This window comes from Microcoleus sp. M2_D5, from assembly GCF_036701935.1.
GTDB lineage: Bacteria > Cyanobacteriota > Cyanobacteriia > Cyanobacteriales > Microcoleaceae > Microcoleus.
Genome location: NZ_JAUBRP010000024.1, coordinates 1 through 85,689 on the forward strand (window position 1 = coordinate 1; position 85,689 = coordinate 85,689).

General features: G+C 46.2%; 72 protein-coding genes. 42 read left to right on the forward strand and 30 right to left on the reverse strand.

Features of this window, described 5'->3' with window-relative positions:
• Positions 1 to 150: 150 nt before the first annotated feature.
• The 4 genes from cbiD (at position 151) to QUA50_RS12585 (ending at position 5,291) form a co-directional block, all read left to right on the forward strand.
• Positions 151 to 1,272, forward strand: a complete 1,122-nt coding sequence (gene cbiD, locus QUA50_RS12570) for a cobalt-precorrin-5B (C(1))-methyltransferase CbiD (protein WP_333261146.1) — start codon at positions 151 to 153, stop codon at positions 1,270 to 1,272.
• A gap of 332 nt (positions 1,273 to 1,604) precedes the next feature.
• Positions 1,605 to 3,218 carry a glutamine-hydrolyzing GMP synthase gene (guaA, locus tag QUA50_RS12575; RefSeq protein WP_445243162.1) on the forward strand — a complete coding sequence of 538 codons (1,614 nt, stop codon included), beginning with the start codon at positions 1,605 to 1,607 and terminating at the stop codon, positions 3,216 to 3,218.
• A gap of 805 nt (positions 3,219 to 4,023) precedes the next feature.
• Positions 4,024 to 4,239 (forward strand): hypothetical protein, encoded by a 216-nt coding sequence (locus QUA50_RS12580; RefSeq protein WP_333261047.1) that lies wholly within the window; start codon positions 4,024 to 4,026, stop codon positions 4,237 to 4,239.
• 155 nt (positions 4,240 to 4,394) lie between these two features.
• Positions 4,395 to 5,291, forward strand: a complete 897-nt coding sequence (locus tag QUA50_RS12585; protein ID WP_333261049.1) for a pirin family protein — start codon at positions 4,395 to 4,397, stop codon at positions 5,289 to 5,291.
• Between the two features lie 201 nt (positions 5,292 to 5,492).
• Here the strand turns inward: QUA50_RS12585 and QUA50_RS12590 are convergent, their stop codons facing one another.
• Both QUA50_RS12590 and QUA50_RS12595 read right to left on the reverse strand, forming a co-directional pair.
• Complete coding sequence (locus QUA50_RS12590; RefSeq protein ID WP_333261052.1) at positions 5,493 to 6,068, reverse strand: TIGR04376 family protein; 576 nt, start codon at positions 6,066 to 6,068, stop codon at positions 5,493 to 5,495.
• A 357-nt stretch (positions 6,069 to 6,425) separates the two neighbouring features.
• Complete coding sequence (locus tag QUA50_RS12595) at positions 6,426 to 7,676, reverse strand: hypothetical protein (protein ID WP_333261055.1); 1,251 nt, start codon at positions 7,674 to 7,676, stop codon at positions 6,426 to 6,428.
• Positions 7,677 to 7,936: 260 nt separating this feature from the next.
• Here QUA50_RS12595 and QUA50_RS12600 point away from each other — a divergent pair, with 260 nt between their 5' ends.
• Positions 7,937 to 8,119: a hypothetical protein gene (locus tag QUA50_RS12600; RefSeq protein WP_333261057.1), complete on the forward strand. Its 183-nt coding sequence runs from the start codon at positions 7,937 to 7,939 to the stop codon at positions 8,117 to 8,119.
• Positions 8,120 to 8,140: 21 nt separating this feature from the next.
• Here QUA50_RS12600 and QUA50_RS12605 read toward each other — a convergent pair whose 3' ends face one another.
• The 3 genes from QUA50_RS12605 to QUA50_RS12615 all read right to left on the reverse strand — a co-directional run bounded on the left by QUA50_RS12605 (position 8,141) and on the right by QUA50_RS12615 (position 13,048).
• Positions 8,141 to 9,286, reverse strand: a complete 1,146-nt coding sequence (locus tag QUA50_RS12605; RefSeq protein ID WP_333261060.1) for a hypothetical protein — start codon at positions 9,284 to 9,286, stop codon at positions 8,141 to 8,143.
• A 510-nt stretch (positions 9,287 to 9,796) separates the two neighbouring features.
• Positions 9,797 to 11,719, reverse strand: coding sequence for an ABC-F family ATP-binding cassette domain-containing protein (locus QUA50_RS12610; protein WP_333261062.1), 1,923 nt, complete (start codon positions 11,717 to 11,719; stop codon positions 9,797 to 9,799).
• A gap of 117 nt (positions 11,720 to 11,836) precedes the next feature.
• Entirely contained in the window at positions 11,837 to 13,048 is a 1,212-nt protein-coding gene (locus QUA50_RS12615; RefSeq protein WP_333261064.1) for a transporter substrate-binding domain-containing protein, read from the reverse strand.
• A 590-nt stretch (positions 13,049 to 13,638) separates the two neighbouring features.
• Between QUA50_RS12615 and QUA50_RS12620 the strand changes: the two genes are divergently transcribed.
• The 5 genes from QUA50_RS12620 (at position 13,639) to QUA50_RS12640 (ending at position 15,953) form a co-directional block, all read left to right on the forward strand.
• The gene (locus QUA50_RS12620) at positions 13,639 to 13,770 is read left to right on the forward strand and encodes a hypothetical protein (RefSeq protein ID WP_333261067.1); all 132 of its coding nucleotides are present in this window, start codon (positions 13,639 to 13,641) and stop codon (positions 13,768 to 13,770) included.
• A 52-nt stretch (positions 13,771 to 13,822) separates the two neighbouring features.
• Positions 13,823 to 14,263: a nucleotidyltransferase family protein gene (locus QUA50_RS12625; protein ID WP_333261069.1), complete on the forward strand. Its 441-nt coding sequence runs from the start codon at positions 13,823 to 13,825 to the stop codon at positions 14,261 to 14,263.
• Entirely contained in the window at positions 14,197 to 14,580 is a 384-nt protein-coding gene (locus tag QUA50_RS12630; RefSeq protein WP_333261072.1) for a hypothetical protein, read from the forward strand. The genes QUA50_RS12625 and QUA50_RS12630 overlap by 67 nt, the downstream gene beginning before the upstream one ends.
• Positions 14,558 to 14,917 carry a DUF5615 family PIN-like protein gene (locus QUA50_RS12635; protein ID WP_333298417.1) on the forward strand — a complete coding sequence of 120 codons (360 nt, stop codon included), beginning with the start codon at positions 14,558 to 14,560 and terminating at the stop codon, positions 14,915 to 14,917. Before QUA50_RS12630 ends, QUA50_RS12635 begins: the two co-directional genes overlap by 23 nt.
• Positions 14,918 to 15,581: 664 nt before the next feature.
• Positions 15,582 to 15,953, forward strand: coding sequence for a DUF4342 domain-containing protein (locus QUA50_RS12640; RefSeq protein WP_333261078.1), 372 nt, complete (start codon positions 15,582 to 15,584; stop codon positions 15,951 to 15,953).
• 213 nt (positions 15,954 to 16,166) lie between these two features.
• Here the strand turns inward: QUA50_RS12640 and QUA50_RS12645 are convergent, their stop codons facing one another.
• The 3 genes from QUA50_RS12645 to QUA50_RS12655 form a co-directional block, all read right to left on the reverse strand.
• Positions 16,167 to 16,634, reverse strand: coding sequence for a serine hydrolase (locus QUA50_RS12645; RefSeq protein WP_333261080.1), 468 nt, complete (start codon positions 16,632 to 16,634; stop codon positions 16,167 to 16,169).
• 319 nt (positions 16,635 to 16,953) lie between these two features.
• A complete protein-coding gene (locus tag QUA50_RS12650) occupies positions 16,954 to 17,286 on the reverse strand; it encodes a hypothetical protein (RefSeq protein WP_333054618.1) in 333 nt (110 codons plus the stop codon).
• Between the two features lie 40 nt (positions 17,287 to 17,326).
• On the reverse strand, positions 17,327 to 17,500 hold the full coding sequence (locus tag QUA50_RS12655) for a hypothetical protein (RefSeq protein ID WP_333261083.1): 174 nt from the start codon (positions 17,498 to 17,500) through the stop codon (positions 17,327 to 17,329).
• A 276-nt stretch (positions 17,501 to 17,776) separates the two neighbouring features.
• Here QUA50_RS12655 and QUA50_RS12660 point away from each other — a divergent pair, with 276 nt between their 5' ends.
• On the forward strand, positions 17,777 to 19,642 hold the full coding sequence (locus tag QUA50_RS12660; RefSeq protein WP_333261086.1) for an AAA-like domain-containing protein: 1,866 nt from the start codon (positions 17,777 to 17,779) through the stop codon (positions 19,640 to 19,642).
• Between the two features lie 372 nt (positions 19,643 to 20,014).
• The gene (locus tag QUA50_RS12665) at positions 20,015 to 20,614 is read left to right on the forward strand and encodes a Uma2 family endonuclease (RefSeq protein WP_333261087.1); all 600 of its coding nucleotides are present in this window, start codon (positions 20,015 to 20,017) and stop codon (positions 20,612 to 20,614) included.
• 13 nt (positions 20,615 to 20,627) lie between these two features.
• Here QUA50_RS12665 and QUA50_RS12670 read toward each other — a convergent pair whose 3' ends face one another.
• A complete protein-coding gene (locus QUA50_RS12670) occupies positions 20,628 to 21,386 on the reverse strand; it encodes a 5-formyltetrahydrofolate cyclo-ligase (protein WP_333261090.1) in 759 nt (252 codons plus the stop codon).
• A 117-nt stretch (positions 21,387 to 21,503) separates the two neighbouring features.
• Between QUA50_RS12670 and QUA50_RS12675 the strand changes: the two genes are divergently transcribed.
• Entirely contained in the window at positions 21,504 to 24,191 is a 2,688-nt protein-coding gene (locus tag QUA50_RS12675; protein WP_333261093.1) for an AAA-like domain-containing protein, read from the forward strand.
• Between the two features lie 75 nt (positions 24,192 to 24,266).
• On the opposite strand, the gene QUA50_RS12680 is transcribed toward QUA50_RS12675, so the two are convergent.
• On the reverse strand, positions 24,267 to 24,731 hold the full coding sequence (locus QUA50_RS12680) for a COP23 domain-containing protein (RefSeq protein WP_333261097.1): 465 nt from the start codon (positions 24,729 to 24,731) through the stop codon (positions 24,267 to 24,269).
• Positions 24,732 to 25,076: 345 nt separating this feature from the next.
• On the opposite strand from QUA50_RS12680, the gene QUA50_RS12685 reads away from it, so the two are divergent.
• The 5 genes from QUA50_RS12685 to QUA50_RS12705 all read left to right on the forward strand — a co-directional run bounded on the left by QUA50_RS12685 (position 25,077) and on the right by QUA50_RS12705 (position 33,846).
• Positions 25,077 to 25,574 carry an HNH endonuclease gene (locus QUA50_RS12685; protein ID WP_006633674.1) on the forward strand — a complete coding sequence of 166 codons (498 nt, stop codon included), beginning with the start codon at positions 25,077 to 25,079 and terminating at the stop codon, positions 25,572 to 25,574.
• Positions 25,575 to 25,812: 238 nt separating this feature from the next.
• A complete protein-coding gene (locus tag QUA50_RS12690; RefSeq protein WP_333261100.1) occupies positions 25,813 to 27,087 on the forward strand; it encodes a bifunctional oligoribonuclease/PAP phosphatase NrnA in 1,275 nt (424 codons plus the stop codon).
• Positions 27,088 to 28,260: 1,173 nt separating this feature from the next.
• The gene (locus tag QUA50_RS12695; protein WP_333261103.1) at positions 28,261 to 31,902 is read left to right on the forward strand and encodes a diguanylate cyclase domain-containing protein; all 3,642 of its coding nucleotides are present in this window, start codon (positions 28,261 to 28,263) and stop codon (positions 31,900 to 31,902) included.
• Between the two features lie 70 nt (positions 31,903 to 31,972).
• Complete coding sequence (gene sixA, locus QUA50_RS12700; protein ID WP_333261105.1) at positions 31,973 to 32,467, forward strand: phosphohistidine phosphatase SixA; 495 nt, start codon at positions 31,973 to 31,975, stop codon at positions 32,465 to 32,467.
• Between the two features lie 233 nt (positions 32,468 to 32,700).
• On the forward strand, positions 32,701 to 33,846 hold the full coding sequence (locus tag QUA50_RS12705) for a citrate synthase (protein WP_333261108.1): 1,146 nt from the start codon (positions 32,701 to 32,703) through the stop codon (positions 33,844 to 33,846).
• 438 nt (positions 33,847 to 34,284) lie between these two features.
• Here the strand turns inward: QUA50_RS12705 and QUA50_RS12710 are convergent, their stop codons facing one another.
• Positions 34,285 to 34,779 (reverse strand): hypothetical protein, encoded by a 495-nt coding sequence (locus QUA50_RS12710; RefSeq protein ID WP_333261111.1) that lies wholly within the window; start codon positions 34,777 to 34,779, stop codon positions 34,285 to 34,287.
• A gap of 292 nt (positions 34,780 to 35,071) precedes the next feature.
• Between QUA50_RS12710 and QUA50_RS12715 the strand changes: the two genes are divergently transcribed.
• Together QUA50_RS12715 and QUA50_RS12720 are read left to right on the forward strand one after the other, a co-directional pair.
• On the forward strand, positions 35,072 to 35,575 hold the full coding sequence (locus QUA50_RS12715; protein ID WP_333261113.1) for a hypothetical protein: 504 nt from the start codon (positions 35,072 to 35,074) through the stop codon (positions 35,573 to 35,575).
• A 105-nt stretch (positions 35,576 to 35,680) separates the two neighbouring features.
• On the forward strand, positions 35,681 to 36,178 hold the full coding sequence (locus QUA50_RS12720) for a tetratricopeptide repeat protein (RefSeq protein ID WP_333261116.1): 498 nt from the start codon (positions 35,681 to 35,683) through the stop codon (positions 36,176 to 36,178).
• A 310-nt stretch (positions 36,179 to 36,488) separates the two neighbouring features.
• Here QUA50_RS12720 and argZ read toward each other — a convergent pair whose 3' ends face one another.
• The 3 genes from argZ to QUA50_RS12735 all read right to left on the reverse strand — a co-directional run bounded on the left by argZ (position 36,489) and on the right by QUA50_RS12735 (position 43,752).
• Positions 36,489 to 38,603, reverse strand: coding sequence for a bifunctional arginine dihydrolase/ornithine cyclodeaminase (argZ, locus tag QUA50_RS12725; protein ID WP_333261118.1), 2,115 nt, complete (start codon positions 38,601 to 38,603; stop codon positions 36,489 to 36,491).
• A gap of 477 nt (positions 38,604 to 39,080) precedes the next feature.
• A complete protein-coding gene (locus QUA50_RS12730; RefSeq protein WP_333261121.1) occupies positions 39,081 to 42,233 on the reverse strand; it encodes a PAS domain-containing protein in 3,153 nt (1,050 codons plus the stop codon).
• A 580-nt stretch (positions 42,234 to 42,813) separates the two neighbouring features.
• Positions 42,814 to 43,752: a glycosyltransferase gene (locus tag QUA50_RS12735; protein WP_333261124.1), complete on the reverse strand. Its 939-nt coding sequence runs from the start codon at positions 43,750 to 43,752 to the stop codon at positions 42,814 to 42,816.
• Positions 43,753 to 44,060: 308 nt separating this feature from the next.
• Between QUA50_RS12735 and QUA50_RS12740 the strand changes: the two genes are divergently transcribed.
• Positions 44,061 to 45,269 (forward strand): argininosuccinate synthase, encoded by a 1,209-nt coding sequence (locus QUA50_RS12740; RefSeq protein WP_333054600.1) that lies wholly within the window; start codon positions 44,061 to 44,063, stop codon positions 45,267 to 45,269.
• Between the two features lie 574 nt (positions 45,270 to 45,843).
• On the opposite strand, the gene QUA50_RS12745 is transcribed toward QUA50_RS12740, so the two are convergent.
• The 3 genes from QUA50_RS12745 to QUA50_RS12755 form a co-directional block, all read right to left on the reverse strand.
• Positions 45,844 to 48,486 (reverse strand): polynucleotide kinase-phosphatase, encoded by a 2,643-nt coding sequence (locus QUA50_RS12745; protein ID WP_333261127.1) that lies wholly within the window; start codon positions 48,484 to 48,486, stop codon positions 45,844 to 45,846.
• A gap of 18 nt (positions 48,487 to 48,504) precedes the next feature.
• On the reverse strand, positions 48,505 to 49,980 hold the full coding sequence (locus tag QUA50_RS12750; protein WP_333261130.1) for a 3' terminal RNA ribose 2'-O-methyltransferase Hen1: 1,476 nt from the start codon (positions 49,978 to 49,980) through the stop codon (positions 48,505 to 48,507).
• A 304-nt stretch (positions 49,981 to 50,284) separates the two neighbouring features.
• Positions 50,285 to 51,736, reverse strand: a complete 1,452-nt coding sequence (locus QUA50_RS12755; protein ID WP_333261133.1) for a GTP-binding protein — start codon at positions 51,734 to 51,736, stop codon at positions 50,285 to 50,287.
• A 393-nt stretch (positions 51,737 to 52,129) separates the two neighbouring features.
• Between QUA50_RS12755 and QUA50_RS12760 the strand changes: the two genes are divergently transcribed.
• Both QUA50_RS12760 and QUA50_RS12765 read left to right on the forward strand, forming a co-directional pair.
• Positions 52,130 to 52,963, forward strand: a complete 834-nt coding sequence (locus QUA50_RS12760) for a CPBP family intramembrane glutamic endopeptidase (RefSeq protein ID WP_333261135.1) — start codon at positions 52,130 to 52,132, stop codon at positions 52,961 to 52,963.
• Positions 52,964 to 53,171: 208 nt separating this feature from the next.
• The gene (locus QUA50_RS12765; RefSeq protein WP_333267612.1) at positions 53,172 to 53,513 is read left to right on the forward strand and encodes an S-layer protein; all 342 of its coding nucleotides are present in this window, start codon (positions 53,172 to 53,174) and stop codon (positions 53,511 to 53,513) included.
• An 82-nt stretch (positions 53,514 to 53,595) separates the two neighbouring features.
• Here the strand turns inward: QUA50_RS12765 and QUA50_RS12770 are convergent, their stop codons facing one another.
• From QUA50_RS12770 to psbH, 4 genes are all read right to left on the reverse strand, one after another.
• A complete protein-coding gene (locus QUA50_RS12770) occupies positions 53,596 to 53,862 on the reverse strand; it encodes a DUF3146 family protein (RefSeq protein ID WP_333267610.1) in 267 nt (88 codons plus the stop codon).
• Positions 53,859 to 54,521: an aminoacyl-tRNA hydrolase gene (pth, locus tag QUA50_RS12775; RefSeq protein ID WP_333267608.1), complete on the reverse strand. Its 663-nt coding sequence runs from the start codon at positions 54,519 to 54,521 to the stop codon at positions 53,859 to 53,861. The genes QUA50_RS12770 and pth overlap by 4 nt, the downstream gene beginning before the upstream one ends.
• On the reverse strand, positions 54,522 to 54,782 hold the full coding sequence (locus QUA50_RS12780; protein ID WP_333267606.1) for a TatA/E family twin arginine-targeting protein translocase: 261 nt from the start codon (positions 54,780 to 54,782) through the stop codon (positions 54,522 to 54,524).
• A gap of 151 nt (positions 54,783 to 54,933) precedes the next feature.
• Positions 54,934 to 55,137, reverse strand: a complete 204-nt coding sequence (psbH, locus tag QUA50_RS12785; protein WP_015176007.1) for a photosystem II reaction center phosphoprotein PsbH — start codon at positions 55,135 to 55,137, stop codon at positions 54,934 to 54,936.
• 400 nt (positions 55,138 to 55,537) lie between these two features.
• Between psbH and psbN the strand changes: the two genes are divergently transcribed.
• From psbN to QUA50_RS12820, 7 genes are all read left to right on the forward strand, one after another.
• Positions 55,538 to 55,669 carry a photosystem II reaction center protein PsbN gene (gene psbN, locus QUA50_RS12790; protein ID WP_190742515.1) on the forward strand — a complete coding sequence of 44 codons (132 nt, stop codon included), beginning with the start codon at positions 55,538 to 55,540 and terminating at the stop codon, positions 55,667 to 55,669.
• A 244-nt stretch (positions 55,670 to 55,913) separates the two neighbouring features.
• Positions 55,914 to 57,014, forward strand: a complete 1,101-nt coding sequence (gene aroC / locus QUA50_RS12795; RefSeq protein WP_333267604.1) for a chorismate synthase — start codon at positions 55,914 to 55,916, stop codon at positions 57,012 to 57,014.
• Position 57,015: 1 nt separating this feature from the next.
• Positions 57,016 to 57,927 (forward strand): MBL fold metallo-hydrolase, encoded by a 912-nt coding sequence (locus tag QUA50_RS12800; RefSeq protein WP_333163148.1) that lies wholly within the window; start codon positions 57,016 to 57,018, stop codon positions 57,925 to 57,927.
• A 633-nt stretch (positions 57,928 to 58,560) separates the two neighbouring features.
• Positions 58,561 to 59,484, forward strand: coding sequence for a hypothetical protein (locus QUA50_RS12805; protein WP_333054592.1), 924 nt, complete (start codon positions 58,561 to 58,563; stop codon positions 59,482 to 59,484).
• 865 nt (positions 59,485 to 60,349) lie between these two features.
• Positions 60,350 to 60,949, forward strand: coding sequence for a class II aldolase/adducin family protein (locus QUA50_RS12810; RefSeq protein ID WP_333267601.1), 600 nt, complete (start codon positions 60,350 to 60,352; stop codon positions 60,947 to 60,949).
• Positions 60,950 to 61,193: 244 nt separating this feature from the next.
• Positions 61,194 to 61,748: an Npun_F5560 family protein gene (locus tag QUA50_RS12815; RefSeq protein WP_333267599.1), complete on the forward strand. Its 555-nt coding sequence runs from the start codon at positions 61,194 to 61,196 to the stop codon at positions 61,746 to 61,748.
• Positions 61,741 to 62,391 carry a hypothetical protein gene (locus QUA50_RS12820; RefSeq protein WP_333267598.1) on the forward strand — a complete coding sequence of 217 codons (651 nt, stop codon included), beginning with the start codon at positions 61,741 to 61,743 and terminating at the stop codon, positions 62,389 to 62,391. Before QUA50_RS12815 ends, QUA50_RS12820 begins: the two co-directional genes overlap by 8 nt.
• Before the next feature lie 44 nt (positions 62,392 to 62,435).
• Here the strand turns inward: QUA50_RS12820 and QUA50_RS12825 are convergent, their stop codons facing one another.
• Positions 62,436 to 62,780: an STAS domain-containing protein gene (locus QUA50_RS12825; protein WP_333267596.1), complete on the reverse strand. Its 345-nt coding sequence runs from the start codon at positions 62,778 to 62,780 to the stop codon at positions 62,436 to 62,438.
• A 349-nt stretch (positions 62,781 to 63,129) separates the two neighbouring features.
• Here QUA50_RS12825 and QUA50_RS12830 point away from each other — a divergent pair, with 349 nt between their 5' ends.
• From QUA50_RS12830 to QUA50_RS12845, 4 genes are all read left to right on the forward strand, one after another.
• Positions 63,130 to 63,753, forward strand: coding sequence for a DedA family protein (locus tag QUA50_RS12830; protein WP_333138867.1), 624 nt, complete (start codon positions 63,130 to 63,132; stop codon positions 63,751 to 63,753).
• A gap of 194 nt (positions 63,754 to 63,947) precedes the next feature.
• Positions 63,948 to 64,682, forward strand: coding sequence for a hypothetical protein (locus QUA50_RS12835; protein ID WP_333298415.1), 735 nt, complete (start codon positions 63,948 to 63,950; stop codon positions 64,680 to 64,682).
• Positions 64,683 to 64,960: 278 nt separating this feature from the next.
• Positions 64,961 to 65,593: a Uma2 family endonuclease gene (locus QUA50_RS12840; protein WP_333267592.1), complete on the forward strand. Its 633-nt coding sequence runs from the start codon at positions 64,961 to 64,963 to the stop codon at positions 65,591 to 65,593.
• A gap of 205 nt (positions 65,594 to 65,798) precedes the next feature.
• Positions 65,799 to 66,224, forward strand: coding sequence for a hypothetical protein (locus QUA50_RS12845; protein ID WP_333267590.1), 426 nt, complete (start codon positions 65,799 to 65,801; stop codon positions 66,222 to 66,224).
• A gap of 121 nt (positions 66,225 to 66,345) precedes the next feature.
• Here the strand turns inward: QUA50_RS12845 and QUA50_RS12850 are convergent, their stop codons facing one another.
• Positions 66,346 to 67,203, reverse strand: a complete 858-nt coding sequence (locus QUA50_RS12850) for a hypothetical protein (RefSeq protein WP_333267588.1) — start codon at positions 67,201 to 67,203, stop codon at positions 66,346 to 66,348.
• A gap of 291 nt (positions 67,204 to 67,494) precedes the next feature.
• Between QUA50_RS12850 and QUA50_RS12855 the strand changes: the two genes are divergently transcribed.
• On the forward strand, positions 67,495 to 68,280 hold the full coding sequence (locus QUA50_RS12855) for a pentapeptide repeat-containing protein (RefSeq protein WP_333267586.1): 786 nt from the start codon (positions 67,495 to 67,497) through the stop codon (positions 68,278 to 68,280).
• Between the two features lie 421 nt (positions 68,281 to 68,701).
• On the opposite strand, the gene purM is transcribed toward QUA50_RS12855, so the two are convergent.
• Positions 68,702 to 69,730, reverse strand: coding sequence for a phosphoribosylformylglycinamidine cyclo-ligase (purM, locus tag QUA50_RS12860; RefSeq protein WP_333267584.1), 1,029 nt, complete (start codon positions 69,728 to 69,730; stop codon positions 68,702 to 68,704).
• A 470-nt stretch (positions 69,731 to 70,200) separates the two neighbouring features.
• Here purM and QUA50_RS12865 point away from each other — a divergent pair, with 470 nt between their 5' ends.
• Positions 70,201 to 71,301, forward strand: a complete 1,101-nt coding sequence (locus QUA50_RS12865; RefSeq protein WP_333298414.1) for a septal ring lytic transglycosylase RlpA family protein — start codon at positions 70,201 to 70,203, stop codon at positions 71,299 to 71,301.
• Between the two features lie 8 nt (positions 71,302 to 71,309).
• Here the strand turns inward: QUA50_RS12865 and QUA50_RS12870 are convergent, their stop codons facing one another.
• Complete coding sequence (locus QUA50_RS12870; RefSeq protein ID WP_333246377.1) at positions 71,310 to 71,441, reverse strand: hypothetical protein; 132 nt, start codon at positions 71,439 to 71,441, stop codon at positions 71,310 to 71,312.
• Between the two features lie 184 nt (positions 71,442 to 71,625).
• On the opposite strand from QUA50_RS12870, the gene QUA50_RS12875 reads away from it, so the two are divergent.
• Positions 71,626 to 73,242, forward strand: a complete 1,617-nt coding sequence (locus QUA50_RS12875; protein ID WP_333211377.1) for a bifunctional pantoate--beta-alanine ligase/(d)CMP kinase — start codon at positions 71,626 to 71,628, stop codon at positions 73,240 to 73,242.
• Between the two features lie 493 nt (positions 73,243 to 73,735).
• Entirely contained in the window at positions 73,736 to 74,671 is a 936-nt protein-coding gene (locus QUA50_RS12880) for a polysaccharide deacetylase family protein (protein ID WP_333267580.1), read from the forward strand.
• A gap of 181 nt (positions 74,672 to 74,852) precedes the next feature.
• Here QUA50_RS12880 and QUA50_RS12885 read toward each other — a convergent pair whose 3' ends face one another.
• Both QUA50_RS12885 and QUA50_RS12890 read right to left on the reverse strand, forming a co-directional pair.
• Positions 74,853 to 75,419 (reverse strand): Uma2 family endonuclease, encoded by a 567-nt coding sequence (locus QUA50_RS12885; RefSeq protein ID WP_333267578.1) that lies wholly within the window; start codon positions 75,417 to 75,419, stop codon positions 74,853 to 74,855.
• Between the two features lie 42 nt (positions 75,420 to 75,461).
• Positions 75,462 to 76,529, reverse strand: coding sequence for an FAD-dependent oxidoreductase (locus tag QUA50_RS12890; RefSeq protein ID WP_333267576.1), 1,068 nt, complete (start codon positions 76,527 to 76,529; stop codon positions 75,462 to 75,464).
• A 359-nt stretch (positions 76,530 to 76,888) separates the two neighbouring features.
• Between QUA50_RS12890 and QUA50_RS12895 the strand changes: the two genes are divergently transcribed.
• Positions 76,889 to 77,734 (forward strand): YaaW family protein, encoded by an 846-nt coding sequence (locus tag QUA50_RS12895; protein ID WP_333267574.1) that lies wholly within the window; start codon positions 76,889 to 76,891, stop codon positions 77,732 to 77,734.
• Positions 77,735 to 77,793: 59 nt separating this feature from the next.
• Positions 77,794 to 79,377, forward strand: a complete 1,584-nt coding sequence (locus QUA50_RS12900) for an O-antigen ligase family protein (protein ID WP_333267572.1) — start codon at positions 77,794 to 77,796, stop codon at positions 79,375 to 79,377.
• 348 nt (positions 79,378 to 79,725) lie between these two features.
• Here the strand turns inward: QUA50_RS12900 and glmS are convergent, their stop codons facing one another.
• The 3 genes from glmS to QUA50_RS12915 all read right to left on the reverse strand — a co-directional run bounded on the left by glmS (position 79,726) and on the right by QUA50_RS12915 (position 83,232).
• Positions 79,726 to 81,651 carry a glutamine--fructose-6-phosphate transaminase (isomerizing) gene (gene glmS / locus QUA50_RS12905; RefSeq protein WP_333267570.1) on the reverse strand — a complete coding sequence of 642 codons (1,926 nt, stop codon included), beginning with the start codon at positions 81,649 to 81,651 and terminating at the stop codon, positions 79,726 to 79,728.
• 160 nt (positions 81,652 to 81,811) lie between these two features.
• Positions 81,812 to 82,057, reverse strand: coding sequence for a photosystem I iron-sulfur center protein PsaC (psaC, locus tag QUA50_RS12910; RefSeq protein ID WP_015175986.1), 246 nt, complete (start codon positions 82,055 to 82,057; stop codon positions 81,812 to 81,814).
• 269 nt (positions 82,058 to 82,326) lie between these two features.
• A complete protein-coding gene (locus QUA50_RS12915; protein ID WP_333267568.1) occupies positions 82,327 to 83,232 on the reverse strand; it encodes a CoB--CoM heterodisulfide reductase iron-sulfur subunit B family protein in 906 nt (301 codons plus the stop codon).
• Between the two features lie 383 nt (positions 83,233 to 83,615).
• On the opposite strand from QUA50_RS12915, the gene acpP reads away from it, so the two are divergent.
• Both acpP and fabF read left to right on the forward strand, forming a co-directional pair.
• Positions 83,616 to 83,870, forward strand: a complete 255-nt coding sequence (gene acpP, locus QUA50_RS12920) for an acyl carrier protein (protein ID WP_333054563.1) — start codon at positions 83,616 to 83,618, stop codon at positions 83,868 to 83,870.
• Positions 83,871 to 83,967: 97 nt separating this feature from the next.
• Entirely contained in the window at positions 83,968 to 85,221 is a 1,254-nt protein-coding gene (gene fabF, locus QUA50_RS12925; protein ID WP_333267566.1) for a beta-ketoacyl-ACP synthase II, read from the forward strand.
• The last annotated feature ends 468 nt before the right edge of the window (positions 85,222 to 85,689 follow it).

Below are 85,689 nucleotides of genomic sequence, written 5' to 3' on the forward strand. Positions count from 1 at the left end.
GTCGGGCCCGTCATGAGTGGACGGGCCCGACGCCCATCCCACAAGAAAAAAGGGAAATTATTTAATTGACGATCCTTAAATGTTTGAGGGGTATCAGTGCTAAGGCGTGATGTCGATCGCCCGCAAATTTACGTATTTCTGCATTTGATCGTGACTAAAACTCAACCTTTATCGGGGTATACGTTGCCAGTATTTGCCTGTGCGGCCGCACTTGCAGCTTTGCGGTGCTTACGCGCAGGTATTCAGTCTCTAGATAGCGTATCAGTAAATTTACTGGAACCGCAAATAACTGCAGAAATTCCGATCGAACAGGCATCTGTACTCAAAACTGATACCGCTTTAGGAGTGACTCGCTCCGATCCGGGGGACAATCTCGATCTGACTCGCAATACGCCCGTTTGGGCAATGGTGGAATTGGGGAATTGGGAAGAGGGAGAGCAGATTGTGATTCTCGGCGGTGAAGGTATAGGGCGTCACACAGTCGGTGGAGGGGCGGCGATCTATGATTACGCAATGCGACTGTTGCGATCGAATCTGAGCCGAGAACTCGCAGGGGGAGAAAAAATTACTGTCACCCTGATTCTGCCGTCTGGGCGCCAACTAGCCACCCGCACTTCTAACGAAGCTTTCGGCGTGGTAGAAGGACTTTCGCTGCTGGGTACAACTGGCATTTCTCAGCCGCTGAGTGCCCCCGGACAGTTGGAAGTTTACCGCGAACAACTGCAACAAAAAGCCCAACTGTTTGACTGTTTGGTTTTCTGCATCGGCGAAAACGGCTTGGATTTGGCGCGACAACTGGGCATCAATCCTGATAGGCTCGTCAAAACCGCTAACTGGCTCGGCCCGCTGCTGGTAGAGGCCGGATATCAGGGCGTGGAGTCAATTTTGCTGTTTGGCTATCACGGGAAACTGATGAAATTGGCGGCGGGAATTTTTCACACTCACCACCACCTCGCTGACGGGCGCAGGGAAATTCTCACAGCTTACTGTGCTAAAGCTGCAATGCCTGCCGATGCGTGTTCCGCAATTTTTGCCGCAGCGACAGCCGAAGATGCTCTCGGCCAACTGCGGGCTTTGGACGCCCAAACTGGGAGCAATTGGGTCGATCGAATTTACGGCGAAATCGCCCGACAAATAGACTTGCGGTCATCGGATTGCATTTTTACTCACACTAACTTGCACATACCCGTAGGCTCGGTGATGTTCGGGCGCGATCGCAAAATTATTGTTAAAAGTGACATAGGAGATACATTTTTGACCCAAATTTGTTAATGTAGTGTGAATATCCCTGAATTCTGTTTAAAACATCGGTCAGGGATAATATTTAACAAGTAATAATTCTCTGTCCCTAAACCTTAATTATACTAGGTTGCTTCGGGAAGTTATTTCTGAAGCAATAATTCAATTAATTAGGGTAAGGATCGAAGTAAATCTATGGCTCTGTACCCGATTAATCGACTAACATCGCTGACGGCAATCTAGTATCAATAAGATTTATTCCTAGCGACCAATGGTTCCTAGCCTTCCTTAGAATTGTACTGAAGCAGCGACAAATATCTCCCCTACTTTCTGCCCAATTAGCACTTAGCAATTAAGGAATAACCGTGACTACTAAAATAGAAACTGAATCCGTTCTCACAAACTCTTTAATGCAGCAGATAGATCGCCAGATCGTCGTAATTCTAGACTTCGGTTCGCAATATTCCGAACTGATTGCTCGTCGAATTCGCGAAACTCAAGTATATTCAGAAGTTATTTCTTACCGGACAACTGCAGAACAGTTAAAAGCTATCAATCCTAAAGGAATTATTCTTTCAGGAGGCCCGAGTTCTGTATACGATGAAAAAGCACCCCACTGCGACCCAGAAATTTGGAATTTGGGAATACCGGTGTTGGGAGTGTGTTACGGGATGCAGTTGATGGTAAAGCAGCTAGGAGGCACGGTGGAGCGGGCTAAGTTAGCCGAATACGGCAAGGCATCGCTATTTATTGACGATCCTACGGATTTGCTGACAAATGTCGAAGAGGGCAGCACGATGTGGATGAGCCACGGAGACTCGTGTACTCAACTGCCACCTGGTTTTGAAATCCTCGCTCACACTGACAATACTCCGTGTGCTGCTGTTGCTCACCACGAGAAAAATTTGTACGGCGTTCAGTTCCATCCAGAAGTAGTTCACTCGATCGGGGGAATAGCTTTAATTCGCAATTTTGTTTACCACATTTGCGAGTGCGAACCGACTTGGACGACTGCTACTTTTGTGGAGGAATCGATTCGCGAAATTCGCGCGCAAGTGGGAGATAAACGAGTTTTGCTGGCTCTATCGGGCGGTGTAGATTCTTCTACTTTGGCTTTCTTGCTGCATAAGGCGATCGGCGACCAACTTACCTGTATGTTTATCGACCAAGGGTTTATGCGGAAGTATGAACCAGAACGGTTGGTAAAATTATTTAAAGAGCAATTCCACATTGATGTTGAGTATGTTAATGCTCGCGAACGCTTTTTAGCTCAACTTGAAGGGATAACCGATCCTGAAGTAAAACGCAAGCGGATAGGTCACGAATTTATCAACGTATTTGAAGAAGAATCGAAGCGTCTGGGCCCCTTTGACTACCTCGCACAAGGTACTCTTTATCCTGATGTGATTGAGTCGGCTGACACTAATGTAGACCCGAAAAGCGGCGAGCGAGTTGCTGTTAAAATTAAAAGCCACCACAACGTCGGCGGTTTGCCGAAAGATTTGCGATTTAAGCTGATTGAACCGCTGCGGAAACTGTTTAAGGATGAGGTGCGAAAAGTCGGCAGGTCGATCGGGCTACCGGAAGAAATCGTGAACCGACAGCCTTTCCCCGGCCCGGGATTGGCGATTCGGATTATCGGAGAAGTTACCTCCGAGAGACTAAATATTTTGCGGGATGCTGACTTCATTGTTCGCCAAGAAATTAACCGGCACGGATTGTACGGCGAACTTTGGCAAGCTTTTGCAGTTTTGCTGCCGATTCGCAGTGTAGGCGTGATGGGCGATCAGCGCACTTATGCTTACCCGATCGTCTTGCGATTTATTAAGAGTGAAGACGGGATGACGGCTGATTGGGCGCGGGTTCCTTACGATTTGTTGGAACTGATATCGAATCGGATTGTGAATGAGGTTAAGGGGGTGAACCGAGTGGTTTACGATATTACTTCTAAGCCGCCGGGAACGATCGAGTGGGAGTGATTTTTAGTTAGCGATTAAGTAGGCGGACTGATTTTTTCGTCTGTCTACTTATTTTGATTTTGGATAAAAGGGCGATTCCCCACATTCCGCCCTTTGACCGAGACAATTTTAGATTTTAGATTTTGGATTTTAGATTAAAATCTCAATCTAGAATCTAAAATAAAGGTTTCAAGCCTCTCCGTTCACGGAGAATCAAATAAAAAAATTAATTTTCAAGCCTCTTCTTTACAACGAGAGGTTAATCCAAAATCGTAAATCTAAAATCTAAAATCGAGTGACTGTCACATTCACATATTTTTGACCAAGCCATGAGGTTTGCGTCAATTTTGAGGGAATTCCCAGTCAACAGTCGCTACTCGTGGAGAATTGGTTGAAGAGGAGATAGTTTTGTATGTGAAGGTCTGAAACATCTGCACAGCAAGAGGTTCAGACTAATGAAAGACGAAAATTCTCACTGTGACACTTGAAGGGCGGAAGGTGGGTTCTAACCCTCTTGAGTCACTTTCGGTAGAGATGATTATCCTACTCCGATTCTAATTAAAGTAGGGTGCGTCGCCGCCAGAATTCTGATTATTTACGACTATCAATCAGCGACGCACCATACCGCTATACTCTCGCCCGAAGTGACAAAAGAGAGCTAATTGTTCCACTGCTGCATTGGTTGCAATGTTGTGACTTCGATCACTGGTAACACGGACTTGGTTCACCCAATATTTTCAGTATTATCACGGAAAAAAACCAGCACCATCACTTGCTCTTAGGAGAAACCGCGAGATGATTAAGGTGTCGAGTTCAAAACAATCCCATGTCTCCAGTTAATCTTCTCCCCGGCGCTATCAACGAATTAATTGCCACTGTCACCGATACTCACCGCGTTACCAAAGCTGACCGCTACGGCATGATGGCCGCCATCCTCGATGAGTCTATCAGTGAAGAAGAACGCGGCTCGCTCGATCGTCTGATTCGCTCCCTGGTCAAAGGTAGGATTCAAATCAGTGATGAACTATCCATCGTCTCGTAAGCAGAAAGCTCGTTGAGAACTCGACACTCTACAACAGCTTTCGATTGGGAAAGTTTAGACCAGTCACTGATATTGCGATCGGCCTATACAAGGATAGCTTTTTGTATAATGCACTTTTGACATAGACGATTAGCGTTGGCAACTTCATAAAAATTATGACGGATACCATCCAGCATCTCATTGAGCCACACATTCAAGATTTGGGTGGATTCCAAGCCCGCCGCTTGCTTCCCTCAGACGTTTTAGCATTGGTAGGCCCCTTCATCTTTTTTGACCATCTGGGCCCTGCGGTGTTTCCACCCGGCCGGGGCGTGGATGTCAGACCGCATCCGCACATCAACTTAGCAACCGTCACCTACCTGTTTGAAGGTGTTTTGCTGCATCGTGATAGTGTGGGCAGCGTTCAAGAAATTCGTCCCGGTGCGGTGAACTGGATGACGGCAGGGCGAGGCATTGTCCACTCTGAACGCACGCCCCAGGACGATCGCAGCAAAGAAGCCATCCTGCATGGCATCCAAACCTGGATAGCACTTCCCGATGAATACGAAGAAACCGACCCCTGGTTTCGGCATCATCCGGCTTCTGAGTTGCCTGTTTGGGAGGATGCAGGAGTTTCGTTCACTCTAATTGCCGGTGAGGCCTACGATCGCACTTCCCCAGTTCAAATATTTTCACCCATGATTTATCTGGACGTGCAACTGACTGCTGGAAGAGAATTTACCTTACCGGGTCATTACAGCGAACAGGCTGTTTACAGCGTAACAGACGGGCTTGCGATCGATGGAGTGCCTCTGGAACAACATCGGTTGGCAGTTCTCACTTCCGGCACTGAAGTAAAGATTTCTGCTTCAGGCAAGGCTCGTTGTATTGTGATTGGCGGTGAACCTGTTGGTGAGCGGCATAAATGGTGGAATTTTGTATCGAGTCGGCACTCGCGCATTGAGCAAGCTAAACTCGATTGGAGAGAGGGACGGTTTGCTCAGGTTCCTCAAGAGACAGAGTTTATTCCGCTGCCAGAAGAGCCACCTTCTCAAGCCGAGCAACCGTTGTGAATAACCACAGCGATTTAACTTGAAAAACTGTTTTTTGATTCATAATTTGTCTTTTTTACTCTAATCTTCACGGATATTATTTCAAAATCGGCGTTGCTTAATCAGGGTATGAAAAAAATCAGTGGGAAATCGGGAAGCTTTGTGGGCACTGGTTTATATGACTTGCATATGGAGCCTTTCATACCGTAAATCAGCAATGCCCTATCGGCCTATATTCCGCTTCATTCGATCGAGTTCTTCGTCTGCTTCCCAGCGTTGAAACTTTTCTTCTAAAGGGTCTGCAGCCGTAAAACTGCTATAATTTGAACTCTGATTCCAACCCTTTGTATCCCAATTCTGCTCTGTTTTAGTGGTAGTTCGAGTTGCAGCTTCTGCCGCTTTTGCTCGAACTTCTTTTCGGCGTATTTGAATTTGGCGGTACAGTTCTTTTGCTTTTTCAATCCGTTCTTTGCAGCCTTGCATTTGACCCCAGCGCTGATTTCCCTGACGCAGCAAAGCGGCTTGCCGCTCTTGGGCGGCTTGAGCTAAATCGAGCCTTTGAGCAGCTTTAGCTTTGTTGATGCGATCGTTCCAGCGCTGAATTTCTTGGGCTGCCGAGAGAATTTCTGCTTGCAGTTTTTTCTCTTGTTTTTGGATATCGAGAATCAGCCGCAGAGTGTCTTCTTCTTGTTCCTTCAGTTGTTCTTCTATTGCTTGCAATTCCAGATGGGGATTGCTACGCAAAAATTCTTCTAATCGGGTTTCTAGAAAGTGGCTGAAATCATCAAATAAGCCCATTTTTTATAATTCCTCAGTCAATCGATTTTAGATTTTAGATTTTAGATTTTAGATTTTAGCATTGACTTGCGCGAGATAAATACGTTCGGCAAGTTTATCGGATACAGGTTTTTTATTTCTCCACACATGAATCCGGGGGCTTGTATCCTGGATGCTTTCGGTCATTAGTCATTGGTCATTAGTTATTAGTCATTGGTTCTTAGTCACTGGCGATCGATCATCGGTCATTAGTTGTCGGTTATTATAACTAACTGTTTTCAACGGTGAGGTACAGCCTCGTAATTGCCAATCACCAATTACCGATGACCTAACTCATAACTAATGACTGATGACTAATGACTCATAACTGATGACTGATTAGAACTTTTGGCCGACAAAAACCGATCGCACATCTCCTCCCTTGCGGATAACGGCTTCTTGATTTTTGATTTCTGCCAGCGTCCAACCGCTAGCGCCGATGCTTTCGCCGACATAAATTCTGCGAGCTACGCCGTCTACTTCAAACAAAGCAGCCGATCGATCGCCCAACTCCAAAATTCCTACCAGCGTGTGGGCGGAAGTCGGGGCGCTGCTGACGGCCGGTGCCGATTGCTCGGGCGCGGGCGCAGATTGCTGGGCTGCTGCGGGCGCTGGTGCCGGTTCGGTTTCGCGAGCCAAAATCTTTGGCTGGGGAGACTCCGAGGGCGAAGGGGAAGCGGCGAGGGGAGAGCGAGTACCCGCAGCGGCGATCGCACGACCGGAGGCTGGAGCAGCAGGCGAGGGGGAAACTGCCGCGGTTTGAGGAGCAGCCGGAGCAGCCGGAGCAGCCGGAGCAGCCGGAGCAGCAGCCACTTGAGCAGGCGGAGCCACAGTCACCTGAGCGGGGGGAGGGATCACTACGATTTGGGGTGCTGGTGCTCCCGGCTGTGCGCCGGCTTGTTCTAGGGCATCAGCGATGCGGTTGACTGCTGTCGAAAGACCTGCGGTTGCCGGCGGCGCGCCGGAAATTTGAATGCTCGGCAGCGTCCCTGGGGTGGGGGCTGGGGGAACTCCTGCAAGTTGCGGGTTAGCTTGGGGTGCTTTTTTTTGTTCGATCGCTTCTAAGGAGCGCTGCACGTATTCCACAAACGGGGTGTCTGGTGCTGTTTTGCCACTTGCTGCGGGTGTCTCTGGTGCGGGGGCGACGGGCAAGCGCACGAGTCCCGACCTGCTTGCGAGCCATAACCCCATGACTAGCAGCAGCGACCCAAATGCTGCTCCCAGCAGCATTCTGTCGAATGATTGTTTGGACTGCTGTTTTTTGGTTGTTTCTAGGGCGACTTGGCGGGCGATCGCTTCTACGTCTTTTTCGCCCCGCTGCGGCTGGGGGGGTGCCAACTGCGACAAAACTATTTGAGGTACCGATATCGACTTGAGGGCCACGAATTCTGGCTGCACGGGTTCGGATGGCAGTCCGCCGCTGCCGTCGAATGCTCCATCGACTCCTTCAAACAGTTCGTCCATCAACCGATCGGCGTAGGACTCTACTGCCACTGCTTCGGCTGGCACTGTTTCCACCGTGGCCTTCACGGCGATCGGCTCTGACGCTGATTCCAAAGACATCTGTTCGGCGATTACTTTTTGAGGCATAGTTTTCTCTGATTCGCGCTGCTCGACAACCCTGAGACTGTTAACTTTTGACTTCTACAGGATAATCTTAAAATTTACCAATTCCCCTTAATAGGTGAATTGTACCTCACCGCTCACCAAATGTTTAGTCTTTGACAAACTTCTTTGTTATTCTGCCATCACGGCGCTTTTGGTCTTTGTACCTGAGTGTCTTACTGGTTTTTTATGGGAAATTTAGACTAACTTACACCACAAAAAAAGTTTTTTGTCAAGACCTTCTGGTGCCATGTGTCAGCGAGTGGAAAGGACATATTGCACCCAACTTTGACGCACCTGCTCGATTTAATCAACTTGGCGTCAACTTGGATTGCCCGATCGCGATGAATGTTGCCATCCAACGTGCGAGCGACATTATGGTTAATATTGACGATCGTACATCATTGGATTTTGGACAAGAATTTTAATCCCAACTCCCCATTTCAGTTTCATGAACCCAAAAATACGGTCATGAGTATTCCTTGAAAGAGCATAAAAGCTAAGGGGAACATCCAGCGAAACTTTCGCATCATCCCAGAGGTGAAATCAGGATTTTTGTGATTGTTGAGCAAGAAATGTACGGCGACATTAGCCATGAGCGACAAAAAGAAAAAGATATAACAGGTAAATATGTAGGTGTCTAGGAGAGTCAAGTAAGATAATCTAGGCAAAGCATTAGCAACAGTGAAGTTAAAAGTGATTGCCGTGAGGGTACTGGTGATCCCTACACTCATTTGAGTGGCAAAATCTGCGTTAGGCTCGAACCAAAAAGTCGCCCAAGAAAGCAGCGTAATTAGCAGCAGGGGAATAAAGACTTTAAAGATGTAGAATTGGTAATTTCGCTTGAGTTTAAGTTCAAAAGTGTACCGCGAATAGCTCTTATTTTCTAGTTCAAATTTGTTGGTATTGACTGTACTGTTGAAATCGATAATTTGCCATTCGGATAAAGAAAGAAAAGAATCTGTACTGTATCCAGTCAACTTGGAATCTGTTTTAAAAACTATGCGTTGCTCATCAGAAGACAAAGATTCCAAAACAACCTTAGCTGTTTGCGAATCAAAGGGAAACTTTCTCAAATCTAAGTCAGAGGATACAGTGGCGTTAATAAGTTCTAAATAATTGACCGTACCGTCCGGCTGTGCGGTTAATTCCACCGCGCTTTTTTTTGCTGCTGATTGAGAATTGACAATCGTTAAAGCTGGTTCCCATATTTTTTCGGGACTGTAACGCATTTCCCGATCGCCAACTGCTTTCGGGTCAAATGCTAGACGCCGGTCTTGCCAAGTTGCGGACAAATAACCGCTGATATCAAAAGTCTCATCTGATTGATTAATGCGACCGAGGTTGGTGAGATAGAAACCGACAGCAACTTCTGTTGGCTTGTCAGGGTTGGGAGGAGTTTTGAGGGCAGCTTTGGGAGTTTCTAGGGGCGGTGCTGTCGGGGCTGTGGCTGCGGTGGTTGGCCTTGATGCGGGTGCGGGGGAATTGGTGGGAGTATTTTGAGCTGCGACTGGGGAATAGGTAAAAAGGGCAATAGTTAATGCTAAGCTCACCAGAGCTGAGATTGTGTGAGCTTTCAATCGATTGTTGTTCATCTGATCGTATTTCTCGGACTAAAATGATTTTTTTTACAGTCGCTGAGCAGAATCGGTAGAGAAACCGAATTGTTAGCTATAGCGATTGAACTGCAATCAAGCAATTACCGGAATTAAGAGTATTTCTACATCCAAGATGGTCTAAGTTAGATGTACTATGCTCAAAAATACTGACGAAAATTCCTGATGCTGGATTGCGTTGTTGATTGTTGGCGGTAATTTTTGTAACACTACTGCATTGATTATTTATACTAGGAGTTACGCAGAAATACCAAAGAAACCTGGTTTTTTACTCCTAGTTAAAAGCTCAAATGCAGTTTTTTTGTCACAAGACCCGGTTTTTGGGTAACTTTTATATATCACCCACACAATTTTTTGTCAACTGCCCTGGGATGCTGTGTATCTTCTTTTCAAATCGATATACTTCCCAAGCTCTTTATCGTTTGTGATTAAATTTGTGGAGCCATCGAAAACATCTCTTAAAATATTTCCAATTTCAGCAACCCCAAATTAGCCCACCCGTTCGGCTAGCTCCAACCAGCGCTCAGTCGCCCGATCGATCTCCTGCGTCAACTGAGCCAAACGATCCGATAACTTCTTCATCTCTGCAAACCCGCTGGGAGCATTGTGAGACAAAATCTTCTCAATATCTTCTTTTTCAGCTTCCATCTGCGGAATTTGACTTTCTAATTGTTCGTATTCCCGCTTGTCATTGAATGAAACTTTGGTAGATTTTTGAGTTGAGTTGGTGGATTTTGAATTGTTAGATTCAGCGGGAGGTGTAAGTTTTTCTTTTTGTTTTTGCCCTTGGATATCCTTGGCTTCTTCGGCTTTCTTGTAGTCTAAATACACGGAATAATTGCCGGGATACAAGCGCAAATTGCCCCCAGGCTCCAAGGCGAAAACCATGTCGATCGTGCGATCGAGAAAATAGCGATCGTGGGACACCACAATCACGCAGCCGTTAAAATCTTCGAGATAATCCTCCAAAACCGCCAAAGTCTGCACGTCCAGGTCGTTTGTCGGTTCGTCCAAAATCAGCACGTTCGGCGCACTCATCAGCACTTTTAACAGAAATAATCGGCGCTTTTCCCCGCCCGAAAGTTTGTTAATCGGTGCATACTGTTGGTTGGGTGGAAACAGAAACTTTTCCAACATTTGAGAAGCGGTAATGATTTCCCCATCCGCCGTTTGCACCAACTCGGCCACACTTTTCAAGTATTCAATAACTCGCTGGTCTTCGTTGGGCGTCAAATCCTCAGAATGCTGGTCGAAATAACCGATATGAATGGTTGTCCCAATTTCGACAGTACCCGAATCCGGCTGAATGCGTCCGGTGATGATATCCATCAGCGTCGATTTTCCCGCACCGTTGCAGCCAATAATTCCTATCCGGTCTTCGGGTGTGAAATTGTAGGTAAAATCTTTAATTAAAGTGCGATCGCCGTAAGCTTTACAGATATTCAGTAACTCAATTACCTTCTTACCAATCCGGCGGCCTGCTGTCGCAATTTCGACTTTGCCGTTGGCTGTTTTGAACTCTTGGGCTCGCATATCTTTAATGCGATCGATCCGAGCTTTTTGCTTGGTACTCCGCGCTTTCGGCCCGCGTTTGAGCCATTCCAATTCGCGCCGCAATACACCCGCGTGTTTGCGAACACTGCTGGCGGCCGATTCTTCAGCTAAGGCTTTTTTCTCCAAATAATAAGCGTAATTGCCAGCATAATTGTAAAGGTCGCCGCGATCGATCTCCAGGATGCGATTGGTAACGCGATCGAGAAAATAGCGATCGTGCGTAATCAGCAGCAAAGCACCGCGATAGCCGTTCAAATAGTTCTGCAACCACTCCACAGACAGCGCATCCAAGTGGTTTGTCGGTTCATCCATCAGCAACACATCGGGTTCCGACAATAAAGCCGTTGCTAAGGCAATTCGCTTGCGGTAGCCGCCGGACAAATCGGCAATTTTCGCATCAAAATCCTCAATCCCCAACTTGGTCAAAATCAATTTCGCCTTGGTTTCCAAATCCCACGCATCCACCTCATCAATCCGTTCAGACACCGCAGACAGACGCGCCATCAACTTGTCTGTATCGCCTTTGCCGTGGGACAATTGATCGGAAATTTCCTCGTATTCGCGCACTAAAGCCATTTGTTCGCCGCTGTCGGCAAATACTTGCTCTAAGACAGTGTGATTTTCGTCTAAATCCGGCTGTTGGGGGAGATAGACAATTGTAGACCCTGGATTGACCCAGCGATCGCCAGAGTCGATCGACTCCAAGCCTGCAATCATTTTCAGCAGGGTTGATTTCCCGGAACCGTTTGTGCCGATGAGTCCGACTTTATCGCCTTCATCCAGGCTGAAACTGGCATCTGTCAAGAGTTCCTTGATGCCGAAGTCTTTTTTGATCGATCGCAGAGTAAAAATAGTCATGAGTATACAAAGTCATTTACCTGACTTAGTTTAACGCAAGTTCGATCGAGTCCGGTTGCACTTGTATGTAGCAATTCTATTTCATTAGTCTTTACTCACAGTCTAACGCACTTAGAGTTAAAGCTTTTTGTATTGCAGCCAAATCGCAATTATGATTATAAATCCTAATACACACAATACCGCAAATAAAATCCACAAAAAAAGTTTTAGATGTTCCCTTTGTCCGCGCCTTGTACGATTTAGTAGTATAATAAACGTACTCAATAGTGTAATAAATACACCCAATATTTCAGTAAATATACTCGACAAAAACTCCTGCAACCATCGTAGTATATCTGGAGTAGTTTGAGTAGGTGGAGTAATTGAAGTAGGTGGAGCAGGTGGAGTAGGATTTTCAATCTGCTTTAATTTTTGTTTAGCTTGAGATATTGTATCTCGCTTCAATGTCCGATTTATCGAGTCAATTAGTTCATCGGAGAATGTCGATCTTTCCTTAGCCTCGACTGCCATAACATATTCTTCTATTGAGTCTGTTAAGTAACCGTCTTTTTTGAAAAGAGTGAATCCTTTTCGTCTGTATGGGCTTTTAGAGAGAGTTTCCCGATCGAGGATAGTCTGCAAAATAAGCGCGTCGCTAGCAAATGCCTCTATTTTTTCAGCATCAAGAGCATCTAAAGCTTCATCCCTCGTGTCATATTTATCAATATTATCCACAATACCTCGCAACAAAAGTGATGTTGTGGTTTCTTCAACAACACCAACTTTAATACTTCTCAGCTTCCGAGACTGTAAATCTAAATCAGAAGCCAATTTCTGTGGTAATAGAAGCTTCACCCCTGTTTCATAGAAAGGGTCTGAAAAATCAATGCCTTTAGCAGTTTCCAGATTGTTAGATGATTTTGAATTTGGACCACATTCAATATTAATTTTTTCTTGAAAATTATCTGTCTTCAAACCATGATATCTTGGGTATTTGTGGCCGAGACCGTCATTCTTAATCTCATAATATTCAACTTCAATTTGTTTACCATTATTAGCTAACTCCTGCTTTAGCTCCTCGCCAAAAGTACCACAGAAACCACCCGCTTGATTTATACTTACAGTATTGCCGATTTCGTAAGCAGAAGTCCTGACTCCTATTTTTAGGGGATTAGGTAACTGAGTTGGCGAAGTTTGCGAAACAGCAGGAACATAACTCAAAACACAAGCAAGACACGCTAAAGCCAAAATTATCCCAAGTCGAAAATGTTTTCCAACCGCAAGTACAGAACTCCTAACAAAAGAAACTCCACCTCTAAAGTGGATTAAGAGCTGCATTATTATGGTCATAAAATTGTGTACTCCAAAAAAGTAAGTGTTTCTGAGATGACGATCTACTTGATTAGGTAGCGTCTCAGTCGTTGCAAGGCAATTTAGGTAGTAAAAAAAACACACGGATTAAAAGCTGTTGATACAGCACCTGCTGCCGGAGTGATATCTGACTACTTTTTCGTGCGTTCTCAGTAGTTATTGAACTACTATTACAATTATATCAACCGAGTTCTTACATTATTCCGTACAAAACTCTAAATTAGATTCTGACGCTCGCACGGAGCCGTTTAACTTCTAATTCACAACACAGTCGCCGCCGGAGCAACTCACAATGAACCGCAAAAACACAGTTTTATTAGTAACATGAGTTTCAAGAATCAGAGGCCCACATTGCGAAATTATTTAGAGTGCATCAAGCGCCAAACCATGCTTAAAAATACACTAACACAAGGTGCTAAAAAGCGGCTAGGCGGTAAACAAATCATATCCGGGTTGTTTCCCCTCGATAATTATGAGATTTAAATCGCGACTAAACAAACAAAGTTAGTCTTCCAAGACCAATAGATAAAAGGAGTATTCAAACCGGATTTGCAATTGCAAGAAGTTTTATGACAACTTTTGACCACCCAGCGGCCGCAGCATTGCTCACCATCGCGCTCTGCGATCGAGCCACGCGATCGTACTGTACAAAAGCACGATCGCTCAATTCGCTCTATAAGCTCTTGGTGTCAAACCTGTAAATTACCGAAACTATTTGCTGAAATGGCTCTAGAGAAAGATTGAGGAGGCTGAATGAAAAGCCCGATCGCCCTGCCAATTGAACAAATCACCAAATTCTGCCAACAGTGGCAAATCATCGAACTCTCCCTCTTTGGTTCTGTCCTTCACGACAACTTTCATGCAGACAGCGACATCGATATCCTAATTGCCTTTGCCCCCATAGCCAAAAGGGGTTTACTCGATCACGCCCAAATGCAGGAAGAACTCGAAGCACTGCTAAGTAGACGAGTCGATCTAATCAGTAAACGGGCGATCGAGCGCAGTTCCAACCCGATTCGCCGTCCTGAAATTCTCTCTACCGCTCAAACTATCGGTAGTCAAATAGTCGCGGTCGCGCTCCCCTTGTACTATAATTCAAATACCAACCTTTGTTGGAGTATTTTTTTATGTCCTTGCAAGAGCTTAAAGAAAAAGCCAGCCAACTATCAGTCAGCGATCGCCTTGCCCTGCTAGGTGCGATCGTTCAATCCCTGCAAAGTACACCAGAAATCGAGAATTGGCAATATTTAATTGCACGTCCTCATCCTTGGCGCAAACAACTTTACATTAAGGGACGTAAATTACTGGCATCGACTATTTGGCGAGACATGACTGCCAATCAGATGTCACCCGAACAAGCCGCCGAAAACTGGGATTTACCACTTTCTGCTATCTATGAGGTGATTGATTACTGTGAGAATAATCAAGAACTTTTAAAATTAGAAGCAGACGAGGAACGCTATCGATTGGAAGTAAAAGGAGTCCAAGTTGAGTCTACGAATGCTGCTTGACGAAGACTCTCAAGCAAAGTATTTAGTCAATCTTCTTCAGGCAGCCGGTCACGATGTAGCCACAGTCAATACATTGGATTTAATGAATCATCCAGATTCAGTCGTGCTAGACGCTGCCAGAGAAAATGATAGAGTGGTGCTTACACGTAATTGTGATGACTTTCAGCAATTGCATCAAGCGAACCCAGAACATTCAGGAATTTTGGCAGTATATCAAAATTCTGAAGCTTCTAAGAATATGAGTTATCAGGCGATAGTGAAGGCAATTGATAATTTAGAGACAGCCGAATATAAACTCAATAATCAGTTTGTGGTTCTGAATCAATGGAATTATTAACGATAAATTTATGTAAAGATGCAAAATAGAAGTCTCATTGTTACCTGCTATTATACAATCTTATGGAGATATAGTTGCTGCTAGACAGGCGATCGATCGCAGTTCCAACTGGATTCGCCGCCTTGGAAATTCTCTCTACGGCTCAAACTATCGTTAGTCAAATAACCGCGATCGCGCTTCCTTAATCGATCGCTCTTTTTATTTCAACAACTGCTTCTCCCGTTTTACCTGTTGCGCGATCGGGTATTGATAAGAAGTCGTGCCGATCGACTGCTTAAACAGATCAGCGAAAAGTCCGTTAAGGTTATCTGTTTTCAGCCGAGATTAGGCAAGCAAAATCGTTAGCTTTGTGGGTAAGTGCAAGCGATCGCCGATCGGTGTCCAACTTAAAGATTCAACAGACAGCAGCCACCTTGACATGACTAGCAGTACGCACCTTACTTGTATCTAGAGACGGGTTGTTTAAACAATATCTTCTCTACCTTTAGGAAGAGATAAACCCGCCCTGATCTAACGCCACAAAAATAATGTTGTGAGTAAAAAGGCGGGGGTGGAAAGTACGAATGCAGATTGTAGGGTTTCCTTGCCTGTCATTCCCAAGTGCGATCGCCGAAGATAAGGGTATAGAAATTAAACGGCTGGTTTTCACCCGCCCTTACACAAAATGAACTCACAACTAGAACAACAAGTAACAATTCTACAAGACGAAACAGCAGCGGCCGGAAATTCAGCCAACCCAACAGTTGAAACTCATGTATTCACCTCAGAATTTGCAACAGAGGAAAAAGTCAGAGTGGAAGAATTTAAGATTAGCGCCGACAGTTTAATAGCTAAAGTCAAAGAACTAATTCAGCAAGGAAAACTCCGCCGCCTCGTCATCAAAAACTCGCAAGGGCGGACTTTGGCAGACATTCCGCTGATGGCTGGATTGGTGGGCGGCGTTGCCGGATCGGTAGTCTTTCCAATTGCTGCTGTACTTGCTACAGTGGGGGCAGTTGCGGCTCATTTGACTGTGGCTGTCGAGCGCAAAGAATAGTCATTAGTAATTAAAAATCTTCTCTTCAAGTCCGCGAAGGCGGACTTTGTTTGTTTAGTAGCGATTTCAATCGCCGAATTGTCCGATCGACCGGAGATATTGCATTATTCTCAAGAACAGGCAAGATGCCTGTTCCACAAAGAGTAGATTTTCTTGTGGAACAGGCATCTTGCCTGTTCAAAAGGCTTATTGACAATGATGAAACATCTCCGATCAACGCAAATTATCCGGTACTCTCGCCGCAGGTTGGTCTAAATAATTGTAGACAATCCGCGAAATTCGACGGACAAAATCTCTCACAATCGGGTCATTGTAAGGACGTTTGACAAAGATTGCGGCTAAATAACGCTTGCCGTTGGGCATATCAATAATTCCCGCATCGCCAACTACAAAGCCGATATCTCCGGTTTTGTCCGCAATAACTGCACCGGGAACCAAACCGGAGGGCAACAGCGTTCTAGTTGTTGTGTGCCGCAGTAATTCTAAAGCTTGTTCCCGACTCGATTCAGAAACTAATTTATCGCGAGACAGGATCGCCAGCAGCTTTACTATATCCACAGAAGTTGTTGTATTTGTTCCTTGAAAATCGCCTAGCAAATTGCTAATTGTGGTATCAGTTAATCCCCAAGTGCGAAAACGCTCGTTGAATTTAGCAATTCCCCCCAAACGTTCAGTAATCATGTTGGTGGCTGTGCACTTTTAGAGTAATGTTTAAAGAGAAAGAGTTTAACGGCTGCAACGACAAAGCGGTTGAAAAAACGTTCTCAACCGCTTTCGAGACGAAGCACCTAGCATCATCCAGTCAACTCTTGCCCGCCGCCGTATTTTTTTTATTTGCTTTGAGAGTATTCCATTTCTGGGACTTCCATCAAATCGGGTTCTATTGCCCCTTTTTCTTCGAGTCTCGCGGAGGCTGACGAAAGTTTGTACTGTGGCGAATTCTAGTGGCAGAATTATTGTTTTGCAGGCGCAAATTTTATTCACCTGAGATGAATTCAAGTTAGGCGACTTCCCGATTTCTAGCATCTTCGAGCGAGTCGATCGCGGCTTTGAGAAACACTTTTCCTTTAGCAACAAATCGGCGATCGCTCAAAGGATCGTAAGCTTCCCAATTACCGCTAACTTCGCGATCGCACCACAAAAACCAGCAGCGGTAGATTTCCCCGCTATCTATATCATCGCACAAAGCCAGCCAATCATCTCCCGTGAGAGCGCTGGCATCTAATGCTACCAATTCCACCCATGCAAGTGCAGTGCAGGCATCGATCGCCTCAGCATCAACCGAGTCAGATTTGGTAGCTATAGGTTGCGGCGAACAGAGTGTAGACTTCATAATTTCTCCTTAATTAAATTAAATCAATCAATGAATTTGTCTATTTATGGAACTGACCCGGTACGCCAAGTGGAAAAATTGTGTTTTGATAAATTTCTGGTTGGTCAAATTTACCAGCGGCTGATGCTTCTGTTAAATTATTAAGTGTATTAATTGTGAAAATGGCGGCGGTTCCCAAAGCGGCCATTGCCAGTCTGTGTAAGATTTTGCTCATTTGGCTGCTCCTTTTTTGCTTGGTGTATCTACTCTAAAAAGTTAAGTGGTGAGTAGTGGCGGAGATTGGGGAGTTAAGAAAAACTTTTTATCCTCAAATATATTCAACTGTTGAAGCCGTTATCAGGACAGAGTTTGAGGAGTCGATCGCCCCAAAAACCTCTCCAAGTAAAATTCCTTAAATTCCGGCTGACTGATGATCTTCCTTAAAATCCCCCAAAATAGGAACTTAAGGCGTTAAAATTTCTAGATTCGTTCCCCTTTCACTGCAAGCGAAGTGCTCAAGTCAAAACGCGATCGCGGTCGCATTCTCACTGCCTCTGGCTTAAAGAAACTTAACGAGGCGCTCCAAGAATGGTCTGACCGATATAACATTAGAGGTACTCTGACTGAAATCGAGGCCGAGTCTGGCGTTGGTGCCGATACAGTCAGCAAAATTAAGCAGGGTAGAGAAGGTGCGGATTTGAGTAAAATTCGGCAGTTGTTTGCGGCTTTTGAAATGACTCTGGCTGCTAGCGACCACCGATCGGCTAAACTTGAGGAACCGGAAAATTTAGACGAGCTGGACAATTTCCCGGCGGGAGAAACAGCCACCAGCAGCAGAATTGTTAAAGTATTTGTGAGTTATCGCAGCGCCGAACCCGATCGCGAGTTAGGAAAACAGTTAGAAACGGCCTTAAGCGCGATCGGTCATACAGTTTTCACAGCAGAAAATAACATTAGATTAGGAGATAATTGGTTCGACCGCATTAATTTCTTCCTCCAAGAATGCGATTATTTGTTGTTGCTGCTGCCACCAACGGGAAACCAAAGCGAACTACTAACATATCAAGTTCAGCAAGCAAAAGAACTCCAAGACTCGCGCCATGACAAAAAACCAATAATTCTGCCCATCCGCGTCGGTTTTCCGCTGAACGCGCCTCTAAATCACGACTTGCGGGGTTATCTGTACCGCATCAAACAGAGGGACTGGAAAACCACAGCCGACACTCCAATTATTATCGAAGAAGTTCTGAACTTGCTAGCAGAACAACCCGCCCCCGTCACAGAAGAAACGGAAGATTTAACACAAAACCAGGTATTAGAAATTAGCAGCGACGAAATACCTCTACCCGCCGCCGAACCAGAATTACCGGGAGGACAAGTCGATGTCGCTTCTCAATTTTATGTAGAACGCCCGCCCATCGAAGAACGCTGCTATCAAACTATTGTGCAGCCCAGCGCGTTAATTAGAATCAAAGCACCGAGACAAATGGGCAAAACTTCCTTGATGGCCAGAATTTTGCATCACGGAGCCCGTCAAGGCTATTGCACAGTGCCGCTAACTTTTCAGTTGGTAGATAAAGCCGTATTCGCCAACTTAGATAAATTTTTAAAGTGGTTTTGCGCTTACGTGGGGCGCGAGTTGCACTTACCAAATCAATTAGACGATTATTGGGACGAGATTTTTGGCAGCAAAGTTAACTGCAAAGATTACTTTGAAAAATACATTTTACCGCAAATCGACAGTCCTTTAATTTTAGGATTAGACGAGATCGATCGCGTTTTCCAATATCCCGACATTGCCGAAGACTTTTTAGGATTGCTGCGGGCGTGGCACGAAGAATCGAAGCGGCGCGACATCTGGAAAAAACTGCGATTAATTGTAGTTCACTCCACGGAAGTTTACATCCCGATGAACATCAATCAATCGCCTTTCAACGTCGGACTGCCCGTAGATTTGCCCGAATTCAACTCTCAGCAAATACAAGATTTAGCAGCCCGCCATAATTTGAATTGGTCGGATGCAGAAGTTGAGGAATTGATGGCAATTGTCGGCGGACATCCGTATTTAGTGCGAGTTGCATTATATCACATTTCGCGCTCGGATTTGACACTAGATGAATTAAAAGAAAGTGCGATCGCAGATGCGGGAATTTACAGCGACCATTTGCGCCGCCAATTGTGGAATTTGGAAGAATATCCAGAGTTGGCGCAGGGGATGAGAGAGATTGCAGCGGCGGATTCTCCGGTGCCGTTAAAGGCGATGCAGGCGTTTAAATTAGACAGCTTGGGGTTGGTGAAATTGCAGGGGAACGAGTGCGTGCCGAGGTGCGAGTTGTACCGACAATATTTTCGATCGCACTTGAGCGCGATCGGGTAAAATATAAAGCGGTTTGCGATCGTATAATTCCCGATATTGTAGGGGCGGGTTCACCGATAATAACAGCCTAAAACTGACAATCTCATAAACCCGCCCCCACCAAACGAAAAATCACAATCTACATATTTTTAGATTAAAACATCCCATGAACGATATTTTTTTGATAACATCCGATAATTGGCTAGATTGGATAGCCGTATTTGGTTATCTAGCTTTTACAGCTTTCATTGCATGGCGCGTATTCACCACAAAGTAGATATATTATGAAATTACCTTCCTCTTCTTCTTCTTTCTTACTTCGCGTCCTTCGCGCCTTCGCGGTTCGTTAAATAAACAGTAAAATAAGACAATAATCAACTCCCCCCTACAGTTATGCCGCCCGTCGAAACTGTTGCAGCAATTCCGAACGATCTGATTTTGCGCTTGAGCATCGAGCAGTATCATGCGATAATTCAAGCTGGCATTCTCACCGATGATGACTCTGTAGAATTGCTGGAAGGTTGGCTGGTTTTCAAAATGCCCAAAAATCCACCGCATCGAGTCACAACTCGTCTTGTCAGAACAGCTTTAGAGAATATTTTACCCCCTGGTTGGTATGTCGATTCTCAAGAACCGATAACGCTATCTAACAGCGAACCAGAACCTGATATAGTGGTTGTTCGAGGGGATACAAGACAGTATCTCGATCGCCATCCTGGTGCTGAAGATATTGCCCTGATTATTGAAGTATCAGATACGACGCTTCAGCGCGATCGCACTGTCAAAAAACAGATTTATGCCCGCGCTGGAATTGCGATTTATTGGATTGTGAATCTTGTTGAAGGACTGGTTGAGGTGTACTCTCAACCTATTGCTGAAGTTGAGCAGCCAGATTACAGTCAAAGGTTGGAGTTCGGGCGATCGGCTGTTGTACCGATTATTATTGAAGGGATAGAAATTGGGGCGATCGCTGTAGATTCTCTTTTGCCTTGATTTTGATTGAAAGCTATTTGTTATTGGTTAATTGCTCTTGCAACTTCCGCAAAATTGGAATTTGTTCCAACTGTTCCGATCGCAAACTATCCCACTTTAACCCAATTGGACGCGGATAACTTGTATTAGTTTCAATTACCTCCTGGGCAGTAACAATCCAATTCAGCGCCCAATCGTGAGCTTGCATTGGTAAACGCGAATCTTCGACTATTTGCAAAGGATGCACTGTTGTCACAATCGGCGTATCGATTTCTACTAACCCGAATTCCTGCAACATAGCCAATTCCAAATCTGCAAAACCTGCACCTTTCCCGGTTCTTCCACCGTTGGGGCTGGCGGCTACGCAGCCGACTATTACTAAATCTATCGGCTCCATTTCTGCAAAACTTACCAATTTTCCGCAATCTAGAGCTTTGCGGGCGATCGCACTTTCGGCAATTGATATATTTTGCCGCAGCAAATCTTCAGCATTTAACTCAACAAAACAGCGATCGTCTGTCAATCGCGGTACTGCCATATACAGGCGTTTTCCTTCCTGCAAAGCTCGCATCCGCACCGGAATTTGGGGCGAATCTGGATTGCACTTAATCGTTTTTGCTTGTTGCCATATTTGTAAAGTTGCCAATTTTTCCGCCGCCAACTGGGCCCCGACAAAGTTGGGAATATGACCAAACGGATCGCCAACAGATGCGGCTTGCTGCTTCAGCAAAGACCAAATTTCTGTTCTTAACTTGTCTTTGTCTTGATGATATCCAATCCAATCAGTTTTCATGCTGTATTGTGCTACAATTTATCATACAGAATTATGCTTTAATACCGCCTCACTTCTTCAGTCCGCCAATGCGGATTTTGTGTGTGTAGTAGCGGTTTCAACCGCCGAATAAATTATATGAATTTTACCACAAATCCCAGTTACTATCAAGTCGGTGGGAGTTTGACAAATAACGCTCCGAATTATGTGAAGCGACAAGCCGACGACGACCTTTATAACGGATTAAAAGCCGGGGAATTCTGCTATGTTTTGAATTCCCGGCAAATGGGCAAATCTAGTTTGCAGGTGCGGACAATTCAGCGGCTGAGAAATGAAGGAATTGCTTGTGCTGCGATCGACATTTCGGAAATTGGCAACCGCGGCGTCACTCCCGAACAGTGGTATGCTGGTCTGCTACGCATTCTCGAAAATAACTTTAACCTGTCGGATATTGTCAACGTGCGGACTTGGTGGCGCAATCGCAATTTTTTAACCCCGGTTCAAAGATTGAGCGAATTCATTGAAACCGTACTGTTACCCAACATTTCCAGCAATATTGTCATTTTTATTGACGAAATCGACAGCATTCTCGCCCTAGATTTTCCCGCAGACGATTTTTTAGCCTTAATTCGATCGTGCTACAACAAGCGCGCCAACAATTCAGAGTTCGATCGCCTAACTTGGGCCCTTTTAGGTGTAGCATCGCCGACGGATTTGTGCCGCGAGCAAAATGCCAGCGGCAACACGCCTTTTAATATTGGCAAGGCGATCGAATTAACTGGTTTTGACGAAACAGAAGCTCAACCGCTAGCAGCGGGGTTGGCAGAGCTTACAGACAGCTCTCACGAAGTTTTGAGAGAAGTATTGTATTGGACAGGTGGGCAGCCTTTTTTGACTCAAAAGCTGTGCAAACTTCTCTTTGAAAATGCCGAATTAATCCAAAATCCCCAAGAGTGGGTGGAGAAAGTAGTGCGCTTAAAAATCGTGGAGAATTGGGAATCTCAGGATGTCCCAGAACATTTGTCCACAATTCGCGATCGGCTTTTCAAAGAAAACCAGCGGATTGTGAGGAGACTCGGGTTGTATCAGCAAATTTTAGAACAAGCTGAAATTGTCCCCGATGGCAGTGCCGAACAAATGGAATTGCGATTAAGCGGATTAATAGTTAAGCGGGGAGAAAAATTAACAATTTCTAATCCTATTTATCAAGCTGTATTTAACCAAGAGTTAATTCAAGAAAAATTAGAAAAACTTTCGCCTTACTCGGAAGCCATCAAAGTCTGGCTAAATTCTAGCTGTGAAGATGATTCCCAACTGTTGCGAGGGGATGATTTGCAGTCAGCATTAGTTTGGGCGGCAGGAAAAAGTTTGAGAAACGAAGATTTTCAGTTTTTGACTGCCAGCCAGAAAGTGATTTTGAGCGACCAAAATCAACTGCTGCATTTAGCTACACTCGAAACCAAAAAAGCTGTAGGTGATGCCGAAAAAGCTTGGATTGAAGCTGACTCTGCCAAACACAAAGCCAAACAGTGGATCGGCATCGGTTCTGCGGTACTGGCAGCATCGTTACTGGCGGCGATCGGCTTTTCAACTCTCGCTTACCAGCGGTTTAAACTAGCACAAGCAAGTATTGAAATCGAACAAAATGGCAGCGATGCTTTACTGTTGGCGGTATCTCAAAAAACCGAAAACACCGAAGCTTTATCAGAAGCTTTACTGAGGGCGATCGCCTCTGGAAAAAAATTAAAAACCTTGGTTAAAAACAAACCTAAGCTAGAACAATACCCGGCAACCAGACCGCTGTTAGCCTTACAAATAATTCTCGATAAAATTAGCGAAACACAGCAGATTCAAGCCTCATTAAGTCCGCCAAGAAAGATAACGTTGCAAGCTCATAAAAGTGCCGTTACCAGCGTCAATTTTAGCCCAAACAGGGAGATTTTAGCAACCGCAGGAATAGACGATAAAGTTCGGATATGGAACTTTTCCGGGCAAAAAATTGCTGAATGGAAAGCTTTGCAAGAGTCAGTTAATATGGTAAATTTTAGCCCGAATGGTAAATTTTTAGCGACCGCCGGAAGGAACAGCACAGTTAAAATCTGGAATTTATCAGGTAAAAATATTGCTACTTTTAAAGGAATTAAAGGCTCTGTTACCAGCATCAGTTTTAGCCCCGAAGGAAAGTTATTAGCGGCGGCAGGGATAGACAGCTATGCTGCAATTTGGCAATTGTCAAAACAGCCACAATTAGTATCGCCTAGCCAGAAACTCCCAGGTCACAACGGCTTAGTGAGAAGCGTAAATTTTAGCCCAAAGGGCGATTTCCTAACGACTTTAGATGGCAAATCTACAGTGCGACTTTGGAATTTGTCGGGCAAGCTGAAAAAAACACTGCCTGTTCAGGCAATTGGGCTCAGTTTCACTCCTGCTCAACACCAGTATCGCTTTGCTACAGTAACATTGAATGGCAAAGTGGGGCTGTGGAATCTGTCAGAAAAAGAATTAGTTAAGGAATTTCAAACCTTGCATTTTGATGCGAAATCAATTAGTTTTAGTCCCGACGGAGAACGGCTGGCTACAGTGGGAATTGACAAGACTGTACGGCTGTGGAATTTAGCGGGGCGGCAGGTTGCTCAATTTGAGTTCGAGGAGAATGTTGTTAGTGTCAGTTGGAGTCGAGACGGAAAGCAAATTGCAGTAGCTGGAAGCAACGGCACTGTCTGGCTGAGGCAAGTTGAAGGGTTAGAAGAATTGCTGAAGCAAAGCTGCAATTTTTTCACCACTCAACCGAAGTATTTTACCAGAGTTTCAACTCTCTGCAAGTAGGGTGCATACATCACTTTAGCTACGGGTAGGACACAGCATTGCCATGTCTTACCAGTAGCTAAGGAGTTATGACTATCAATTTACTTTAACAGGCGAAACACTTACATTAGGATTTGTAACTCTTTTTAAGAGTTCTTGTCGGGCTTGTTCGGGATTTTGACCTTTGGGTACTTGATATAATAATCTACAGGAACCGTCTTGAGGATTAGCTGCACAAATAATTAGTTGACCGTTGCTTGATGCACCTGCGGTGACAATATTCTCCCAGCTTCCTTGCGGTTGCGAGTTGTTGAGAATTCCTGAGACTCTGGTACACCGAGTAATCGCATCTTCTCCTGATTCATTGAAATAGTTATCAGCTAGCCACAAAATAACGGGAATATTTTTGCCTTGTTGGACAGCAATTGTAGCGGGGCGGCCGCCAGCAGCGCCGCAGAAGAATGAAGGCGCTTGGGCAAAGGCTGGACTGTTTGCTAAAATCGGAGCAGCAAGGGCAATAATTGACGCGCTAAAAACTGACTTTAAGAGCCGAAATTTCATGAGCAGTAATAAGCTTTTTCATTTAAGGTTACTAATAGTCTAAAAAGTTAAACTGTTTGTTGCCGGGAAGATTAGGCATTTAGAGAAAAAAATAAAATTTATTCGGCAAATTTTTGCGATCGCACACACTGGCCTCATCTAAGCCAAAACTCCGGGAAAAAAGCTCGCTGACAAACACCAAAGGCAGAAAATAGATGCAGCCCTAGGGGGCGCAGGCGCAAAGGTATAGCGTAAAGGAGTGGTTTTTCAGCGTTTTTTGCGATCGCCTCGCTCTTCCCGATCCCGCCCCACCTAAATGGGAACCTGTGTTACCATCGGGAAAAATATTCTCTTTAATAATCAACAATGGGCAATGTTCTGGTGCTGAACGCCTCCTACGAACCCCTTAACATCACCAATTGGCGAAGGGCGGTAGTTTTGTTGCTGAAAGGTAAAGCAGAACAGGTAGAACACAACGGGAAATTTATTGCGCCAAACTTCCCGCTACCAACTGTGATCCGGCTGCGGCATTACGTCCGAGTTCCCTATAAGGATATTCCGCTAACCCGCCGGAACATCTTGCACCGGGACGCACACTCTTGTCAATACTGTAGTTATACGGGGGACGATTTAACCCTCGATCATGTCATTCCCCGATCGCGCGGGGGAGGGGACAGTTGGGAAAACCTCGTCACCGCTTGCGTGCGCTGCAATGTCAATAAAGGCAGCCGCACGCCGAAAGAAGCGGGAATGTCGCTGCGCTATCCGCCTAGGAAACCTCACAGCGGTCTTTATTTTGAAGTGACTAAACACGTTAAGAGCGGTATGCACAAAGAATGGCAAAAATATGTAATAGGCCTTTAAAACCCCTGTCAGCGCAAGCGCGGGGGTTTTTTGCGGGAGTTATTAGTTCTGAGATTGCTTCGTTCCTGGCAACACGCACTCTCTGCATGAATTAAAAAAGTAAACAGAGAATTTACCATCTTAAATCAGGTTTCTCCTAAAAAGTATGGGCTTTGACAAACAGGCATCTACAAAGAAACCGGGTTTAAGATCGAATGTCGTGCAAATTCTGAAATAGTTAAATTGTTAATTTTCAACGATGAAAGACCATTCCCCTAACAATTCCGATGAAACATCCGGCAACCGCGAAGGTGAACTTGAGGCCAGCAGCGAGGTTGTAGCCGAAGTTAGTGCGCCTGGGAAACGGCGCAGCAAAGCCGAAGTTGCTTCCGAAGAGAATCGCGGCCGTCTCCGCGAGGAATTGCACGATCGCAAAGTCGAGCAATTGCGCCAAATGTTCGATCGGCACAAAGGCACTCGCCAGTTAATCTTACTGCAAGATTTTCCAGATCCCGACGCACTTTCGAGCGCTTGGACTTACAAATTAATCGCCGAACAATACGATATCCTATGCGAGATTATCTACGCCGGCGCCCTCAGCCACCAAGAAAATATTGCCTTAGTTAAATTGACAGGGTTGCCGTTGCAGCGGTGGACGCTGGAAACAGTAAAAACTAAAGATTTGTCGGTGTTTCAGGGCTGCGCTTTCATCGACAATCAAGGCACGACTTGTAACTTAACCCAGTATATTTTAGCCGCTGGAGTTCCGATCGCCGCCGTCATCGACCATCACAATTTGCAGGGGGAAATGAACGCAGAATTTATCGATTTGCGCCCTCAAATCCGCGCTACAGCCACCATTTTTGCCGAGTATTTACAGTCAGGACTCCTAACTCTCGACGCCAGCGTCAGTCTGCACATCAAGTGCGCTACAGCTTTGATGCACGGTTTGCGATCGGATACGATCGCCCTCAGACAAGCTCAGGAAGAGGACTTTCTAGCGGCAGCTTATTTGAGCCGGTTTTACGACCCGCAGTTGCTGAATGCCGTGTTACAGTCATCTCGTTCTAAGTGGGTGATGGACGCGATCGAGCGATCGCTCAAACACCGCACCGTCCAGAACAATTTTTCGATCGCCGGCATCGGCTACCTCCGCTATGACGATCGAGATTCTATTCCCCAAGCGGCGGACTTTTTAGTAACAGAAGAGAACGTACATACAGCAGTTGTCTACGCAATTGTTCACGACAAAGACGAAGAAATTGAAGTAGTAATTGGCTCGCTGCGAACTAATAAACTTACTCTCGACCCCGACGAATTCATTAAAGAAGCCTTCGGTCAAGATGCTCAAGGACGCTTTTTTGGTGGCGGCAGAAGTCAAGCTGGAGGTTTTGAAATTCCCGTGGGATTTCTTTCCGGCGGGAATGAGAAGAGCGATTATGCAAGGCTAAAATGGGAAGTATTCGACGATCAGATCAAGCAAAAGTTGCTGCATTTAATTAGTCCTAAAGACAATCCTGTTTACGATCATTAATATCATGTCCGATCGATTAATCATACAGCATATTCGGTGGTTCATGAAGTATAGGGTCAGCTATATTATGTGGTGTTAGTCCGTAGTCCGTAGGGTGCGTCGCTCCTTCATATTTGATAAAGATTGCAGATTGACGGGTGTATCCGCACCGATGCTTGCGTCTCTCTTCTTGTGTGTACCACATATACATGGAATATGCTGTAATATCCCGGTCGGGGCGAGTTTTTGAGATTGGAGATTGTTGGCAGGTATTCTTGGTGAACTCGCCCCTACAAAAATCGCGGTTCATCGACCGGACACGATATCAATCGGGAGTTTCTAGGTGCGGTATTGATTCCAGCAACAACCTGGGAATGCGAGCTTTTCGACCTCCGGTTGCTACCAGGTTTGGCCGTGTTTTTTTCTCATTCCGGGCACAATCTCAACTTGACAATCAGTCATGCCCGCACTCCAACTCTCATCAACCAGGTTTTTTAACTCTTATTCAGGGTTGGAACTCCAGCCCAGTCTACCTCTGCCAAAAACAGGCTTTCCTGCCTGTCCCGTAAAAATTAAATTTTCTTGTGGGTAGTACGGGTAGGACAGGAGAATCCGCCCATAGAAAATTTATTTAAAATCGTGCAATATGTTCAATTTTAACGAAGTAAGGAGGTTGAAAAACCCGGTTGAGTTCTCCAGGACTAACAGTAATAAATTTTCTACCAATTTTCCCAAATCATACACTAAAGAAACCGGCATTTTTAACAATTATCAAGGGATACCAGGAAGTATTTCGATCGAAAAACTAGGTTGAGGGGGAAATTTAGTGTGTTCTAGTTTACTAAACTCCACAAGAATTCTGAGGTTTTAACAATTATACAGGGTGGATTTTGGAAATTTTTATTATTTATTCGCTAAATCAAGCACAATTTGTTATAGTTGGTGCAGTAGCTTGGCGATAATAGCCAAAAAACGATTGATAAGAAGCAAAATAGATACCAAACAACCTAAACTTTTGGCTAAATGACATCAAAAAAGCAATTGTAGCAGTCAGCATAAAATTGGCTAGCCACATAAATATTGGTTTTTTCCTAAGCCCAGCCAGCGATTTATACGAGTTAAAAGAAATTATTATATTTATTTGTGGCGGGTTAGAATAGTAGAAAATAGCTTAAACAAACAAGGAACACGGAGATGTCTACAAAAAAGACTTTCTCTTGGTCGTTAGAGAAAAGCATAGAAAAAGTTTCAGAAATAGCACTTAAAATCAACGAGTTCGTGGATATGGAGACAATTTTGCAATGTGCGCTACAAGAAACCAGGGTGCTGCTGCAAACAGATCGCGTGATTATTTATCGATTCCTACCGCATAGAGAGAGGGTAGTATTTGCTGAATCAGTTGGCGATCGGTGGCTGCCAATCCAGGGACAACTGATTCATGACCCTTGCCTTGAAGCTACCTGGGTAGATCGTTACAGCCAGGGGGAAACGAGTGCCATTTCTGATATTCACGCTGGTGATATTCAAGCTTGTGATGTCGAATTGCTCTCGCGCATCCAAGTTAAGGCAAATTTAGTTGCGCCAATCTTGCTAGATGGCCAACAGCAGCAATCTCCGAAGCTTTGGGGACTGTTGATTGCTCATCAATGCCGAAGTCCGCGTCAGTGGGAACCTATCGACATTGAGATCCTGCAACAGGTTGCAATGCACATCGGGTTGAGGATGCGGCACTTGGAATCTCACGGCCCGGCGATCGGGCCAAATCAACCGCCGGAACTCGAAACAGAACCAAATCAAACCGATCCAAATACAGAAAGCGCGCCCAGAGTCGATCGTCAAAATTGTCTACAACCAGAGTTTGCCTCTTCCCTGAGCGGGGAAATTGTCCACCTCAAAGCCTTTGACTTGTTGCAAAACCCGATCTGGATATTTGATATTGAGCATTGGCAAATCCGGTGGGCCAACCAAGCCTCCTTGTACCTGTGGGATGCTTCGACGCGGCAGCAACTGGCGAGCCACAACTTTAGGGATATGTTGTCAGAGTCTACTCGGATTCGCTTGCAGAGCTATCAGCAGCAGTTTGAGCAAGGCCAAACCTTGTCCGAGCAGTGGACGTTTTACCCGGCCGGTGAGCCTGTTTCTGTCGGCTGTCGGTGCTCTGGCATCAGGATTGATAGCGGGCGTTTGGCAATCCTGGTCGAGGGTACGGTCGAAACCGCTCCTCAAATCGAGCCGGAAACCCTGCGATCGATCGAGGCAATCCGACACACCACGCTGATGGTTTCGCTGTACACCCTCGAAGGTGTGCCGCTGCTGCAAAACCCGGCGGCCTTGCGCTGTTACGGAGATATGCAGCCACCTCACTCTGCGACAGATAATGCTTTTGTGAGTCGCTTTGTTGACTCTCAGGTAGCAGAGCGAGCAATGGCAGTTCTTAAGTCCGGTGAGGTATTTAGCACGGAGGCTCAAGTGATTACTCTGGCGGGAATTCGCTGGCACGGGATGGACGTGCGGTGTACCAACGACCCGGTAACAGGCAACCCGATGTTGCTCGTGAACGAAAAGGACATTACCGACCGCCAGCAGACAGAAACAGCCCTGCAAAAGAGTGAAACCCGGTTGTCAGAAGCCCAGCGCGTTGCCCGCATCGGTAGCTGGGAATTTGACGTAATTACGGGTAAAATTACCTGGTCTCCCGAACTCTTCGAGATTGTGGGACGCGACCGGGCCCTGGGCGAACCTACTTATGAAGAAAACCTGCGGCTTTACCATCCCGAAAGTGCCAAACAGCTACACCGGGTAGTTCAACGAGCGCTCACTCGCGGAGAGCCTTATCTATTGCGGCTCAGAATCGTGCGCCCGAATGGTTCTATCCGCCATACCGAAGCCCGAGGACAGGTTCAACTCAATGCAGAGGGAAAAGTCATTCGGTTGTTTGGTACATCCCAAGACATTACGGATCTTGTCAAGGCGGAAACAGAGCTTCGAGAAATGAGTACAGCTCTTGCTAATGCCGTCGAAGGCATTTCGCGGCTGGATATTTTCGGACGCTACATTACCGTTAATCAAGCCTACGCCAATATAGCGGGTTATCAACCTGAAGAAATGGTTGGTATGAATTGGCAGAAAACAGTTCATCCCGACGACTGCGACAGAATGATGGCGGCTTATCAAAAAATGCTAGCCGAGGGCCGCGTGGAGGTTGAGGCCCGTGGTATCAGGAAAGATGGTTCGATTTTTTACAAGCAATGGGTGATGTTGGCGGCCTACGACTCGCAGGAGCGAGCGAGCGGGCATCACTGCTTTATGAAGGATATCACCGATCGCAAGCAAGCAGAAGAATCATTACAGCAAGAGTTCCAGCGTCTGGCTGTGGTGATTGCCACCCAACAGGAAATCGCCATCCGCAATCCTAACCTGGATGCAGTGATGGCGGTGATTACCGATCGAACTCAAAAATCGCTCGGTGCCGATGGGGCCGTGATTGAAATGCTGGAAGGGGATGAGTTGGTGTATCGGGCAGCGAGCGGTATCGCCAGCGCCTATGTGGGATTACGGATGAAAGTAGGGACAAGTTTATCGGGAAAATGTATTGCGACCGGCAAAATCATGCTTTGCGATGATTCAGAAACCGATACACGGGTGGAGCAGTCTGCCTGTCAGCGCATTGGTATCCGGTCACTGGTGGTTGTTCCCTTGTTCTATCAGGACGATCGGATTGGCGTCTTAAAAGTTGTTTCAGCTACACCCTGTGCCTTTACAGAGTCAGATATTCATACATTACAACTGATGGCGGGGTTTTTGGCGGGTAGCCTGCATCTGGCTTCAGAGTTTGATGCTAAAAACGTTCTCCTGAGTCAATTGCAGGAGAGCGAGGAACGGTATCGTTCTGTGATTACAAGCATGACTGAAGGCGTCGTACTTCAGCTAGCAGACGGACAAATTACTACCTGTAATGCTAGTGCCGGAAGGATTCTCGGACTGACCCCCGAACAACTGATGGGGCGTACATCCGTAGATTTAGACTTGCGAACCGTTCAGGAAGATGGCTCCCCCTTCCCCTGCCAACAGGATCCGGCAATGATTACCCTACGGACGGGAAAACCCGTATCAAATGTGGTGATGGGCATTCACAAATCGGATAAAACGCTGACTTGGATTTCGATTAATTCGCAACCGCTGTTCCATCTCAATCAGTCTCAACCCTATGGGGTAGTAACAACTTTTGCTGATATTACAGAACGCAAGCAGGCTCTTGAGATGCTCAGACACCGGGCGGAACAAGAAAGATTAATTGCTACGACAGATGGGTTAACACAAGTAGCAAACCGCCGCTGTTTTGATGAGCGATTGCAGTTGGAATGGCACCGACTGATGCAGGGGAAACAACAGCTTTCGTTGATTATGTTGGATGTAGATTATTTCAAGCGATATAATGATTGCTACGGACATCAAGCTGGGGATACTTGTTTGGTGAAAGTCGCGAAAGCCTCCGCCGCCGCAGTTAAACGTTCTACCGATTTGTTTGTGCGCTATGGGGGCGAAGAATTTGCTGCTATCCTGCCGAGTACGGATGCTGCAGGGGCGATCGCGGTTGCTGAGTCGATGCGTCAGGCAATCCGAGATTTGGCAATCCCTCACGAGCAATCTGATGTCAGCCCGATCGTGACTGTGAGCACGGGAATTGCGACTGTGATTCCCACTGCGGAAACATCACCGGATGAACTTATTGCCCTCGCCGATCGAGCATTATATGATGCGAAACGACAAGGGCGCGATCGCTGCACAAGCGCAAACCAGATGACGGCGCCAGATTTCAATCCAGTTGTAGAATAGGCAAAAGGTAGGTATCTCCTAGACCGCTCCTAGAAAAACGGGATAATAAAATGCCTGGAAGTATTGATATATGGTTATTTATCTGATCCGGCACGGTATCGCCGCCGCACCCGAAGAATATGATACAGACTCTGAACGCCCGCTGACTAAAGAGGGCGATCGTAAAACCAGGAAAATTGCTCAACGGCTGTACGATCTCGAAATTCAGTTTGACTTGATTCTCACCAGTCCCCTACTGCGCGCCCAGCAAACCGCCCAAATCCTGCAAACAGTCGGTTTGAGTTCCCAAATAGAAGAATCCGCCACCCTCGCACCTTCAGGAGACATCGGGAACTGGCTGGAGTGGTACAAACAGTGGCAGGACATAGGTAGCGGCAGCTTGGCCCTGGTGGGCCACCAACCAGACTTAGGCCACTGGGCAGAAACTTTGCTTTGGGCTCGATCGCAAGATGCCCTGATTCTCAAAAAAGCCGGTATCATCGGCTTAATCCTCCCGGAGACAGGCTCCCCAGTGGGCCGCAGCCAAATGTTTTGGCTAACTGCGCCCAAGTTTTTGCTGCGCTAGAAACAGCGAACCCCCCCGACATTAACAGGAGACGCCAGCCCTCTTAAAACCGCATTCTGGGACGGCGAAACCGGGAAAAAGGGGCGACAATAGGCAGCGGTGCGATCGGGCTGTCTGTTAAAAAACCCGGTTTCCCAAGCCCAATTAAATGATTATTTGTCAAGACTGCGACACTATCTTGCTTTCTGGTAATGTACTTTTAGTAGATTGAACTCACACAAAACGGTATCGCAATGGTCGTCGGCGAATTCAAACCAGGTTTAGAAGGTGTTCCCGCCACCTTGTCCAGCATTAGCTACGTCGATGGACAAAAAGGGTTGCTGGAATATCGCGGGATTAGCATCGAGGAACTGGCACTCAAAAGTTCCTTTCTCGAAACTTCATATTTATTAATCTGGGGGGTACTTCCGACAAAGGAAGAACTAGAAGCTTTCGAGCATGAAATTCGCTATCACCGCCGGATCAAATATCGCATCCGGGACATGATGAAATGCTTTCCAGAAAGAGGACATCCAATGGACGCCCTGCAAGCTTCAGCGGCCGCCCTGGGCTTGTTCTACTCCCGCAGAGCTCTGGCTAACCCAGCATACATTCGAGAAGCTGTAGTGCGGCTGCTAGCGAAGATTCCCACAATGGTAGCAGCGTTCCAGCAAATGCGACGGGGAAACGATCCGGTGCGGCCGAGGGATGACTTGAACTACTCGGCTAACTTTCTTTATATGCTCAACGAGCAAGAACCCGATCCGCTGTTAGCTAGCATTTTTGACACTTGTCTGACTCTCCACGCTGAACATACAATTAATGCCTCTACATTTTCGGCAATGGTAACAGCTTCGACACTGACAGACCCTTACGGAGTGATTGCTTCAGCAGTTGGCACTTTGGCGGGGCCGCTGCACGGGGGAGCTAATGAAGAAGTGATTGATATGTTGCAGCAAATTGGTTCGGTAGAAAACGTGCGGGCTTTTGTGGAGAAAAGCGTTGCAAATAAGGACAAAATCATGGGTTTCGGTCACCGAGTTTACAAGGTGAAAGATCCGAGAGCAACTATTCTTCAGAGATTAGCGGAACAGTTGTTTGAGAACTTCGGCCGCGACGATTATTACGACATTGCTGTCAAGTTGGAAGAAGTGGTTGAAGAGAAATTGGGCCAGAAAGGAATTTATGCAAATGTAGATTTCTATTCTGGTTTGGTTTACCGAAAAATGGGAATTCCGCTGGACTTATTTACACCAGTTTTTGCGATCGCCCGCGTTGCCGGCTGGTTGGCCCACTGGAAGGAACAGCTAGAAGCAAACCGCATTTACCGCCCTACTCAAATATATACGGGGACTCACGGTGCTCCTTATATTGCGATCGAGGACAGACTCCCATCTTAAAGCAAAATTATTAACCCGATCTGAAAATGGCGAGAAGAATTGTTTTGCTTTCGTGAAGTGTTGAATTAAAAATTGCTTTCGCCTTCCGAGTCACGAAGCAATTTCTGTCTGCCACAAGCTGCCGTGCTGGGTTGCACCCCTCTTGTATGTTGTGGTGTTGGTTGGCGACAATAGTAAGAAGTGACGATTTTCAGGAACTCCGGTCCTCAGACTTGCGGGTCTGAGGCTTTTTATTGCAATATCAATATCAACCACGCCAGTAACGCGCTACATTGCTGGGCCTGTAATATCATGTCCGATCGATTGACCATAATATCCCGGTCGGGCGGGTTTTTGAGATTGTCAATTATTGGCCGATATTGGCAGGTTTACCCGCCCCTACCTGATTTTGGGTAATCGACCGGACATGATATAAGGGGGGCGAGGCGCACCGTACTTTTATTCCTCCGAATCTACCTGCTTAACTTCCTCCAAAGTTAGCCCCAGCAACTCTGCTATTTGCTCGTCTTTCAAGCCGAATTGGCGTAACTTACCAACCATTTCAATCTTGGCTTGATACTGGTCTCGCTGAAAGTCAGGAGTCGCAGGCTGGCTTTTATTTGGGGTAGGAGTGGGGCGATCGGAGCAAATATTGATATAACCCATAATGTTGTTATCCCCAAAACTAATATTGAGATTTCCTTTCCGTTCTAAGACCGATTTAAGATTGTGTTTATCCACGGGTTCATCAAACACATCTGATAACATTTGCAAAAGCTCGTAACCTCTATCCTTAACGTGACCTTCCGAAAGACGATAACTATCGGCAATCTCAGCATACTTTTGTCGATTCAGAGTTCCCTCGATAATTCCACGCTGTAAATCATTGAGGCGTTTACCTGTCTTATCGTAGACAACTTGATCTACAAATTCGAGTACCTCGCGAATATCCATTATCAAGGCTGTGAGAAACTTCGATTATTATATCCGACTTTAACCGCCTCGATCCGTCTTTTTCCGACTTATAACTCAAAGGTTAGAAAGATCCGTCTTTTCCCGCTTTTCAGCTTAGGGGCGATCGCTATAGTATGTGGAGGAGTGATAAAGATGAGCTTGACATAAAGCGGTAGCTGTAAGCAAAAGGCTATTCGAGAGAATTCTCAAAGCGCTGACGCTGATCGGTTCTAAGAAAAAAGCTGTAGGCTGAGCACTCAATACACTAGAAAAGCTCAAGGAACCAAGTGTTATGGCCAGACTTAAACTTCTGCGTGTGGCGACTTCCCTTTCTGCTGTCGTAATTCCGTTTTTGCCTTTGGGTTACAGCGGTGCGATCGCTCAAGAGTATCCGGGCTGTTTCTGGACAGATCCCAAAACGGGCAACCACATATCCCTTGAGCCACTATGTGAGAGAGGACGGATAGACGATGCTATAAAGGCAATAGAACGAAATCAGAACCCCTTAATTGCTAACTTAAGAGTATCGTCAGACTTAAAAAAAGGAATAGAAAATTGGGCTCTCATTGAAGGTAAAATCACGAACCGCAGCAGTAGACCCATTAAGATTGGTACCCCAAATATTCAGATCGGTAAAGGCAATACAATTCTCTACACGCATCTGGTGAGAATTAATCAAACGTTACAGCCTGGTCAATCAGTTGGTATCAACGAATCGATTCTTAAAAGTTGGTTAGGAGTAAGTTTTATGGGTGGACTGGAAGTTAAAATTGAGGATTGGGACTCTAGCGACTAAGGGGAATTAAAATCTATCCTCTTTATTTCATAAATCGCCCGACCCGAAAGGATAAAAAGCTTAAAAATGCGCTCAATATACTTACATACACCCATCAATTTAATCATGAATTTTCTATACCAAGCTATTTCCATCGTGGTAATTCCACTCACAATAGGTATAACCCCTAATGCTGCGTCTAGCCATGCTCCCGTAGTTATTATATCTCAAGCGAGTTCCACAGACTTCTATACAAGGGGTGACGACTTTTTTAATAACAAAGACTATAAAGGAGCAATTGAAGCCTACACCCAAGCTATCAAAATAAATCCTAATTTTGCTGAAGCACACCAAAGCCGATGTTTGTCACGACTTCTGATCGGGGACTATCCTGCTGCACTTGGAGACTGCAATAATGCCATCCGCATTCGACCTAATTATGCTGATGCTTACCGCATTCGGGGTACTGTTCGTCTTAACTTAAAAGATATTAGAGCAACAGTTGCCGACTGGCAAACAGCAGCCAACCTTTATAATGCTCAAGGAGATAGAGAAAGCTTTGAGTACATGATGTCTCGCCTCAAAAACGTTCAGCAAGAACTTCAGCGGATACAGCAGCGATGACTGGGAATTTTAACCTTTGAAAAAAATATAACGAGCAATGCTAGTTAGTGTTTCAAAGTTCCCGGTTACTACTTCTGATTTTGCCCTCAAGATTTATAAAAATTTCCGAAAGTGGGCCTTGCTTGCCAGTGGTGTCAACAACCAGGCTAAAACCACGTCTAAATTAGGTTTGTAGCCTAGTCTCGATCCCCCTAAATCCCCCTTAAAAAGGGGAGTAGGGGTTGACTTTGAGTGCTTCCAGTCCCCCCCTTATTAAGGGGGGCTAGGGGGGATCTCCGGGTTTCAAAACACACCCTAGGAGCTACATTATTTACACAGATTGAGCTACATGATGACGGCTGGTCAATTTATCCAATTGATTCACCAACAAACTGAGGAACAATCCCACATCCGTAACAACTCCAATAGACTCGATCGAACCCCGATCGCTCAATTTCGTCACCACCGCCGGATTAATGTCCACACACACCATCTTCACACCAGCCGGCGTCATATTTCCCACACCAATTGAGTGCAGCATAGACGACAGCATTAACACCATATCCGCACCTCGTAACAGCTCAGTATATTCTTCTTGAGCCTTAACTAAATCCATTTGCGTGTCGGGAAGTGGGCCGTCATCGCGGATCGAACCGGCAAGAGAAAACGGTATATTGTTCTTCACACACTCGTACATCACACCGTTAGTAACCAAGCCTGCTTCAACAGCTTTTGCAATACTCCCGTAACGCCGCACACTGTTAATTATTTTCAAGTGGTGCCGATGTCCGCCGCGCACAGCAATACCGCGTTTCATGTCAACCCCTAAAGAGGTTCCCATATTCGATTGTTCCATGTCGTGAACCGCGATCGCATTTCCGCCCAACAACGCTTGTACGTAACCTTCGCGAATCAAATGTGCTAAATGTTCGCCACCGCCGGTGTGGATAACAACAGGCCCCGCCGTAACTACAACTTTGCCACCGCGATCGCGAATTTGGCGCAATTCCCACGCTACTTGTTCCACCACCAATTCTACGCGGCGCTCGCTAGAAACGCTGCCCGACATAAAGCTGAATTCTTGAGAATTGCGCTGTTCCCGCGATTCTGTTTTGCGGATGGTGCGGATGCCGACCACATCAACAACGACTTTTTCTCCTACTTTTAAGTCGCGCAATAATTTGCATTTAGCCACTGGGCCATCAGCGGTTTCAGTAATAGCAACAGCACCATCCATCCGCTGATTTTGCGCTTTCACCCACTGACCATTTACCCGCACTTCCGTGGGATAAATCGTACTAACATAAAAGTCGTCCGGGCCAACGCCATCTTGCACTACCGGTTCTAAAATAGCGTCGCAAATCTCTTGTGGTGGCGGTACTGCACCCAAGTCAATCAGCATTCCCATCATTTCTTCCATCACATCGTGGGAAGGAGCCGAAACTTTAACGTCGGCAGATGATGTGCTTTGCCGCTGCTCTCCTAGATTGAAATTGAGCACTTGGAAACTGCCACCGAGATCGACAATTAAGTCTAAAGCGCGGCTGATTAAACCTGCATCGAGCAAGTGACCTTCCATGCGAATTGTGCGGCTTTCTACCATCACGTTTGCCGATCGATCTTCTTGCACCGGTTCCGTTACCCGCAGCGTCAAACACTTACAGGCGCCGCCCGCTTTCAGAAATTCGCTCATCGGCGTTTCAATTACTTGAAAACCGGCCTGAGTAATGCGCGATTTTAAGGCTTCGCTAACCTTGTTCATTACCACAACTTTGTCAATATTGACCGCATTGCAGGCAAAGTTAGCGGCATCTGCTTCTTCAATGGCAATGCGTTTTTCTGGTGGTACCCGCATTTCGATTAAGCGGTTGGAATACGAGTCAAATGCTGCTGGATAGTAGAGCAAATAGCCGCCTGTTAAAGGACAAAAACAGGTGTCTAGGTGATAGAAACGTTCGTCAACTAAACGCAGCGAAAGCACTTCAATGTTGAGCCATTTTGCTAGTAACGGGTGCGAGTCGAGCTCGGAACGGAAGCCGTATCCGGCCCACAACCAGCGTCCTTCGCGATCGAGTAAAGCATCGCCAGCGCCCTCAAACGGCAAGTCTTTCGGGAGTTCGTGCACGGTGAAACCTTTGCTTTCAAACCATGCTTTGAAATAGGGTTCTTCGCCTTGGCGTTCTTTGTGATAGAAACGGCTGAGGACGAAGGTATTGCCTAAAAGTAAGCCTGCGTTGGCGGTGAACACCATATCCGGCCAGCCTTTTTCGGGCGGTACGAGGTCTACCACGGCGTTGTCTTTGAGGACGTGGTAAAGTTTTTCCCACTGTTCGACGGCGCGATCGCGCGATGATTTGTGGACATTTCCCTCCATCCACGGATTAATCACGTAATCCACATCGTAGTGGTCGGGAGCACACATGAGGAAGCGAATTGAGTCAGTCATAATTCAGTTAAAATGTGGTAGACGCTACAGCAGACGTATGTTGACAGAGTTTGTATAATAGCAACTGTAATATTCACTACTAATTTTAGCAGCGCAACGTCTGGAGCCTCAAAAGGCTAACTCTTTATTGTATCATGTTTAATATCAGATTAGGAATGAGAATTAAATAACTTCCACAAGATTGTGGGACGGGCGGGACGCCCATCCCACAATAACAATTAAAATTGTAAGTTATTAAATTCGCGATCCTTACATTAAATGACAGACCGTTCGCAGGAAATACTGGAGAAAAGGTCAGGTTATGACGCACTCTAAAATAGGTTCTGGTAGACGATTAATATCCTGTGCGTTGAATTGCCCCTAATCTGACGGTGCAGGGGCGTTTACGCTCGTCTGTGGCTGATATTATAGATTGTTGGTGAACCCGCCCCCACCAGAATTAGGGTTAATTTACCCGACATGATATGACAGCTTCTCCTAACTTTTAACTTTCAACTTTTGCGAAATCGGCAGTTCGATCGCAAATTCTGTTCCCCGGCCAACTTCTGAATGACACTCCAACTTACCGCCGTGGGTGTCTTTAACTATTTGGTAACTAATCGATAACCCCAAACCAGTGCCGGTGCCGATCGGTTTAGTAGTAAAAAATGGGTCAAACATCCTTGACTGAACTTCGGGATGGATACCGGGCCCGCTGTCAGAAATCCGCACACACACTTGATTTTCGCTGCTGACTTCAGTAACAATGCGAATCTGGTTAACTTTGCAAGTACAGTTTGCTGATGACTCTTCCACAGCGTCGATCGCATTTACCAGCAAATTCATAAATACCTGGTTTAATTGAGCCGGATAACACTCGACTTTGGGCAGGTTCCCGTAATTTTTAATAACTTGAATCTCCCGATGTTTTGGCTGTGACTGGAATCGGTGCTGCAAAATCACCAAAGTGCTCTCTATCCCTTCATGAATGTCTATTACTTTGCGATCTGTTTCGTCGAGTCTCGAAAAGTTTCTCAAAGACAGCACTATCTGCTTGATTCGGTTAGCACCTTCTTGCATTGAAGCCATTATTTTCGGGAAATCCCCAGCAATAAAATCTACCTCGACTTCTGCCAATTCTTCCTGTATTTCGGGAACTGGTTCAGGATAGTATTGCTGGTAGAGTTCAATCATTTTTACCAAATCGCGAGCATACTGTGCTGCAGGAATAATATTGCCGTATATGAAGCTGATGGGGTTATTAATTTCGTGGGCTACTCCCGCTACCATTTGCCCGATACTTGACATTTTTTCGGCTTGAATGAGCTGAGATTGAGCTTTTTTTAAGTCGGCCAGAGTTTGTTCTAACTGTTGCGCTTTTTCTCGTTCTCGCTGTTCGCTAAATTGCAACTCTACTTCGGCTTGTTTGCGATCGCTAATATCAATATGCGTACCCGTCATCCGCAAAGGATTTCCCGAAGCGTCGTGTTCCATCACCTTCGCTTGAGCTAAAATCCACTTCCACTCGCCGGATTTTGTCAGCATCCTAAATTCCACTTCGTAAGTAGGATTTTTGCCTTCCAGGTGAGCATTGAGCGCTGCTTTAGCCGGAGACAAATCCTCTGGATGTACCAGTTGCTCCCAGGATGCAAAACTATTTTCTACCTCCTCTACTTCATATCCCAGCATCATTTTCCACCGTGGATTAAAATAGACTTCTCCCGTGGCAAGATTCCAATCCCACAAGCCCATCGCACTGCCTTCAAATGCCAGATAAAAACGTTCTTCGCTAATTTGCAAAGCTGCTTCGGCTTGTTTGCGATCGCTAATATCCATCACTGTTCCCAACAGTTTTATTACTTCCCCGGTTTCGCTAAAAACAGCTTCTCCCCTTCCTTCCACGTATATAATTTGACGGCTAGGATGCAAAAATCGGAACTCTCTTTTGTAGGCAATGCCTTGTGAGATAGTTAGGCTGACTGTTTCTTGAAATAATTCTCTGTCGTCGGGATGACACATCTTTAAAAGTTTGGCAGATGTCGGTTCAGTTGCACTTGAGTCAAGACCAAAAATGCGGAATACTTCTTCTGACCAAGTAATTTTATTGGTGACTAAATCAAATTCCCAACTGCCGATGTGGGCAATTTTCTGGGCGGCTGCTAGACTAGCTTCGCTTTGTTGAAGTTTAAGTCGCTGTTGTTTATCTTGTTCCAGAAGTGTTGCTTGAGCGATCGCAATTCCCATCTGTGCCGCCACAGCGCTCAATAATGTGATCTCCTCCTGCGTCCAGTGGCGGGGGCGATCGTACTGATGCAAGCATATCATTCCGTTGGCTTTTCCCTGGTAGGAAGTGCGGATGGATATCATCGATTTTAAGCCTATTTGACAGCACAAATCTCGGGCGTTTTCTAGCAGCGGGTCGGAAAAAACATCGTCAGAAACTACAGCTTGATCTTGGGATAATAAAAACTGAACGTGAGGATTGCCCTGTACGGGGATTTCTAAATCTAAAAGCGATTTGGATGCGGATTTTTTGTACTCAGCGACATTATTAATTCTGGGAATAGGGTGTTCTGTGTAGGTATGAACCAAGCAGCAATCAGCATTAAAAATTCTACCTATTTGGGCAGTAGCTGTTTGAAAAACTTGATCTTGATTTAAACTGTATCGAATTTCAAGAGTAATTGTTTCTATTAAAAACCTTTGTTTGATTTGCCGTTCTAAAGCAGATAAAGCTGTTTTTAGTTCTAGTTCAGCTTGTTTGCGATCGCTAATTTCAGTAGCCGTCCCCAAAATTTTCCAAGGTTTGTCGTCTGCGGTTCTGGCAAACACGGTATCCACGCTAACAAACCACCGATATTCACCATTTTTGTGCTGAATTCGGTACTCACACTCAAAGCTTTCACCGTCTTTTGCTGCCTCAATCCTGCTGAGGTGTTCTGAGAATCCTGGCAAATCGTCAGGGTGTATTAAGTTAGGAAGAAATCCTCCTGCCATTTGCTGGATTTCTTCAAAAGAATAGCCAATATCGCTATATATTTCGCGGTTGATATACAAAGTTCGCTGTTCAATCAAATCGGAAACGTACAAAAGATTAGGATGTGTTTTAATTACTGCCGACAGCCAGCGTTGGCTGTCTCGGAGTTCTGCTTCGATCCGCTTGCGTTCTTCTATTTCTGCTTGCAGCCGTGCATTTTGTGCTAAAATTTGTTTATAAAGACGGCTCAGAAGCAGTTGATTTTCGATCCGGCTCACCACTTCTTCTGTTTGAAATGGTTTACTAATGTAGTCGGCTCCTCCCACCGAAAAAGCTTTGACTTTATCAAAAACTTCATTTAAAGAGCTAATAAAAATCACAGGAATATGTTTGGTTTGCGGACAAGCTTTTAACTTTTCGCAGACTTGATACCCATCCATACCGGGCATCATGATGTCCAGCAAAATCAAGTCTGGTGGACTCGACATAGCAAAGTTAAGAGCCAATTTGCCATCTCGTGTCGGTCGCACTTTATATCCCCGCTTAGACAAAAGCTGGGATAAAAGCCGCAAGCTTTCTGGATGGTCGTCCACCATTAAAATATTTTCTTGTAAGACAGTGTTTTCAAGTCTAACTGTTTCTAGTCTTGGATTTTTATCGTCAGTTGTATTCACAGCAAACCCTCAAACTATTCAAGTTGTATATGTGGGAATATTTTTAAAGTCATTAACCGCTTGTAGCTAACACTCTCAGATAAACCAGCACAACTATTGGCTCTCTAGCACACTCTTAAATTATCTCTCATTATATCAAAAGTAACGATCTTTTGAAAATATTGGTAGCTCAAATTATCGGACTCTGGTGAGAAACCAGCCTAGATTCCTCTAATCACAGGCTAACCAAGCAATTTTGATTAAATAAAGGTAAAATTTTTATTCTTAGACTTTATACGACCATGCTTGCAGCCATTGATCGGGTGCTTTGTGTTGAGATTTTTCATTAGATATCCTCAGTAAAAAGGTTAATTTAAACAAGCCGGAACATTGGTGTCAACTTAAGACTAAAAATTATTTTTTTCTGGTTGGTATCCAAGTTGTGAGTTCCCTAAATTTCCCTTATTAAGCAGCCCTAGGGCAGTGTAGGCATAATTGTCAAACAGTTGTTACCGTTACTAATTATGAGCTTAAGTTGACACCAATGGGCCCTAAAAAACTCCTACAATATCTTATATCTTATTTGCGGGATGGGGCTGATTTATGGTATCTTTGTCTCGGCTTGCAATTCTCCGCAAGCGGCGTAAACGGCTTTCACGTTATACCAATTCAGAAAAATCCGAGCAATTTCTAAAGCTAGCTGGGGCTTGCCTTGGTCAATCAACCACTGTAAAAAAGGAGTCATCGTTCGCTCGTTCAGCATCCCACCTAATGATAAAATTCCCCACAAAATTTGGTGCAAAAAAGTCATTTGAATCATCATCCGTACTTCCCAACTTGGGTGTTTTTGATAAAACAAAACTCCCATTCTCCCGCGCTCAATTTCTCGGTTAATCATGCCTGGAATTTGCTCCAAACTAAAAGCTGGATGCCAGTGATAACCGACCGCAGCGGGACATTTAATGAGTTTTAAACCTAATTTTTTTAACCTAACTCCCAACTCTAAATCTTCCCATCCGTACAGTTGAAAGCGAGTGTCAAAAAGTCCAGCGGCCAGCAGCCAGTGGCGGGCGATCGCCACATTTCCCGTAGCAAAATAAGCCGCCGAAAAATCGGTGATTTTGTAAGGTTCTGAGGTAGGATTGTCGAAATTGCAAGTATTAATCACGCTGCCGTAAGTAAAAACAGCATCAGTATCTTTGTAACCCTGTAGCAAAGCATCTGCGTGTGCTTGCAAAAAATTCTCTGTTACTACCAAATCGCTGTCAATAAAAATAATCGTATCGCCCTTAGCATCTTCAACGCCCAAATTCCGGGCCGCCGCCGGGCCCTGGTGAGATTGACAGATCGATCGCACATGAGGCAACAAGTCAGCATTTGCTGCCAACCACTCCAGCGTCCCGTCCGTCGATCCGTCGTCCACGACAATTACTTCATACTCTGTGACAATCTCACCGAACTGCTGATTTTCCAAAGCCAGCAGACATTTTGCTAAAATCGGTTTACGATTATACGTCGGAATCACAACACTAAAAAACACGATTTTTCCCCATCGCCACAGTTACCGTATCCCACGGTAGCAGATTTTCAGCAGCAACTCCTCCGGTAAATAGCCAAGTTTATCAAAAAAAGAATATATAAATCTGTACTATTTCTGACAAGAATCGATCTCAATTAGGTGCATAATGAAAAGTCGGTTAAATATCACATCTTGCACCATTCTCCAGAACAGGCAAGATGCCTGTTCCACAAAAATGATATTTTTTTGTGGGGTGGGCATCTTGCCCGCCCTGAAAAGCTTAGTGACAAGGGTGCAAGATGTCAGTTAAATTCAGGATGTAAAGAGCAATGAGTCGCGCTAAAAAAGTTGTCCTAGCATATTCCGGCGGAGTCGATACCTCCGTCTGCATTCCTTACCTCAAAAACGAGTGGGGTGTTGAAGAAGTAATTACTCTGGCTGCGGATTTGGGACAGGGAGACGAATTAGAACCGATCCGCAAAAAAGCTTTAGCATCCGGTGCTTCGGAATCTTTAGTTATTGATGCTACGGAAGAATTTGTCAAAGACTATGCGTTTCCAGCGATTCAAGCTAACGCACTTTACGAAAACCGTTATCCCCTTTCGACTGCCTTGGCTCGCCCGCTGATTGCTAAATTGTTAGTAGAAGCAGCGGAAAAATACGGTGCAGATGCGATCGCCCACGGTTGCACAGGTAAAGGAAACGATCAGGTACGGTTCGATGTGTCGATCGGCGCGCTCAACCCCAAGATTAAAATTTTAGCACCGGCGCGGGAGTGGAAAATGAGCCGCGAAGAAACGATCGCATACGGCGAGAAATGCGGGATTCCGTCGCCAGTGAAAAAATCTTCGCCTTACAGTATCGATCGCAACTTATTGGGAATGGCAATTGAAGCCGGAATCCTCGAAGATCCTTGGGCGGAACCGCCGGAAGAGGTGTATTTGATGACAAAGGCGATCGAGCAAACTCCCGACACACCCGAATACCTTGAAATCGGTTTCGATTGCGGAAATCCTGTCAGTTTAAACGGCACAAATTTATCACCAGTCGCCTTAATTACCCAACTCAACGAAATAGTTGGAAACCACGGAGTCGGCCGGATTGACATGATTGAAAACCGCCTCGTCGGGATTAAATCGCGGGAAATTTACGAAACACCAGCGATTTTAGTTTTGATGCACGCGCACCGAGACTTAGAAAGTTTGACGCTGACAGCAGATGTAACGCGGTACAAGCGAGGCATCGAAGAAACCTACAGCCAAATGATTTATAACGGTCTTTGGTACAATCCTTTGAAAACAGCTTTAGACGCATTTATTCAGGACACGCAAAAGCGAGTAACTGGAACCGTGCGGCTCAAACTTTTCAAAGGAAATGCGACTATTGTCGGCCGCAAATCAGACAATTCTCTGTACAGTTTCGACTTAGCAACCTACGGCGCAGAGGACGAATTCGATCACAAAGCTGCCGAAGGATTTGTCTATGTTTGGGGACTACCAACCCGCATTTGGTCGGAGAAAAATAGAGGTTACAAATAGGATCGAATTAGGGTTAAAAACCTGATGTTAAGCAAATACGGCTCAGTTAAGCTCGATCCCCCCTAGCCAAGGGCGGGCACTCTTGGCACCGCCCCTACGAAGGGGGGGGACAAGAAATTACTCTTGCGTCCCCCTTCTTAAGGGGGATGCGAGAGGAATCTCCGAGGAATAAATAGTTTTAACTGAACCTTATTGAATTTTAACCCACCGATTCGCGGAATTAGAGTAGGGTGTGCACGGCGCACCTTATTTGCCGCAATCGCCCAACCTCTGCCAATTACCTAAGTTATGAGTTAGGATCGCGAATTAAATAACTTACAATTTTAATGGTTATTGTGGGATGGGCGTCCCGCCCGTCATGAGTGGACGGGCGGGACGCCCATCCCACCAACTTGTGGAAGTTATTTAATTCTCATTCCTTAGTAAGATACAGTAATAATTGGTAATTGGTAATTGGTTGTTTTCCTAATAATTTGTTAAATTGTCTTCCGACCAATTTAGCTTTGAGGCAGGGGTTTAAACCCCTGCCAGATTACTGTCAAGTCGAGATTTTTGCCTGCTTTCTACCTTCCGATTACAGCCTGGGATCGACAGGTTCGCTCTCCACCGCTAAAACTCCGAAAACGCACTCGTGAACTTGTCTCAATGGAGCACCCGCCACAAATCGCTCCAATGCTTCTACACCCAGAGCAAACTCTCGCAAAGCTAAAGAACGCTTGCCGGAAAGTCCGCGCGATCGCAATTTTTCTAAATGTTCAGGCAAAGAATATTCCAGACCGTAAATAATTCGCAAATACTCTTTACCGCGACATTTTACTGCAGGCTGTACGAGTCCTTTGCTATTTTTCACAATAAAATCCATTGGTTTAACAACCATTCCTTCGCCTCCCGCCGCCGTCAGTTTTTCCCACCATTGAATTCCCGCCAATTGGCTGTCAAAATCGGCAATTTCAACTATTTTGTATTCAGTAGCTAACAGGAATTCCGGGTCAGCTTTACAAATTTGTGAAATCTGTTCCATGTGCCAGCAGTGATTTTTGTCAGTGTGAACAGTTCCCTCGGTTGCCAAGATGTGGAAAGGTGCTAATTTGAGGTCCAAGAGCGATTTAACTGGCCAGCAGTAGCGCTGATAGGCATTAACATAGCGATCGGCTAGTTCGGCTCGCTCTTGATAGCTGGTTAGCAAAGAATTAATTTCAACTCCCCGCTGTTTTGCCTGTTCTAAGTTCTTAATCGCCTCCGCAAACCCGTGACGAGATGCTGTTCCCACGGCGGCGTATTGCTCTTTCAATAAACCTTGAGCTTTGGCTGACCAAGGCATTAATTCGCAGTCCAAACACACCCAATCGGTTTGAAATTTCTCCCAAAAATTGCTCGCAGTCAGAGCGACATTTACCCGCGCTAAAAATTCTTTTTCTAAGGTAGAATTATCGAAAAAATGCCGTCCCGTGCGGGTGTAGCAAATGCCCATACTCTCGCTGAGAATGCCAAAGCGGCGTAAAGCTGCCGGTGCGTCGCGGCAAACAATCGCAACTGCACGGGAACCCATGTGCTTTTCTTCGCACACAACTGTCGATATGCCCTGCTGTTGGTAGTAGCTAAATGCTTCGGCTGGATGTTCTAAAAGTCCTGGTTCGTTGGAGGTAGCAGCGGGAGACATTGTGGGCGGCAAATAAATCAGCCATTTGGGATTTGCTGCAAACCGACTCATTACTTCTAGGGCTGCGATCGCATTTTCTTCTTTAATCGTAATGTTACTTTGCAGGCGAGTGGAAATAATGCGTTTTCCGAGTACGTCGCTAATGTCCAGTACGTCATCAAACTGCTGTTGGGCGGTGATATTCAATGCCGCCAAACCGCTATCGAGCGCGGGTGAATTAATGTCTCTATTGTTAAATGGAGTTTGGTTGTCTTGAAAGAGGATCGGTTTGGCAGGTTCGCAGTAAATTCTAGCCGCCGGAACGCTGACAAATTCTCTTTCCGGATACCGCAAAGCTGTCAGTTTGCCCCCGAAAACGCAGCCAGTGTCAATATCAACAGTATTGTTCAACCATTCTGTTTCTGGAACGGGGGTGTGTCCGTAAACAACTGCTGCCTGACCTCGATATTCGGCGGCCCAATTGTAGCGGACTGGCAAGCCGAATTCATCGATTTCGCCAGTTGTTTCTCCGTACAAGGCGAAATCTCGAATGCGGCGCGATGCGCGTCCCTGAAATTCAGCTTTCATCCCGGCGTGGGCGACGACTAATTTTCCGCCATCTAGGACGTAATGCCCGATCGAACTATCTAAAAATTGGCGAATTTCTCGTACTGCTGATTCGCGCAATTCATCGGGTAAAGCGGCAATTTCTGCTAAGGTTTGTTCGAGTCCGTGGTTGATTTTGACATTTTTGCCGTTGAGTTTTCGCAGCAGTTTGATGTCGTGATTTCCAGGCACGCACAAAGCTGTTTCTGCGAGTACCATGTTTCGCACGAGTTTGAGGGTGTCGAGAATGCGCGGGCCCCGATCGACCAAATCTCCTAAAAACACGGCTTTACGGCCCTCCGGGTGCGCGTAGGTGGGAAAATTCCCCAAATCGGATTCGCTGGATTTTTCGATAATTTGATAGCCCAACTGTTGCAGCAATTGTTCCAATTCGTCGCAGCATCCGTGAACGTCGCCGATGATGTCAAAAGGGCCGCAGTCGCCTTTGCGATTGTTCCACAAAGGTTGTCTCTCGACTTCCACCGCGTCGATTTCCTCTGGGGAACGGAGGACGTAAACGTAGCGAAATCCTTCCCTATCTAGAGATTTGAGCGATCGCTTTAAATTCTGAACGTGGCGGCGAATTACATGATTTCCAAAGTTGCGGTTTGGACGTTGTTGATTGCGATCGCCACACAATTTTTCTGGTAAATCTAGCACAATAGCAACCAAAAAGCAATGGTATTTTCGGGCTAATTCCACCAAAGGTTTACGGCTTTCCGGCTGAACGTTGGTGGCATCAATCACAGTTAGCTTACCTGCACCCAGACGTTTAGCAGCGATTAAATGCAATACTTCAAAAGCATCAGCGGTAGCCGCTTGATTGTTTTCGTCGTCGGAAACCAAGCCGCGGCAGTAATCGGATGAAATGATTTCTGTAGGTAGGAAATGCTGCCGCGCAAATGTGGATTTGCCGGAACCGGATGCACCGATGAGAACGACTAAAGATAGTTCGGGAAAAGTAATTTTCATTGTTTAACAATAATATTATTAATCAAGCAGGACATCATCATTTTGCTCTGCCATTTTTGCAAACGCTTCCTCCCAGCCGGCACGCGGTTTTAGGGCTGCAGGAATGGTGAATATTGCCATTTGCGTAGGCGAACCTACTTCTAAATCTTCGCTTCCCACACAACGAAACTCTACCCGACAGCCAAACCGTTCGGCAACCCCATTCGCCCAAGCTTGAAATTCGGCCCTCGTCCACTCAAAGCGGTGATCTCGGTGGCGAAATTTGCCCGCAGGCAAGTTTTCAAACCGAACATTATATTCAATATTGGGAGTTGTGACGATCGCACTTTTGGGCCGGATAAACTCAAACAAAACCCGCTCAAAAGCAGCTAACCGTTCTAAATCCAGATGTTCGATCACTTCAATTACCGCCGCCGCATCAAAACCAGTCAAGCGGCTGTCCCGATAAATTAGCGAACTTTGAATTAGTTGAATGCGAGATTGCTGTGCGGGAGACAATCGATCGATATGCAAACGTTCCCTAGCAATTTCCAATGCGCGATAGGACACATCGACGCCTGTAATTTGTTCGATCGAGCTTTCTTTCAAAAGCAGTTTCAGCAGTTTTCCTTCACCGCAGCCCAAATCTACCACTCGCTTAGCACCACTTTGCTTTAAAACCTGCGTCACAGCTTCCAAACGCTCTTGATTCAAGCTAATTCGCTGTTCTAAAACTTCCTCTTCTTGCTGGTGAGAAACTTCGAGTTCCTCCGGGTCGATATTATCTTCTTCTGCTAACTGTGCCACAGCAATTCGCGTCAAACGGCGCTGGCGTTTCAGATAGCGGTTGGCAATTTGTTCGCGGGCGGGATGCGCGTTCAACCAACCTTCGCCGTGACGCAATAACTTATCAATTTCCTCATCGCCCACCCAATAATGTTTGTCGTCATCCAACACGGGAATTAGCACGTAAAGATGGCTCAACAAATCCGCCAAACGAACTGTATTTTGCAGTTCCACAGAAAAGTAAGGACTCGCGCCCCATTCGGGAAATTGCTCGTCAAGAATCAGGAGTTTTGCAGCAACTTGATAGCCAAGCGGCTCAAACATTTGCCGCAGGAACTTTTCGCCACCGCGACAGGGCAAAACCGACAAATTAACTGTCAAAGGAAGGGGGGTTTCTGCGAGTTCCGGGCGGTCTTTGCAGCGACCGGATAGAGCTGTACTAAAGACTTTGGCGAGGGCGACAGACAGAAACGAAGAGGCAACGTAGGGGCGATCGTTCACGTATTGTTCGAGAGGGCGATCGCCCGATTTCGACTTGCCCCGCACCAAACCAACCGGATCGACATCTAAGAGTAAAGCCGCCGTACACCTTTCCGCATTTGCCTCTGGATAAAACACGCTGGCTTGCCCGAAAGTCATCGGAAAACATTGATGGCGATCGGGATGTTTGTGCAGCAAATAACCCAAATCCGTAGCAGGGACGCGAGTTGTGGAGATGGTTAATAACATATAATAATTGATAATTGGTAATTGATAATTGGTTTGTGAATAATATCTGGTTCGATCGATTAATCATGATTCCTGTAGGGGCGGGTTCGCCAATATCTCTAATACAAATCCGAAATCTACTAAACCCGCCCCGGTCGAAATATTATGCACGCTCGACCGGATTTAATATTTGATTATACCCAATCCAGCGACCGTAACACCTCGGCCGGGGCGGGTTTTATGGCTGTCGGATTTTTATTGGAGATTCGGGTGAACCCGCCCCTACAGGAATCATGATTAATCGATCGGCATAATTCCCAAAAAATCAATTAAATTTCTGTTTTTCCACACTGCCCAAATCCAACTTAGCCCGCAACTCTTCCTTAATCCGAATTAAAATAGAATCCTCATCCAAAGAAGACAAAATCTTGCTCACCACAGCCTTTGGCCCATCATCTCCCCAAGAAGCACCATTAGCCAAATAAGCCTTAGTAACTTGACCGATTCCGTAGGAAGAAACCCCCGCGATCGCAGCTTGCGTCACAGCCACAGACAAATAAGGCCCTAAAGCCAAACCCCCCGTCGCCGGCGTTGCCAAACCCAACAATCCTTTCAAAGAGCTCAAACCAAAATTAGCCACCAATTCACCCGCAGTAATTCCCCCCATACTAATCGCAATCTTTTGCAGCAATTCCACCGCGCCCGCTTCCGTCATCGCAATGCCGTAAACTTTAGATAAAGTTAAGATCATCACCACATCAATTACCGCACCGCTAAGAATATCAACTACAGTAATTGGATTGAGTGCGATCGCCACCGATTTCGTCATTACCCCGTTCCAGATAATTCGATTAGCCGCCTCATCTCGAATTTCCATTTTTCGCTGCACCAACTGCTCGTTAATATCACCCGCACACAGCATCGTATTCAGCGCGACCAAAGATTTGCCTTCTCGGTCTAAAATCTCCAAAATCTTTAATTTTAAATCTTGCACTTGTGGCAAACTGCGAGTCATTTGCACGCCCATACTTCCGTCGGGACGGCGCACCGCCCTCGCCGTCAAAGGCGAAGCCGCAGCCATCACAATTTCATCGGGAGACAACAACTCTCTCACGCGATCGTCTCGAATTTTATGATAAATTGCCAGCCTGTCTGCATCGGGATACTGGTCAATTTTATTAAACACTAATAACATCGGTTTTCCGGCTTCCCGCAACTGCGAAAGTGCTGCGTATTCCACCTTTGTAATGTCGCCAGCAACTACAAACAAAATCAAATCTGCTTGTTGAGCAACGCGGCGGGCTAAAAGTTCGCGAGTTTCCCCGTCAACTTCATCTATTCCCGGAGTGTCGATTAATTCTACTTGCGACAAACGGTAAACAACTGGCGAAAATCTATCGGGCAAATTCTCATCAATTCCCTCTCCGACATCCCACTGCCCGATAGTCGTGGTGCGAGTCACCCCGTGAGTCGGGCCAGTTTCAAACACATTTTGACCTAGCAGCGCGTTCAAAACCGAAGATTTTCCCCTTCCCACCATCCCAAACACAGCTATTTGCACGCAAGCGCGCTCTAGCTTGTCGAGCATTTTCTCCAACCCGCCAATTTCCGGTTCCAGTCCAGTTCGCTCTTGAACTGTCAAGTCGAGATTTTCTACTATATCTCGCAGCGCATCTTTAGCGTGGCGCAGGTTGAGTTCTGCCTGAATGTCTGCGAAGCTTAAAATTGTGTCATCTAATTCTCGATCGACATTTGAAAAATCCGAGGCTTCAGTCATCTGAGGTTATAGCTTTGCTTCACTTAAAGTTTCAACCGATACGATGCTATTCTAGCTTTTTCCGTCTGCTTTGTACATTCTCTCGGATTTATCCAACTCTAACTCTCGGATTTATCCAACTCTAACTCTCGGATTTACCAAATTCTAACTCTCGGATTTACTCAAGCCTGACTCAGCCAAAAGTTCTCGCATTCACCCGCAAGCCCGCCGGGGATTTAAATCCCCGTCTTATAGCAAAAGTCGGTTTTAACCGACTGCCAACCTAAATTAGATTGTGATAAATTTCAGTCCTCTTTGAGAGGACTTTCGCTATGAGACAGGGGTTTTTAACCCCTGTCGGACAGTCCGACAGACCAATAAGCCGATTTACCCTATTTCAACTCATTTACAACAATGATTAACCGCATCCAAATAATAGCCAGTTATCCATTTCCTTTACGTGTGATAATTTTTTTATTAATTTTGCTGGCAATCTGGCTGCCGCTAGCAGCACCAATTTATCTTTTAGTTAAAGATAGTAACCTAGCAACTATTCTGACAATGGGATTGTTGTTTACTGAATTCCTGTTCCTAGTGCCGCGCTGGGGGAAACAGGTTTACGGACAAACCCAATTACTCAAAAGTTACGGTTTAATCAATACGCGAAAAAACGGTTTTGAGCTTTTAATCGGATTGGCGATCGGGCTTTTGCTCACTTTCAGCTTATTTGCGGTGCAAGGGCTGTTCGGCTTAGTCGCGTGGCAAAATTCTGATAATTTGCCGAGAATCATCGCAGAAGGGCTGTTAAGCGCCCTTGGAGTCGGTTTTGCGGAGGAGTTGGTATTCCGCGGTTGGTTGCTGGACGAGTTGCAGCGCGATTACAATTATAAAATATCTCTGTGGGCGAATAGCCTAGTGTTTGCCCTATCTCATTTTATCAAACCCGTTGCCGCCATGTTGCAGAGTTGGCCGCAGTTTCCGGGGTTGTTGCTGCTGGGTTTGATACTGGTTTGGGGAAAACGATCGCGCCAAAATCGCCTCGGTTTGTCGATCGGGCTTCATGCAGGTTTAGTCTGGGGATATTACATGATTAACATCGGGCAGTTAGTGCGATATTCGGCATCGGTTCCCGATTGGGTGACAGGAGTTAACGGCAATCCGCTAGCTGGGGCCGTGGGGCTGTTGTTTTTGAGTGTATTGGCTTTGGGAATGCGAAAAATGTCCGAACATTCCAAAGGTTTGCAGTAAGGAATGAGAATTAAATAACTTCTACAAGGAAAGTGGGTTGGGGGTCCCGCCCGTCATGAGTGGACGGGCGGGACGCCCATCCCACAATAACAATTAAAATTATAAGTTATTTAATTCGCGATCCTAATGACGAAGAATCCTTATTTTCCACAATTTTGAGGACTAAAGTCCTCACTACCAACCCACTTATTCAGAAATTTATAAACGTATGAAACTCACCATTTTTGCCACTGCTACACTGTTAATTTCTACAGGCTTTTTAGCTACTGCCAAAGCAGAAAATACTCCACAATTCCAGCCAACCCCAGAACAAATTCTGAATGCTTGCCTGCAGAATCAGGGGGAAACCCTGCCAAATCCTTTTACCGATGTACCTTCCAATCACTGGGCTTACAAAGCTGTTTTGACAATGTATTATTGCGGGGCTTACCGAGAAGCGACGCCACCTGGTTTAATTAAAGAATCACCGCAATCGGGAGATACTACTAGAGAAAGTTTGCCTTCCCGATTACCGTATTCCCCATTACAGCCATTTCCCATAATTAATTAAAGAATTACTGGAATCGGGATATCTTAACGAGAGGAAGTTTTTATTTCCGATTACCTTTTCCCCATTTCCCATTACCAAGATTTTAAAACTCAGCCCGAACCGTAAACGAATAATCCCCGCCCGGTTCTAATTGATAATCCCATTTTTCCAGGAAACGGTGCAGCGGTTCCTGAATCAATGCCCTACCCTGAGAAGGTTCAAGTATCAGTGTTTTTTCTGCCGTGAAACGCCACTGAAACTGCCACTCAAAACTGCCGGCAGTCACTTCACCCTCAATCGTGCCTTTTTGCCAAGATTGGCCAGTAACCCTGACATATGCAGTTGTTTCAGGCAAACGTCTCGAACTCACCTTTTTGTTTCCGCGTTTGTTTCTGCAATTGTGCGACTATTGTAAAGGCTCATGGCTTTTTCTACTCCTTGGTGCAGGCTTAGTTCCACAGCTTCTACAACCAGTTTAAGCACTTTCTCTACTAACTGACTTTCCTCTAAGGAAAACTTTCCTAACACGAAGGAAATTGTATCTTTCTCATTTTTAGCAGCATCATTTTGAGGTTTGCCGATGCCAATCCGCAAGCGGGGAAATTTGTCTGTGCCCAAATGAGAAATTGTCGATTTCATGCCGTTGTGTCCGCCGGCAGAACCGGCAAGCCGCATTCTGATTTTGCCGATCGGCAAATCCATATCGTCGTATACTATTAATACCGACTCCGCAGGTATCTTGTACCAATCCGCCGCCGCCCGAATCGCTTGGCCCGAAAGATTCATGTAAGTAAGCGGTTTCAGCAAGCGGATTTTCTGTCCCCGCGGCCGGTTTCCCTCGCCAAATATGCCTTGAAATTTGCGATTTTCCGACAGGGAAATCTGCCAAGATTTAGCCAAGGCATCGACAGCATTAAAGCCGATGTTGTGTCGGGTGCGATCGTATTTAGGTTCGGGATTTCCCAACCCAACTATTAGCTGGGGAATCACTAACTCCGCTGGTGTTTCCGACTTCTGAGTGTTGTTCATTTAAATGTCTGTGCTATCTTCCTTGGGCTTCGCCGCCGCGAGTTTTTCAGTTGCCGGTTTGCTGCTAGTTGCTACTGCTTCTTCTAACTGCTTAGCTTCCCGCGTGAATTCCGACTCAAAATCCCGCGAAGCGTCTTGAAAGCCCCGAATTGCCTTTCCCATACTCCGGCCGATTTCAGGTAATTTTTTCGGGCCAAATACCAATAGGGCGATCGTAAAAATAACTGCCATTTCCGGCAAACCTATGCCAAAAATATTCATGGTTTTTCTCCTGCAATTTGTTTAGTTACTTCTTGTTTATTTATGGCAAAAGTAATCGTAAAGGGTAAGGAAAAACGGGAAAACTTAGCTTTTACCCTTTCTCCTCAACCCTCAGCTTTTACTTTTAGCCTTACTGTTTTGCGATCGAGTTTTAGCGGCCGAGACTCGACCAATCCATATCCACACTCTCCAGAATCAGAGAAGAGTTGTAGATTTGCAAAATAATCAACAAGAACACGAAAAACAGTCCAATGAACACGCTCATCAATAGCGTGGTTCCCCAGCCGGGGGCTACCTTGCCGTATTCCGAGTTAAGGGGTTTGAGTATATCTCCTAACCAAGTCCGTTGTGCCATAAGTCACCTGCAATGAATCTCTACAGAAAAGTTTGACATATTTCTACCGCTAATTGCGATCGCAATTTCTCAGAAATCCGGCAGGGGCATGGCGGTTTCATTTTCTTGTAGGGGCAAACCCTCGTGAAGAGCCCCGATGCCTGAAATGCCCATGAAATCATCTGTAGGTGGGGGCGGGCTTTCTGGGCACCGCCCGTACAAAGGCCGGGTTTTCCGTAGGGGAAATCCGACCCCTACTCCCCGTGGTTGCCCCGAAACAGCCCTGGCTGCTGGGGAACTCGAAAAACGGGGAGTGGGGGTTGGCTGCCATACCGTACAGCGCCTAAAATAACGAGACTTTCAGACGGATTGTTATTTTTTGTAATATTATAGAGTGGAGCACTCATAATCGATCAAAAATATGGAACCTGCAGCAGTTCTTGGCATTTCACTGGGCGTGTGTCTGGTGGCAATCACCGGTTTCTCCATCTACACGGCTTTCGGCCCTCCCGCTAAGGAATTGAGAGATCCTTTTGAAGAACACGAAGACTAAAGAAGAAGGAAAGCACAACACGGATTCGGACACGGATACACGGATGAATTTAAGTGTGTTTCCAGATATCTCCTATTCTCGGTCTCTCCCTCTCTCCCTGGTAGATATTATTCTAGGGGCGGGAAGGGAGTGATGCTGTGAGGCGATCGCCTGTCGCCTACTCGTCAATGGTATATTTTTCATAAATACAGTAAATCTCTATTCCATTTAAGCTAAAAATTATTAGGTTTCAGGGCAAAGCATAATGGGCAATACCTTTGGGCATTTATTTCGGATATCGACATTTGGGGAATCTCACGGCGGCGGTGTGGGAGTAGTAATTGACGGTTGCCCTCCCCAAGTGTCGATAGACGCATCGTTCATTCAAGCCGAACTCGATCGCCGTCGCCCCGGCCAAAGCAAAATTACCACGCCTCGCAAAGAAGCAGATACCTGCGAAATTCTGTCGGGGGTGTTTGAAGGCAAAACTTTGGGAACGCCGATCGCAATTTTAGTCCGCAATCAAGACACTCGCCCCCAAGATTACGGCGAAATGGCGACAACTTACCGCCCTTCTCACGCTGACGCTACCTACGATGCGAAGTACGGAATTCGTAACTGGCAAGGCGGAGGTCGCAGTTCGGCGAGAGAGACAATTGGTAGAGTAGCAGCAGGGGCGATCGCTAAAAAAATTCTCCAACAAGCAGCAGGAGTCTCCATAGTTGGCTACGTCAAACGCATCAAAGACTTAGAATCTGTTGCCGACCCGGACACTGTTACCTTAGAACAAGTAGAAAGCAATATAGTCCGCTGTCCAGATGCTGAATGCGCCGAAAGAATGATTGAACTGATCGAAAAAGTTCGCGACAGCGGAGATTCGATCGGCGGTGTAGTCGAATGCGTCGCCCGCAATGTACCCAAAGGGCTGGGAATGCCCGTATTCGATAAACTAGAAGCCGACTTGGCAAAAGCCATCATGTCCTTGCCCGCCAGCAAAGGCTTTGAAATTGGTTCCGGGTTTGCCGGGACTCTGCTCAAGGGCAGCGAACATAATGATGAATACTATACTGATGATAGGGGTGTAATTCGTACAGTGACGAATCGCTCTGGCGGAATTCAGGGTGGGATTGCTAACGGCGAAAATATCATTTTGCGGGCGGCATTTAAGCCGACTGCGACAATTCGCCAGCAGCAGCGCACAGTTACCCGAGAAGGCGAAGAAACGCTGCTGGCTGCCAAAGGACGGCACGATCCTTGCGTTTTGCCGAGAGCTGTGCCAATGGTGGAAGCAATGGTAGCTTTAGTGTTGTGCGACCATCTGCTGCGCCATCACGGACAATGTGGAACCTTAAAGTCTGAATTTTAAAATGGAAATCAGCTTGTCCTCAGTAGCGGCAACTCCCGTTGATTGCCCTCAACCCTCCGAATCAATAAAAGGTATAGATGATTTTGTCGTACAGTTCTGGGGCGTGCGGGGCAGTGTTCCGACACCCGGACAGGAAACTGTTCGCTACGGCGGCAATACTTCTTGTTTGGAAATGCGAGTCGCTGGCAAACGCTTGATTTTTGACGGCGGAACAGGCTTGCGGATGCTGGGAGACCAGTTGGTGCAAGAAATGCCCGTGCAAGCTTATATGTTTTTTACTCACTATCACTGGGATCACATTCAAGGTTTCCCGCTGTTCGCCCCAGCTTTCATCCGCGGCAATAGCTTTGATATTTACGGCGCGACTCCGCCGGATGGAGATTGCATGAAAAGGCACTTCGTAGAACGGGTGCTGCACTCGAATTCGCCGGTGCCGCTGATGGGTTTGCAGGCAGATTTGAATTTCTACGAACTCAATCACAACCAGACGATGATGCTGGATGATATTGAGATTAGGACGGGTTCTCTGAATCACCCGAATACTGCTATGGGATATCGGGTGACTTGGCAGGGACGATCTGTTGTTTACTGTTCGGATACCGAACATTTTCCCGATCGGCTAGATGAGAATGTTTACAATTTAGCCCTCGACGCTGATGTGCTGATTTACGACGCTATGTACACCGACGAGGAATATCACAACCCCAAGTCTCCGAAGGTGGGTTGGGGACACTCGACTTGGCAGGAAGCGGTGAGAATGGCTAAGGAGGCGCGGGTGAAACGAGTGGTGATTTTTCACCACGATCCGGCTCACACGGACGATTTTCTCGATCGCATCGCCGAAGATGTGCAAATCGCTTTTCCGAAGGCTGTCATGGCCCGCGAGGGTCTGATTTTGCCGATCGGCTTCTGAACATTCGCCCTTGCCAGATCGATCGAACCATCAACCGATCGAACCATAATTGTTATGTGAATATGTGGATCTGGGGCGAAACCAGCTCCACAATTTTTTAAAATACGCAGCAAACTCTTAACTGCATGGTATAATTCTTGCTTGTTAAGTTTTTAGGCAGATTATTTAAGGTTTTTTTTATTCTTCAACCGCGTCCGCAAGACGCCAAGACGTAAGATAATTGGAGGATTGCCAAGGGTGAAAAGGAGACAGTTTTGAATGTCAACAAACACGGGGAGGCGAGGATATCGCACGCCTGAGTGCTAGTCTGAAGCCAGTAGACTTCCACAAGCCTTGTTACAGATTAATTATTAAGGACAAAAACTGAAGTTATAGCTCGGATCAAATAAAAGCGCGATCGGTTTTTTGGGCTCATGAATATTGACAAATCTCAAAAGCTAATAGCTTTTAGGTACAAACTGAGAAAATTTTCAGCAGTCAATTTGACTAACCAGAAAGAAACGATCGCTCTGGCGTTTGGCAGTAGCTGCGGCAAGCGAATGTTATGACTTGACTATCAAAATGGGAAATTTACGTTTTAGATCTTCAGCACATCAATACAGATGGATTGCCCTAGGCAGTTTTGCTGTAATTATGGGTATTTCAGGCGCCCTGGCCTACCGCCTCGCCCCGCCCCCCGGATTCATGGCTCAAGGCACTCTCAGTTCTAATAATCCGCCAGTCAAATTTTCGACCACGGGCACGACAATTCTCAAGCAGGGAGAGCAACTCACCCCGGAGGTTCTCTTAGCAGATAATGTTGTCAAAGCAGTGGCAGATGCAGTTAAGCTGTCGCCCCAGCAAGTTCGACAAAATGCTATTGTCAAAATTTCTAAGCCGGAACAACCCCTAGAAATTGTGGTTGGGTATCGCTCGCTCGATCAGGAGCAAGCAATCAAAACGGCGGATATGTTGATGAAGGGCATGGTTGAAAAAAGCCGCCTGATTAACAGATATCGGTGGCAATCAGTCAATCAGTCGCTCAACCAACGCTTGGCACAAGTCACTCAAGACCTGAAACAAGCTCAGCAAAAACTCGACCAATACGAAAGAGAGCGCGCTCGCCTGTTGCAGCAAATGAAGCTTCAGCAAGACTTTTACAACAAAACTCAGCTTGCAATGGCGGATACGCAAGCGTCGGAAAAAGAAATGGTTAGCAGTTTGGCCGCCGCTACAGTGCCGCAAATTGTGGCGACGCCTACGAGCGATCCGACAGTGCCTCTGATTTTGGGAATTGGCTTGCTGTTGGCGATTTTGGTCAGCCGCGGTTTGATTCCTTCGGTGGCGGATTGGAGGTACAAAGCAGCTTTTCAGCGAGAAGAGAGCGAAAGGCTCCAAAGTGCTTTGTACCGACTGATCAAAGAAGGCCGGGGCGAAATAACTCTGGTGCGGTTTGCGATGGAAACGCGGCTGTCGCCGGATGTGGCTCAGCGTTTTTTGAACCAACAAGCTGAAGTCTTTAATGCCAATTGCGAAATAAAAGACGACGGCAGCATCTTGTATCACTTCCACATTTAAAGGGCTGCGAGCGATCGCACTCCACAGAAGACTTTAGCCGATCGAGTCATCACTGCTCGATCGGCTTGTTTTTTTCTTCATAGGACTTATATCAGGTTCGGTCGATCGACTATCCCCCTCTACGTAGGCGCGGGTTTACGAGATATATAACTTATACTAATACTACAGATTTTGGTGAAGCCGCCGACGCGAGGTGGCGTTGCGGTGATTTTACCCGACATGATATTATACTCAACCCGGTTTCTTCGGTTGTAGGATGCCCCGGAGCTAAAAATTGCTCGATCGACATAGGTGTTGACTAACCTAGAACACCCGAAGATTGGGCCACTTCGTCCCAGACGGGCAAAAAAATATTTTTTGTGTTCCGCTTGATTCTTGCTTAAATATAGATATAATCGTAAAAAATAAGTAAATGTACGGTTGCTTTTTACCGGAGTTACCGGATTAAGGGGTACTTTATCCATAAATATTTATTAAGGTAGAGTTAAACTCAGTAGAAATGCTGTAGTATAGAGAGAACAGATTCAGGGAGTTTATGTAGTTTCACATCAAAAACTCGATCGGGCAAAAGCCTGGAATCAAACTCCCGGACTAAAAAGGTACATTTTCATATTGAACTTTTGTAATCACCTAGAGGCAAAACCATGATTTTTGGAATAATTGGTTCTTCTTTCGTAGCTTACTTTTTGCTAATGTCGGTAGCTAATTACGGCGACACTGGAATGTAGATTAGTTAAGGCACTTATGCACCGAGACATAAGGCAGGAGGCAAAAAAAGCTGTTTGACAACTTCTTGACAAGTTCGATTAAGTCTCAGCTTGGGCCAAGTCTGTCGTGTCACAGTAGTGTCTGCTCGGACAAAAAAATGGATGAAGGAGTCGTTAAGTACCGCTGTGATTGGGAAGAGGCAGGCCCTGTAGCTGCCACCAACATAGCAGATTTGATGGACTGGCGCGATCGGCTCCACTCTTGGGGATTAATTGGCGTCTACGAAAATGGCATAGGGTTTGGCAACGTCAGTGTCAGACTAGGTAATTCTTGCCAATTCGTGATTTCGGGAACCCAGACTGCACACTTGAATACTCTGGGACCAGAATCATACTGTACTGTTACCGAATTTAACTTAGAAAAAAATTTCCTCGGCTGCCGGGGCCCCGTACAAGCTTCGTCGGAGTCCCTGACTCACGGGGCCCTGTACCTTCAGAGAGAGGACGTGGGCGGCATAATTCACGTCCACAATCCTAAGCTATGGCAGCAACTGCTGTTTAAAATTCCTACTACTCGAAAAGAAATACCTTACGGCACTCCCCAGATGGCCTTAGAAATGTTTAGACTTTTTGAGGAGGAGAATTTGGCAGATCGCAAAATTCTGGCGATGGCCGGTCACGAGGACGGCATTATCTGTTTTGGCAGCACCGTGGACGAAGCTGGCAAAGTCCTTTCGGCTGCGACTGGTTACACCTAAGCTCTTGCACTATTCTCAGAAAAAGTTCAGAAACCAGGTTTATTGACAAAAAATCTAGGATTTTAGGTGGGTCTGCTGCAAGAAACTAAAGTGATGGCGTGGATGCCTGATGTGAGTTAAACTGGGCTTTACCGTTGATATCTAGCCTCACGGGTTCCCAACTTTTAAAGTGCCTCTTGCCTCTGCGGTAAGGGAAAGATATTTTAAAGAGAAACAAACTATATAGCAAAAGCTGAGAGTCATCGTGAATCAAACTAAACTTGTAAGCTCAAAAGAATTGCAATCAGAGGTATCTCGTCTCACCGAAGAGCTGCAAATGCGCGACCAATTGGTGCAGCAGTTGTCTCAAGAACTTTTCAGGCTGGTGAAGGGCAATTCTAATTTTGTGCCCGCGCCGGAAGTTTCCGATCGCCACCAAGCTCAAATGCAGGCAATGCGGGAACAACTCCAAGCTGTTGAAGAACAGGTGGGTTTTTATCAGGAACAAATCGCCGAACGGGATGCTGAGGTTTACCAACTGCGGCAGTCGGTGCAAGAATTGACGGATCGCTCTCGGATGCTAGAACAGGTAGTGCAGGAACTGCCGGGGGTTTACCGCCAGAAGTTTGCCGAGCGGCTCGATCCGATTAAGGAAAAGTTGGAGCAATTGCAAAAGGAAAACCGCCAGTTGCACACTGAGTTGCAAAGCGTAACTTACCGTCTAGCTGTGCGGAACCGCAAGGCTAAGGGCCTGGATCTGCCGAGCGTCGAGGCTGAGGACGATCGGGGAATTCAAATGCCGAGCTTTGGCAATGTCTGAGGTTTTGATTGTGGCGGGTGGTGAGCAAGATCCGGCCGCAAGTCTCTCCGCGGCGATCGCTCAATCTGATCCTTTAACTGAAGTCAATATCTGTGGGGTTTCTGAACTCGATTCTGGCGCGATCGCTCCGGGTGGGGCGATATTTTGTCCTTTGACGCTGAATGTACCAGAAAATCTGGTTTTTCCTGCTCAAGATGTGTTTCGATTTTGTAGCAATGTTTCGGCAGCGCGCGATCGAGTGTCCCAGGAGTTGCAAGTACCCGTCGGCGAGGGTAATTTTTGGCTACCTGTGGTGTTGACGGCTAAGGGCCCACTGTATGCTGAGGCGATTGGTGGGGAACCTTCTAAGCAGTCGGGCAAGTTGAGTTATTCTCAACCGGTGCATTTGTCGGATGTTTGGCGACAGCAGTTGTATGAGTTGGCTTACCGCTTGCTGAATCTTTTAAATGCGCCGCCGGCGACTTATTTGATGCAGTTCGGGTTTGTAGGGGAAAGGATTTGTTTCGATCGACTTTTGCCTTTTCCGGCTGCACCTGCGATCGCTTCTGTCGGAGTTCAAGTGCCGGATTTATTTGTCTGTCATTGGTATTGCTTGACAAATAAACCTATTTATGATATTGAAATTAACTCTGCGGTTGCTTGAAGTCTCTGGGAAACTTGAGATTTAAACTCGGGTTCTCATTTTAATCAAGCAACTAAAGCCGGAGTGTCAGTGGAGATAACTTGCTCGAAACTGTCGAAGATTTCAAAGAGTTGGTCGAGTTGAGTAATTTCAAAAATTAGCTTGACTGTTGCTGAGAGGTTGCAGATGACGAGGCGGCATCCCCGGTGGCGGGCGGCGTTGAGTCCGCCGACTAAGGCGCAGATCCCGGAACTGTCGATGAAATCTACGGCGGCCATGTCTATTACCCAGAGTTTGTGGCGATCGGGCACAATCTCGGCTAGCTGTTGCTGGAGGAGGCTACCGGCTTGGGAGTCGAGGCAGTTGTGAGGTTGAAGGACGATGGGTGGGTTGAAGTTGGGAGATTCCATAGCAGTTATCCTAGGATCGTAAAGTATGAATAAGTTAGTTTAGTTGCTGACTCTGTTGAGAGACTCAGGGAAGTTCAGCGTATGTTTTAGGATTGGCGATCGCCCTTGTGGGAATCGGTGGGGAGAGCCGTTGTGATAAATTTAGTAGGAAAACTGGCTGGCGATCGCGCGGAACGCAACCGCAACAATTCTCTATTCCTCTAGTATGCCTGAAAGGCTAATTTTTAGTTGGGCCAGCGATCGCGACAAGAGTGTGTTTTTCATCACAGCGAAAGATTGCACTATTGGCTGAATCGAGCCAATATATAAATGTATTGAGCTTTGCAAAAGTTTACGAAGGCAGTATCGAATGTCTTTTGAGTTTTTATCGTTAGAGACTATTCAGCAGTTTGCGCGTGATTACGGCTACTGGGCAGTATTTCTGGGAATTTTGCTGGAAAATCTGGGAGTTCCTCTTCCAGGCGAGACAATTACGATTGCTGGCGGGTTTTTAGCTGGCAGCGGGGAACTGAATTACTGGTTTGTGCTCGGCAGTGCGATCGCCGGTGCTACATTGGGGGGAAATTTTGGTTATGCGATCGGCAGGTACGGCGGCTGGCCACTCCTGCTGAAGCTGGGACAATTTTTCCGCTTTCGGGAAGAACAACTGTTTGACTTAAAAGAACAGTTTAGCAAAAATGCAGCTAAAGCCGTATTTTTGGGCCGTTTCATCGCACTGCTGCGAATTTTTGCCAGCCCCCTAGCGGGTATTGCAGAAATGCCTTTTTGGAAATTTTCGCTGTTCAACATTCTGGGTGCTGCCAGTTGGGCATCTGTAATGGTGAGTTTATCCTACTTCTTGGGACAAGTTGTGTCTTTAGAGAAATTGGTAGCTTGGGCTGCTCAATTTGCGGTATTTGCTTTGCTGTTAGCAGTGGCTTGGATTGCAATTCCTATTTGGTTGGAGTCGCGGAGTTTGGACAAGACTAAATAGGGTTGCAATCCGTTACCCAAAAAAATCAATATTCTTGTGGAACGGGCTCTCCGGCCCGTTCTTTATAATATTTGAACATACGAGCTTAAACTTACATTTTGTGCCAAGATTAGCAACGGGCTAGAAGCCCGTTCCACAAACAATAAACTTTCTTTAAAAAAAACAAAACCATACATTTATAATAGGTAGAAATCATGGGATACACTACAATTTTTGACGGGATATTTCATTTAAATAAACGGTTATTAGACAGCGAAGCTATTTACTTATTAGAGTTTTCTAGAACTCGACGAATGAAGCGAAATCCGGAGATTTTGCAAAGTATTCCCGATCCGGCGAGAGCAGCAGTTAATTTGCCTGTGGGCGAAGAAGGCTGCTATTTTGTGAATGAAAAATGGGATGAAGACTCCGAAGTTTCTGTTGTTAATTACAACCGCCCGCCGAAGACTCAGCCCGGATTGTGGTGTAAGTGGATTCCTACTGCTGACGGCGGGGGGATTCAGTGGAGCGGCGCGGAAAAGTTTTATGATTATGTCGAATGGTTGCAGTATCTGATCGACAATTTTCTGAAACCTTGGGGTTATGTTTTAAATGGCGAAGTGAATTGGCAGGGGGAAAGGGAAGAAGATATAGGTACGATCGTAGTTGCCAGCAATCTGATTATTTTGCCAGAAGGTGCTGAGGAATTGTTGAGGTATGCAGTGTCGCCGGTATCGGTGCCAAAGTTTGTGTGGGATTGTTTGAAGGCGGTGCAAGCGGCGGGAGTTAGCCTGACAATTTGGTATGAGGTAGTCGATCGATCTGTGGAGTTGGGACACGGGGAAGCTGCGCTGTGGATCAAGCCTAATATTGAGAAGTATTTTGATGGTTTGAACCGGGGTTTTGAGTTTGAGGGGAATCTAATTGAGACGAAAGAGTTGGGATTGTGAGCAGTAGTTTCGATTTGTGGATGATGCGGCTATAAGATGACTATGGTGGCTCAGAAACCGGGTTTTTTCCCGAAAGACGCGTTGTAGGACGCAGATTCGGAAAAAAACCCGGTTTCTTTGGTCGGAGTAGTTAATTCGTAGGGTGCGTCGCTGCGAGATTTTCGATATAACTTGCAGATTATAGATGGCGACGCACCTTACTTGCCATCAGATTATAGGTACTACATACACAGGTCATATGCTATATAATTGTAAGTACGATCGTCCGAGGATGTACTATGACAACATCAACAGAAATTCGCGCCGAAGTAGTTGAAGACAAAGTTGAGGACAAAGTACAGATTTATTACTCTCCAGAAGAGTATTTAATGCTAGAAGAGGGGGCAGAATTTAGAAGTGAATATCAGGATGGCAGGATAATCCCTATGACAGGCGGAACACCGAATCACAATCAGATTGCCCTAAATTTTGGCGGGGCAATAAATTCTGCGACGAAAGGACAACCCTACCGGGTAAATGTAAACGATTTACGTTTGTGGATACCGTCGAAGCGGATTTATACTTATCCTGATGTGATGGTGGTTGCGGGTAAGTTGGAGTTGGCTGAGGGTAGGAAAGATACGATTACTAATGCGGTGATGGTGGGTGAGGTTTTATCGAAATCGACAGCAAGTTACGATCGAGGTGAAAAATTTAAACTTTTTCGTACTATTCCTACATTGAGGGAGTATGTTTTGATCGATCAATACGAGATGCACGTCGAACAGTTTTGCAAGACGGATGATAATAAGTGGGTTTTGTCTGAATATGATGGTGCTGATGCGGTGTTGAGATTGAGTTGTGTGGAGTTTGAGATGCGGTTGGGAGATATTTACGATCGCGTGGATTTTGAATCTGAGTCTGAAGAGTGAGCGATCGCCCTCGAACAATTTGATTAAGTAATATTATGTCCGACCAATTGACCGTAGTTCTTGTAGGGGCGGGTTCACCAACAATACTGGCCAATAATTGACAATCTCAAAAACCCGCCCCGGCCGAGATATCGCCAGAGATCGACAGGACAGGATATAAAGATCGAATTAAGCGAGTAGATTCAAGTAGAATCTCGGAAACATTATGAAATCTGAAAAGTCGGCTATTACCTGTAATATCGGTCAAAAATGGGCTGTGACGCTTTGCTGCGAAGCAGAAGAAAAACTGGAATTGAGAATTGCAAAAATCGTTGGGTATTTAGACAAAAATTATCTCTTAAAGCAATGGGCAATATCTGATATTGAAGCTACGGGCAGTTACGGCAATTGCTGGACTGCGCGGTGTAATAATCTGGAAATATTTCAGGTATCTACTTCTGATTTGTTGGAGGTAATGAGGGAAGAAGGTCAAGTTATTGAGTTAGATGCTAGTTTGATAAAAGACGACGAGGAATTGTTTAAAATATTGATTAGAGATGGGGTTTCAATTGATTTACTTGGCAGCGGGGAGATGATGCCGCTGACAGTTTTGGGGAAATATGTTTATGTTGACAAAGAACTGTTTATGTGATCAAGGACGTGGGAGCGATCGCACTTCAAAAAGCTGTTCAAACGCGGTCATAGGATGCTGCGAACAAATGAGAAGAGAGGAAGTGCGATCGTAATTGTTTCGCGTTTTTGCTGAAATGCGATCACTTACTAAAATCCAAGGTCTTAGGCATTAAATCATTAGCCAAGTCCTGGAGCTCATCCTCTTGATTATCAAGGTATTGTTGTGCATTACGCTTCAGTGTTCTCTGACCCTCTACCCAGACTTCAGGACAATATATCTCTGCACCCACGCTTAATATCCTGCTTGCTGCTAATCTCATACTAAAGTGTTTTGGAGTCGGTTTTATACTATCTCCATAACTCGATAATAATATATCGACAGCAGCTAACGGATCTCCCATTGTCTCACAAGCAGAACGGCCAATCTTCACTTTTTCCTTCCCATCAAGAGTGTTCCAAGTATCCCATACGAACCCATTTTCATCTAATTGGTTTTGGACTGATACTAAAAACTTTCTATCTTGATCGGAAACACCAGGATTACTAGGAGTAGAGTTATCAGGTTTACCTCCTGGAGAATCATCTGTATTCGTTGGAGGAATACTAGGGGTTTTTACTATCTCATTTTTTTTCAACTCTTCTGCTACAGCAGATAATTTTTCTGCAATATCATTCCTGCCCTTGCTCTTAGCAATTATTGAGGCAGTTTCCATGGAACCCATGCCTTCCTGTGCTTGTCCGTTAAAGTATTGGCAAAGCCCTTTATAGAAGTGGGCTAGTGCAAAATTATTATCAATATACAAGGCTTTTTCTGAATCTTCAAGACACCCTTGAAAGTCTTTAGCTGCTTGTTTTTTGGCAGCAGATTGTTGTAACTCGATTGCTTGTAAAGGTATTTCAGATTGCTTAGTATTAGGCTGCTTGTCTGGTAAACAACCCAAGCATAAAAAAGTCAGTGACAATGTTGAAAAATATATCATAATGGTTGAATTTTTCATGACGCTTTCTCTCAAAATTATTTGGAATATAGACAAAAGGTGGGTTACTTTTTATTGATGCACCTTTCAATATCAACCTTATACCTGCTTCAATAAGGTTTTTAAGACTGCTGATGAGTGCTATTGATATTGACATCCCTGTGTAGTTAGATATATGATAACGACTTAAGAGCAGCTTCAACAGTAATAAAAAGTAACAAAATAGTAATAAAAAAGTAATATTAAGCGTCTGTTGCGGTACAATTTATACTAAGCCTACCTTAACGCTCCGCTAGCAAGGGACTTTGACACATGACTGTTGACGAAGCTCTAACGATCGCAGAAACAGCCCTCAACTACGATCGCCTAAACAAAATTCAAGAGATAGTGTTTCGTCAATCCTGGGAAGGACAGTCTTATAAAGAAATTGCAGCCAGCACAGAATATGAATATGATTATATCAAAGATGCTGGTGCTAAACTATGGAAACTACTTTCAAAAGCACTAGAAGAAAAAGTCAAAAAAGATAATCTCAAGTCTGTCTTAAAGCGATACTTACGGCGAACTCAAGTGAATTTACAGCGAAATCTGACAATAGAAGTTAACCTCAGCGGTGCAAATCTCAGCGGAGCAAACTTAAGTGGAGCTAGATTATTCGCAAATTTAAATGAAGCTGATTATGTTCAAACTGATTTGGATAAAACAATAAATGCTGATAGTGAAACTGAATTATCTGGCTCAGAAAACGAAATTAACTGGAACGGTTTTTGCTTTCACTCCGACGCACAAGTGAAAATTGCCGAAATACTCGATCGCACTTCCACTCTCTTCATCCCCAACTCCCAACTCCGACTCACAACACCGGAAGGTAGACAGAATCTAGAAGCTGACTTTCTGATATTTCACCAAAACAAGTTAGGGATGCTGAAAATTGACCGTGAATCATCCCATCCAAACGCAACAGAAGATGAAATGTGCCAGCTTTTCATAGATTCTGGCATCAGTCTTGTCAAACATTACGATGCTACCCGATGCAGCGAACAACCGGATCTAGTTGTGCAGGAGTTTTTGGAAATTTTGAGTCACGTACAAGCCTAATAAGGTGTTTTTTATTTAAACTGTGATACAAACCTTACCTTGGTTTTTGATATTTTCTCACTTCAACAATTAACGATCCTTCATTTCAGAGTCGATGTAATAAATAGTATAGCTCTTCAATTAATTTAAACATTCGGCGGAAATCTTTACACTAATTCACGGAATTAGTTTTGAATTATACCGTATTTAAAGGCACAACAGCTTATTTCACTTTCATTTAAATTTGTAGCAACGAGTCATCTGTTGTGAATTCCTTTTTCTCTTTCTTCCTCTGTGTCCTCTGCGTCCTCTGCGGTTACTTTCAAAATTATAAATTTAACCGCAGATATACACAGATGAAGGCAGATTTAAATTGTCTGTTATTGCACCAAAAAAGCGAAGCAATCTTCAGCCCCTGCGATTGCTTCCTACTAATTACCCATTACCCATTATCCATGATCAATTCTCCTTTCCCCTCAATCACTTCCCCGATCGCGAACGCACCAATTCCCTGAGACTCAAACCATTTAACAGCCTGTTCTACTTCCCTCGAATCGAGCAACAGCACAAAGCCAATCCCCATATTAAAAGTATTGAACATATCGGCTGTAGCAACTTGGCCCGCTTCAGCAATCCACTGGAAAATTGGCAAATTTGGCCAGCTATTGCTGTCAATTTTCACAGATTGATTAACTCCCAAACAGCGGGGCAAATTTTCCGGCAAACCGCCGCCCGTAATGTGAGCCATGCCGTGAATTTCTAGACCGCTCTTAATTGCTTCGAGGACTGGTTTAACATAAATTTTAGTCGGAGTTAGCAGCACTTCTCCTAAACTTTTGCCACCTAACTTTTCGGGTTGGGAATGCCAGTCAAAACCCAAATCGCCCGCAATTTTTCTCACCAAACTAAAACCGTTGCTGTGCACGCCCGAACTTGCCAGCCCCACAGCCACATCTCCCACCTGCACCCGCGAACCGTCCAACAATTTGCTCTTTTCGACAATTCCCACACAAAAACCGGCCAAATCGTACTCACCCGCTTGGTAAAAACCGGGCATTTCTGCCGTTTCCCCTCCGAGCAAAGCACAGCCCGCTTGCTTGCAACCGTCAGCAATGCCGGCCACCACCGCAGCTAATTGTTCGGGATTTAACTTTCCCGTGGCTAAATAATCGAGAAAAAAGAGGGGTTCGGCCCCGGATGTCAGCACGTCATTGACGCACATCGCCACCAAGTCGATACCTACCGTGTCGTGCCGATCGAGATTGTGGGCCAATTTTAACTTAGTCCCAACGCCGTCAGTACCCGAAACCATAATCGGCTCTTTTAAGCCCTCCGGGACGCTGAAAAACCCGCTAAACCCGCCGAATCCGCCCAAAACTCCCGATCGGTGCGTGCTCTTAACCATACTCCCGATGCGCGAGACAAAAGCTCTGCCCGCCTCAACATCCACACCTGCTTCTCGATAATCCATAAGTCCGCCAAATCGATTTCTTCTAATTTTTAGTTTATTCCCATAACAGTTGACAAACAGCTTTTTTAAGACTAGCCATTCGGCAGCCCACAAAATACACTAAAGTTTTGTAAAGTTTTGTAAAGTTTTCCGTAATGGCTGAAACGGCTGTAAGCCTTGGAACTAAAGGATTTTATGATAGAGGGTTTTGAGAAGATTTGATGAAGATTTGGTGAAAATCGCGATCCCAGCGATCCCCAAGCACAAAAGTTTGTGGTAGTCTGTTGCAGTTCGTGAACAAAACACAAATTGCGAATCGAGTATGAGTTGTCAAGTGTCAGGGAAGTTTGCGCCAATTTTTTTGGGGCGGAAGCATTAAAGCAAAAACGCACCCGGATACTTTGCTTTGACTCACGGGGGAATGGCGAAGGGCAAGAGAGAAATCCTTGACGCCCGCCGCCAAATGGCCAATCCTCCAATCTCGGTTGGCAATGGCTATTCACAAAAATGGACGTATGAAGGAAAAATTTGTTGGTGGTCTACTCGCTGTCCTGTTAGTTCCTATGGTAGGAACGGCATCCTCTTGTCACGCACAAGCCACAGGTGCCGACAACCAAAACTCTCAGGTTTCCGAGCAAGTAATTGCCACCCAACCGTCCCGGCAGTTAAACGCTACTCGGGTCGAAGCGCAAAAAGTCGGACAGTATCAGTATCAAGCAAGAGCTGAAATTGCCCGAGACTCGATCGCCAAAATTCAGCCCCACGACTTAGGCGGGCGACAAGCAGCGACAGTCTACGTGCGAAACATTCCAGTCATCACCTTTCTGAACGCCAATCCGGAAACAAACACCCCTTTGGGAGAAACTGGCAACAGCCAAGTCGGTGCTAGCAGTCCGTCAAAAGTAGCGGGCGCAAGAGAAAATTCCAAAGTCGGAAACATTGCCAGCAACTCTAGCAACCAAGAACCCGATCCAGTTTGGCGGGCATCAAGCTTAGCAGCAAGACTCAATCAGCTAGCCCGCAACAACATCGATCCCAACAGCATTACCGTTAAGTGGGAAAAAGGCGATCGCTACATTATCCAGGCAAACGGCGAGGACTTGGTAAAGATCAACGCCGAAACCATCCTCCCCGACACCACCAGCAACTTTAGCCGAGACGCCCTGCAAGCAACCAATCGCCTCCGGCGACTTCTGGGCAACGCCCCACCCCTGGAAGAAGTCGCAGGCAAACCCCAACCAGAACGCTCCGTGCTGTCTCTGGGCCCAGTTCAAGTGCGGCTTAGCGGCTGGGCTTCCTGGTACGGCCCGGGATTTGACGGCAACCTCAGCGCCAGCGGCGAACGTTTCAACCAAAATGATATGACCGCAGCCCACCCAAATTTGCCTTTTGGAACGAGAGTCATGGTGAGAAATCTCGACAACGGCCGCACTGTAGTCGTCCGCATTAATGACCGCGGCCCCTATGTGGGCGATCGGCTCATTGACTTGTCCGCCGGCGCCGCCAACGTGCTAGGAATGATCAGCAGTGGCGTAGCCAGAGTGGAAATCGAAGTGATCGAACCGCCGCAGCAAACAACTGGTGGACGCTGAACGGTAGTCTAAGGCAGAATACAAAACTTATCCGCAGTGTAGAAGGCAGAAAGTAGAATAAAACTGACATCTTGTACCATTGTCAACAACGGGCAAGATGCCCGTTCCACAAAGAATGAGTTTTCTTGTGGAACAGGCATCTTGCCTGTTCCTAAACAAGTAATTGAGAAGGGTGCAAGATGTGAGATAAAACTGACATCTTGCACTATTCTTTGTGGAACAGGCCGAAAAGCCTGTTCTTGACGGTGGTGCCAGATGTCAACTCGAACAAATTCTGACAAATAAACTCTGCATTCTGCCGAATGCCTTCAGGAGATTCTACCGGTGCGCCTGTTTACTACCATTGCAGCACTTCGCTGCTACTTAAATTTACAAAAGTCTGCTGCACCTCATTTGACAGTCGGTTTAGTGCCGACGATGGGAGCTTTGCACGCAGGACATCTGAGCTTGATCCAGCGGGCCAGGCAAGAAAATGCGATCGCCCTGGTCAGCATTTTTGTCAACCCGCTGCAATTTGGGCCGACAGAAGATTTTCAAGATTATCCTCGGAATTTCGAGCAAGACCGGCTGTTGTGCGAACAAGCAGGGATTGATGCCATATTTGCTCCCTCAGCAACGGAAATGTTCGGCCATCAAGCAGTCGATTCCCTACGGGATAGCTTCGCTTCACACACAGAAACAGAGAAAACCGCCCAAAAACAGATAGAGATTCACCTTTCATCCTTAACTCAAGTAGTGCCGCCACCGGCGATGACATCTGTTTTGTGCGGCAAAGCAAGGCCCGGTCATTTTCAAGGCGTCGCGGCAATTGTTACTAAACTTTTGAGTTTGGTGCAGCCGACAAAAGCTTATTTCGGTCAAAAAGACGCCCAGCAGCTAGCAATTATTCGGAAGCTGGTCTTTGATTTTAACTTGCCTGTAGAGATTGTCGCTTGTCCGATCGTCCGCGAAGAGTCGGGACTGGCAATGAGTTCTCGCAATCAGTATTTAACAGCAGAGCAAAAACAGCAAGCCTCCGTACTCTACCGCGCCCTGCAACAAGCCTCGAAAACTTTTTCTTCAGGCGACCGCACCGCAGCAGCAGCACTCGCCGCAGCCCACGCAGCAGTCGCAGGAGAGCCCGCAGTCAAGCTCGAATACGCCGAACTCGTCGATCCCCACACTTTGACGCCCTTGCAGGTTGTGGAAACAGCCGGACTTTTAGCCGTGGCCGCCAGAGTTGGCTCTACTCGTTTGATTGACAATATAATTCTCAGGAACCGCCGGCCCATTGTGGCGATCGACGGCCCAGCGGGAGCAGGCAAATCTACCGTAACTCGCCTTGCAGCAACAGCTTTGAACTTGTTTTATCTGGATACCGGTGCGATGTATCGGGCGCTGACTTGGCTGGCCTTGAAAACAGACACGCCGATTTCCGACGAATGCGCGATCGCCGAATTAATCAGTTCCAGTTATTTAGAATACAACCTCGATCCCGCATCAAAGATGTTGAAGATTAACGGCGAAGACGTAACCGAGGCAATTCGCAGTTTGGAAGTGACATCCCGCGTCTCGGAAATGGCGGCAATTCCCGCCGTGCGGCAGTTTCTGCTGGAGGAACAGCGGCGCTGCGGCACAAAAGGCGGAATTATAGCAGAAGGCCGCGATATCGGCACTAACGTGTTTCCCGATGCGGAAGTGAAGATTTTTTTGACGGCTTCGGTACAAGAGCGATCGCGCCGGCGGCTGTTAGAACTTAAAGATAGCGATCGGGCTAATATTAGCTTGGCCCAATTGGAACAAGACATCGCCTTGCGGGACGAAAAAGACAGCACCCGCGAGGTTGCACCTTTGCGTAAAGCGGCAGATGCTGTGGAAATTCAAACAGACAATCTGACTGTTGCTGAAGTTATTGATCGGATTGTCGGCTTGTACAAAGAGAGAACTGGCCCTAAAAATTAATTTTAGGAGTGGCGGGCGGGCGATCGCCCTCATATCAAATTTGGTTAAACTCACATCTTGCACTATTCTCGCTTAACAGGCTTTTCGGCCTGTTCCACAAAGACTAGATTTTCTTGTGGAACAGGCCGAAAAGCCTGTTCCTAAAAAGCTTATTGACAATAGTGCAACATCTGACGTTAAACCAACTTGCAGTGTCAGGTAGGGACGCGGGTCGAAGCCAGCCCAGTCCCTAAGAATATCGTGCCATTAATCCGATTTGAGCGCCGTCCCCCTAGCTGGGGAAAAAGTTCACCCATCCCGCGTTTTCATGGGTTAGGGGATTTCGGGCGCACAAATCTTAAATTTTTTTATCCTGACGGACTTCCCCACGATCGGTTATTTCCAGTAGCATTTTTACTGACTGTCCAATTTAAGATTATCCTCTTAAGTGGATTAACTTGATATCAACATAAAATCTCAAATTAACTGTACAAGGTGTGAAGGAGAGAACGACGTGACAAAATTGAAACTGCTGTGGAGGCGGCGAAAAACTTTAATAGTTGCTTTTATGGCAGCAACAGGAAGTTTTTTGCTGGGTGTGACATGGCCGATGAACTTGCGGGCAAATCAGCCGTTGCAACCGATTCAGGCGCAAGTCTTGGCCGTATCCCAGTCGCAAGAACAACCGGCGATGTCCAATATTAATAAGTTCTCCGAGGCGATTGCCCGTCGAGTTGAATTTTCCCAAAATGCTCTAACCCAATTGCAGGCAATCCGATTTCAATCAGCCGTACCGGATCAGTTTCAAGGTACAACCATTCGTCACGCGAAACTCGACTCCCAACACAAGGCGATCGCCCTGACATTTGACGACGGCCCCTGGCCGAAAACAACTACACAAATCCTAGATATTCTCAAGGAAAACAATATTAAAGCTACATTCTTCTGGGTAGGAAAATACCTGCAAAATTATCCCGAAATTGGCAAACAAGTCGCAGCAGCCGGTCACGCGATCGGCAATCACACATGGAGCCATCAATACCTTCAGTATAACGAAGACGGTGCCGCTCGCGAGATCGATCGCACTTCATCATTAATTGAGGACTTGACCGGCATCCAAACATCGATGTTCCGCCCGCCAGGAGGCATTTTAAACAATGGATTGACAGCTTATGCTCAAAAGAAAAATTATGCTGTTGTGATGTGGTCTGCTGATTCTTTTGATTGGCGCACTCTTACGGAATCTTTGATAGACAACGTGATGAGGCAGGCAAATTCCGGCGGCATTGTGCTGATGCACGACGGCGGCGGCAATCGAGCAAGAACTGTAAAAGCTTTGCCTGAGATTATTGCTCGATTGAGAAAGGAAGGCTACATTTTCGTAACAGTCCCAGAGTTATTGCAGATGCAAGAACAAGAGTCTAAACAACAGGAAACTGCACAAAAGTAACTATTTGGGAAAGTGGGAGTTTACACCATTTTTCCATTTTTTTGTAGGTCGTTAGATCGGTTTTTCATAACTATAGCCGAACGAAGAAGGAAGAAGTAGCAACCGCGCCAGATTCCAGGCGACGTTCTTAACTACTGGAACCATTGCTTTAGTTGCATTTCCCTTCTTCCTTCTTCCTTCTTCAACTGAATATGCTCACACCCCGATATAACTCCTCGATCGGCATCTCCAGCCCAATACTCCGCAACCTCACCGCATCGCCTGCTTCATAAACCACCGTTTCCCACCGCAGGGAACTCGCATCCTGCACCCGACGGCGACACTCCACCCGCATCTGGTTCTGCGCGATTAAAACATACTCTTCCAACGATTCAAGCTGTTGATAATCCTCAAACTTCTCACCGCGATCGAAGTTTTCAGTCGAAGGGGATAGCACCTCAGCAATCAACTTGGGATAACGCTTCACATAACGATCTTCGCGATCGCGCGGATCGCAGGTGACAAAAGCATCTGGATAGTAGAAGAACGCATCCGCATAATTCACCTTGACATCAGCCGAAAAAAACTGACAGTCACCATCGGGCAGGTGAAGGTTAATCGCAGTTATAAAATTAATACAGAGACGGCTGTGGTCATCGCTACCTCCCGCCATCGCGTACACCAAACCGCGCCGATATTCATGCCGGACGGTATTATCGCGTTCGAGGGCAAGGTAATCTTCCGGGCTAAACCCAGACGGGATGGCCATAGCGTTAGAGGTAAAATCAATACATTAATTATTGTAGCCATATTACCAATTTAGGCTGGAATCTAACGGCAAATTTTGCAACTGAGAATTCACCCAATTAGCCGCAGCCAAACCCGATCGCAAAGCACCCTCTATTTGACCTTCGCCGCACAAATCCCCCGCACAAACCAGCGGCAAATTTACCCCAGCAGGCAAACAAGAAACAGGCAAAGGATTTCGACAAAAAGCATAGCGCCAGCGGTGAACCTGCAACCATTCCGGCTCTTTGAGCCAAGGGATTAAATATTCAGAAGTGCGATCGAGCAATTCCTGACCGACAGTTTCCAAATCAACAGCTTCTAGATGGCGATCGGCAAAATTTGCGCTGCTGTGAACCACAAACACCGGCTGCTGCGGATCGAGCCGTTTGCTGCTGTCCCAACCAACCCAAGCTAAATCAGAATTATCGGGAAAAGAAACAGATTGCCACTGCGGATTTAGATTGCTCAAATCTTGCTGTTTTGCCCCAGGATAGCCAGCCATAACCGCAATGCAAGGGTCGTACTCCACAGAACGCAATTTGTCAAGAAAATCAGATTTAAAACCAATTTCCGAATTCAAAAACATTAAAGCTTGAGGAGCAGGAATTGCCACAACCACAGCCTTAGCAATCAATTCTTGAGGCGTCTGTAAATTGTCATCAGTAACTTCCAGGGAAAGATTCCACATTTGGTTATCTGTAGTAGAAATAGCTTGTACGCGGCGGCCAAACCAAATTTCTACACCCTCCGCCAGATACTTACCGATAGCATTCATACCCGCAGGTGCGACATAACAAGAACTAGGAACAGCAGAAAGTTCCCCCTGTCTGAATTCCCAGACACGATCGGTCCAGAGTTTGAGGATGTGGCGATCGACCAAAACCTCAATTAACCCCTGCACCGCATCCGCCTGCGGTTCCAGATACCGCGCCCCGTGATCGGCCCTAGTGCCCTGTACGCGGCGGGTTGCAACACGTCCCCCCGCGCCGCGAGATTTCTCAACCACCGCCACAGAATAACCAGCTTGACGCAACCGTTGAGCGCAACTGATCCCCGCCATACCCGCACCAATCACCGCAACATCGAACATAATTAGTCATTACTCTGTAGTCACCAGTCATTAGACATTTCCAAAAACTCTTGTGCAGTAGGCATCCTGCCTGCCCAAGACAAGCTTTTTACTAAATGTCTAATTATCAGCTTAAAGGCTGCGGGGAAGTTTCAGTGCAATATTTCAGTTGGCGGCCAAACCCTGAGAACCCTAGCTTGTGGGGCGTCCCGCCATCGCCCTGCACCAAGTAGTAGAATAAAGGACAGCACGAATCCACGATCGACACCAGATCAAAAAAAGCCACCGTAGGTAAATCCTAAATCCTCATGCTTGTCAATCAGCAGCAATCTAAAATCTAAAATCTAAAATCTAAAATCGAATAGGGGAGGGCAACAGTCTTGGACGAACTCAGAGCAGCACTCGAATTAACAACAGAAGAAGAATTGCAGCAACTAACAGAACTTCTGTTCAGCCGCAAGTTTAACCCTTTAGATTACGTGCAAACCCCCGCACCCATAGACATACAAAGTCGCGATCGCGAAGCGTGGCTCGACGCCGTAGAACAGCGGTTTCGCTATCTTGCAGCCGACGGGTTGACGGTACTCAGAGGGCGAACCCAACAAGTAACTTACAGACAAGCGCTAATTCAAGTTTGTCGCTATCTCAAAATCCCTTATCCCAGACAGTTGTCAACCACCGACTTAGAGGCAGAAGTATTTCTGCACTTAATGGGCCGCGCGTGGAAGCGTTTACCCGCAGACGAACAGCAAGCGCTGACACTGCGCGTACAGCGAGCGATAGTTGATTCTAAACTCTCAGAACCCCTGCCAATTTCGGCAGAAAAAGACCCGCTGGGTTTACTGTTCAAAGGCGGCAGCGCTTTAGCTGTTAGTTCCATCTTAAAACCAATGCTGCTCAAACTAATGGCAAATCAATTTGCGCTGCATTTTGCCACCTATCAAATGGCTAAACAAGGAGTGCTTGCAGGCACTGCAACTGCTGCAACCCAGTTCCAAAATTATGTCGCAATTCAGACGGCGCGGCGCGGTATGGCGGTGAGTGCCGCTCGTTACGGTGCGACGCGGAGCGTATTTTCGTTGGTAGGCCCAGTGATGTGGACTTGGTTTTTAGCGGATTTGGGTTGGCGATCGATTTCTACGAACTACGGCCGCATTATCCCGACCATTTTTGCCCTAGCTCAAATACGCCTGACGCGATCGGAATGCGTTTGGGAACTAGCATGACGATTTTGGATTTTGGATTTTGGATTGAAGAATTGCAGAATTGAAGAATTGGAGTGTGGGTGAACATCAAAAAAAAGTTTAAATTAGCGGCAAAACTGACAGCCAAATATCTCAAATCTCGCCTGCAAAAACATCCAGATGCCCGCCAGCAAATTCCTTGGAATTTCGCCCAAGTGGGGCTGCTGATTTTTCCCTTAATTCCGATTTTGGGAGCTTTAGGTTTATTCCTGGGATTGGCCGGCACTTGCAAGCAAAAGTTCCGTCAAATTAGTCGCCGCCCGCTGAATCGAGGCTTCGCAATTCTGAGTGCGTTGCTAGTCCTCACAGCCGTTTTTGCCCACAACCGCATCGAGGCTTTTATAGGGTTGTACAATTTCTTGCCCTTCTTTATATTGTTTGCCGCTTTTAGCAGTTTAATTAAAACTCTGCCTCAATTGCGGCAATTGTCTTGGACGATCGTAATTAGTTCAATTCCCGTGATAATTTTAGGTCTGGGACAGCAATTTTTAGGTTGGAGTGGCATCGATCAATTGCAGCCTGTTTTTGGCTGGGTACTCGAACCCAAAGGCAATCCCCCCGGCCGCATGGCTTCTGTATTTATGTACGCTAATATTTTAGCTTGCTATCTGACAATTGCTTTTATTTTAGCACTGGGACTGTGGCTCGAAGGCTTAGGAAGGAAGAAGGAAGGCACGACACGGATTTTGACAGGGATACGCGGATTAATTATTCAGCAAAAGTCTGGAGTCTGGAGTCAGGAGTCAGAAAGAAGATGTTCGAGGGAAGAAGAAATATTAATGCCCAATTACCGATTCCCAATTACCGATTCCCAATTACCGATTCCCAATTACCAATTCCTATTTTTAAGTTTTGCAGTGATCGGAAATGCTGTTGCTTTGATTTATACTAATTCTCGCAATGCTTGGGGACTGGCAGTTTTGGCAGTTTTGGCTTTTGCACTTTATGCGGGTTATAAAAAATTATTAGCTGCGGTTTTGAGTGTGGCTAGCACAGTTTTTTGGTCTGCCTTTGGCCCGGAACCTTTACGGCAGTATTTGCGAAGAATTGTTCCGGCTTTCTTTTGGGCTAGACTCACCGACGAGATGTTCCCAAATCGGCCGACTGCTACTTTGAGAAAAACTCAGTGGGAATTTGCTTGGTCGATGACTCAGCAGCGTCCATGGACTGGTTGGGGATTGCGAAATTTTACGCCTCTCTATCAAGATCAGATGCAAGAATGGCTGGGTCATCCTCACAGTTTGATACTGATGTTGACTGCGGAAACGGGAATACCCGCAACGCTTTTGTTATTTGGCTTAGTTGGTTGGGTTTTGGCTAAGGCTGTTTTGCTGCTGGCGAATTGGCCGCTTTTTCCTGCGGATATCCAACACGAGGAAATAGCCACTCAGAAAGTAGCGGAAAATGCTTTAGTGCTCAATCAAAAATCTATAATTTATAGCAAAAATCAGGTAGTTTGTCAAGAGGTAAGAGCGGCCGATCGCCTAATTTTTTTCAGTTATTTATTAGCCTTCGCCGCCTGCACGCTATTTAACACTGTAGATGTGACGCTGTTTGATTTTCGAGTCAATACTACAAGCTGGTTGCTGTTAGCCGCAATTTGCGGAGTCAGCCAGAGGGAATAGGCGATCGGGCATCGGGCATCGGGCATCGGGCACTTGTACTGAACCCTTCGGCTACGCTCAGGATAAACTCCGCCGAAGTATTGGTTATTGGTTATTAGAACGAACAACCAACAACCAACAAATGACTAATGACTAATGACTAATGGTATGGTGCGTCGCTATGGGATTGTCTATTTTTTTGAGGGATTCTTTGTGGCGACGCACCATACGACTAATGGTATGGTGCGTCGCTATGGGATTGTCTATTTTCTGGAGGGTTTTAAGGTGGCGACGCACCCTACGACTTTCATCGAATTTCCATCCGTTACATCCGTTACATCCGTACACTGCTTCGTTACCGAACTTGCTTTATTCCACCGTCACCGACTTCGCCAAATTGCGCGGCTGATCCACATCCAAACCCCGACGCGCCGCAATGTGATAAGCCAATAATTGCAGCGGAATTACTGTTACAATCGGCGACAACAATTCATCCACCAAAGGCACGGGCAAAACGTGGTCAAAAATGTCGGCTTCCGCCACACCTTGCTTGGGCGTAACGCCAATTAAACGGGCGTCACGCGCCTTCGCTTCCTGAGCGTTGGAAAGCACTTTTTCGTAGACGCTTCCGGGCATGGCGATCGCCACTACAGGCACTTTCGCATCCAAAAGGGCGATCGGGCCGTGTTTCATCTCTCCCGCCGGATATCCTTCGGCGTGAATGTAGCTAATTTCCTTCAGTTTCAGCGCCCCTTCCAAAGCAATCGGAAAGTTAATTCCCCTTCCCAAAAATATAAAATCTTGGGTGTCTGTAAACTGGTGGGACAATTCCTCCACATACTGTTCTTGAATCTCCAAAAACTTCTCAATTTCTGTCGGCAACTGGCGCAAACCAGTAATAATTTCTGCCAATCTCTCAGTGCTGATTGTTTGCCGCTGGTGCGCCAAATCCAAAGCTAAGAAATAGAATGCCATCAACTGAGTGACAAAAGTTTTAGTGGCAGCAACGCCGATTTCTATACCAGCGTGGGTGTTGATTACCTGTGGCATCATGTGGGCGATCGAACTTTCAGTCCTATTAGTAATGCCTAACATTCTCGCCCGGAATTTATCAGTAAAACCCGCGCGGCGCTGCTGTTCCATTCCCAAAGCAGCCAGCGTGTCCGCCGTTTCTCCCGACTGTGTTACCCCAATAGTTAAAGTATTTGCTGTCAGCGGTGCGGGCGCATAGCGGTACTCAGAAGCGTACTGCACTGCTGTGGGAATATTAGCTAATTGTTCCAACAAATATTTGCCAATTAGCGAGGCGTGCCAGCTCGTTCCGCAGGCGAGAATTGAAATTTGTTCGACATCGGCGCAAAGTTCCTCTGGCAAGTTGAGATTGATGGGAGAGTTCGGATTTCCTGGCTGCCAATCGCTGTCTAAATAAGCCTCCAAACAAGCTCTGACTACGGCTGGCTGTTCGTAAATCTCCTTGTGCATGAAATGTTTGAAGCCTTGTTTTTCGACTAAAACCGGACTCCAACCAAGGATGCGCGGGCTTTTTTTCAGCCTTTCTCCTGCAAAGCTGTAAACTTCCACTCCCATCGAAGTTAGCCTTGCCAATTCGCCATTTTCTAAGGACAAAACAGTGCGGGTGTGAGATACTAAGGCCGGCGTGTCGGAAGCGCAGAAAAATTCACCTGCACCAAACCCAATCACCAAAGGAGCTTGCTGTCTGGCGACAATTATTTCCTCTGGAAAATCTGCACAGATAACGGCGATCGCAAAAGCTCCTTCTAATTTATTTACCGCCTTTAAAACCGTTTCCACAAACGATAAATCAGCAATTCTCTCTGTTTTTTTATTATTGTTTTCTGCTTCTTTCTCCCTTCTTGCTTGTTTCAAAAATTCAGCTATTAAATGAGGAATAACTTCTGTATCGGTATCGGAGACAAATTTATGTCCCTTTGCTTTCAATTCTTCCCGCAACTCGCGATAATTTTCGACAATTCCATTTTGAACTACCGCAATTCGCCCGCTATTATCTAGGTGAGGGTGAGCGTTATATTCCTCTGGTTTGCCGTGAGTTGCCCAGCGGGTGTGTCCGATGCCGATGGGAGCCAGAGAGTCTATCTCTGCTAACTTTTCCCGGAGGTTGTGCAATTTGCCCTTTGCTCGGATGCAGGTAATTTCTCCTTCGGATATGGTAGCGAGGCCCGCTGAATCGTAGCCCCGGTATTCTAGTTTCTCCAATCCTGCTAGCAAAATCTCGCTTGCTGCTTGCGTGCCGATATAGCCAACGATTCCGCACATTTAACGTACTACTCCTGCTTAGCGATCGCCATAAAACTCACGTTTTATCATTTTTACCTTCTTCCGGCCCCAGAATGTCGATTCCGCGACAAAAAAAGAGGGGGCAATTTAATCGCCCCCTCTTTTGTACCCGTAATTCGATCGGCGTGTCGATCGATATTTAGTAGGCTAGACCCATACTGCGAGTGGTTTCTGCTCCCAGGTAAACCCGGATGCTCAGAAAATCGGTAGGGCAAGCAGTTTCGCACCGCTTGCAGCCTACACAGTCTTCGGTGCGGGGAGATGAGGCAATCTGAGCTGCTTTGCAGCCATCCCAGGGCACCATCTCCAAAACGTCAGTCGGACAAGCGCGGACACATTGAGTGCAGCCGATGCAAGTATCGTAAATTTTGACTGAATGAGACATTGAATATAGGCTCCCAACGAGTCACTAAAAATTTGCTGCCTCTGCGAGTGAACAGATTTGACGGCGAAGTGCCACCGCTATAGCCTGCACAGAGAATTAAAGGTTAGTCTACCGCAGTGCCTGGAAGCACTTCGCGAAAAAGCGACAAAACTTCACAGTTATTCACGCGGAGAGTCTTATCAAAGTAGGTTCCTACTGAGCACGTCTGTGGTGAGAGGGGAGTTATCAAGGACGGACTTCTTTACTACAAATCTGTGCAAATCGATCGACTAAAAGCCTAATTTTTCTAACACGGGCTTAGTTGACACAATATGTCGATCGATCCCTAGTTTTTTCGGGTCCACACCCAAAGCCAAAGCCACCAACTGCGGTAAATGCAACACGGGCAAACCCAACTTGCGCCCAATTACTTTTTCCACCTCCGGCTGTCGCGAATCCAAATTTAAATGACAAAGCGGACAAGGTGTTACCATACAATCAGCCCCATTGTCAAGAGCATCTTGAATGTGTTTGCCTGCCATCTGGAAAGATTGGTTAGTGGCATAACTCGCCAAGGGCCAGCCGCAGCACTGCGTCCGCCCTCGATAGTAAACCGGAGTTGCCCCGATCGCCCGAAATACATTTTCCATCGATTCCGGTTGGTGCGGGTCATCGTAAAGCAGCTTATCCTGAGCTCGCAGCAGATAGCACCCGTAAAAAGACGCGCACTTCAAACCCGAAAGCTTGCGGGTGACTCGCTTCTGCACCTCCTCCAGGCCGTAATCTGCCACGATCGCCCACAACAGATGTTTCACCTCGGTACTGCCTTGATAAGGCGAACAGCCTTGTTTTTCCAGCAAACCGTTGACTTTTTCTACGTAGTTGGGATCGGTTTTCTGAGATTCCTTGAGGCGATCGTCCACATGACCGATTACCCCTTGACAAGTGCTGCAATGCGTCAGCAAAGGCAGATTCAGTTCCTCGGCCAAAGCAATATTGCGGGCGTTGACAGTATCTTCGAGTAACTGCGAATCTTCCTTGAAAGTGCCAGAACCGCAGCAGGAAGCTTTTTTGAGTTCCACCAGTTCAATGCCCAAGGCTTGAGTCAGTGCTTGGGTAGACAAGTAAAGTTCGCGGGCCGCCCCTTGGGCAACGCAACCGGGAAAATAAGCATATTTGAGATTTGGGGATGGCATAATTGTTTCTGCTGGGGAGAAAAGGCAAGGGACAAGAAAGGAGAGCGATCGAAGTCGGGAGGCTTTCTGCTTAGTTTTCCCTCTTTATAATTAACCGATCACCGCCTAGCTAAGAGCCAATTGTCAGCTTTTCTCAAGCATTTTGAGTTGAAGACTGACGCACCATCGACCAAAAATCCGCTTCCTCAACGTTATCAGGTGGCTAAACGAGATGATTGATTTTGGGCTATGGGTTTTTTTTGCCTGAGTGCTAGAGTTGCTGCGATCGTCCGTGTCCCAATTGTCCTCGGCCCGTGTCACTTAGAAAAGCGGCCAGCCTTTGTCCTGCAGATCCCCCTTTCGGATAAGATTAGATACGCAGCAACCAATGAGGACACGATGTTATGAGCCAAGACGACATTTTTACTAGAGTCCAGAAAATTGTGAAAGAGCAACTGGAAGTCGAGCTGAGCGAAGTCAAGCCCGAAGCCAACTTTGCTAACGATTTAGGAGCAGATTCCTTAGATACAGTAGAGCTGGTAATGGCCTTGGAAGAAGAGTTTGATATTGAAATTCCCGACGAAGCAGCCGAAGGAATTACTACGGTTCAAGCTTGTGTAGATTACATCAGCAGCCAACTTGCAGCTCCAAAAGCATAAAATACCTGTCTTTTCCCATAAGAGGAGAGCAGTTATAAAACTGGAAACTCCTCTTTAGTTCTGCGTTCTGGGTGTTTAATTTTTTGAAACTGAAATCATGACAAATTTAGAGCGTAAGCGCGTTGTTATCACGGGTATCGGCGCGATTACACCGATCGGCAATACCTTGTCCGAATATTGGGATGGGTTGCTTGCCGGGAAGAATGGTATAGGCCCGATCACCTTATTCGACCCGTCGCGGCACGACTGCCGCTTTGCCGCAGAGGTGAAGGGTTTCGACCCACACGACTACTTAGAGCGCAAGGAAGCAAAGCGGATGGATCGCTTTGCTCAATTTGGGGTGTCAGCGAGCAAACAAGCTCTTGCTGATGCGAAGTTGGAGATTAACGACCTGAACGCAGAACAGGTGGGTGTCATTCTTGGCACTGGCATTGGTGGCCTGAAGGTTTTGGAAGACCAGCAAGAGATTTATCTGAATCGCGGCCCCGATCGATGCAGCCCGTTTATGATTCCCATGATGATTGCGAATATGGCCGCAGGCCTGACGGCGATTCACACGGGCGCTAAGGGGCCAAACTCTTGCACGGTGACGGCCTGCGCTGCCGGGTCGAATGCCGTGGGCGATGCGTTTCGCTTAGTTCAGGCGGGTTACGCCCAAGCAATGATTTGCGGCGGTACAGAAGCTGCGGTGACACCTTTGTGCGTGGCGGGTTTTGCTGCGGCGAGGGCGCTTTCGACTCGCAATGATGACCCGACTCATGCTTGCCGTCCGTTCGATCGCGATCGTGATGGTTTTGTCGTCGGCGAAGGTGCTGGCATTCTGATTCTAGAAGAAATGGAACACGCTCTGGCGCGTGGCGCGAAGATTTACGCAGAAATCGTCGGCTACGGTTTAACTTGCGATGCGTATCACATGACTTCTCCGGTACCGGGGGGAGAGGGTGCGTCGCGGGCAATGGCTTTAGCGCTCAAGGATGGGGGTTTGACGCCGGATATGGTGAGCTATATCAACGCTCACGGCACAAGCACGCTTCCCAACGATTCTACGGAAACGAAAGCTATTAAAAAGACTTTGGGAGACCATGCTTACAAAGTAGCAATTAGTTCTACCAAGTCAATGACCGGCCATCTTTTGGGCGGTTCTGGGGGAATTGAGGCGGTGGCGACGGTAATGTCGATCGCCAATGACAAAATTCCGCCGACAATTAATCTGGAAAATCCCGATCCTGAGTGCGATTTGGACTATGTTCCTCATACAAGCCGCGATCTAAAAGTTGATGTGGCGCTGTCGAATTCCTTTGGATTTGGCGGCCACAACGTGACACTGGCATTCAAGAAGTTTGTTCAGTAGCGGCTAATCCAAAATCGAGAGTTAAAAGGTAAAAAATTAATTTTTTACCTTTTAATTTTTAGATAAATTTTAGATTGGGCGATCGCTTGACTCCAAACGCTTAGGATCGCGAATTAAATAACTTACAATTTTAATTGTTATTGTGGGATGGGCCTGACAGCCCGTCCAAAAAGGGCGGGCTTTCAGGCCCATCCCCTACTCCCCACTTTCAAGAGTGTAAGTTATTTAATTCTCATTCCTTACTTGTCATGAGTCAAGCGCAACGAAGTAAGCGAGTTGCCGAAAGGGCGAGATTCTTCAGTTCCTTCAAGACTCAGAATTACAACTACTCAAGCGGACTTGATATCACTCTGTTTGTTAACAGAAGAAGAACTCTAAAAATATTTTCCCCAAACAAAAAGCGCCCCTATTTCTAGGAGCGCTTTTTGTTAATCAAAAACTAAAACTTAGCCATTGATAGAAGGAGCA

What these genes read in the sequence shown, in the direction of transcription:
- QUA50_RS12580 (WP_333261047.1), top strand. Translation starts at nt 4,024, where the DNA reads ATGTCTCCAGTTAATCTTCTCCCCGGCGCTATCAACGAATTAATTGCC.
- QUA50_RS12585 (WP_333261049.1), top strand. Translation starts at nt 4,395, where the DNA reads ATGACGGATACCATCCAGCATCTCATTGAGCCACACATTCAAGATTTG.
- QUA50_RS12590 (WP_333261052.1), bottom strand. Translation starts at nt 6,068, where the DNA reads ATGGGCTTATTTGATGATTTCAGCCACTTTCTAGAAACCCGATTAGAA.
- QUA50_RS12595 (WP_333261055.1), bottom strand. Translation starts at nt 7,676, where the DNA reads ATGCCTCAAAAAGTAATCGCCGAACAGATGTCTTTGGAATCAGCGTCA.
- QUA50_RS12605 (WP_333261060.1), bottom strand. Translation starts at nt 9,286, where the DNA reads ATGAACAACAATCGATTGAAAGCTCACACAATCTCAGCTCTGGTGAGC.
- QUA50_RS12610 (WP_333261062.1), bottom strand. Translation starts at nt 11,719, where the DNA reads ATGACTATTTTTACTCTGCGATCGATCAAAAAAGACTTCGGCATCAAG.
- QUA50_RS12615 (WP_333261064.1), bottom strand. Translation starts at nt 13,048, where the DNA reads ATGACCATAATAATGCAGCTCTTAATCCACTTTAGAGGTGGAGTTTCT.
- QUA50_RS12620 (WP_333261067.1), top strand. Translation starts at nt 13,639, where the DNA reads ATGACAACTTTTGACCACCCAGCGGCCGCAGCATTGCTCACCATCGCG.
- QUA50_RS12625 (WP_333261069.1), top strand. Translation starts at nt 13,823, where the DNA reads ATGAAAAGCCCGATCGCCCTGCCAATTGAACAAATCACCAAATTCTGC.
- QUA50_RS12630 (WP_333261072.1), top strand. Translation starts at nt 14,197, where the DNA reads ATGTCCTTGCAAGAGCTTAAAGAAAAAGCCAGCCAACTATCAGTCAGC.
- QUA50_RS12640 (WP_333261078.1), top strand. Translation starts at nt 15,582, where the DNA reads ATGAACTCACAACTAGAACAACAAGTAACAATTCTACAAGACGAAACA.
- QUA50_RS12645 (WP_333261080.1), bottom strand. Translation starts at nt 16,634, where the DNA reads ATGATTACTGAACGTTTGGGGGGAATTGCTAAATTCAACGAGCGTTTT.
- QUA50_RS12650 (WP_333054618.1), bottom strand. Translation starts at nt 17,286, where the DNA reads ATGAAGTCTACACTCTGTTCGCCGCAACCTATAGCTACCAAATCTGAC.
- QUA50_RS12655 (WP_333261083.1), bottom strand. Translation starts at nt 17,500, where the DNA reads ATGAGCAAAATCTTACACAGACTGGCAATGGCCGCTTTGGGAACCGCC.
- QUA50_RS12665 (WP_333261087.1), top strand. Translation starts at nt 20,015, where the DNA reads ATGCCGCCCGTCGAAACTGTTGCAGCAATTCCGAACGATCTGATTTTG.
- QUA50_RS12670 (WP_333261090.1), bottom strand. Translation starts at nt 21,386, where the DNA reads ATGAAAACTGATTGGATTGGATATCATCAAGACAAAGACAAGTTAAGA.
- QUA50_RS12675 (WP_333261093.1), top strand. Translation starts at nt 21,504, where the DNA reads ATGAATTTTACCACAAATCCCAGTTACTATCAAGTCGGTGGGAGTTTG.
- QUA50_RS12680 (WP_333261097.1), bottom strand. Translation starts at nt 24,731, where the DNA reads ATGAAATTTCGGCTCTTAAAGTCAGTTTTTAGCGCGTCAATTATTGCC.
- QUA50_RS12685 (WP_006633674.1), top strand. Translation starts at nt 25,077, where the DNA reads ATGGGCAATGTTCTGGTGCTGAACGCCTCCTACGAACCCCTTAACATC.
- QUA50_RS12690 (WP_333261100.1), top strand. Translation starts at nt 25,813, where the DNA reads ATGAAAGACCATTCCCCTAACAATTCCGATGAAACATCCGGCAACCGC.
- QUA50_RS12695 (WP_333261103.1), top strand. Translation starts at nt 28,261, where the DNA reads ATGTCTACAAAAAAGACTTTCTCTTGGTCGTTAGAGAAAAGCATAGAA.
- sixA (WP_333261105.1), top strand. Translation starts at nt 31,973, where the DNA reads ATGGTTATTTATCTGATCCGGCACGGTATCGCCGCCGCACCCGAAGAA.
- QUA50_RS12705 (WP_333261108.1), top strand. Translation starts at nt 32,701, where the DNA reads ATGGTCGTCGGCGAATTCAAACCAGGTTTAGAAGGTGTTCCCGCCACC.
- QUA50_RS12710 (WP_333261111.1), bottom strand. Translation starts at nt 34,779, where the DNA reads ATGGATATTCGCGAGGTACTCGAATTTGTAGATCAAGTTGTCTACGAT.
- QUA50_RS12715 (WP_333261113.1), top strand. Translation starts at nt 35,072, where the DNA reads ATGGCCAGACTTAAACTTCTGCGTGTGGCGACTTCCCTTTCTGCTGTC.
- QUA50_RS12720 (WP_333261116.1), top strand. Translation starts at nt 35,681, where the DNA reads ATGAATTTTCTATACCAAGCTATTTCCATCGTGGTAATTCCACTCACA.
- argZ (WP_333261118.1), bottom strand. Translation starts at nt 38,603, where the DNA reads ATGACTGACTCAATTCGCTTCCTCATGTGTGCTCCCGACCACTACGAT.
- QUA50_RS12740 (WP_333054600.1), top strand. Translation starts at nt 44,061, where the DNA reads ATGAGTCGCGCTAAAAAAGTTGTCCTAGCATATTCCGGCGGAGTCGAT.
- QUA50_RS12745 (WP_333261127.1), bottom strand. Translation starts at nt 48,486, where the DNA reads ATGAAAATTACTTTTCCCGAACTATCTTTAGTCGTTCTCATCGGTGCA.
- QUA50_RS12750 (WP_333261130.1), bottom strand. Translation starts at nt 49,980, where the DNA reads ATGTTATTAACCATCTCCACAACTCGCGTCCCTGCTACGGATTTGGGT.
- QUA50_RS12755 (WP_333261133.1), bottom strand. Translation starts at nt 51,736, where the DNA reads ATGACTGAAGCCTCGGATTTTTCAAATGTCGATCGAGAATTAGATGAC.
- QUA50_RS12760 (WP_333261135.1), top strand. Translation starts at nt 52,130, where the DNA reads ATGATTAACCGCATCCAAATAATAGCCAGTTATCCATTTCCTTTACGT.
- QUA50_RS12765 (WP_333267612.1), top strand. Translation starts at nt 53,172, where the DNA reads ATGAAACTCACCATTTTTGCCACTGCTACACTGTTAATTTCTACAGGC.
- pth (WP_333267608.1), bottom strand. Translation starts at nt 54,521, where the DNA reads ATGAACAACACTCAGAAGTCGGAAACACCAGCGGAGTTAGTGATTCCC.
- QUA50_RS12780 (WP_333267606.1), bottom strand. Translation starts at nt 54,782, where the DNA reads ATGAATATTTTTGGCATAGGTTTGCCGGAAATGGCAGTTATTTTTACG.
- psbH (WP_015176007.1), bottom strand. Translation starts at nt 55,137, where the DNA reads ATGGCACAACGGACTTGGTTAGGAGATATACTCAAACCCCTTAACTCG.
- psbN (WP_190742515.1), top strand. Translation starts at nt 55,538, where the DNA reads ATGGAACCTGCAGCAGTTCTTGGCATTTCACTGGGCGTGTGTCTGGTG.
- aroC (WP_333267604.1), top strand. Translation starts at nt 55,914, where the DNA reads ATGGGCAATACCTTTGGGCATTTATTTCGGATATCGACATTTGGGGAA.
- QUA50_RS12800 (WP_333163148.1), top strand. Translation starts at nt 57,016, where the DNA reads ATGGAAATCAGCTTGTCCTCAGTAGCGGCAACTCCCGTTGATTGCCCT.
- QUA50_RS12805 (WP_333054592.1), top strand. Translation starts at nt 58,561, where the DNA reads ATGGGTATTTCAGGCGCCCTGGCCTACCGCCTCGCCCCGCCCCCCGGA.
- QUA50_RS12810 (WP_333267601.1), top strand. Translation starts at nt 60,350, where the DNA reads ATGGATGAAGGAGTCGTTAAGTACCGCTGTGATTGGGAAGAGGCAGGC.
- QUA50_RS12820 (WP_333267598.1), top strand. Translation starts at nt 61,741, where the DNA reads ATGTCTGAGGTTTTGATTGTGGCGGGTGGTGAGCAAGATCCGGCCGCA.
- QUA50_RS12825 (WP_333267596.1), bottom strand. Translation starts at nt 62,780, where the DNA reads ATGGAATCTCCCAACTTCAACCCACCCATCGTCCTTCAACCTCACAAC.
- QUA50_RS12830 (WP_333138867.1), top strand. Translation starts at nt 63,130, where the DNA reads ATGTCTTTTGAGTTTTTATCGTTAGAGACTATTCAGCAGTTTGCGCGT.
- QUA50_RS12835 (WP_333298415.1), top strand. Translation starts at nt 63,948, where the DNA reads ATGGGATACACTACAATTTTTGACGGGATATTTCATTTAAATAAACGG.
- QUA50_RS12840 (WP_333267592.1), top strand. Translation starts at nt 64,961, where the DNA reads ATGACAACATCAACAGAAATTCGCGCCGAAGTAGTTGAAGACAAAGTT.
- QUA50_RS12845 (WP_333267590.1), top strand. Translation starts at nt 65,799, where the DNA reads ATGAAATCTGAAAAGTCGGCTATTACCTGTAATATCGGTCAAAAATGG.
- QUA50_RS12850 (WP_333267588.1), bottom strand. Translation starts at nt 67,203, where the DNA reads ATGAAAAATTCAACCATTATGATATATTTTTCAACATTGTCACTGACT.
- QUA50_RS12855 (WP_333267586.1), top strand. Translation starts at nt 67,495, where the DNA reads ATGACTGTTGACGAAGCTCTAACGATCGCAGAAACAGCCCTCAACTAC.
- purM (WP_333267584.1), bottom strand. Translation starts at nt 69,730, where the DNA reads ATGGATTATCGAGAAGCAGGTGTGGATGTTGAGGCGGGCAGAGCTTTT.
- QUA50_RS12865 (WP_333298414.1), top strand. Translation starts at nt 70,201, where the DNA reads ATGGCTATTCACAAAAATGGACGTATGAAGGAAAAATTTGTTGGTGGT.
- QUA50_RS12870 (WP_333246377.1), bottom strand. Translation starts at nt 71,441, where the DNA reads ATGCCTGTTCCACAAGAAAACTCATTCTTTGTGGAACGGGCATCTTGC.
- QUA50_RS12885 (WP_333267578.1), bottom strand. Translation starts at nt 75,419, where the DNA reads ATGGCCATCCCGTCTGGGTTTAGCCCGGAAGATTACCTTGCCCTCGAA.
- QUA50_RS12890 (WP_333267576.1), bottom strand. Translation starts at nt 76,529, where the DNA reads ATGTTCGATGTTGCGGTGATTGGTGCGGGTATGGCGGGGATCAGTTGC.
- glmS (WP_333267570.1), bottom strand. Translation starts at nt 81,651, where the DNA reads ATGTGCGGAATCGTTGGCTATATCGGCACGCAAGCAGCAAGCGAGATT.
- psaC (WP_015175986.1), bottom strand. Translation starts at nt 82,057, where the DNA reads ATGTCTCATTCAGTCAAAATTTACGATACTTGCATCGGCTGCACTCAA.
- QUA50_RS12915 (WP_333267568.1), bottom strand. Translation starts at nt 83,232, where the DNA reads ATGCCATCCCCAAATCTCAAATATGCTTATTTTCCCGGTTGCGTTGCC.
- acpP (WP_333054563.1), top strand. Translation starts at nt 83,616, where the DNA reads ATGAGCCAAGACGACATTTTTACTAGAGTCCAGAAAATTGTGAAAGAG.
- fabF (WP_333267566.1), top strand. Translation starts at nt 83,968, where the DNA reads ATGACAAATTTAGAGCGTAAGCGCGTTGTTATCACGGGTATCGGCGCG.